General features: G+C 48.1%; 109 protein-coding genes, 2 tRNA genes, 2 rRNA genes and 1 riboswitch (1 of these 114 only partly in view). Of the genes, 106 read left to right on the forward strand and 7 right to left on the reverse strand.

Annotated features, from left to right (window positions below; translation table 11 throughout):
- Window positions 1–171 precede the first annotated feature (171 nt).
- The 11 genes from JOE45_RS16210 (at window position 172) to JOE45_RS16260 (ending at window position 10,425) form a co-directional block, all read left to right on the forward strand.
- Window positions 172–3,093, forward strand: a 23S ribosomal RNA gene (locus tag JOE45_RS16210).
- Window positions 3,094–3,153: 60 nt separating this feature from the next.
- Window positions 3,154–3,270 (forward strand): 5S ribosomal RNA (gene rrf / locus JOE45_RS16215).
- Window positions 3,271–3,443: 173 nt separating this feature from the next.
- The gene (gene guaB, locus JOE45_RS16220; protein WP_210019269.1) at window positions 3,444–4,901 is read left to right on the forward strand and encodes an IMP dehydrogenase; all 1,458 of its coding nucleotides are present in this window, start codon (window positions 3,444–3,446) and stop codon (window positions 4,899–4,901) included.
- A gap of 128 nt (window positions 4,902–5,029) precedes the next feature.
- A complete protein-coding gene (locus JOE45_RS16225) occupies window positions 5,030–6,325 on the forward strand; it encodes a D-alanyl-D-alanine carboxypeptidase family protein (RefSeq protein ID WP_348632603.1) in 1,296 nt (431 codons plus the stop codon).
- A gap of 121 nt (window positions 6,326–6,446) precedes the next feature.
- Window positions 6,447–7,328: a pyridoxal 5'-phosphate synthase lyase subunit PdxS gene (gene pdxS / locus JOE45_RS16230; RefSeq protein WP_210019267.1), complete on the forward strand. Its 882-nt coding sequence runs from the start codon at window positions 6,447–6,449 to the stop codon at window positions 7,326–7,328.
- Between the two features lie 37 nt (window positions 7,329–7,365).
- Window positions 7,366–7,938: a pyridoxal 5'-phosphate synthase glutaminase subunit PdxT gene (gene pdxT, locus JOE45_RS16235; RefSeq protein ID WP_210019266.1), complete on the forward strand. Its 573-nt coding sequence runs from the start codon at window positions 7,366–7,368 to the stop codon at window positions 7,936–7,938.
- Window positions 7,939–7,949: 11 nt separating this feature from the next.
- Window positions 7,950–9,230, forward strand: coding sequence for a serine--tRNA ligase (serS, locus tag JOE45_RS16240; protein WP_210019265.1), 1,281 nt, complete (start codon window positions 7,950–7,952; stop codon window positions 9,228–9,230).
- Between the two features lie 47 nt (window positions 9,231–9,277).
- A tRNA-Ser gene (locus JOE45_RS16245) sits at window positions 9,278–9,365 on the forward strand.
- A 344-nt stretch (window positions 9,366–9,709) separates the two neighbouring features.
- Window positions 9,710–10,057, forward strand: a complete 348-nt coding sequence (locus tag JOE45_RS16250) for a hypothetical protein (RefSeq protein ID WP_210019264.1) — start codon at window positions 9,710–9,712, stop codon at window positions 10,055–10,057.
- Window positions 10,058–10,073: 16 nt separating this feature from the next.
- Window positions 10,074–10,256 (forward strand): hypothetical protein, encoded by a 183-nt coding sequence (locus tag JOE45_RS16255; RefSeq protein WP_210019263.1) that lies wholly within the window; start codon window positions 10,074–10,076, stop codon window positions 10,254–10,256.
- Between the two features lie 25 nt (window positions 10,257–10,281).
- Window positions 10,282–10,425: a small acid-soluble spore protein P gene (locus JOE45_RS16260; protein WP_210019262.1), complete on the forward strand. Its 144-nt coding sequence runs from the start codon at window positions 10,282–10,284 to the stop codon at window positions 10,423–10,425.
- Window positions 10,426–10,477: 52 nt separating this feature from the next.
- On the opposite strand, the gene JOE45_RS16265 is transcribed toward JOE45_RS16260, so the two are convergent.
- Together JOE45_RS16265 and helD are read right to left on the reverse strand one after the other, a co-directional pair.
- Entirely contained in the window at window positions 10,478–10,666 is a 189-nt protein-coding gene (locus JOE45_RS16265; protein ID WP_210019261.1) for a hypothetical protein, read from the reverse strand.
- A 104-nt stretch (window positions 10,667–10,770) separates the two neighbouring features.
- The gene (gene helD / locus JOE45_RS16270; RefSeq protein ID WP_210019260.1) at window positions 10,771–13,119 is read right to left on the reverse strand and encodes an RNA polymerase recycling motor HelD; all 2,349 of its coding nucleotides are present in this window, start codon (window positions 13,117–13,119) and stop codon (window positions 10,771–10,773) included.
- 123 nt (window positions 13,120–13,242) lie between these two features.
- Between helD and map the strand changes: the two genes are divergently transcribed.
- On the forward strand, window positions 13,243–13,995 hold the full coding sequence (gene map / locus JOE45_RS16275) for a type I methionyl aminopeptidase (RefSeq protein ID WP_210019259.1): 753 nt from the start codon (window positions 13,243–13,245) through the stop codon (window positions 13,993–13,995).
- Between the two features lie 57 nt (window positions 13,996–14,052).
- Here the strand turns inward: map and JOE45_RS16280 are convergent, their stop codons facing one another.
- Window positions 14,053–14,211, reverse strand: a complete 159-nt coding sequence (locus JOE45_RS16280; protein ID WP_210019258.1) for a hypothetical protein — start codon at window positions 14,209–14,211, stop codon at window positions 14,053–14,055.
- 115 nt (window positions 14,212–14,326) lie between these two features.
- Window positions 14,327–14,402 (reverse strand) — tRNA-Arg (locus JOE45_RS16285).
- A gap of 24 nt (window positions 14,403–14,426) precedes the next feature.
- On the opposite strand from JOE45_RS16285, the gene JOE45_RS16290 reads away from it, so the two are divergent.
- From JOE45_RS16290 to JOE45_RS16305, 4 genes are read left to right on the forward strand one after another with little or no spacing between them, the layout of a single operon-like run.
- Window positions 14,427–15,077 (forward strand): RNA polymerase sigma factor, encoded by a 651-nt coding sequence (locus JOE45_RS16290; RefSeq protein ID WP_245247448.1) that lies wholly within the window; start codon window positions 14,427–14,429, stop codon window positions 15,075–15,077.
- A complete protein-coding gene (locus JOE45_RS16295) occupies window positions 15,074–15,592 on the forward strand; it encodes an anti-sigma factor family protein (RefSeq protein WP_210019257.1) in 519 nt (172 codons plus the stop codon). The genes JOE45_RS16290 and JOE45_RS16295 overlap by 4 nt, the downstream gene beginning before the upstream one ends.
- On the forward strand, window positions 15,579–16,733 hold the full coding sequence (locus JOE45_RS16300; protein ID WP_210019256.1) for a hypothetical protein: 1,155 nt from the start codon (window positions 15,579–15,581) through the stop codon (window positions 16,731–16,733). Before JOE45_RS16295 ends, JOE45_RS16300 begins: the two co-directional genes overlap by 14 nt.
- Window positions 16,733–17,401, forward strand: a complete 669-nt coding sequence (locus tag JOE45_RS16305) for a LiaF transmembrane domain-containing protein (RefSeq protein WP_461479691.1) — start codon at window positions 16,733–16,735, stop codon at window positions 17,399–17,401. Before JOE45_RS16300 ends, JOE45_RS16305 begins: the two co-directional genes overlap by 1 nt.
- Window positions 17,402–17,583: 182 nt before the next feature.
- On the opposite strand, the gene tadA is transcribed toward JOE45_RS16305, so the two are convergent.
- Entirely contained in the window at window positions 17,584–18,051 is a 468-nt protein-coding gene (tadA, locus tag JOE45_RS16310; protein WP_280873780.1) for a tRNA adenosine(34) deaminase TadA, read from the reverse strand.
- Window positions 18,052–18,441: 390 nt separating this feature from the next.
- On the opposite strand from tadA, the gene JOE45_RS16315 reads away from it, so the two are divergent.
- From JOE45_RS16315 to JOE45_RS16760, 90 genes are all read left to right on the forward strand, one after another.
- Window positions 18,442–19,146 (forward strand): PilZ domain-containing protein, encoded by a 705-nt coding sequence (locus JOE45_RS16315; protein WP_210019254.1) that lies wholly within the window; start codon window positions 18,442–18,444, stop codon window positions 19,144–19,146.
- 80 nt (window positions 19,147–19,226) lie between these two features.
- The gene (locus tag JOE45_RS16320) at window positions 19,227–19,943 is read left to right on the forward strand and encodes a peptidoglycan recognition protein family protein (RefSeq protein ID WP_210019253.1); all 717 of its coding nucleotides are present in this window, start codon (window positions 19,227–19,229) and stop codon (window positions 19,941–19,943) included.
- A 154-nt stretch (window positions 19,944–20,097) separates the two neighbouring features.
- Window positions 20,098–21,198: a redox-regulated ATPase YchF gene (ychF, locus tag JOE45_RS16325; protein WP_210019252.1), complete on the forward strand. Its 1,101-nt coding sequence runs from the start codon at window positions 20,098–20,100 to the stop codon at window positions 21,196–21,198.
- Between the two features lie 49 nt (window positions 21,199–21,247).
- A complete protein-coding gene (gene prfA, locus JOE45_RS16330; RefSeq protein WP_210019251.1) occupies window positions 21,248–22,327 on the forward strand; it encodes a peptide chain release factor 1 in 1,080 nt (359 codons plus the stop codon).
- 10 nt (window positions 22,328–22,337) lie between these two features.
- Window positions 22,338–23,210, forward strand: coding sequence for a peptide chain release factor N(5)-glutamine methyltransferase (gene prmC, locus JOE45_RS16335; RefSeq protein ID WP_210023265.1), 873 nt, complete (start codon window positions 22,338–22,340; stop codon window positions 23,208–23,210).
- Window positions 23,211–23,305: 95 nt separating this feature from the next.
- Complete coding sequence (gene spoIIR, locus JOE45_RS16340; RefSeq protein ID WP_210019250.1) at window positions 23,306–24,037, forward strand: stage II sporulation protein R; 732 nt, start codon at window positions 23,306–23,308, stop codon at window positions 24,035–24,037.
- A gap of 54 nt (window positions 24,038–24,091) precedes the next feature.
- A complete protein-coding gene (locus tag JOE45_RS16345) occupies window positions 24,092–25,165 on the forward strand; it encodes an L-threonylcarbamoyladenylate synthase (RefSeq protein ID WP_210019249.1) in 1,074 nt (357 codons plus the stop codon).
- A gap of 112 nt (window positions 25,166–25,277) precedes the next feature.
- Entirely contained in the window at window positions 25,278–25,841 is a 564-nt protein-coding gene (locus JOE45_RS16350; RefSeq protein WP_210019248.1) for a manganese efflux pump MntP, read from the forward strand.
- A gap of 82 nt (window positions 25,842–25,923) precedes the next feature.
- Entirely contained in the window at window positions 25,924–26,505 is a 582-nt protein-coding gene (locus JOE45_RS16355; protein WP_210019247.1) for a low molecular weight protein arginine phosphatase, read from the forward strand.
- Between the two features lie 87 nt (window positions 26,506–26,592).
- Window positions 26,593–26,674, forward strand: a riboswitch (ZMP/ZTP riboswitch).
- A gap of 95 nt (window positions 26,675–26,769) precedes the next feature.
- Complete coding sequence (gene rpiB, locus JOE45_RS16360) at window positions 26,770–27,228, forward strand: ribose 5-phosphate isomerase B (protein ID WP_210019246.1); 459 nt, start codon at window positions 26,770–26,772, stop codon at window positions 27,226–27,228.
- A gap of 16 nt (window positions 27,229–27,244) precedes the next feature.
- Complete coding sequence (locus tag JOE45_RS16365) at window positions 27,245–27,826, forward strand: TIGR01440 family protein (RefSeq protein WP_210019245.1); 582 nt, start codon at window positions 27,245–27,247, stop codon at window positions 27,824–27,826.
- A 61-nt stretch (window positions 27,827–27,887) separates the two neighbouring features.
- Window positions 27,888–29,135: a serine hydroxymethyltransferase gene (locus JOE45_RS16370; RefSeq protein WP_210019244.1), complete on the forward strand. Its 1,248-nt coding sequence runs from the start codon at window positions 27,888–27,890 to the stop codon at window positions 29,133–29,135.
- Between the two features lie 408 nt (window positions 29,136–29,543).
- Window positions 29,544–30,173 carry a uracil phosphoribosyltransferase gene (gene upp / locus JOE45_RS16375; protein WP_210019243.1) on the forward strand — a complete coding sequence of 210 codons (630 nt, stop codon included), beginning with the start codon at window positions 29,544–29,546 and terminating at the stop codon, window positions 30,171–30,173.
- Window positions 30,174–30,209: 36 nt separating this feature from the next.
- On the forward strand, window positions 30,210–31,352 hold the full coding sequence (gene wecB / locus JOE45_RS16380) for a non-hydrolyzing UDP-N-acetylglucosamine 2-epimerase (RefSeq protein ID WP_210019242.1): 1,143 nt from the start codon (window positions 30,210–30,212) through the stop codon (window positions 31,350–31,352).
- 167 nt (window positions 31,353–31,519) lie between these two features.
- Window positions 31,520–31,759 carry an AtpZ/AtpI family protein gene (locus JOE45_RS16385; protein ID WP_245247044.1) on the forward strand — a complete coding sequence of 80 codons (240 nt, stop codon included), beginning with the start codon at window positions 31,520–31,522 and terminating at the stop codon, window positions 31,757–31,759.
- A 1-nt stretch (window position 31,760) separates the two neighbouring features.
- On the forward strand, window positions 31,761–32,138 hold the full coding sequence (locus JOE45_RS16390) for an ATP synthase subunit I (RefSeq protein WP_210019241.1): 378 nt from the start codon (window positions 31,761–31,763) through the stop codon (window positions 32,136–32,138).
- Window positions 32,139–32,171: 33 nt separating this feature from the next.
- Window positions 32,172–32,960 carry a F0F1 ATP synthase subunit A gene (gene atpB / locus JOE45_RS16395; RefSeq protein ID WP_210019240.1) on the forward strand — a complete coding sequence of 263 codons (789 nt, stop codon included), beginning with the start codon at window positions 32,172–32,174 and terminating at the stop codon, window positions 32,958–32,960.
- Window positions 32,961–33,071: 111 nt separating this feature from the next.
- The gene (atpE, locus tag JOE45_RS16400; protein ID WP_210019239.1) at window positions 33,072–33,287 is read left to right on the forward strand and encodes a F0F1 ATP synthase subunit C; all 216 of its coding nucleotides are present in this window, start codon (window positions 33,072–33,074) and stop codon (window positions 33,285–33,287) included.
- An 85-nt stretch (window positions 33,288–33,372) separates the two neighbouring features.
- Entirely contained in the window at window positions 33,373–33,858 is a 486-nt protein-coding gene (gene atpF, locus JOE45_RS16405) for a F0F1 ATP synthase subunit B (protein ID WP_210019238.1), read from the forward strand.
- Window positions 33,855–34,406 (forward strand): F0F1 ATP synthase subunit delta, encoded by a 552-nt coding sequence (locus JOE45_RS16410; protein ID WP_210019237.1) that lies wholly within the window; start codon window positions 33,855–33,857, stop codon window positions 34,404–34,406. Before atpF ends, JOE45_RS16410 begins: the two co-directional genes overlap by 4 nt.
- Window positions 34,407–34,422: 16 nt before the next feature.
- On the forward strand, window positions 34,423–35,937 hold the full coding sequence (atpA, locus tag JOE45_RS16415) for a F0F1 ATP synthase subunit alpha (protein WP_210019236.1): 1,515 nt from the start codon (window positions 34,423–34,425) through the stop codon (window positions 35,935–35,937).
- 118 nt (window positions 35,938–36,055) lie between these two features.
- Complete coding sequence (gene atpG, locus JOE45_RS16420; protein ID WP_210019235.1) at window positions 36,056–36,913, forward strand: ATP synthase F1 subunit gamma; 858 nt, start codon at window positions 36,056–36,058, stop codon at window positions 36,911–36,913.
- Between the two features lie 58 nt (window positions 36,914–36,971).
- Complete coding sequence (gene atpD / locus JOE45_RS16425) at window positions 36,972–38,378, forward strand: F0F1 ATP synthase subunit beta (RefSeq protein WP_210019234.1); 1,407 nt, start codon at window positions 36,972–36,974, stop codon at window positions 38,376–38,378.
- A 101-nt stretch (window positions 38,379–38,479) separates the two neighbouring features.
- A complete protein-coding gene (locus tag JOE45_RS16430) occupies window positions 38,480–38,887 on the forward strand; it encodes a F0F1 ATP synthase subunit epsilon (protein WP_210019233.1) in 408 nt (135 codons plus the stop codon).
- A gap of 288 nt (window positions 38,888–39,175) precedes the next feature.
- Complete coding sequence (locus tag JOE45_RS16435) at window positions 39,176–39,541, forward strand: NADH-quinone oxidoreductase subunit A (RefSeq protein WP_210019232.1); 366 nt, start codon at window positions 39,176–39,178, stop codon at window positions 39,539–39,541.
- On the forward strand, window positions 39,526–40,044 hold the full coding sequence (locus tag JOE45_RS16440; protein WP_210019231.1) for a NuoB/complex I 20 kDa subunit family protein: 519 nt from the start codon (window positions 39,526–39,528) through the stop codon (window positions 40,042–40,044). The genes JOE45_RS16435 and JOE45_RS16440 overlap by 16 nt, the downstream gene beginning before the upstream one ends.
- Complete coding sequence (locus JOE45_RS16445) at window positions 40,041–40,934, forward strand: NADH-quinone oxidoreductase subunit C (protein ID WP_210019230.1); 894 nt, start codon at window positions 40,041–40,043, stop codon at window positions 40,932–40,934. Before JOE45_RS16440 ends, JOE45_RS16445 begins: the two co-directional genes overlap by 4 nt.
- 6 nt (window positions 40,935–40,940) lie before the next feature.
- Complete coding sequence (locus tag JOE45_RS16450) at window positions 40,941–42,044, forward strand: NADH-quinone oxidoreductase subunit D (protein WP_210019229.1); 1,104 nt, start codon at window positions 40,941–40,943, stop codon at window positions 42,042–42,044.
- Entirely contained in the window at window positions 42,044–43,051 is a 1,008-nt protein-coding gene (gene nuoH, locus JOE45_RS16455) for an NADH-quinone oxidoreductase subunit NuoH (RefSeq protein ID WP_280873779.1), read from the forward strand. Before JOE45_RS16450 ends, nuoH begins: the two co-directional genes overlap by 1 nt.
- A 45-nt stretch (window positions 43,052–43,096) precedes the next feature.
- Window positions 43,097–43,540: an NADH-quinone oxidoreductase subunit NuoI gene (nuoI, locus tag JOE45_RS16460; protein ID WP_210019228.1), complete on the forward strand. Its 444-nt coding sequence runs from the start codon at window positions 43,097–43,099 to the stop codon at window positions 43,538–43,540.
- Window positions 43,541–44,065: an NADH-quinone oxidoreductase subunit J gene (locus JOE45_RS16465; RefSeq protein WP_210019227.1), complete on the forward strand. Its 525-nt coding sequence runs from the start codon at window positions 43,541–43,543 to the stop codon at window positions 44,063–44,065.
- Window positions 44,066–44,069: 4 nt separating this feature from the next.
- A complete protein-coding gene (nuoK, locus tag JOE45_RS16470; protein WP_210024692.1) occupies window positions 44,070–44,387 on the forward strand; it encodes an NADH-quinone oxidoreductase subunit NuoK in 318 nt (105 codons plus the stop codon).
- An 81-nt stretch (window positions 44,388–44,468) separates the two neighbouring features.
- Window positions 44,469–46,358, forward strand: a complete 1,890-nt coding sequence (nuoL, locus tag JOE45_RS16475; RefSeq protein WP_210023261.1) for an NADH-quinone oxidoreductase subunit L — start codon at window positions 44,469–44,471, stop codon at window positions 46,356–46,358.
- On the forward strand, window positions 46,348–47,976 hold the full coding sequence (locus JOE45_RS16480) for a complex I subunit 4 family protein (RefSeq protein ID WP_210023260.1): 1,629 nt from the start codon (window positions 46,348–46,350) through the stop codon (window positions 47,974–47,976). Before nuoL ends, JOE45_RS16480 begins: the two co-directional genes overlap by 11 nt.
- 4 nt (window positions 47,977–47,980) lie before the next feature.
- On the forward strand, window positions 47,981–49,495 hold the full coding sequence (locus JOE45_RS16485) for an NADH-quinone oxidoreductase subunit N (RefSeq protein ID WP_210023259.1): 1,515 nt from the start codon (window positions 47,981–47,983) through the stop codon (window positions 49,493–49,495).
- A 181-nt stretch (window positions 49,496–49,676) separates the two neighbouring features.
- On the forward strand, window positions 49,677–52,199 hold the full coding sequence (locus JOE45_RS16490) for a S8 family serine peptidase (protein ID WP_210023258.1): 2,523 nt from the start codon (window positions 49,677–49,679) through the stop codon (window positions 52,197–52,199).
- A gap of 144 nt (window positions 52,200–52,343) precedes the next feature.
- Entirely contained in the window at window positions 52,344–52,595 is a 252-nt protein-coding gene (locus JOE45_RS16495; protein ID WP_210023257.1) for a DUF1146 family protein, read from the forward strand.
- Between the two features lie 143 nt (window positions 52,596–52,738).
- Window positions 52,739–54,064: a UDP-N-acetylglucosamine 1-carboxyvinyltransferase gene (gene murA / locus JOE45_RS16500; RefSeq protein WP_210023617.1), complete on the forward strand. Its 1,326-nt coding sequence runs from the start codon at window positions 52,739–52,741 to the stop codon at window positions 54,062–54,064.
- Window positions 54,065–54,217: 153 nt separating this feature from the next.
- Entirely contained in the window at window positions 54,218–55,276 is a 1,059-nt protein-coding gene (gene spoIID / locus JOE45_RS16505; protein ID WP_210023256.1) for a stage II sporulation protein D, read from the forward strand.
- Window positions 55,277–55,342: 66 nt separating this feature from the next.
- Window positions 55,343–56,074, forward strand: coding sequence for a M23 family metallopeptidase (locus JOE45_RS16510; protein ID WP_210023255.1), 732 nt, complete (start codon window positions 55,343–55,345; stop codon window positions 56,072–56,074).
- A 205-nt stretch (window positions 56,075–56,279) separates the two neighbouring features.
- Window positions 56,280–56,567, forward strand: coding sequence for a sporulation transcriptional regulator SpoIIID (gene spoIIID / locus JOE45_RS16515; protein ID WP_036682840.1), 288 nt, complete (start codon window positions 56,280–56,282; stop codon window positions 56,565–56,567).
- Window positions 56,568–56,877: 310 nt separating this feature from the next.
- Entirely contained in the window at window positions 56,878–57,876 is a 999-nt protein-coding gene (gene mreB, locus JOE45_RS16520) for a rod shape-determining protein (RefSeq protein WP_210023254.1), read from the forward strand.
- A 31-nt stretch (window positions 57,877–57,907) separates the two neighbouring features.
- Window positions 57,908–58,807 carry a flagellar hook-basal body protein gene (locus JOE45_RS16525; protein ID WP_210023253.1) on the forward strand — a complete coding sequence of 300 codons (900 nt, stop codon included), beginning with the start codon at window positions 57,908–57,910 and terminating at the stop codon, window positions 58,805–58,807.
- Between the two features lie 10 nt (window positions 58,808–58,817).
- Complete coding sequence (locus tag JOE45_RS16530; protein WP_210023252.1) at window positions 58,818–59,693, forward strand: flagellar hook-basal body protein; 876 nt, start codon at window positions 58,818–58,820, stop codon at window positions 59,691–59,693.
- 28 nt (window positions 59,694–59,721) lie between these two features.
- Window positions 59,722–59,940 (forward strand): DNA-directed RNA polymerase subunit beta, encoded by a 219-nt coding sequence (locus tag JOE45_RS16535; RefSeq protein ID WP_245247046.1) that lies wholly within the window; start codon window positions 59,722–59,724, stop codon window positions 59,938–59,940.
- Window positions 59,941–60,069: 129 nt separating this feature from the next.
- Window positions 60,070–60,594: a CDP-alcohol phosphatidyltransferase family protein gene (locus JOE45_RS16540; protein WP_210023615.1), complete on the forward strand. Its 525-nt coding sequence runs from the start codon at window positions 60,070–60,072 to the stop codon at window positions 60,592–60,594.
- Window positions 60,595–60,748: 154 nt separating this feature from the next.
- Complete coding sequence (fabZ, locus tag JOE45_RS16545; protein WP_210023251.1) at window positions 60,749–61,180, forward strand: 3-hydroxyacyl-ACP dehydratase FabZ; 432 nt, start codon at window positions 60,749–60,751, stop codon at window positions 61,178–61,180.
- Between the two features lie 53 nt (window positions 61,181–61,233).
- Entirely contained in the window at window positions 61,234–62,940 is a 1,707-nt protein-coding gene (locus JOE45_RS16550; protein WP_210023614.1) for a phospho-sugar mutase, read from the forward strand.
- Window positions 62,941–62,958: 18 nt separating this feature from the next.
- Window positions 62,959–65,013: a DUF5693 family protein gene (locus JOE45_RS16555; RefSeq protein ID WP_210023250.1), complete on the forward strand. Its 2,055-nt coding sequence runs from the start codon at window positions 62,959–62,961 to the stop codon at window positions 65,011–65,013.
- Window positions 64,989–66,113: a polysaccharide pyruvyl transferase CsaB gene (gene csaB / locus JOE45_RS16560; RefSeq protein WP_210023249.1), complete on the forward strand. Its 1,125-nt coding sequence runs from the start codon at window positions 64,989–64,991 to the stop codon at window positions 66,111–66,113. Before JOE45_RS16555 ends, csaB begins: the two co-directional genes overlap by 25 nt.
- A gap of 41 nt (window positions 66,114–66,154) precedes the next feature.
- Window positions 66,155–66,853, forward strand: coding sequence for a WecB/TagA/CpsF family glycosyltransferase (locus JOE45_RS16565; protein WP_210023613.1), 699 nt, complete (start codon window positions 66,155–66,157; stop codon window positions 66,851–66,853).
- 128 nt (window positions 66,854–66,981) lie between these two features.
- Window positions 66,982–68,100 (forward strand): glycosyltransferase family 4 protein, encoded by a 1,119-nt coding sequence (locus JOE45_RS16570; RefSeq protein ID WP_210023248.1) that lies wholly within the window; start codon window positions 66,982–66,984, stop codon window positions 68,098–68,100.
- A gap of 156 nt (window positions 68,101–68,256) precedes the next feature.
- Window positions 68,257–72,240, forward strand: coding sequence for an S-layer homology domain-containing protein (locus tag JOE45_RS16575; RefSeq protein ID WP_245247354.1), 3,984 nt, complete (start codon window positions 68,257–68,259; stop codon window positions 72,238–72,240).
- 452 nt (window positions 72,241–72,692) lie between these two features.
- Complete coding sequence (locus JOE45_RS16580; protein WP_245247047.1) at window positions 72,693–75,830, forward strand: S-layer homology domain-containing protein; 3,138 nt, start codon at window positions 72,693–72,695, stop codon at window positions 75,828–75,830.
- A gap of 61 nt (window positions 75,831–75,891) precedes the next feature.
- Window positions 75,892–76,488 (forward strand): hypothetical protein, encoded by a 597-nt coding sequence (locus JOE45_RS16585; RefSeq protein ID WP_210023246.1) that lies wholly within the window; start codon window positions 75,892–75,894, stop codon window positions 76,486–76,488.
- A 90-nt stretch (window positions 76,489–76,578) separates the two neighbouring features.
- Complete coding sequence (locus tag JOE45_RS16590) at window positions 76,579–76,854, forward strand: alpha/beta-type small acid-soluble spore protein (protein WP_210023245.1); 276 nt, start codon at window positions 76,579–76,581, stop codon at window positions 76,852–76,854.
- A gap of 178 nt (window positions 76,855–77,032) precedes the next feature.
- Window positions 77,033–78,238, forward strand: coding sequence for a methionine adenosyltransferase (gene metK, locus JOE45_RS16595; protein ID WP_210023244.1), 1,206 nt, complete (start codon window positions 77,033–77,035; stop codon window positions 78,236–78,238).
- Between the two features lie 154 nt (window positions 78,239–78,392).
- Window positions 78,393–81,020, forward strand: a complete 2,628-nt coding sequence (locus JOE45_RS16600) for a stalk domain-containing protein (protein WP_210023243.1) — start codon at window positions 78,393–78,395, stop codon at window positions 81,018–81,020.
- 88 nt (window positions 81,021–81,108) lie between these two features.
- A complete protein-coding gene (locus JOE45_RS16605; protein ID WP_210023242.1) occupies window positions 81,109–82,263 on the forward strand; it encodes a sensor histidine kinase in 1,155 nt (384 codons plus the stop codon).
- 4 nt (window positions 82,264–82,267) lie between these two features.
- Entirely contained in the window at window positions 82,268–82,990 is a 723-nt protein-coding gene (locus JOE45_RS16610) for a response regulator (protein WP_210023241.1), read from the forward strand.
- A 100-nt stretch (window positions 82,991–83,090) separates the two neighbouring features.
- On the forward strand, window positions 83,091–83,489 hold the full coding sequence (locus tag JOE45_RS16615; protein WP_210023240.1) for a hypothetical protein: 399 nt from the start codon (window positions 83,091–83,093) through the stop codon (window positions 83,487–83,489).
- 29 nt (window positions 83,490–83,518) lie between these two features.
- A complete protein-coding gene (locus JOE45_RS16620) occupies window positions 83,519–85,417 on the forward strand; it encodes an ATP-dependent helicase ComFA (protein WP_210023239.1) in 1,899 nt (632 codons plus the stop codon).
- 12 nt (window positions 85,418–85,429) lie between these two features.
- Window positions 85,430–86,194, forward strand: coding sequence for a ComF family protein (locus JOE45_RS16625; RefSeq protein WP_245247048.1), 765 nt, complete (start codon window positions 85,430–85,432; stop codon window positions 86,192–86,194).
- Window positions 86,195–86,298: 104 nt separating this feature from the next.
- Window positions 86,299–86,718 (forward strand): flagellar protein, encoded by a 420-nt coding sequence (locus JOE45_RS16630; protein ID WP_210023238.1) that lies wholly within the window; start codon window positions 86,299–86,301, stop codon window positions 86,716–86,718.
- Window positions 86,719–86,808: 90 nt separating this feature from the next.
- Complete coding sequence (gene flgM, locus JOE45_RS16635) at window positions 86,809–87,078, forward strand: flagellar biosynthesis anti-sigma factor FlgM (RefSeq protein WP_210023237.1); 270 nt, start codon at window positions 86,809–86,811, stop codon at window positions 87,076–87,078.
- Window positions 87,079–87,093: 15 nt separating this feature from the next.
- Window positions 87,094–87,594 carry a flagellar protein FlgN gene (locus tag JOE45_RS16640; protein WP_210023236.1) on the forward strand — a complete coding sequence of 167 codons (501 nt, stop codon included), beginning with the start codon at window positions 87,094–87,096 and terminating at the stop codon, window positions 87,592–87,594.
- 33 nt (window positions 87,595–87,627) lie between these two features.
- Window positions 87,628–89,235: a flagellar hook-associated protein FlgK gene (flgK, locus tag JOE45_RS16645; RefSeq protein WP_210023235.1), complete on the forward strand. Its 1,608-nt coding sequence runs from the start codon at window positions 87,628–87,630 to the stop codon at window positions 89,233–89,235.
- 41 nt (window positions 89,236–89,276) lie between these two features.
- Entirely contained in the window at window positions 89,277–90,185 is a 909-nt protein-coding gene (gene flgL / locus JOE45_RS16650; RefSeq protein ID WP_210023610.1) for a flagellar hook-associated protein FlgL, read from the forward strand.
- Window positions 90,186–90,202: 17 nt separating this feature from the next.
- Entirely contained in the window at window positions 90,203–90,775 is a 573-nt protein-coding gene (locus JOE45_RS16655) for a DUF6470 family protein (RefSeq protein WP_210023234.1), read from the forward strand.
- Window positions 90,776–90,863: 88 nt separating this feature from the next.
- Window positions 90,864–91,319: a flagellar assembly protein FliW gene (fliW, locus tag JOE45_RS16660; protein WP_210023233.1), complete on the forward strand. Its 456-nt coding sequence runs from the start codon at window positions 90,864–90,866 to the stop codon at window positions 91,317–91,319.
- 6 nt (window positions 91,320–91,325) lie between these two features.
- A complete protein-coding gene (csrA, locus tag JOE45_RS16665; protein WP_210023232.1) occupies window positions 91,326–91,559 on the forward strand; it encodes a carbon storage regulator CsrA in 234 nt (77 codons plus the stop codon).
- 156 nt (window positions 91,560–91,715) lie between these two features.
- Window positions 91,716–92,612, forward strand: a complete 897-nt coding sequence (hag, locus tag JOE45_RS16670; protein WP_210023231.1) for a flagellin Hag — start codon at window positions 91,716–91,718, stop codon at window positions 92,610–92,612.
- Between the two features lie 191 nt (window positions 92,613–92,803).
- On the forward strand, window positions 92,804–94,675 hold the full coding sequence (locus tag JOE45_RS16675) for a glycosyltransferase (RefSeq protein ID WP_210023230.1): 1,872 nt from the start codon (window positions 92,804–92,806) through the stop codon (window positions 94,673–94,675).
- A gap of 61 nt (window positions 94,676–94,736) precedes the next feature.
- On the forward strand, window positions 94,737–98,063 hold the full coding sequence (locus JOE45_RS16680; RefSeq protein WP_210023229.1) for a glycosyltransferase: 3,327 nt from the start codon (window positions 94,737–94,739) through the stop codon (window positions 98,061–98,063).
- Between the two features lie 54 nt (window positions 98,064–98,117).
- The gene (rfbF, locus tag JOE45_RS16685; RefSeq protein ID WP_210023228.1) at window positions 98,118–98,888 is read left to right on the forward strand and encodes a glucose-1-phosphate cytidylyltransferase; all 771 of its coding nucleotides are present in this window, start codon (window positions 98,118–98,120) and stop codon (window positions 98,886–98,888) included.
- Window positions 98,885–99,943: a CDP-glucose 4,6-dehydratase gene (rfbG, locus tag JOE45_RS16690; protein ID WP_210023609.1), complete on the forward strand. Its 1,059-nt coding sequence runs from the start codon at window positions 98,885–98,887 to the stop codon at window positions 99,941–99,943. Before rfbF ends, rfbG begins: the two co-directional genes overlap by 4 nt.
- Before the next feature lie 13 nt (window positions 99,944–99,956).
- Window positions 99,957–101,189, forward strand: a complete 1,233-nt coding sequence (locus JOE45_RS16695) for a class I SAM-dependent methyltransferase (RefSeq protein ID WP_210023227.1) — start codon at window positions 99,957–99,959, stop codon at window positions 101,187–101,189.
- Window positions 101,190–101,741, forward strand: coding sequence for a dTDP-4-dehydrorhamnose 3,5-epimerase (gene rfbC / locus JOE45_RS16700; protein WP_210023226.1), 552 nt, complete (start codon window positions 101,190–101,192; stop codon window positions 101,739–101,741).
- An 11-nt stretch (window positions 101,742–101,752) separates the two neighbouring features.
- A complete protein-coding gene (locus JOE45_RS16705; RefSeq protein WP_461479692.1) occupies window positions 101,753–102,403 on the forward strand; it encodes a NeuD/PglB/VioB family sugar acetyltransferase in 651 nt (216 codons plus the stop codon).
- 37 nt (window positions 102,404–102,440) lie between these two features.
- Complete coding sequence (locus JOE45_RS16710; RefSeq protein WP_245247049.1) at window positions 102,441–103,172, forward strand: cephalosporin hydroxylase family protein; 732 nt, start codon at window positions 102,441–102,443, stop codon at window positions 103,170–103,172.
- 4 nt (window positions 103,173–103,176) lie between these two features.
- Window positions 103,177–104,313: a DegT/DnrJ/EryC1/StrS family aminotransferase gene (locus JOE45_RS16715; RefSeq protein ID WP_210023223.1), complete on the forward strand. Its 1,137-nt coding sequence runs from the start codon at window positions 103,177–103,179 to the stop codon at window positions 104,311–104,313.
- 321 nt (window positions 104,314–104,634) lie between these two features.
- Complete coding sequence (fliD, locus tag JOE45_RS16720; protein WP_210023222.1) at window positions 104,635–106,146, forward strand: flagellar filament capping protein FliD; 1,512 nt, start codon at window positions 104,635–104,637, stop codon at window positions 106,144–106,146.
- A 27-nt stretch (window positions 106,147–106,173) separates the two neighbouring features.
- Window positions 106,174–106,551, forward strand: coding sequence for a flagellar export chaperone FliS (gene fliS, locus JOE45_RS16725; protein WP_210023608.1), 378 nt, complete (start codon window positions 106,174–106,176; stop codon window positions 106,549–106,551).
- 9 nt (window positions 106,552–106,560) lie between these two features.
- On the forward strand, window positions 106,561–106,932 hold the full coding sequence (fliT, locus tag JOE45_RS16730; RefSeq protein WP_210023221.1) for a flagellar protein FliT: 372 nt from the start codon (window positions 106,561–106,563) through the stop codon (window positions 106,930–106,932).
- A 215-nt stretch (window positions 106,933–107,147) separates the two neighbouring features.
- On the forward strand, window positions 107,148–107,570 hold the full coding sequence (locus tag JOE45_RS16735) for a flagellar protein FlaG (protein WP_210023220.1): 423 nt from the start codon (window positions 107,148–107,150) through the stop codon (window positions 107,568–107,570).
- A gap of 681 nt (window positions 107,571–108,251) precedes the next feature.
- Window positions 108,252–108,449: a cold shock domain-containing protein gene (locus tag JOE45_RS16740; RefSeq protein WP_036682971.1), complete on the forward strand. Its 198-nt coding sequence runs from the start codon at window positions 108,252–108,254 to the stop codon at window positions 108,447–108,449.
- Window positions 108,450–108,667: 218 nt separating this feature from the next.
- Window positions 108,668–109,222, forward strand: a complete 555-nt coding sequence (gene hpf, locus JOE45_RS16745) for a ribosome hibernation-promoting factor, HPF/YfiA family (protein ID WP_210023219.1) — start codon at window positions 108,668–108,670, stop codon at window positions 109,220–109,222.
- Between the two features lie 189 nt (window positions 109,223–109,411).
- Complete coding sequence (gene secA / locus JOE45_RS16750; RefSeq protein WP_210023218.1) at window positions 109,412–111,928, forward strand: preprotein translocase subunit SecA; 2,517 nt, start codon at window positions 109,412–109,414, stop codon at window positions 111,926–111,928.
- Between the two features lie 91 nt (window positions 111,929–112,019).
- Window positions 112,020–113,139 (forward strand): peptide chain release factor 2 gene (gene prfB, locus JOE45_RS16755; protein WP_210023217.1). Its coding sequence is split into 2 segments (ribosomal slippage): window positions 112,020–112,091 and window positions 112,093–113,139, totalling 1,119 coding nucleotides; the frame shifts between segments, so codons are not numbered across the junction.
- Window positions 113,140–113,324: 185 nt separating this feature from the next.
- Window positions 113,325–114,245 (forward strand): YitT family protein, encoded by a 921-nt coding sequence (locus JOE45_RS16760; protein WP_210023607.1) that lies wholly within the window; start codon window positions 113,325–113,327, stop codon window positions 114,243–114,245.
- Between the two features lie 25 nt (window positions 114,246–114,270).
- Here the strand turns inward: JOE45_RS16760 and fdhD are convergent, their stop codons facing one another.
- Together fdhD and JOE45_RS16770 are read right to left on the reverse strand one after the other, a co-directional pair.
- Window positions 114,271–115,053, reverse strand: a complete 783-nt coding sequence (fdhD, locus tag JOE45_RS16765; protein ID WP_210023606.1) for a formate dehydrogenase accessory sulfurtransferase FdhD — start codon at window positions 115,051–115,053, stop codon at window positions 114,271–114,273.
- A gap of 5 nt (window positions 115,054–115,058) precedes the next feature.
- On the reverse strand, window positions 115,059–115,343 hold the 3' end of the coding sequence (locus JOE45_RS16770; RefSeq protein ID WP_210023216.1) for an FdhF/YdeP family oxidoreductase. The gene runs 2,067 nt beyond the window's last position; only the last 285 of its 2,352 coding nucleotides appear in the window; the start codon falls outside the window, past its right edge; its stop codon occupies window positions 115,059–115,061.

Genomic DNA, 115,343 nt, shown 5'->3' on the forward strand with positions numbered 1-115,343 from the left:
TAATCTACCGCTTGAATTGGTTGGGCGAGTATGATAATAATTTCATTGTCGCTGCTGAAAAGCTGTGACTTGTTTGTTCCTTGAAAACTGGATATCGAAACAAAGTAACAATGCTGAATCATCCTTAGATCTTTGATCTATAACTACGCTAAGACTTCATGTCGAAGCATTGGTTAAGCTATAAAGAGCACACGGAGGATGCCTAGGCACCAGGAGCCGAAGAAGGACGTGGCGAACGACGAAATGCCTCGGGGAGCCGTAAGCAGGCTTTGATCCGGGGATGTCCGAATGGGGGAACCCGCATGTGGTAATTCGCATGTACCATGCAGTGAATACATAGCTGCATTGGAGGCATACGAGGGGAACTGAAACATCTAAGTACCCTCAGGAAAAGAAAACAAAAGTGATTCCGTCAGTAGCGGCGAGCGAAAGCGGATTAGCCCAAACCAGGAAGCTTGCTTTCTGGGGTTGTGGGACGTCAATGTGGGTTGAGCAGAGTAAGTGAAGCGGTCTGGAAAGGCCGGCCAAAGAAGGTAAAAGCCCTGTAGCTGAAATTCTGCGAAAACCCTAGACGGATCCCGAGTACCGCGAGACACGTGAAACCTCGTGGGAATCCGGCAGGACCATCTGCCAAGGCTAAATACTCCCTGGTGACCGATAGTGAAGCAGTACCGTGAGGGAAAGGTGAAAAGAACCGCGGGAGCGGAGTGAAAAAGAACCTGAAACCGTGTGCTTACAAGAAGTCAGAGCCCGTTAATGGGTGATGGCGTGCCTTTTGTAGAATGAACCGGCGAGTTACGTTCCCGTGCGAGGTTAAGGTGAGAAGCCGTAGCCGCAGCGAAAGCGAGTCTGAATAGGGCGCTTGAGTACGTGGACGTAGACCCGAAACCGTGTGATCTACCCCTGTCCAGGGTGAAGGTGCGGTAACACGCACTGGAGGCCCGAACCCACGAATGTTGAAAAATTCGGGGATGAGGTGGGGGTAGCGGAGAAATTCCAATCGAACTCGGAGATAGCTGGTTCTCCCCGAAATAGCTTTAGGGCTAGCCTCGGGAGATGCGTCGTGGAGGTAAAGCACTGATTGGGTGCGGGGCCCGCCAAGGGTTACCAAGTCCAGTCAAACTCTGAATGCCACAGACGTTATCCCGGGAGTCAGACAGTGAGTGCTAAGATCCATTGTCAAGAGGGAAACAGCCCAGATCATCAGCTAAGGTCCCCAAGTGTGTGTTAAGTGGGAAAGGATGTGGAGTTGCACAGACAACCAGGATGTTGGCTTAGAAGCAGCCACCATTTAAAGAGTGCGTAATAGCTCACTGGTCGAGTGACTCTGCGCCGAAAATGTAACGGGGCTAAACACACCACCGAAGCTATGACTAGACGTCTATGACGTCATGGGGTAGGGGAGCGTTGTAATCGGGTTGAAGCTAGATCGTGAGGACTGGTGGACTGGTTACAAGTGAGAATGCCGGTATGAGTAACGAAAAGATCAGTGAGAATCTGATCCGCCGAAAGCCTAAGGGTTCCTGAGGAAGGTTCGTCCACTCAGGGTTAGTCGGGACCTAAGGCGAGGCCGAAAGGCGTAGTCGAAGGACAACAGGTTGAAATTCCTGTACCACCGTGAACCGTTATGAGCAATGGGGTGACGCAGAAGGATAGTGACGCGAGCTGATGGATGCTCGTCCAAGCAGTAAGGCTGATGTGTAGGCAAATCCGCACATCATTAAGGCTAAGCTGTGATGGGGAGGGAAAATTACAGTACCGAAGGTCATGAGTTCAGGCTGCCAAGAAAAGCCTCTAGCCAGGGAGAAGGTGCCCGTACCGCAAACCGACACAGGTAGGCGAGCAGAGCATGCTAAGGCGCGCGGAAGAACTCTCGTTAAGGAACTCGGCAAAATGACCCCGTAACTTCGGGAGAAGGGGTGCCTCGGTAGGGTGAATAGCCCGAGGGGGCCGCAGTGAAAAGGCCCAAGCGACTGTTTAGCAAAAACACAGGTCTGTGCGAAGCCGCAAGGCGAAGTATACGGGCTGACGCCTGCCCGGTGCTGGAAGGTTAAGGGGAGCGGTTAGGAGCAATCCGAAGCTGTGAACCGAAGCCCCAGTAAACGGCGGCCGTAACTATAACGGTCCTAAGGTAGCGAAATTCCTTGTCAGGTAAATTCTGACCCGCACGAATGGCGTAACGACTTGGGCGCTGTCTCGACGAGAGATCCGGTGAAATTTTAATACCTGTGAAGATGCAGGTTACCCGCGACAAGACGGAAAGACCCCATGGAGCTTTACTGCAGCTTGATATTGGACTTTGGTACGATCTGTACAGGATAGGTGGGAGCCTGAGAAGCATGAGCGCCAGCTTGTGTGGAGGCGACGTTGGGATACCACCCTGATCGTATCGGAGTTCTAACCTGGTACCGTGATCCGGTATGGGGACAGTGTCAGGTGGGCAGTTTGACTGGGGCGGTCGCCTCCTAAAGAGTAACGGAGGCGCCCTAAGGTTCCCTCAGAATGGTTGGAAATCATTCGAAGAGTGCAAAGGCATAAGGGAGCTTGACTGCGAGACAAACAGGTCGAGCAGGGACGAAAGTCGGGCTTAGTGATCCGGTGGTACCGCATGGAAGGGCCATCGCTCAACGGATAAAAGCTACCCTGGGGATAACAGGCTTATCTCCCCCAAGAGTCCACATCGACGGGGAGGTTTGGCACCTCGATGTCGGCTCATCGCATCCTGGGGCTGAAGTAGGTCCCAAGGGTTGGGCTGTTCGCCCATTAAAGCGGTACGCGAGCTGGGTTCAGAACGTCGTGAGACAGTTCGGTCCCTATCTGTCGTGGGCGTAGGAAATTTGAGAGGAGCTGTCCTTAGTACGAGAGGACCGGGATGGACGTACCGCTGGTGTACCAGTTGTCTCGCCAGAGGCACGGCTGGATAGCTAAGTACGGAAGGGATAAGCGCTGAAAGCATCTAAGCGTGAAGCCCCCCTCAAGATGAGATTTCCCAATTAGTAAGACCCCTTGTAGACGACGAGGTTGATAGGTTCGGGGTGGAAGCGCGGCAACGTGTGGAGCTGACGAATACTAATCGGTCGAGGGCTTATCCAAATACATGAACTTCAGCATGCTTTGTTTCGATCCAGTTTTCAGGGCGCAAACCTGAATATGTTTGGTGATGATGGCGGAAGGGAACCACGCGTACCCATACCGAACACGAACGTTAAGCCTTCCAGCGCCAATGGTACTTGGACCGCAGGGTCCTGGGAGAGTAGGACGTCGCCAAGCGAACCAAGAGCCTTTTTGGATCACGATCCGAATGGGCTCTTTTTTTGTCTAATTTGGTATACTATAAATGAAAATCGATGAAAATCTTCATGACTTTGTGCTTGACACCAAATTTGGGCTTTTGATAAGATTGCAATAATATCTTGCGGGATGTAAATAAGGAGGATCATTTTGTGTGGGAGAATAAGTTTGCTAAAGAAGGACTGACATTTGACGACGTATTGCTTGTTCCGCGTAAATCGGACGTTTTTGGTAAAGAAATTGATATTTCAACGAATTTGACGAATAAAATCAAGCTTAACATTCCGTTTCTCAGCTCAGCCATGGATACCGTAACGGAATCCGCTTTGGCGATTGCTATGGCAAGAGAAGGCGGCATCGGCATCATTCATAAGAACATGACGATCGCTCAACAAGCGGAAGAAGTTGATCGGGTGAAGCGCTCCGAGAGCGGCGTAATCACGAACCCTTTCTCCCTTACCCCAGAACACCATGTTTATGATGCTGAAGAACTCATGGCAAAATACCGGATCTCCGGGGTGCCGATTTGTGATGAAAATAAAAGATTGGTTGGGATTTTGACAAACCGTGATCTTCGTTTTGTTCATGATTATTCCATCAAAATTAAAGAAGTAATGACGAGAGAAGAGCTCGTAACCGCACCTGTAGGAACTACGCTGCAGCAGGCCGAAGTTCTTTTGCAGAAACATAAGATAGAGAAGCTGCCTTTGGTCGATGAAAACATGATTTTAAAGGGTCTTATCACGATTAAGGATATTGAAAAAGCGATTCAATTCCCGAACTCCGCCAAAGATAAGCATGGCAGACTGCTCGTTGGTGCGGCGGTGGGCGTATCCAAAGATGTGATGGAACGAGCCGCGGCTTTGGTTGAAGCGGGCATTGATTTGATCGTAGTGGATTCTGCTCACGGTCATCATATTAATATTTTAAATACGGTAAAGAAAATTCGTGAACAGTATCCGGATCTGCCAATCTGTGCAGGTAACGTTGCCACGGGAGAAGCTACCAAAGATCTGATCGAATCTGGAGCAAGCATGGTAAAAGTCGGTATTGGCCCTGGATCAATCTGTACTACTCGGGTTATTGCAGGGATTGGTGTACCGCAGATTACTGCGATTTACGATTGTGCTTCGGTGGCAAAACAATATAATGTACCGATCATTGCAGACGGCGGTATTAAATATTCAGGCGATGTGTCCAAGGCTATAGCTGCAGGAGCCAGCGCGGTCATGATCGGAAGTCTGTTTGCAGGCACCGAAGAAAGTCCGGGCGAATCGGAAATTTTCCAAGGCCGTCGTTTTAAAGTTTATCGCGGTATGGGCTCACTTGGAGCCATGAAGGAAGGCAGCAAGGATCGCTATTTCCAGGAGAACGAAAGCAAATTGGTACCGGAAGGTATCGAAGGACGTGTACCATACAAAGGACCTTTGGCAGACACACTCTATCAATTGGTTGGCGGACTTCGTTCAGGTATGGGCTATTGCGGAGCAAGGAATATTGATGCTCTCGTCAATGAGACAACATTCATTCGCATCACAGGTGCAGGGCTTCGAGAAAGTCATCCACACGACATTCAAATTACGAAGGAAGCGCCGAACTACTCTATGTAATTTGAGATCGTTCATAAATTCAAAACGGGAGCTGCGGCTTCCGTTTCTTGTTTTTGTACAGTTTCGTAGGCTTGTGTTACAATAAAACAGGCCTGTATATGTCTTAGAATGAAAATTTAGTATTGGGAGTGAGATGGTTGTTTCGTCATGTAAAAAGGATTTGTTTAGTCGTAGCTGTCACCTTCTTGTTAAACACGTCACTTACTCTGGTTCAGCCAGCAGCGGTTCAAGCGGCGGATACCCCTGTGGATTTAAAGCTTAATGCAAAATCCGCCATATTGATGGAAGCGAGCACCGGCCAGATTATATATGAATATAACGCTGACGAGGCATTGCCTCCGGCAAGCATGGCTAAGATGATGACGGAATATTTAGTCATGGATGCAGTTAAATCGGGCAAAATCGAGAAGACAACGATGGTTACCACCAGTCCATATGCAGCAGAAGTGATAGGGTCGCAGATATTGCTGGCTTCAGGGGAACAAGCTACGGTAGATGATATGTTCTCCGCTTTATCTATCTACTCGGCCAACGATGCAGCTGTTGCATTGGCTGAACACATTGGCGGTACCGAGGAGAATTTCGCTAAGATGATGAACGAAAAAGCGAAAGAATTTGGATTGTCCGAGAGAGCTCATTTTATTAATTCGACGGGTTTGGGCAGAGCCGACCTTGGCAAGTACGCTCCACAAGAGCTGCAGGGGGAAACGCTGCTTACTGCAAAGGATGCCGCTATTATTGCTTATCATATTTTAAAGGATCATAAAGAAGTACTGGAATATACGAAAATCCCGTCGAAAAAGTTCCGTGAGCGAGATCAATCACCGATGATCAACTGGAACTGGATGCTTTGGGACAATCGGAATACAATCAATTTTAAGCGGTTTGCTTATGAAGGGCTGGATGGTTTGAAAACGGGGAGCACGAATGAAGCAGGCTACTGCTTTACCGGAACGGCGGAACGTAATGGAATGAGACTAATCAGCGTTGTAATGGGGACAGCAACTGAGCCGAGTCGTTTTGAAGAAACTCGGAAGGTGCTGGATTACGGCTTCACGAATTTTGAGTTGAAACAAGTCGTGGGTGCGAAAGCAGAAATAGATTCCATGAAAACGGTAAATATTAAAAAAGGTGTGGAGACGGAAGTTCCGGTAGTTACGGAATCCGGAGTTTCCATTGTTGCCAAAAAAGGCGCTGCCGATGATCAATTCACCATTACAACGGCGCCAGCCGATGAAAGCAAGCTTGTCGCTCCAATAACTAAGGGTCAGGTGCTTGGCACGGTAAAGGTAACTTATCACGGGCAAGAACAGACAGCTAATATGGTTGCAAAGGAAGAAGTGGAGCAAGGAAGCTGGATCCGTTTGTTCTTCAGAGCGATCAAGGACTTTTTTGTTGATACCGTCAAAGGCGTCACCAGCTGATAAAATCCGATGAAACAGGTTGTTTATTTGGCGCGCTTGATGTAAAATATTTGTTTAGTTAGTTTGTCCTATTTAGGCGGATCGTGGAAATATATCGATATGTTGTAGGAGGAATAGGGAAATGGAAACAGGTACATCGCGAGTAAAAAAAGGTATGGCAGAAATGCAAAAAGGCGGCGTCATTATGGACGTCATGAACGCGGAGCAGGCTCGTATCGCAGAAGCGGCTGGCGCATCCGCTGTTATGGCGCTTGAAAGAGTGCCTTCCGATATTCGTGCGGCTGGCGGCGTGGCCCGTATGGCGGACCCAACGATCGTGGAAGAGGTTATGAAAGTCGTATCTATCCCTGTTATGGCCAAAGCGCGGATCGGTCATTATGTGGAGGCGAAAGTGCTGGAATCGATGGGCGTAGACTACATCGACGAAAGCGAAGTGCTCACTCCAGCCGATGAAGTGTTTCATATTAATAAGCATGAATTTACAGTGCCTTTCGTTTGTGGAGCAAGAGACCTTGGCGAAGCGCTCCGCAGAATCGGCGAAGGCGCATCGATGCTTCGTACCAAGGGTGAGCCTGGAACGGGGAATATCGTAGAAGCTGTCCGTCATATGCGTATGATTACAGGACAAATTCGCAAAATTCAGTCCTTGTCCAAAGACGAGCTGATGGCTGAAGCCAAAAATCTGGGTGCGCCTTATGAACTGCTGCTTCAAGTACATGAAACAGGAAGTCTCCCAGTCGTTAACTTTGCGGCAGGCGGTATAGCTACCCCGGCGGATGCGGCTTTAATGATGCACTTGGGCTCGGATGGCGTATTTGTAGGCTCCGGTATTTTCAAATCGGACAACCCTGAAAAATTCGCAAAAGCCATTGTTGAAGCTACTACACACTATACAGACTACGAGCTGATTGCAAATATTTCGAAAAACCTCGGCACACCGATGAAGGGGATCGAAATTTCCAAGCTGCATGCATCTGAGCGGATGCAAGATCGCGGCTGGTAATCCATTGTCGTTTCGTTCGGGAAGAAGGTAGAGTGGGATGAAAATCGGAGTTTTGGCGCTGCAGGGCGCCGTGGCTGAACATATCAAATTGATAGAGAAGGCCGGAGCTCAAGGCGTTATCGTAAAAAGAGTGGAGCAGCTGCCAGAAATCGACGGAATTATTATTCCCGGGGGCGAAAGCACTACGATTGGCAAGCTCATGAGGACCTATCAATTTCTGGATGCTCTACGCGAATTTTCGCGGCAGAGCAAGCCGATTTTCGGCACCTGCGCGGGACTTATTGTTCTTGCGAAGGATATTGTCGGGCAGGAAGAGGCGCATTTGGGATTGATGGATATCGAAGTGGCTAGGAACGCTTTTGGGCGACAGCGCGAAAGCTTTGAGACGGATTTGGATATCAAAGGGATCGATAAGGATGTTCGTGCTGTTTTTATTCGTGCTCCTTTGATTGTCAAAGTGGGAGACAATGTGGAAGTACTGTCTACCTATCGCGACCAGATTGTGGCCGCGCGGCAAGGGCATTTATTGGCTGCCTCGTTTCATCCGGAATTAACCGATGATGAGCGGATGCACGCTTATTTTATAGACATGGTACGTGAGACGAGGTAGGAGGGATCTCCTTGTTGGATGTAAAATTGCTGCGCAGCGATATGGACAGAGTGAAACAGGCCATGAAAAACCGGGGAAAAAACCTCGAGGAGCTTGACCGTTTTACGAGCCTGGATTTGAAGCGCAGAGAGCTTTTACAGGAAGTAGAGCAGCTGAAAAACCGTCGAAACGTAGTTTCGCAGGAAGTGGCTCAGCTGAAGAAAGCTAAGGAAGACGCGAATCATCTAATTGAAGAAATGAAGGTTGTCGGAGATCGAATCAAGGTGTTGGATGAAGAGATTCGTGGGTTGGAGTCCGAACTTGATGGCATCGTGTTATCCATTCCCAACGTTCCTCAAGACGGAGTGCCGGTAGGTGCGTCGGAGGAAGATAATGAAGAAATTCGCCGTGTGGGTGAGGTTCCGGGCTTTTCATTCGAGGTGAAGCCGCACTGGGAAGTGGCGCAGCAGCTGGGCATATTGGATTTTGAGTCTGCGGCGAAGGTAACCGGATCACGATTTGTGTTTTATAAAGGGCTTGGGGCGCGTCTCGAGCGGGCTTTAATGAATTTTATGATGGATCTGCATGCTGACCAGCATGGGTACGAAGAGATGCTGCCACCGTATATTGTTAACCGGGATAGTCTGATGGGAACAGGACAGCTGCCGAAGTTTGCTGAGGATGTTTTTCAGCTGGAGGGAACCGATTATTTCTTGATTCCTACGGCGGAAGTCCCTGTGACCAACTATCATCGGGAAGACATCTTGTCCCTCGAGGATTTGCCGAAATATTTCGTGGCGTTTAGTGCTTGCTTCCGTTCTGAAGCCGGTTCAGCCGGACGCGACACCCGGGGTCTGATCAGACAGCATCAGTTCAACAAAATTGAATTGGTGAAGCTGACAACACCGGAGCAATCCAATGAGGAGCTTGAGAAGCTAACGTTGGATGCGGAAAAGGTGCTGCAACTGCTTAAGCTGCCTTACCGTGTGTTGTCGCTCTGTACGGGCGATATGGGCTTCTCGTCGGCTAAGACGTATGATCTTGAGGTATGGTTGCCTAATAGCAATACCTATCGTGAGATATCGTCCTGCAGTAATTTCGAGGACTTCCAAGCACGCCGCGCGAACATTCGCTTCCGCCGTGACACCAAGGCGAAGCCTGAATTTGTGCATACGCTCAATGGCTCGGGATTGGCCATTGGCCGTACCGTTGCCGCCATCCTAGAGAATTATCAGCAAGAAGACGGCAGTGTACTGATTCCGGAAGTGCTTCAGCCTTATATGGGTAATGTTACGAAAATCAGTAAAAATTAGCGCTTGATATTGCTTTGGTTTTTGTGATACAATGCTTGTTGTCACCCGGAGAGGTGGTCGAGTGGTTTAAGGCAGCGGTCTTGAAAACCGCCGAGGTGCAAGCCTCCGTGGGTTCGAATCCCACCCTCTCCGCCATTATTATAATAAATGGCTACATATAAACAAAAAATCAGCGACCTGCTAAAGGTCGTTTTTTTGTTCCTCCGGAAATGATTCCAGAGAACGAATCCTCACCATTGATAAGCTGAAAATTAATCTATCTGAATCGGAAGCTATTATTGGAGGCATCGCTGATAATTTCGCACTAGTATTTGCCAATTTTTGCGCCAATAGCTGCCCGGTTACACTGACTTCATCCGCTGCTAATGCCATTTGGCTAATCTACGCAATGCGACGGTACACATGGCTTTTTTTACTTAGACTTCCGTGGTATAAGGAGGACGGCAGCTCCGCATGTTAGTACTGTGGAGGTGTTACTTATGAGCAAAAAGGATAGCCTACAAGTGGATCATCAACGTCTAGCGGAGGCATGGGCGCGAACGCTGCCTACCGTGCTGAATGCTTCGGACCGAGCGGAAGTCGTGGCCGATGAAGCGGAGCCGAATGTGCTGCGCGTTCATATTGCTACGGCGGGCCGGAATAATTATAGCTTTGATTTCAAATGTACTTATGTTGATTCCAGAGAAGTAAAGGTAGACCTCGTTGACGTGGAACGGGATGGGAATACTGTCGATGAGCGAACAGATATTATTCAGACGTTGGTTGATGATTATGTAAGGCATATCCACGAGTGCGCACAGCAGCTTCATGCTTTTACGCACAGTTAAACGGAGGAATGGCTGAATGACGAAGAATAAAAGCAGCGTGGATAAAAATGTACAAAATGTCGTGAAAGATCTGGAAAAAACGGTGGTCACAAGCCATCAAGCGCAGCAGGTGCAGCAGCAAACCAATGATCACCGGCATCAGGATGCATTAAATCACGATGAAACACCGCATACTTCAATGCTAATGGATAAAGAGTAATCAGCGAAGGGAGACGGGGTTAGCTATGCCTAAAGATATTCCTCAACCGGTAAACCCGCCGAGCGGCCGTCAAAATCAAGACGAGCACCTTCAGCCGAATGAACCGTTGTCCGGCTCGAAGAAAGTGAAAAATCAAAACCATAGCCGTCATAATAACGGCGAGGGTTAACAAAGAAAACAGCCTCTTACCTTACGTAAGGGGCTGTTCCAATACAACTTGGTCAATTATTTTTTTCTAGCTCTACTTTGTGAAAGCATTCTGTCATCAGTTCATAAGCATTAGGTTCGTTATCGGTATAACCGTAAAGTAGAGCACCAGCGGTTACCGCATCAATCACTTCATCAAGTTGAGTACAAATGGAAATGGAAAACTCATCATAAATGATGTAATACCAGTGATCTGCGGTCATGATTAGTACCCACCTCGATTGTGACATTCAATCCTCATTTTACCATGAACCCAAAAAAAAGAGAACCATATTCAGCTGGTTCTCTTCACTTTTTTCAAGAATGATTACGGATTGTGCGTAAGAAAAGGACTAGGCGCTCCTGTATGGAATATTGTAAGCAAATGCATAGCCCGGGTGCAGGCGGTATAAAGCAGCTTACGCTCGCTTTCTCTATGGTAATACTCGGCTGAACCGTTATAAATGAGCACGGCATCGAATTCGAGTCCTTTGGCTAAATATGCGGGAATAACGACCACACTGGCCTGAAACATACGTGTTTCTTTAGTAATCCATTGGAGCTTTGGCAGTCGGCTCGAAAGCTTCTCAAACGCTTCACCCGCCTCCTGGGCTGTCTTGCATATAATGGCGATGGTATCGGTTCCCGCCGCTTGAAGGCGTCCGATTTCCCCTAGCAAGGCTTCCGTCAGCATGGACTCATCCGGTACGGCCTTCAGCTTCGGTGGCTCTCCGCTGCGGTTGAAGGGCTCAACGGGTTCCCCAAATGGCAAAATGGCTTTCGTGAATTCAGCGATTTCTTTCGTTGACCGATAGCTGCGGACCAGACGAATCAGCTCCACTTGATCACGACCGTAAAGATCGTATATCATTTCATATCCGGCCATGCCATAGTCAGGTTCCGCTGCATAATGCGCATAGATGGCTTGATTGAAATCGCCCAGCAGCGTCATTTTTGCCCAGGGGAACAATCGGTTCAGGAACACTAGCTGAAACGTCGAATAGTCCTGCGCTTCATCGATAATGACATGACGAACCGTATTGTACGTATGAAATCCTTCAATCAAACCGGTTAAATACAGCAGTGGCGTTGCATCCTCATATGGCAGTTCGCCGCGGTCGATTTGCTCGAGTGTCATCTGCCGAATGGATTCCCATTCCGGAGGGGTTTCACGGTCATCCGCCTTAGCGGCCTTGGCAAACCAAGAGCCGTCTGATATGAGCTGTCTATACAGTGCTGTCGCCGAAATGAAGCGGAGCTGCTTGATTTTCTTCCTCAGTGGTTTGAATCTTTCGTGAACGACGTATTTGCTAAGCAGCAGAGCTTCCTGCTGAGCATCCTCAAAAGCAACCTCCCGGTCACCCCTTTGCTTCTGAAGCGCGTTGTAGGCGCGCTGATAATCTTCCTTATCCAGCAGCTCGATTTCCTCTTTGACCCAAGGCTGTTTTCGTTCATCTCTAGCTAAACGCTTCAGTTCTTTTAAAAGCCATTCTTTGACTAAATGGATCTTGTTGCTCAGTTTTATAGACCGATCCAAGCTGTAAAAATAATTGGCCATCTGCTGCTTGGCAACGAGCACTTTGCCTCGAAAGATTAGGTCAACAAACAGCATACCCTCTGACTCCAACTGCTGAGCGTACTTGTCTATTATGCCGACAAATGCTTTGGAAGATTTATAGCGAATACTGCTCCTGCGTATTTCAATCTTCGGATCGCCATGGGAGGTAAGCATAGCCTCGATCTGACTATAAGCATCCTCTATTTGAAATTGCGAGCCGAGGCGCAGCTGCAAATACTCCTGATACGTCGTTTGCTGCATATTAGCTTCACCGAGCTCGGGAAGCACGCTGGAGACATAGCTGTTGAACAAGGCGTTGGGGCTGAACAGCACCATGTTGTCGCTGCTAAGTGTTTGGCGGTGCTTATACAGCAAATAAGCCACCCGCTGCAGAGCTACGGATGTTTTCCCGCTGCCTGCCGCGCCTTGAACGATCAGTACCCGGTGGCGGTCGTCGCGGATAATTTGATTCTGCTCTTTTTGTATGGTAGCCACAATCGATTTCATATGGTCGTTGGCATTTTGTCCGAGAATTTGCTGAAGCACCTCGTCGCCGATGGTAATGCCAGTATCGAACATCGCTTTCATTTCTCCGCTGCGAATCATGAATTGGCGCTTCAAGTCTAAGGTGCCATTGATCTTGCCCACAGGCGTCTCATAGCTGGCAGGGCCGGGAGGATAATCGTAGAACAGGCTGGATACCGGAGCACGCCAATCGTATACCCAATACGTTTGCGTCTTCTCATCCAGCACTGAAGCGATCCCGATATATATTTTCTCGGTATCCGAAGAGCCATCTTCCGTGAAATCGAGCCGGCCAAAATAGGGAGAGTTATACATCCGCAGCAAGCGGTATTTGGTATCCTCGGCATGCTGCAGGCTTCGTTCTTGACCGGCGAGCATCATGGATTGCTGCGTAATGCTGGAGTAAGTCTCCATAATGTCGTCGGGATTCGCCAGATTGACCGTAATGTCGTCCCAGAAATCTTTGCGTGCTTCGGCTACTGTCGATTTTCGTTGTTCGGACAGTGCTTCTGACCGTTCGATCAGCTTACGAACTTCATTCAGCACAAGCTCCAGCCTATGCTGTTCTTCCTGCCAAGCGCTATCCTGACTCAAGGAAGGTCAGCTCCTTTATATGCAAAATCGTGTCTGAACATCTTACCACAAGGGAACTTTTATGAGCAATTGCGTACAATAACCTGAAGTGGTATGATAACCTGAAATTTAGGAGGGTTGCGTATGATCACCATCAAAACACCGGAAGAAATTGAACTTATGCGCCAAGCCGGTGAGATTCTCGCCAAGTGTCATCAGGAAATCGCCAAGATGATAAGGCCGGGACTTTCCACAATGGTTATTAATGATTTTGCCGAACGATTTATCCAGGAGCAAGGGGCTGAGCAAGTCGTTAAAGGGTTTAAAGGGTATCCGTTTGCTACCTGCACTTCTGTCAATGATGTGATCGCCCATGGATTCCCGAACGAAGAACCGCTGCAAAATGGAGATATCGTCAAAGTGGACATTGTTTGTCGTTACAACGGATGGTGTGCGGATTCATGCCGTACATATGCGGTTGGAACGATTTCGCCTGATGCGAAGCGCCTGATGCGTGTAACCAAGGAGTGCCTGATGTTGGGGATCGAGAAGGCCGTAGTGGGTAATCGGATGGGCGATGTAATGCATGCCGTGCAGAAGCACGCAGAAGGAGCCGGTTTCTCCGTCGTACGCGATCTGGCCATGCATGGAATTGGACGAAGCATGCATGAGGATCCATCGTTACCCCATGTAGGCAAGCCGGGCCGCGGTGTTCGTCTGCAGGAAGGCATGGTTTTTACCATTGAGCCTATGATTAATGCAGGCAAGCATGAGATGTTTATCGAATTTGATGGATGGACGGCCCGTACCTATGACGGCAGCCTGTCGGCACAATTCGAGCATACCGTTGCTATTACCAAAGACGGGCCGCTGGTGATCACTGAAGGAATGATGTGATGAATCGGTCTTCAAAAAGAAAAAGCACCGTCCGGTAGTATGGACGGCAGCCTTAGCTTAAGGGCGGTCCCCGCTCCTCGCCGATGGGCTCGGTAGGGGTTCCGCAGCATACCCGGCGGACAAGCTATCCTCACCGGTGGCGTCTTCCTTAACGTCATTGATGTCTTCGTTGTTATAAATATATATTTCTTCAGCTTGAGCGGTACATTTGTCCATGGAAATCACCTCTTCGCTATTGTGGCGGCAGAGGCGATTTTTTATGCGCGGAAATAAATAAAGGCCCTAAATGATAAGGCCTGTCAGGTTAGAAAAAGTAAGCAAGCTATATGTATGGCGTCCCCGAGAGGACTCGAACCACTATCTGTCCTTTAGGAGAGGACTGCTCTATCCTGTTGAGCTACGGGGACGTGAAACCATGGATATTATAACATATGCCGGACCGGGAAGAAAGTCATATAAAAATTTTTAAAAAAAGGTGCAGTAATATATTCGGCTGGCGACGTCTATTATCCAGAGAGGAGGGGGAGACGATTACGGAAGAGGCATGGATTGCGCGAATCATGGCGGGCGAGCGGGATGCGTTTCGTGAGCTGGTGGATCAGTACGGGAGCTATTTGTTCAAAGCGGTCTACGCCGTGCTCCGATCGACGAAGGACGCTGAAGATGTGACCCAGGAAGCGCTAATGAAGATATACACGTCTCTCCCCCAATACCGGTATCAAGGTTTGAAAACCTGGATGACACGCATAGCCGTCAACAAAGCGATTGATTTCAAACGGTCCAAAGACCGAAAGAAGGAAGAGCTGACCATTGAGTGGGAGGGACTCGGAGCGGAGCCGCTGCTGCGGGAATGCCCTGTGGAGGATACGGTAATCTACCGGGAGCGCAGAGATCGGGTACGCGATTATGTAGATCAGCTCCCCGAGAGCTACCGTGACGTCGTAGTTGCTTTCTATATTGAAGAGAAGAGCTATCAACAAATTTCCGAGGAGCAGCAGATCGCGCTGAAAACGGTGGAATCGAAGCTGTACCGGGCTAAACAATACATGCGGAAGGTATGGAAGGAGGAGGAATGGGAATGAATCACAGGAGAACAGAAACATGGCTTCAGTATGTGAGGGATGAACTGACATCCGCAGAGAGAGCAACCTGCGAAGCGCATTTGGACAGCTGCGATGCATGCTTTGAGTTGTGTATGCAATGTTTAGAGCAGGCTGGCGATCTTCTGCCGGAACTTGAGAATCAAGAAGCTTTTTCTGAAGCGGTGATGATACGTCTGGAACAAGAATTGCCGCCAACTAGGCTGGTAGATATGGTGCCGGAGCAATCCAAACGTAAACTACGTATACCGTGGATTCAGCACCCGTTCTTCCATTACGCGGTAGCTGCAGCAATCACGCTGATTCTCATGAACACCGGAGTATTCCAGACCCTTACGCAGCAAATCGAGCGTTTTGATACCGCCGCGGGGAAAAAAGTGGAGGCAGAAGCGGTCTTGCACGGTTCTGTCTCTGAGAAGCTGATGAACAAAACGATCGGCATGCTCGATTCCATTCAACCGAGATACGAAAGAGGGGGTACCCATGAATCCAAATAAAAACCCGATGGTTGCTTTTGTACTATCGTTCATCCCTGGACTTGGCCACTTATATTTGGGCCGTCCCGTCAAAGCGCTCCTGTATGGCGGCGGATTTTTCGGCTCGTTACTGCTGCTGGTCGTGATGGTTGCGGCACGTGTTCACCGGATATTCGGGTACAATGAATTTCCTTACTTTTTTATGCTGTTTGTGGCGTTCGTCATTTGGGCGGTCAACCTAATCGATGTGATTCGTACGCTGCTGGGCAGGTCGCAGCCCGCAAACTGGGGTACAGCAGGAGCTGACCCTCACGACCCTATGCAGGGGGAGCCTAACTCCTCCGTTTGGGGACCGACACCGGCCCAAGATTCACAGATCAACGACCGTTTTATCACCATATTGCTGTCGTTCGTTCCTGGACTCGGCCACTTCCAATTGGGCTTAATGCAGCGGGGACTGGCGTTTTTGGTGACGTTCTTCGGACTTACGATTATGATCTTTTTCGTTACTGCGTTAACGAATAGAGAGGAGTTTCTTGCCTTCTTGGGTGTGCTTCCTATCATCTGGCTCTACTGCATGTTCGACTGTGTGCAGCAGTTGAACCGCAAGCATCGGGGGGAGGAGCTGGTGGATCGTTCCATATTCGAGGATTTTCAAGATACTAGGGAGTCCGGTAAAAAGAACAAAACGCTCGCTATGCTGCTTTCCATCTTCCCCGGAGCGGGACATATGTATCTTGGTTTGCAAAAGCGCGGTTTACAGCTCATGGCAGCATTCCTGTTCGGTATTTATATCATGGACGTGCTTCGATTGTCGCTGTTTTTGTTCCTGATTCCGATTATATGGTTTTTCAGCTTTTTCGATGGGCTGCAGTATATATCAAGATACGGGCGCGAGGAGATCAGGGATGTACCGGTCGTCGATTGGCTGATGCATCATCAGCGGTGGATCGGTGTCGGACTGCTCGGATTGGGCTTGTATTACTTGGTCGATAACGTCCTGATTAACGGATTGGACCGATGGTTGGATGAGCAAATGAGCCGAGAAATCATATATTGGTACCGCCAATACTTCCATACATTCATTGTATGCGTGCTGCTCATCGGGGGCGGTCTTCGGCTCTTGTTCGGAAGCAAGCGGGGGAAGGGGGAACGGACTTGATGAGGACATGGCGCGTAGGAACCTTATCCATGGGGTTGTCACTGATTTTCCTTGGTGTGACATTGTTTTTATCTCAACTGAAGGGCTTGGACGCTTTCGATACGTTCTTTGCTTGGTGGCCGATCCTGTTTGTGCTGCTAGGCCTTGAAATTCTCATTTACCTGATATGGATGAGGAAGGAAAACAGCGTTGTCCGTTATGATCTGATGAGTGTGTTTTTCGTTGGATTGTTGTTCATCAGTTCCTTGGGCTTTGCCTTTCTGACCAGCATCGGCGTTCTCGGCGAGGTAAGGCGAATGGTAGGAACGGTTGAGCGTACCGTAGACCTGCCCGAGGTGCGGGAAGCCGTCGGCGACGGGGTCAAACGAATTATTGTGCAGACGAGCGGTCCACTGGTCAAAGTAGATCAGACCCCGGAGCGGTCCGTTCATTTGTTCGGCAGTTATCGGGAGAGGGCGCAGGAGGACGAAATGCCGGAGGCTCCCGAAGAGAACGCTTATGCCGTTCACACAATCGGCGATACGATGTATGTTCAGGTGAAGCAGCCCCCGGTTCGTCAGGGCTTTGATTCGTACTATCCCTATATGAATGTGACTGTGGTGCTGCCCCAGGATGTTCCGGTAGAACTGCGGAACAGGGATAACCAACTGATGCCGATAGAGATGTAACGATAATATGAGAGGCCCTGCAGGACGGTTCCTGCAGGGCCTTGAAGTTTATTTGGGTTGCATTATATGAAAGGAACGGCGGTCAACAACGGCAAATCTAGATGGAACATATGGGTATCGAGACGACAGGATATCACGTGTACTGGTGTAGGAAGTGAATCCTTCACGCAGAGCTGTTCAAGCTACGCCTTTCCCCGTAATTTGCGGAAAAATTGCGTTAGCATGGCACCGCACTCCTCCTGGAGCACACCGCTGATGACCTCAACCCGATGATTAAAACGATCCTCCTGAAGCAGGTTCATCAGCGTTCCAGCACAGCCGGCTTTCGGGTCGGGGGTGCCGTAAATAACCTGCGGGATACGGGACTGTACAATGGCACCTGCACACATAGGGCATGGCTCGAGCGTTACATAGAGTCTACAATCCAATAGACGCCAAGCGTCCAGATGCTGACTTGCCTGTTTGATCGCGATCAGCTCGGCGTGAGCGAGCGGATCGCGCGTCGTTTCGCGGACATTGTGGCCGCGTCCGATAATTTCGTTACCGCGTACGATGACTGCGCCAATCGGTACCTCCAAAATCGACTCCGCTTTTCGGGCCTCTTCCATCGCGGCTCTCATGTAAGGCAGATGTTCTTCCCATAAAGACAATGCAGACACCTCATTTATTTTGTGGACAATAAGTTCGAACAAACATTCGTTGTTAACATGCTGTGGATAACATTGTGGATAAGTTACGCGTTAACTACATCCATTGTAGAAAAATCATGCTTGGAGAGCAAGTTTAATTCAAATAGTTTCAGTTATTCACAGGATGTTGAATATGTGAATAATCGTTTAGGAACGATATTTGTAAAAAATCAGTTGAATGGCTTTCCTGCAATCTATATAATGAAGTAATATATCAGATGGGTAAAATTACCTAATTATAGATAAAACTTCTGGTTACATGGTCTTATCTGACACATGGCTTATACCTAACTTATACGAGGTAAAAATAAAGGGCTTCCATTTTTTTGATGAAAGGTGGTATTGATTACAATGAGTTCAACTTCTCCCAGCAAATTGTTCGAAGCAGACAAGATCAAGAACAGAAGTCAAGGTGGTATTTTGCTGCAAAGCCGAACTGTTGTGGAGAAGAAAGATTTTGTCTCCACGGGTATTCTAAGCTATGCGGAAGGAGATATTATCGAGATCGAAATGTCGGAATTCAAGGCGTTTGAGCTCGGGGATAAGGTTAAACTGACTGTGTATTCGCCAGGCGGTATCTATGTATTTGAATCTACGATTGTAGCTAAGGACCATGGCGCGCTCATGGTGATCAATCCACCCCATAATCAAAGCCGTTTCGCGGAGAAACGCGAGCATCCTCGGGTGAAGGTGAATCAAAGCGGAGTGATCGTTTCCATCAAGGAAGCGGAGGGGATTGAGCGGCTGCTGCAGAGCAAAGTCGAGCTCACGGTGCAAAATTTAAGCATCAGCGGGTTAGGTTTCACTGTGCTTGAGTACATGGATTTGGATACAAACTCGACAGTTAGCCTAGCGCTCGATTTAGGCTTTACGCTGCAATGTACCACGGAAATCATAAGATCGGAAACGACAGTTGAAGGCTATTATTATGGGGCGAGATACGTTGATTTAACGCCAGAAAAAGCGAATTCGCTGCGGGCATTTATTTTAAAAATGCAGGTCGAGTCGCATTATACGCTAAAAAAAGAAGAAATGCAGAAGAGCAATTTCAAATAACTCAGGCGAACGCCACGGACAAAGCGCTGGCTTTAAGCATAAGCTGATGTAAAGTAAGCATCTTAAAGGTGGTGAAGAACGTGGCGTTTCGTATGAAATATGAGATTATCCCCCGTTATTTGTCTGGTCCGAGTAAGCGGCGTCCGCGTTTGATGATGGACCCGTGCCGTTTTATGGTTGCACATGATACGGGTAATCCGGGGTCAACGGCCTCAGCTAATGTGTCGTATTTTCAACGAACGAGTAACGATATGTCTTCCTCTGCTCATATTTTTGTGGATGATAAAGAAATCATCGAGTGCATTCCCTTTTTGACCGGGCCTGCGGAGAAAGCGTATCACGTCATTTATAATGTCACTACGGACAATGCAAGATATGGCGCCAATGCTAACGATGCGGCGGGCGGGGTGGAGCTGTGCCACGGAGGGCGTATTCTTCTGGATGAATCGTACAAGCGTTATGTATGGGTGATGGCCTACGCTTGCTATCGTTATGGTTTAAATCCATCTACGGATATTACGGGTCATTATATGCTCGATCCGGCGCGACGCAGCGATCCTCAGGAGCCGCTGCGTCAGCTCGGCAAAACGTTCGCCGATTTCGTGCGGGATGTAGAGGATGAGTACCTGGCAAGCGTCATACCGGAGCCGCAGGTGCTGATATCCGCTGAGGATGCGAACAAGATGATCCGCTTTTTATCGGCATCGTTTTTCGCAGTGAATGACGTAACGGCTAAAGTGGAGTTTAACCGTCTGGCTAATGAGCTGCGCCGGATCTCGGGGCAGGGAGCACAGTAAGGGAACAAAACCGGTCCTGCAGTAGGCAAGCCGGTTTTTGCATTTGATCGGGGTACGATTTTCCAAAAGGGATTAGGTGACATAGGGGGCCTATTTGTAGTATAATTTTATGTTAGGAATTTACTAGTCAAACTATTAAGGAGTTGTCCTTGACATGGCATTGAAAGCAGGGATCGTCGGACTGCCGAACGTCGGCAAGTCTACGTTGTTTAATGCAATTACACAAGCCGGGGCGGAGTCGGCGAACTACCCTTTTTGTACGATAGATCCAAACGTCGGTGTAGTGGAGGTTCCGGACGAGCGTATGGACCGTCTGGCTGAGATCGTGAACCCGAACCGCATCGTGCCGACGGCATTTGAATTCGTCGATATCGCCGGCCTTGTAAAAGGCGCAAGCAAAGGCGAAGGCCTGGGCAATAAGTTCCTGGCCCATATTCGTGAGGTGGATGCGATCGTACACGTGGTTCGCTGCTTCCAGGACGAGAACATTACGCATGTATCGGGGACTGTCGATCCGATCAGCGATATTGAGACGATCAACCTCGAGCTGATTCTGGCGGATGTAGACTCGGTAGACAAGCGTATCGATCGCTCTCGCAAGAACATGAAGGGCGGCGACAAGAAATACACGCAGGAGGTCGAATGCCTCGAACGGGTAAAAGAAGCGCTGTATAACGATAAGCCGGCCCGCAGTGTGGAGCTTAGCGATGAGGAAAAACAGTTAATCCGTGATCTGCATTTATTGACGATGAAGCCGGTGCTGTATGCGGCGAATGTCAGTGAGGCCGAGGTGGCTAGCGCCGAAGACAATCCTTATGTCCAAAAGGTGCGTGAGTATGCTGCCGGGGAAGGCGCGGAAGTGGTTCCGATCAGCGCAAAGGTGGAATCGGAAATCGCCGAGCTCGAAGGAGAGGACAAGCAGATGTTTCTCGAGGAGCTCGGGCTGCAGGATTCCGGCCTGAACCGGTTGATCCAGGCTGCATACCGTTTACTCGGGCTGTATACGTATTTTACGGCGGGTGTGCAGGAGGTTCGTGCCTGGACAATCCGTAAGGGTACGAAGGCGCCTCAAGCAGCAGGCGTGATTCATACCGATTTTGAGCGCGGATTTATACGTGCCGAGGTTGTAGGATATGATGATCTGATCAGCTCGGGTACCATGAACGGAGCGAAGGAAAAAGGACTGCTGCGCCTTGAGGGCAAAGAATATGTAGTGAAAGACGGAGACGTCATGCATTTCCGTTTCAATGTATAAGGATTCTCGGTATGATGGATATAATCAAAGAAAGAAAGGGTGAAATACGATGCTGGACCGGTTACAAGCGTTAGCAGACCGATATGAGAAATTAAGCGAGCTGCTCTGCGATCCGGATGTGACGAGCGACTCCAAAAAGCTGCGGGAGTATTCCAAAGAGCAATCCGATCTCCACGAAACCTACGACGCTTATATGGAATACAAGAGCGTGTCGGAGCAATACGATGCGGCGCGGGTCATGCAGAATGAAAAGCTGGATGACGAAATGAAGGAATTGGTGAAGCTGGAGCTCGAGGAACTGTCGGAGCGCAAGACGGAGCTGGAAGAGCGCATCAAGGTGCTGATGATGCCGAAGGACCCAAATGACGACAAGAACGTCATCGTGGAAATCCGCGGCGCTGCAGGCGGGGACGAAGCGGCATTGTTCGCGGCCGATCTATACCGGATGTATACGAGATATGCCGATACACAAGGCTGGCGGACGGAAGTGCTGGACGTGAACATGAATGATCTTGGCGGGTTTAAGGAGATTATTTTTTCGGTGAGCGGCAAAGGCGCCTTCAGCAAGCTGAAGTTTGAGAGCGGCGCGCACCGCGTGCAGCGCATTCCGACAACGGAATCGGGAGGACGGATTCATACGTCCACTTCAACGGTATCCGTTATGCCGGAGATGGAGGACTTTGACATCGAAATCCATGACGCGGACATCCGTGTCGATACGTTCTGTTCCAGCGGAGCGGGTGGACAATCCGTCAACACGACAAAGTCGGCGGTTCGCGTCACGCACGTCCCGACAGGGATTGTAGCCACCTGTCAAGACGGCAAATCCCAAAACTCGAACAAAGAGAAGGCGCTGCAGGTGCTGCGCGCACGGATCTACGATAAAATGCAGCAGGAAGAGATGGATAAGTATGGTGCTGAGCGCAAAAGTAAAGTGGGAACGGGCGACCGTTCGGAGCGAATTCGGACCTATAACTTCCCGCAAAGCCGTGTGACCGACCACCGGATTGGCTTGACGCTGCACCGGCTTGACGCCGTGCTGAACGGCGATATTGAGGAAATTATCTCCTCGCTGACCATTGCATCGCAAACTGAGCAGATGGAAAAAGGAGAATACGCCGGTGCGTGAAGAGCGGCCGATGACGATACGTGAAGCCTATGCAGAGGCTTCTTCTTTTTTGCGGCGGAGTGGGGTTGGAGAGCCGGAGGCGAATGCCGGTCGGCTGCTCGAGTATCTGCTCGGCGAGAGCCGCAGTGGTCTGCTTCTTCGCTGGCCCGAGCCTTTCCCGCAGGAGCGGGATGCAGACTGGCAGCGGCTGATTGAACGCAAGGCGAGTGGTGAGCCGGTGCAATATATCGTAGGGGAGCAGGAGTTCTACGGGCTCCCCTATGCCGTAACGCCGGAGGTGCTCATCCCGCGGCCGGAGACGGAGCTGTTGGTCGAGCAGGTGATTTTGCTCGGACGGCAGTTGTGGGACGAAGGCGAGGAGCCGGCGGTAGCAGACGTAGGCACCGGAAGCGGTGCGATCGCTGTGAGTCTCGCTGTGCAGTGTCCGCGGTGGCGGGTGATGGCCTCGGACATCTCGCCGGGCGCGCTGGAGGTGGCGCAGGCGAATGCGGCGCGCCATGGGGTAGCCGAGCGGGTCGCTTTCATGGAAGGCGACCTGCTCGGCCCGTGGATCGAGCGAGGTGAGCGGCTAGATCTGGTAGTCTCGAATCCGCCGTACATTCCGGAGGCGGATGAGGCGGGGCTGCAGCCGGAGGTGCGGCTCTTCGAGCCGCGGACGGCACTGTACGGCGGCGAGGACGGAATGGAGCCGTACCGGAGGCTGACGGCGCAGCTGGCGGAGCTGCCCGCCGTTCCGGCGATGGTTGGTTTTGAGGTCGGCATGGGACAAGCCGGAGAGGTGAGGCATTTACTGGAGCGCGCGGCCGATTGGGACGAGATTCGGATCGTCCCCGATTTGGCTGGCATTGAAAGGCATGTGATCGCTTTTCGAAGAAGAAGGTAGCATTCGTTTGGCCCACCCGCGTTTAAACTCTCTTAAATCGGACATACTAGCAACCAGAAGAGCTAGAGTTCGAGATTTGAGAGGGGCTGTTCGGAATGGTCAAACGGTTTGCGTGGAAACGGTATGCATACTTAGTTTTTGCTTTTATGGTGCTGCTCGCTTGCTGGGAGTCCCAGCGTTCGAATGTAGTGCTGTTCGCGTCGCCTGCCGGGAGCGGGGAAGTACAAAGCAGCGTTATACCGCAAGAATCGATTCGTCTACGCATTCTGGCCCATTCCGATGCGGCTCTTGACCAGTGGCTCAAGCGCGAGGTGCGGGATGCCATTCTGGAACAAATGAACGGTTGGGTTGCCGCTCCGCAAGGCATCGAGGCGGCCCGTGAAGTGGTCCGGGAGCATCTGCCGGAGCTTGAGGCTCTGGTGGGCGAGACGCTGCGGAAGAACGGTTTTGACTATAGCTATAAAGTAGAGCTTGGCGTCGTTCCATTTCCTACGAAAATGTACGGAAATCAGGTGTATCCCGCCGGTGAGTACGAGGCGCTGCGCGTCTCGATCGGGGCAGCGGAAGGGCAAAATTGGTGGTGCGTGCTTTTTCCTCCGCTCTGTTTTATCGATTCGGAGATGGTGGTAAAGAAGAACACGGCGTATGCTGCAGAGGCGGAGGCTTCAGAGCAGGAAGGACAGGCAAGCAATACCGATATAGAAACGAAGGCGTCGGCTGCCAAGGAGAAGATGGTGTCTGAAGAAAACGCATCAGCGGCTGCTGAGCCGGAGGTACGGTTTTTCTTGTGGGACATGATCAAAACCATCAGTTCTTGGTTTGCTTGAGTTCTTAGGAGGAAAGTGGAGTTATTGCAAGTTTGGAAAGGGAGAGGTTGCCCCATGACGAAAGAGACGAAGGTGTGGGAGGTAGACGGACAGCGCCCTGAGCCGGAAAAGCTTCGGGAGGCGGCGAAGCTGCTCCAGCAAGGGAGGACGGTAGCTTTCCCGACGGAAACGGTGTATGGACTTGGAGCCGACGCCCGCAGCTCGGAGGCGGTGGCGGACATCTTCTCGGCTAAGGGCAGGCCGTCGGACAATCCCTTGATTGTACATATTGCAGACAGGTCTCAACTGGAGGAGTTAGCGCTTCCGCCGGAGGAGGCCGTTTCGCGTTTGCTGGACGCGTTCTGGCCTGGCCCGTTGACCGTGGTGCTGCCCGTACGTCCTGGGGTGCTGTCTCCGCTCGTGACTGCGGGGCTTTCCACGGTCGGCTTGCGCATGCCGGACCATCCGGTCGCCTTGCAGCTGATCGCCGCTTCGGGCTGTCCGATTGCGGCGCCCAGCGCCAACCGCTCGGGACGTCCGAGCCCGACGCAGGCATCGCACGTGCTTGAGGATCTGACGGACCGCATTGCCGGCATCGTCGACGGCGGGGAGACCGGCGTGGGTGTTGAGTCGACGGTCGTGGAATACACCGGAGGCGCGGTTCACATCCTGCGCCCCGGCGGCATTACGGCTGAGCAGCTGCGCCAAGCGCTGCCGCCCCATATCCCGGTGCTCGAGGCGAGCTCAGAGCACCAAGAGCCGGCCGCGCCGCGCGCCCCGGGCATGAAATATGCCCACTATGCGCCCCGCGGCACGCTGCTGCTCGTTCAAGGCCGCCAGGGCACGGCCCCCGAACAGATAGTCGCTCGCATGCAGCGTGAGCTTGATGAGGCCCGCGCGCGCGGTGAGCGCACCGGCGTTCTCACCTACGGTGAGCACGCCGGTGCGTTCCACGCGGACTGTGTCGTCACGTGCGGCCGCCTGGACAACCTCGAAGCGGTCGCCCATAGGCTGTACGCCGCGCTCCGCGAATTCGATGAAGCGGGCGTCAGTTTCATCGCAGCGGAAGCGTGCCCGGAAGAGGGCATCGGGGTCGCGATCATGAACCGCCTGCGTAAAGCAGCCGGCGGCCGAATCGTGACGCTCTAGTGCAGCTTCCGCATACGTCAAGCCTTCATATCGGACGTGCCGCCTTCCCAAGTCATCTTTATCCCCTTGCCCGCATATGTTGGTTAAGAATAGGACAGGGGGTAGGGTAGGCATGGACTTGGCATCACCAATGATGTGGGCCCAAATCATATCCATCGGACTCATGGCGCTGGCCCTCGGTCTGGATGCGCTGTCACTAGGGCTAGGGATCGGGATGAAAGGTATCCGTAAGCTTGATATTCTGAAAATTAGCGTAACCACTGCCTTGTTCCATATGATCATGCCGCTGGCCGGCATGTGGATGGGCGGGTATATCAGTATGCTTCTTGGCAAGGTTGCGACAATGTGCGGAGGGATTCTTCTTCTGCTGCTTGGAGCACATATGGTGTACAGCTCTTTGCGAGCGGAGGAGTCCAAGGCTTATAATCATCGTTCCTTTTGGGGATTAACGCTTTTCTCGCTCAGTGTGAGCATCGACTCCTTTTCCGTTGGCGTTTCGCTCGGGATGTTTGCAGGGGATGTCCTGCTTACGGTGCTGATGTTTGGTGCGGCGGGAGGCTTGATGTCGGTCATTGGCCTGCTGCTGGGCCGGCGCGTTGGAGAGTGGATCGGGGAGTATGGCGAGGCGCTCGGCGGTGTAATTTTACTGGCTTTTGGCATTAAATTTCTGCTCTAAAGCGAGGCATTCCATATTTGCTTGCTTTTGGGGTACAATATCATTATGAAATAATAGCTTATACGGAAAGGTGGGGAACGCGATGAACCGGATCTTGTTCGTTTGTACAGGCAATACCTGCCGCAGCCCGATGGCGGAAGGAATCATGCGTAAAATCCTTTCAGAGGAAGGACTAACGAACATTGAGGTGCGGTCGGCCGGCGTAGCAGCGTACGAGGGGACGCAGTTATCCGACCATGCAGCTTCCGTGTTAAAGAACAAGGGCTGCACCGGACCGGCGACATCAACTTTTCTGTCACAGTTTTTGGTCGATTGGGCGGACTTGGTACTGACCATGACCTCCAGCCATAAGAGACATACGATTCAACTGTATCCCGAGACTATGAACAAGGTATACACGCTGAAGGAATATGTGCTGGACGATCCACAGACGGCTGATATCATATCTGAGCTGGAAAGCCTGCTTACAGAAATACAGCTGAAACAAGCACTACTGGAGCCGATCACTGATGAGGAGCGGAACCGGATACTTACCCTGCAAAAGGAACTGCCGATGCCGGATATTGCTGATCCGTTCGGAGGGTCCATCAGACAATATGAAAGCTGCGCTCAGGAGATTGAGGAATATTTGATCAAGCTGGCCGCCAAGCTGAAAAAAAACTGATAACAAAGTGCTGAAGGACGATTTCAATACAGTAAGTTAGGCTTTACAGCCAACGCTCAATCGGATATGATAAACATATCAAATATAGGTGCCCGGTGTAACTGGCGACGAGTGGAATTAAACCACAGTGGAGCATCGGGATATACGGCCGGTCGCCTGGGCAAAGAGCAACGCTATGCGGAGTACGCATGTGCCATGCTCTTTTTTTCGTGTTTACCACTCGTTTGGGCTATAATGATATTGATAAGTGAGGAGGCGAACGTGATGAAAATAGCAATGGGTGCAGATCATGCGGGTTACAAGCTAAAGGATGATTTAAAGCCGATCCTTGAGGCCATGGGGCATGAAGTGCAGGATTACGGCTGTGATTGCTCGGATTCCGTGGATTACCCGGACTATGCGCTTACCGTATGCGAGAAGGTCGTCGCGGGGGAAGCGGACAAGGGAATTCTGATCTGCGGAACGGGCATCGGCATGACGATCGCGGCGAACAAGGTTCCAGGTATCCGCTGTGCGTTGGTGCATGATTTGTTCTCGGCCAAGGCGACCCGCGAGCATAATGATTCGAACGTGCTGGCGATGGGCGAACGCGTCATCGGGCCCGGAGTGGCTCAGGAAATCGTCAAAGTTTGGCTGGAAACCGAGTTTTCGAATGGCGAGCGGCACAAAAACCGCGTTGGCAAAGTGAAGACGTTGGAAGACAAATATGCGTTGCATCCTTAATGCGAGGTAAGCGGCCATGACCATAAACTTACCTATGATTCGTTCCCAAGTCGAGACGATCGTTCGCGAGCTGGCTAGCGCAGGCAGAGTGGAGCGGGGACAGCTTGTTGTCATCGGGACAAGCACCAGCGAGGTGCTGGGCAAGCACATCGGTACAGCAGGAAGCGAAGCGGTAGCCAGGGAAATCTATGCTGCCGTAGAAGCGGCGCGGGAGAAGATCGGCTTTTATCCCGTTTATCAGTGCTGTGAGCATTTGAACCGGGCGCTCGTTTTGGAGAAGGCAGCGATGCTGCGGTACGGGCTGGAGCAAGTGAGTGTCATCCCGGTGCCGAAAGCCGGGGGCTCTATGGCTTCATATGCCTTCAAGCAGCTGTCGGAGTCGGTTGTTGTGGAGACTGTTCAGGCGCACGCGGGGGTCGATATCGGGGGAACGCTGATCGGCATGCATTTGAAGCGTGTTGCGGTTCCGATGCGTCCGTCTATCCGACAAATTGGCGAGGCGCACGTACAGATGGCTTACACTCGGCCGAAGCTGATCGGCGGTGCACGCGCGGTCTATACGGCCGACACGCAGCCGTCCGAAGGGACTTGCGATTGAGATGGATTCGTTATTCACATCATTAAAATAGATAACTTACTATTTAAGGAGGACTATCTACATGGAATTTCTTCGTAAACAAGATCCGAAAATCGTAGAAGCAATGAATCTGGAGCTCGGCCGGCAACGCGACAAAATCGAGCTGATCGCATCTGAAAACTTCGTCAGCCAAGCGGTGCTTGAAGCGATGGGCACTGTTTTGACCAATAAGTATGCGGAGGGCTACCCGAACAAGCGTTATTACGGCGGTTGTGAATACGTCGACATCGTCGAGGATATCGCACGCGATCGTGCGAAAGAGCTGTTCGGTGCTGAACACGCCAATGTGCAGCCGCACTCCGGCGCGCAGGCGAACATGGCCGTATACTTGGCTGCTGTACAACCAGGCGAGACGATCCTTGGCATGAACCTGGCGCACGGCGGCCACTTGACTCACGGCAGCCCGGTCAATGCATCCGGCATTTTGTATAACTTCGTAGCTTACGGCGTAAGCGAGAAGGATTCCCGTATCGATTATGACGATGTCCGCAAAGCGGCATTCAAGCATAAGCCTCGCCTGATCGTAGCTGGCGCCAGCGCATACCCGCGCACCATCGACTTCGAAGCCTTGGCACAAATTGCAAATGATGTAGGTGCGCTGTTCATGGTGGATATGGCGCATATCGCTGGTCTTGTGGCAGCTGGTCTGCACCCGAGCCCGGTACCTCATGCTCACTTTGTTACAACAACGACGCACAAGACGCTTCGTGGACCTCGCGGCGGTATGATCTTGTGCCGCAAGCCATGGGCGGCGGCAATCGACAAAGCGGTTTTCCCAGGCTCTCAAGGCGGTCCGTTGATGCATATCATCGCTGCCAAAGCGGTATCGTTCGGTGAAGCACTGCAGCCGGAGTTCAAAACGTACGCCCAGAACGTTGTAAAAAATGCACAGGCATTGTCTGAAGGTTTGATGGCCGAAGGTATCAACCTTGTTTCCGGAGGCACGGACAACCACCTTATGCTAATCGATCTCCGCAGCTTGAACCTTACAGGTAAAGATGCAGAGCATTTGCTCGACGAAGTCGGTGTGACGGTAAACAAGAACGCCATTCCGTTCGATCCGACCAGCCCGTTTGTAACCAGCGGTGTCCGTATCGGTACGCCTGCAGCTACAGCCCGCGGGATGAACCCGGAAGCGATGAAAACAATTGCTAAGATCATTGCGCTCACTCTTAAAAATCCGTCTGACCAAGCTGTGCATGTGAAGGCACGCGGTATGGTGAAAGATTTGACGGCGCAGTTCCCGCTCTATCCCGGACTTCAATATTAATTCTGGCTGATAGTGACACAGGCCGGCCCTCTACTAGAGGAGCCGGCATATTTTTTGTTCCACGTGAATCACTATAGAAGTAGAAATGGTTAAATTGTGCTATAATAAGCTATCACAATTCAACCGGCTTGCAAGGGCAGCCGGCTGACAGTCGGTTCGGAAGTAACTGATCATGCGGCGCTATGGAGATTTCCAGATGCTTTACTTCATGTTCATGGCAGGCTTGTTCATTTTAGAGCAGTTTTTCCCTTACAAAAGAAAAGATCGCTCCTCACCTGAGGTATGCGGTCTATTTCTGACGTAACGCCGATTTAAAAGTTAGGGTGGTATTATTCGATGGGATAAGTATCGGTTGTTGTGGTATAATAGACGAGATTTGGGCTTTATAGCGTTATAGGAGGATCACGCATGGGTAAAGTTTTTGTTTGCGATCATCCGTTGATTCAGCATAAGCTGACATACATTCGGGATGAGAATACCACCACGAAAGATTTTCGTGAGCTGGTGGACGAAGTGGCCACGTTGATGGCTTATGAAATAACAAGAGATATTCCGCTGGAGAAGGTACAGGTGCGTACGCCTGTTACGACTGCCGAATGCAGAGTGATCTCCGGTCGTATGCTGGGGCTCATTCCGATTCTGCGTGCCGGTCTCGGCATGGTAGATGGGATTCTGAAGCTGGTTCCTGCGGCCAAAGTGGGGCATATTGGGCTGTATCGCGATCCGCACACACTGGAGCCGGTGGAATACTACGCTAAGCTTCCGACGGATGTGCAGGAGCGGGAATTGATCGTGATCGATCCAATGCTGGCGACGGGTGGTTCAGCGAATGCGGCGATCGATGCGCTGAAGAAGCGCGGCTGCACGCAGATCAAGTTGATGTGTCTGATTGCTGCGCCGGAAGGTGTGGAAGCGGTGCAAAAGGCGCATCCTGACATCGATCTTTACGTTGCTGCCATCGACGATTATTTGGATGACCACGGATACATAGTGCCGGGCCTTGGTGATGCGGGGGATCGGCTGTTCGGTACAAAATAAGCTTTGGAATCGGAAGAAGGAAAGGAAGCCGGAGCGATGAGAAAGACGAAAGTGATTACTATATTCGGCACCAGACCGGAAGCCATCAAGATGGCCCCGCTGGTGAAGGAGCTAGGGAAGTATCCGGAGCACATCCAATCGCTCGTTTGCGTCACGGCACAGCACCGGCAAATGCTGGATCAGGTGTTGGACATTTTCGCAATCAAGCCTGACTATGATCTGGACGTCATGAAAGATCGTCAAACGCTGAATGAAATATCGATTCGAGTGCTTCAAGGGCTCGACCCGGTATTCCAGAAAGAGAAGCCGGATCTTATTCTTGTTCACGGGGATACGCTTACGACGTTTCTTGCCAGCTACGCTGCGTTTATGCAGCAAATTCAAGTGGGGCATGTAGAAGCAGGACTTCGGACTTGGAACAAGCTGTCTCCTTACCCGGAGGAAATGAATCGGCAGTTGACCGGCGTGCTTTCCGACCTGCACTTTGCACCGACGGCATGGTCGGCAGGAAACCTCCGCAAGGAGAACAAGTCGGAGCAAGCGATTTACGTTACGGGAAACACGGTTACGGATGTGTTCCAATATACCGTGAAGCAGGACTTCACTCATCCGGTGCTTGATTGGGCAAAGGATAAGCGCCTTGTCTTGATGACGGCTCATCGCCGGGAGTCTCAGGGAGAGCCTCATCGCCAAATTTTCCGAGCGGTGCGAAGATTGGCCGACGAATTTGAGGATATTGCAATCGTTTATCCGGTGCACCCAAGCCCAGCTGTAAAAGAGCCGGCCTACGAGCTGCTCAGCGGTCATGAACGCATAAAGTTGATCGAGCCGCTTGATGTGTTCGAATTCCACAATTTTTATCCGCATGCTCACCTGATATTGACGGATTCTGGCGGATTGCAGGAGGAAGCCCCATCGTTTGGCGTACCTGTATTAGTTCTACGTGAAACAACAGAGCGTCCGGAGGGTATCGAGGCTGGCACGCTCGAATTGGTTGGCACCGATGAACAAAGGGTATATGAGCGGGCGAAGGCTGTTTTGAGCGATAGCGTCTTATATGAAAGGATGAGTCAAGCGACGAATCCTTATGGAGATGGCCGTGCGTCAAAACGGATTGTCGATTCCATTCTTTATCATTTTGGGCACGCCTCGGAAAGACCAGAACCGTTTCAGCCGTGACAATCTCATGACAAACGTACAGCGTACAGTGCTACTGTTTGGTTTGAAAAAGTGGAAAACGTTGATACACCAAGGTTTTTTGACACTTTCCACTTAATTGAAGCATTGCATGCTTCAATTGACAAATGAAGTAGACCTTAGATAAAATATATGAGGATTGTTAGGGTATGCTTATGAATAAAAGAGATCCGAGCAACCAACCGTGGCGTGCCGCCGCTTTAGTCGGCGCCCTTGGTCTTGATGTCGCTATCTGCACATTGACCGGCTATTTTTTAGGCAGTTTAGCGGGGGAACATTTAGGTAATACGAAGGCTTGGTTACTCGGGGGCGTGTTAGCCGGGTTATTCATCGGCATTCTAATCGCCGTTCTAGTAGTCAAAAAAGTACTGGAGGACAAACAGGAATAATATGCGAGACCAGTTAAAGTCGATCGTTCGAGCCTCTTTGTTCTTCTTGTCTGCTTTGCTGCTTTTATGGGCTGTCTTTCCAGATTACCGTACACATGTAAACGGTCTGGTACTGGGTATGATGGTCAGCTTGATCAATGCGTGGATGCTGATGCTCAAAATTGAAGCGCTCGCTGTGATAATCGTGGACAAGGATAACGAGCAGACGAGGAAACGCATCAATATGGGCTTTATCTCCCGACTGAGCATGGCTATACTTGCAGTGATGTTTGCTGTGAGGATGCCGCAGTCATTCGATGTTGTTTTTACCATTATTGGATTTTCATTTATCCAAGTGGCACTACTCCTGAAGGGTTTGTTGTTCAGAGAGAAAAAATAACTTGTAATGCATGGAAAGGAGGGGAAAAGTTAAATGCATGAATTTGCGATACTTCATGTTGGTGGATTGAAGATCGATATTTCCACTTTTTTGGCGATTATCGTTTCTTGTGTGATCGTGTTCGTAGTGGCACGGTTAGCTGTCAGGAACCTGTCGGTTACAAATCCATCCAAGACGCAGAATTTTATGGAGTGGGTTCTGGAATTTGTGTACAACACAATTGCCAGCACGATGCCGGCAGAAAGAGCGAGGCCCTTTGTTTCGCTTGGTATGACGTTGATTTTGTTCATCTTCGTCTCTAACCTGCTTGGTTTACCGCTGATTGCTGTAACCGTCCATAAAGAACCGCTTGATCTCTTTGGCTTTACGATTATCTCTCAAGCGATGATCGATGCAGGCTATAAAGGTGAGCCGGGTGCGTCTGTAGCGTGGTGGAAATCGCCGACAGCGGATGTGGCCGTAACGTTTGGGTTGGCTACGATTGTGTTCTTGTTGGTCCACATACTTGGTTTAAAGCTGAACAGAAAACATTATATTAAACACTACTTTGAGCCGTATTGGTTTTTCTTCCCTTTGAACGTTATTAAGGAGATCTCCAAACCGCTTACACTTGGATTGCGTTTGTACGCAAACATCTTTGCCGGTGAGGTGCTGATTGCAACCATCCTGATGGCTGGGATTTTCGGTACTCCGCTGCTAGCGGCTTGGCAGGGCTTTAGTGTGTTTATAGGGGCCATCCAAGCGTTTCTGTTTACGGTTCTTACCATGGTGTATATTTCGCAAGCGACAGTACATCATGATGAATCGCACGACCATCATTAAATATGTTTAGCCTTATACATCCGAATGCAGCAAATGCATCCTCAGGAGTTTAAGATAAGCAAGTGTAAATAAAACAAAAATTAAATGAATATTTCGAGGAGGATTTTAACAATGGAATTTTTGGCAGCAGCAATTGCAATCGGTTTGTCCGCTTTCGGTGCAGGTATTGGTAACGGTATGATCGTAAGTAAGACGGTAGAAAGCATTGCCCGTCAACCAGAGCAAAAGGGTACTCTCCAAACGACAATGTTTATCGGGGTAGGTATCGTAGAAGTTGTGCCTATTATCGGTGTAGTTCTTTCTTTCTTGATTTTCTTCGGTGCATAATTCCAGATTACCTGGTTTGGCGCGGAAGGGTTAAAGCCTTCCACGCCTTCGTTTTGCCCTATATCACCGAAAGGAGTGACTTAGATTGCATTTTTATTGGGAATCCTTTGTGTTTGCGATTCTTGCATTCACAATATTATATTGGCTTTTGAGTAAGTATGCTTTCGGGCCATTGATGAACGTCATGGAAGAGCGTCGACGGATGATTTCGGAGCAGATTGATACTACGGAAAAAAATCGCCGCGAAGCCGAGAGTCTGCTTGCAGAGCAGAAGAAAGCATTGCAGGATGTTCGTGTTGAAGCCAGCGAAATTATTGAGCAAGCCAAAAATACGAGCAAAAAGCAAGGCCAAGAATTGATTGATCAAGCCAAAGAAGAAGCGACTCGCCTCAAGGATAGAGCGCTGCGCGATATCGAGGATGAGAAGAACAAGGCGGTTGCCGCTCTTCGCGGCCAGGTTAGCGCCATGTCCGTAATGATTGCTTCGAAAATCATCGAGAAGCAAATCGATGAGAAGTCTCAGGAACAGCTGGTTGAGCATTACCTGAAAGAAGTAGGGGGCAACCAATGAGCCAGGACATGATCGCAGCCAAAAGATATGCAAAAGCCTTGTTCGAGGTCGCACGGGAAAAAGGTCAAGTAGCTCAAGTGGAGCAAGAGCTTGAGTCGGTTATTTCCGTATTAAATGAAAATACGGATTTATTGAAGCTGATTAAACACCCGAGCCTTGAGGCTGCTGTGAAAATCGGGCTGATCAAGCAAATTTTTGAATCCTCCGTATCGGAAGCTGTGCTGAATACGCTGCAGCTGCTAATCGAGAGAAGACGCGAAGAGATGCTTGAAGCCTTAGTTAAAGCTTATGTAAAGATCGCAAACGATGCGCTTGGGCAAGCGAACGCTACGGTATATACGCCAGTGGAGCTTTCTGATGCAGAGTTAAACGAAATTGCCGTTACGTTCGGCAAATTGACCGGCAAACAAATCCGCATGGTATCGGTTTTGGATAAAAGCTTGCTTGGAGGCCTTCAAGTCCGAATTGGCGACCGTCTGTACGATGGCAGCCTGTCCGGCAAGTTGAAGCGTTTGGAAAGAACTTTGAATCAATCTCAAGCACTGTAGATAGGGGTGAGGTTCGTTGAGTATTAAACCGGAAGAAATCAGCACATTGATCAAGCAACAGATTGAGAAATATAATTCGGAAATTCAAGTGGTTGACGTAGGTACGGTCATTCAGGTCGGTGACGGTATTGCTCGTGTACATGGCTTGGAGAACGTTATGGCGGGCGAGCTGCTCGAGTTTTCCAACGGGGTTCTGGGCTATGCGTTTAACCTTGAGGAAAGCAACGTAGGTATCGTTATTTTGGGACCTTACACGGACATCCGTGAGGGTGATCAAGTCAAACGTACCGGACGCATCATGGAAGTGCCTGTTGGCGAGGAACTACTCGGACGCGTTGTTAACGCGCTCGGTCAACCGGTTGACGGTAAAGGTCCGCTTAACACTACGCACTTCCGTCCGGTTGAATCTCCAGCTCCAGGCGTTATGGCCCGTAAATCGGTTCATGAGCCAATGCAAACCGGGATTAAAGCGATTGATGCGATGATTCCTGTCGGTCGTGGACAGCGTGAGCTTATCATCGGCGACCGTCAAACCGGTAAAACGTCGATCGCAATCGACACAATCATCAACCAAAAGGGCAACGGCGTAAAATGTATCTACGTTGCCATCGGTCAAAAGCAATCCACCGTTGTTAACGTGGTGGAAACACTCCGTCGCAATGGCGCTATGGATTACACCATCGTTGTAACAGCGTCGGCTTCCGAGCCGTCTCCAATGCTTTGGCTGGCTCCTTACGCCGGCTGCGCAATGGGCGAATACTTTATGTATAAAGGCGAGCACGTGCTGGTTATTTATGATGACTTGTCCAAGCAGGCTGCCGCATACCGCGAGCTGTCCTTGCTGCTCCGCCGTCCTCCGGGTCGGGAAGCTTATCCGGGTGACGTTTTCTACCTGCACTCCCGTTTGCTCGAGCGCGCTGCGAAGCTTAGCGACGAGTTAGGCGGCGGATCTTTGACGGCTCTTCCGTTCATTGAGACCCAAGCAGGCGACGTGTCGGCATATATTCCGACAAACGTTATTTCAATCACAGATGGTCAGATTTTCCTTGAGTCCGACCTGTTCTACTCCGGTCAGCGTCCGGCGGTTAACGTCGGTATTTCCGTATCCCGGGTAGGGGGCTCCGCTCAAATCAAAGCAATGAAGAAGGTTGCCGGTACACTCCGTTTGGACCTTGCACAATATCGTGAACTGGCGGCATTCGCCCAGTTCGGTTCCGACCTTGACCGCGCTACACAAACCCGTTTGAACCGTGGTGTTCGTACACTTGAGCTGTTGAAGCAAGGCGTTAACCAACCACTGCCGGTTGAGAAGCAGGTGGTAGCGATCTACACGGTTACTAGAGGTCACCTTGATGAATTGCCGGTACAGGACGTACGCCGATTCGAAGCTGAATTCCTGGAGTACCTGGACTCGAACCGTCCGGAAATTCTTCAAAATATCCGCGATACGAAAGACCTGACGTCGGATAATGAGAAGGCTCTGACGGATGCTATCGGGCAATTCAAAAAAGGATTTGCTCCTTCCGCATAAATGAACGGTAACTGAGCTTTTCGTACGAAAAGCTCGGTATTCCTTTTTAAGCAACGTTAACGGGCTTATCCATAGATGGCGCTTCTTCCGAAGTGCTTCGAGAGAGAGGTGAGCAGGCATGGCAAAAGGTATGCGCGAAATTAAGCGCTCAATCAAATCCAAACAGAATACGAAGCAAATCACCAAGGCGATGGAGATGGTCGCGGCGGCAAAGCTGAGACGCTCTCAGGAAGCTGCAGAAGCGGCGCGTCCGTACGCTGTGAAGATGAAAGAAGTGATCGCGAGCATTGCTGCAGGCACGAAGGGTGTGAAGCACCCGATGCTGCAAAATCGCGAGGTCAAGAAGACCGGCTATCTTGTTATCACCTCCGACCGCGGTCTGGCTGGCGGTTACAATGCCAACGTGCTTCGTAAAGTAATGGCTGTCATTAAGGAAAAACATCAGTCCACCAGTGAGTATGCCATTTTCGTTATCGGACGAAAAGGTCGGGAATTCTTCCGTAAACGCAATATCTCGATCATCGAGGAAGTTACGGGCTTACCCGATTCTCCGCAGTTCTCCGACATCAAGTCGATCGCTGCTTCCGCTGTGGTGAACTTCGAGAATGAGACCTACGATGAACTCTACTTGGTTTACAACGAATTTAAGAACGCCATTTCGCAAATCCCACAGGTAAAGCGACTTCTTCCACTTGAGGAAGTAAACGGCGAATCAGTGGCGAACTATGAATATGAGCCGTCCGCAGAGGGCGTGCTGGAGATTCTTCTGCCGAAATATGCGGAAACGCTCATTTACAGCGCAGTGCTGGACGGTAAAGCGAGTGAGTTCGGAGCCCGGATGACGGCGATGAACAGCGCTACGAAGAATGCAACGAAGATGATCGCTTCGTTGACACTTCAGTACAACCGTGCACGTCAGGCTTCGATTACCCAGGAAATATCGGAAATCGTCGCCGGAGCAAACGCACAAAGCTAAGGAACGAAAGACGAAGGCGTATTTCGTTTAAGATACGGAAACACATAGGAGGGAAAACATGAACAAGGGGCGCGTTGTGAATGTAACAGGGCCGGTCGTTGACATTGAGTTCGAACGTGGACACCTCCCTGAGATTTTGAATGCGATCAAAATTGAAAGAAAAGCGCAAAATGACAGCGAACGCGATATCAGCCTAACAGTTGAAGCGGCTGTTCATCTTGGCGACAACATGGTACGTTGTATAGCGATGTCTACTACGGACGGTTTGGTCCGTGGTGTGGAAGCTGTTGATACGGGCGCGGCGATTTCCGTTCCGGTAGGCGCAGCTACACTTGGCCGCGTATTTAACGTTCTGGGAGAGCCGATTGATAATGACCCGATCGTCGATCGCACGCTGACAAGCCCGATTCATAAAGCCGCACCGGCTTTTGACAACTTGTCTACGCAATCGGAAATTCTCGAAACCGGTATTAAAGTTATCGACCTGATGGCGCCGTACGCCAAGGGCGGTAAAATCGGTCTTTTCGGAGGCGCAGGTGTAGGTAAAACCGTTACCATGCAGGAGCTCATCCATAACATCGCGCAAGAACACGGTGGTATTTCCGTATTCGCGGGTGTTGGTGAGAGAACACGTGAAGGTAACGACTTGTACCATGAGATGAAAGACTCCGGCGTTATTTCGAAAACAGCGATGGTATTCGGTCAAATGAACGAGCCGCCAGGCGCACGTCTTCGTGTAGCTCTGTCGGGTCTAACGATGGCGGAATACTTCCGTGACGAAGAAGGCAAAGACGTTCTTTTGTTTATCGATAATATCTTCCGCTTTACCCAAGCGGGTTCTGAGGTATCCGCTCTTCTCGGCCGCATGCCTTCCGCGGTAGGTTACCAGCCGACCTTGGCTACAGAAATGGGTCAACTGCAAGAGCGGATTACATCCACAAAGAAAGGTTCCGTAACGTCCATCCAGGCGATCTATGTTCCTGCGGATGACTATACGGATCCAGCTCCGGCAACTGCGTTCGCGCACTTGGATGCAACGACAAACTTGGAGCGCGGTATTGCCTCCATGGGTATTTTCCCGGCCGTTGACCCGCTGGCTTCATCTTCGCGGATCCTGACGCCGGAAATTCTCGGTGAAGAGCACTACCAAGTCGCTCAAGGCGTGAAGAAAATTCTTCAGCGTTACAAAGAGCTTCTCGATATTATCGCAATCTTGGGTATGGATGAGTTGTCTGATGAGGACAAACTGGTCGTGCACCGTGCGCGCCGTATTCAATTGTTCCTGTCCCAGCCGCTTCACGTGGCTGAGCCGTTCAACGGCATTCCTGGCGTTTACGTACCGGTTAAAGAAACCGTGCGCAGCTTCAAAGAAATTCTTGATGGCAAGCACGACGATCTTCCGGAACCGGCGTTTCACAACGTGGGTACGATCGAAGCCGCTGTCGAAAAAGCGAAGACGCTATAAAAGCGTAGCATAAGCTTACGAATTAGTTTGTCCAAGGGCAAACTTAGTGAATGCTTACGACGCAGTTTGCTCAAGAGCAAACTCTTAGGAGGGGAATCCAAGTGAGCACATTCCTGTTGGAAATCGTAACCCCGGAGCGCAAAGTGTATGCTGAAGAAGCGAACATGATCGTTGCGAAGGGTGTTGAAGGGGAGCTTGGAATTCTGTCTAATCACATTCCGCTGGTCACTCCTTTAAAAGTTGGGCCGGTTACCGTGAAGAAGCAAGGCGTGAAGGACGAATATATAGCGGTAAACGGTGGCTTTATGGAAGTGCGCAAGGATAAAGTGGTTATTCTGGCGGAAAGCGCCGAGCTGCCGAGTCAAATCGATCTCGAGCGGGCGCAAGCGGCCAAACAGCGCGCGCAGCAGCGTCTGTCCGCAGCCAAGCAAGATCATATCGATTTCAAGCGTGCCGAGCTGGCTTTGCAGCGGGCAATGAATCGAATTGACGTATCTGGTAAAAAATAATAATGGAACGATTAAAAAAGCGAAGGAATGCTGTTCCTTCGCTTTTTTGCATTGGTTCTGGTTGAAAATGTTAGACACTCCCAAGGGCATTTGTTATAATTGGTAAGGCATATATTAACAATAGTTATACTAGTGATAAGAAAACTTTAATTAAATGAGGGCTGCGTATTGCACCCTTACGCTAAGCTATGTTTTCAGACCGCTTGTAGGACTAAAGTTGTAACCGGTGTACATGGGTTGCCGTTGCCGGATACGAAAAGAGATATACAGGGAGGCGGTTCGTTCACGATGTATATGAACAACTATGTGGTCGTAACTTTTTTTCTCTTGTTGGGTGTGTTACTTCCCATCGCAGCGCTAAACATCGGGCGGTTGCTTCGTCCCCATAAGCCTGCGGAAGCCAAGTATACGACCTATGAAAGCGGTAACGTACCTATCGGTGAAGGACAAATTCGCTTCAATATTCGGTACTACCTCTTTGCACTGATGTTTGTTATTTTTGACGTTGAAACCGTGTTCTTGTATCCATGGGCCGTTGCCTACCAGCAATTGGGCTTGTTTGCGCTTGTCGAGATGTGTATTTTTGTAGGATTGTTAATCATAGGCTTACTTTACGCTTGGAAGAAGAAGGTGCTGCAATGGACTTCAATTTAGCGAGCATTTCACCAGAAGAACGGCAGGAGCTTGAACGCAATGTATTCATGACGACGCTGGAGCAGGTTAAAGCATGGGCGCGAAGCAATTCTTTGTGGCCGTTGACGTTTGGGCTCGCCTGCTGTGCGATAGAGATGATGGGAACGGGTGCTTCGCACTATGATTTGGATCGTTTCGGGGTTATTTTTCGGACCTCACCACGCCAATCTGATGTTATGATCGTTGCCGGTACGGTTACAAAGAAGATGGCTCCGCTGCTGCGGCGCCTGTATGATCAAATGCCGGAGCCCAAGTGGGTTATCGCCATGGGCTCCTGTGCTACGGCGGGCGGTCCGTACGTGAAATCGTACGCAGTGGTGAAGGGCGTCGATCAGATCGTTCCGGTGGATGTATATATCCCAGGCTGCCCGCCGAACCCGGCTGCTTTGATCTACGGTATTAACAAGTTGCAGGAAAAAATTCGCTACGAAGCGAAAACCGGTAAGCAGGTGACCAACCGATGAGCGACGAGCAAAAGCGAGATCAATCGAGCAGCTCGGCAAGCGAAGAGCAGAAGACTAAGGCGGAGGCCAATCAAAAGCCTCAAGATGGCGAGGCGTCTGTTACGATGAGCGGCGAGCCTGCGGTTGTGGAAGGCGCTGAAGTCACGAAAACGGGAGGCGCAGGAGAACCGCCGGGCGGTTATGCCGGCGCTGATGCATCGAAGTCTGAGGAATCGAAAGCTGCAGCTTCTGAGCCGAAGGAACCGCGTGCGGAAGCTGCGGAGTCTGGAGACGCTCCGGCTGTTGAGCGGGCAGCGCCCAGCGATGCTGAGAAAGAGGCGAAAGCCAAGGCTGCAGCCGAAGCGCGTGCGGCACGGGCGAATGCGCGAGCCGCAAAGACGGGAGGGGCCGAGCCAGACGCGCCGAAGGAGCCGTCGCCTAATCAACCACTGCTGGATCGGATTGCAGCCATTCTGAAGGGGTACGGAGAAGATCTGGTGCAGGAAGCATTCATTAATGAAAAGGGCGGACACATCCCATATCTTATTATCAAGGGAGATGAATGGCCGGCCGTTGCTGAGCTGTTGAAGACCCATCCCGAGCTAAAGCTGAATTATTTGCGCAATGTGTCTGGTATTGATATGGAAACACATCTAGAAGTGGCGTACCATCTGATCTCTCTTGAGACCAAACGGGAATATTGCATCAAAATTAAAACCGACCGGGAAGCTCCGTCTATCCCATCGGTTACTCCGGTATGGCCGACGGCGGACTGGAACGAAAGAGAAATCTATGACTTGTTTGGCATCGATTTTCCGGGACATCCCGACCTGCGCAGAATTATGATGGCTGATGATTGGGTAGGCCATCCGCTTCGCAAAGATTACGAACCGCTCGACCCGGAGGTGTGATGAAGCTTGGCCATTAGAACGGAAGAGCTGCTATTGAACGTAGGGCCGCAGCACCCAAGTACACACGGAGTATTTCGGATTATCGTCAAGCTGGACGGCGAGATCATTACGGAGGCCATCCCGGTTATGGGATACCTTCACCGAGGAACGGAAAAGCTGGCTGAGAACCTGACTTATACTCAGATCATTCCTTATACGGACCGGATGGACTACGTATCGGCGATGACGAACAATTATGTGCTTGTGAACGCCGTTGAACAGCTGATGCAGCTGGAAATTCCGGAACGAGCTGAATTTTTACGTTTGATCGTCATGGAGCTTCAGCGGATAGCCAGCCATATGGTATGGTGGGGCACATATTTACTTGATATCGGGGCGATGAGTCCGTTTCTGTATGCATTCCGCGACCGCGAAATCATCATTAACCTGTTCACCGAGCTGTGCGGTGCACGCTTGACCTATAATTACATGCGGGTCGGCGGGGTGAAGTGGGACGCACCCGAGGGCTGGATTGAGAAAGTACGCGATTTTGTCCCGTATATGAGAGATAAGCTTGATGAATATCATGAGCTGGTCAGCGGCAACGAAATCTTTCTGGCGAGGATTAAAGGCGTCGGTAAGTATGATGCAGAAACGGCGATCGCTTACGGCTTAAGCGGAGCGAACCTGCGCTGTACCGGGGTTGACTGGGATCTGAGGAAGGCTCAGCCTTACAGTTTGTACGACCGCTTTGAGTTCGATGTACCGGTGAGCCATAACGGGGACTGCCACGACCGCTATTTGCTGCGGATGGAAGAAATTCGTCAGTCGCTGCGTATTTTAGAGCAGGCCATAGAGCAATTTCCTGCCGAAGGTGAAATTATGGGTAAGGTGCCGCGGGTTATACGCCCCGCCGAAGGGGAGATTTATTCTGCCATCGAATCGCCGCGCGGCGAAATTGGGTGCCATATTATATCCAAAGGCAAGGATAAGCCTTACCGGTTGAAATTCCGCAGGCCATCGTTCGTCAATTTGCAAATATTGCCCAAGCTGCTGGTAGGAGAAACCATGGCAAACCTGATTACGATTCTCGGAGGCATTGATATTGTCGTCGGGGAGGTGGACTGCTGATGCCTGAATTGTTACAGCAGCAGTTGACTTGGACGAATGCAGCGATCATGTTCGCTTGGGGTGTCGTCATCCTAATGGTCGTTCTCGGATTTGTCACCTATGCCATATACTTTGAACGGAAGGTTATCGGCTGGATGCAGCTGCGGATCGGTCCGAACCGCGTTGGTCCGTTCGGCCTTCTGCAATCCGTGGCAGACGTACTGAAACTTCTGCTAAAAGAGGATACCATACCCAAAAAAGCGGAGCGAGAGCTGTTTATTTTAGCGCCGGTCATTACATTCATCCCGGCCTTTGTGGTTATTTCTGTTATTCCTTTTACGGATAGGCTGTTCAGTACGGATATGAACGTCGGCGTCTTGTTCTATATTGCTTTGTCTGGTATCTCCACCATCGGCATCGTGCTGGGAGGGTGGGCCTCAAACAACAAGTACGCTCTGCTTGGGGGAATGCGTTCTGCCGCGCAAATGATCAGCTACGAAATACCTCTGGTCATCTCCATTGTAGGCGTTGTGATGATGACGGGAAGCATGAATCTGAATCGAATTGTTGAGGGCCAAGCAGGCGGTTTCTGGCACTGGAACTTCCTGCCGCAAATCATAGGCTTTGCCGTGTTTGTCGTGGCCGCGATTTCTGAGCTTAACCGGACGCCGTTCGACCTGCCGGAGGCTGAATCGGAGCTGGTTGCGGGATATCACGTGGAATACAGCGGTTTTCGCTTTGCCTTCTTTATGCTCGCGGAGTATGTTTATGTATTTGCCATTGCGGGTTTAACAACAGCGCTATTCTTGGGCGGATGGCAGGCTCCGCTGCCGTTTCTCGATTTTATTCCGGGCATTGTTTGGTTCCTGCTTAAGTTTTCGTTCATCGTGTTCGTGCTGTTCTGGCTGCGGGCTACGCTTCCGCGGGTCCGTGTGGATCAATTGATGGGTCTGGGCTGGAAGGTGCTGCTGCCGCTCGCGCTGGTGAACATTTTTGTAACGGCCATTTATATGGCCATTGCCATGTAACTGGATGCATGCTGCCGGATGCTGAATACGAAAGGGTGAATCGAAATGAAGGGCATCATGAAAGGGCTCGGCGTTACGTTAAAAGGCATGACTTCCAAAAAAATAACATACGCTTACCCCGACGTTCCGCTGGAGATGCCGGACCGTTTTAGGGGAATCCAGCATTTTGACCCTGAGAAATGTATTGTGTGCAATCAATGCGCGCGCATTTGTCCTACGGAATGCATTAATCTGGTGGGAAAACCAAACCCGGATCCTGAGAAAAAGGGAAAGGTCATCGATACGTACGATATCAATTTTGAAATTTGTATTTTGTGCGATTTGTGTACCGAGGTGTGCCCGACAGAAGCGATCGTCATGACGAACAATTTTGAGCTGAGCACTTACAGCCGGGACGATTTGTTCAAAAATTTGGAGTGGCTGAACGAAAACAACAACAACGTGCGTAAAGAGAACAATTCGGCGCTTCCGAAAGGCGGGGCGAAGTAGATGTTCGGAAACATAGCTGAATTTTTATCCAGCGGGGAGAATATCGCTTTCTTTATATGCGCGTTGTTTGCCATCGGCGGTGCTGTTTTTATGCTCAGCTTCACTAAGGTGGTGCATATGGTACTGGCCATGGCACTGACCTTCCTCAGCCTCGCGGGACTGTATTTCGTGCTCGAAGCCGAGTTCGTCGGTGTGGTGCAAGTCTTGATTTATGCCGGTGCCATCTCGATATTGATGATCTTTGGAATCATGATGACCAAGCATAAGGAAGAAGAGGAGGAGCCCAAGCGACCATGGCATAACGCTCTGCTTTTCGTGGGTGCGGCTGGGCTGTTCGGCATCATATTTTATGCGATACAACAGTCGGAGATTCCCGCCGGCGAGTTCCCTTCTTTACAAGACAATACGATGGAAATCGGGAAGCTTCTGTTCACCTTGCACGTGATCCCGTTCGAGCTGATGTCGGTGCTGCTCACTGTCGCTTTCATCGGCGCCATCATTATTGCGAAGAGAGAGGAGGATTGATGGCATGGGAGCAAGCGGTTTGGCAACGCCTTATTTGACATTGGCAGCAATTTTATTCTGTATCGGTCTGTATGGCGCTTTGTCGAAGAAGAATGCGGTGATTGTGCTGCTTTCCGTAGAGCTGATGCTTAATGCGGTCAATTTGAATCTCATCGCTTTTTCAAAGTACGGTGTGAATCCCGGCTTGACGGGACAAATATTCTCTCTGTTCAACATCACGGTTGCCGCGGCGGAAGTAGCCGTTGGTATTGCGATTCTTATTGCGTTGTATCGTAACAAAGGGACAACGGATGTCGGCGAGATGGATTCGATGAAGCGATAATATGGCTTTGAGCCGCGCCGCCTGCCGCACTTACCGGCTTACTCGCGGTCGAAGCGAACGCTTAGAGGAGGACTTAAGCTCATGGTATCGGCTTACTCGCAATACGCTTGGCTCATCCCGTTGTTTCCTTTGCTGTCGTTTTTAATTTTGACGGCAGCAGGACGGTCTTTACGGGATGCAGGCGCTTATATTAGTATTTTAGCCGGGTTTGCATCGTTTATTTTATCCGTTCTCATTTTCTGGGAGCGCATCAGCGGACAGGTGGAAAATTTCACGTGGAACAATTTGGAGTGGATCAAGCTCGGCGACGTAACGCTTACGATGGGATTCGAAGTAACCAACCTGAATGCTTTGATGCTGGTCATCGTCACGTTGGTAAGCTTGCTCGTCAACATCTATTCCAAAGGTTACATGCATGATGATGAACGGATTAATGTGTTTTTCGCATACATAGCACTGTTTACTTTCTCGATGCTCGGACTGGTCATTTCTGAGAATTTGGTGCAGCTCTTCATCTTCTGGGAGCTCGTCGGTGTATGCTCGTTCCTGCTTGTCGGTTTCTGGTACTTTAAGCCAGAAGCGAGGGCTGCGGCCAAGAAGGCGTTCATTGTCACCCGGATTGGTGATGTGGGGCTGTTTATCGCTATTCTGCTGTTGTTCTGGGTCATGCCTAACAACGCGCTCGATTTCACTTCTATCAGCAACGCTTTTGAAAGCGGGCAAATTCCGGATCATATCGCAACGTGGATCGCGATCCTAATCTTTATCGGCGCGATCGGGAAATCTGGGCAATTTCCGCTGCACACGTGGCTGCCGGATGCTATGGAAGGTCCGACGCCGATCAGTGCTCTGATTCATGCTGCTACGATGGTTGCCGCCGGTGTTTATCTCGTGGCACGGACATTCGATATTTTTACGGCTTCGCCATCGGCGTTGACGGTGGTTGCGGTCGTTGGTGCATTCACGGCCATCTTCGCTGCGACGATTGGTACAACGCAGAACGATATCAAGCGCATTCTGGCCTACTCTACGGTAAGTCAGCTGGGTTACATGATGATGGCGCTCGGTATCGGTACGGCTGCCGCGTATACGGCAGGGATTTTCCACTTGTTTACTCATGCGTTCTTTAAGGCTCTGTTGTTCCTTGGAGCCGGCAGCGTCATCCATGCGGTTCATACGCAAAATATTCATGAAATGGGCGGCGTCGGCCGCAGCATGAAAGTCACCGCATGGACATTCGCCATCGGCGCTTTGGCCTTAAGCGGAATCGCTCCGCTCTCCGGTTTTTGGTCGAAGGATGCCATACTCACCGAAGCTTACTTTACCGGGCATTACGGTCTGCTCACCGTGGGGTTGATTGCGGCATTTTTCACTGCATTTTATATGTCGCGGTTATTCTTTTTGGTATTCATGGGCAAGCCTCGTCAGGAGCAGCACGGTGTGCATGAATCGCCTGCATCCATGACGATCCCGTTGGTGGTATTAGCGGTGCTTGCTGTAGTAGCGGGTTTTGTGTTTACACCGTTCAATCCATGGCTCGGCAGCTGGCTGACAGGACATGGGCCGGAAGAGCATGTGTCTATATTCGTCATCGTCATGTCGAATGTGGTTGGACTTCTTGGAATCGGGCTCGGTTATCTCGTTTATATGAAACGCTCCGTTCCGGCGGATGCGATTTCGGCGCGGGCTCCTTGGCTGTACTCTCTTTTGTACCGGAAGTACTACATCGACGAACTGTACCAAACGGTCATTGTTCGTCCTTTGAAAGGACTTGGTCAACTGCTTCATTTGTTCGACATTTATGTGGTTGACGGTGCGGTTCGGTTGTCCAGCTTTGCGGTGAACGGTCTCGGACGTCTCGGTTCCCGTATGCAGAATGGGCAGGTACAAACCTACGGCTTGGTTACGCTGATCGGGCTTATCATCATCATGCTGGCCATAGCTGGAAGGAGGTTCATCGATGCCGGATAACTTTCCCATCTTATCATTGATTGCTTTTTCGCCGCTCATTGGTGTGCTGATACTGATGTTCATGCCCAAAACGCAGGGCGGATGGATCAAGACAACAGCGATTGTCGTTACGCTCATTCCGCTGTTGTTGTCCGGATGGCTGTACTCTCAATTTAATACGAGCTTAGAAGGTGTGCAGTTTAAAGAAGAGCTTCCCTGGATTCAAGTGCCTTTGAACAAGGAAACGCAAGGGCTGAGCCAGCTGACCTCGTTTTTCTTCGAGTTCAACTATACGATGGCGGTGGATGGACTTTCGCTCCCGCTTGTATTCTTAACGGCGCTGGTAGCCACCATGGCTGCACTTGCTTCTGTTTATATTAAAAAAAGATGGAAGTCGTATTTTATCTTGTTTCTGCTGCTCGAAACCGGCATGCTGGGCGTCTTTATGTCTCAAGATCTGTTTCTGTTCTTCGTATTCTTTGAGATGACGCTGATTCCGATGTTCTTCCTTGTGGGCATCTGGGGATTCAAGGATCGGGAGCGTGCGGCGAACAAATTCCTGATTTATAACGGGATCGGGTCCGCGATTATGCTGATTGCTTTCTTGATCCTGGTCAGCACGGCCGGCTTCAGTCAGACGGTTCAAGACAACGGGGTATCGATCCATTATTCCGGAAATTTGAACGTCATTATGGAGAATCTGTTCCAAAACCCGGATTCGTATGTGAATCAAGGCGATTTAGAGGGCAACCCGTTCTTTTTAAGCGAAACGATGAAATGGTCGCTGTTCCTTATGCTTCTCGTGGCATTCGGTATTAAGCTTCCCATTTTCCCATTCCATACGTGGATGCTCAAGGTGCACATGGAAGCACCTCCTGCGGTGGTTATGATCCACTCGGGCATTCTGCTGAAAATGGGCGCTTACGGTTTGATCCGTTTCGGCATTCTGCTGTTCCCGCAGCAAGCTATGGAGTGGGCCTCCGTACTTGCTGTTCTGGGTGTCATTAATATTTTGTACGGGGCGATTCTCGCTTTTGTGCAGCGGGAGTTCAGGCTGGTTCTTGCCTACTCCAGTATAAGCCACATGGGCATCGTACTGCTCGGGATTGCGGCGTTCAATACGATCGGGCTGCAAGGAGCAGTATTTCAGCTTGTCTCGCACGGCTTGATCTCCGCTCTGATGTTTCTTATCGTAGGAAGTATTTACGAGCGGACGCGTACCACCCGGCTGGATGAGCTTGGAGGATTGGCCAAATCCGTGCCATTCATTTCTGGTATCCTGCTTGTAGCCGGGATGGCGTCTTTGGGATTGCCGGGCTTGTCCGGATTCATCAGCGAGTTCCTGGCGTTCATGGGGCTGTTCGAAACGCAAAAAATCATGACGGCTGTCGGTGCGCTTGGTATTATTCTGACAGCAGTATACGTGCTGCGGGGGGTACTGGCCATTACTTACGGACCGCTTCGAAAGGAACTGCCGGAGATGCGAGATGCGCGGCTGATCGAGGCCATACCGATGATTACGCTGGTCGCTTTCATTGTAGTGCTCGGTATCTACCCAAGTGTATTAAGCGATCCGCTGCATCAAACGGTCAGCGGTTTCAATCAATTCATTCACAGCGTAGCGAAGATGGGGGGTTAGACCGGTGGAACAGATACGTCTTCAAGCCAGTGATTTGATCCTGCTGGCCCCGGAGCTCACGCTAGTCATCGCGGCTGTCGTACTGTCGCTTATCGATTTGTTTCTTCCGCAGAAAGCGAGCCGTACGTGGCTCGGGTGGCTGTCGCTTGCCAGCATCATCATTTCCGCCGTCTTCGTCATTTCCTACCTGAACCCGGCAGAACCAAAGCAGCTTCTGCAGTTCAGTTACCGGATCGACGATTTCGCGAATATTATCAAGCTGGTACTGCTTACGGGCGCGGGGCTCATCACCTTCATGAGCATCGGCTCGGTAAAAGAAGAAAACATTCCTCACATCGGGGAATTTTATTACCTGCTGTTACCGGCAACGCTCGGCGGGATGATTATGGCCTCTTCCGGCGATCTGATTACGCTCTTCGTCGGGCTGGAGCTGCTTAGCATCACCTCCTACATTTTAGTTGCCATGAACAAAAAGAATTTGCAGTCTAACGAAGGAGCATTTAAGTACCTTGTGCTCGGTGGTATCTCTTCGGCCATTATTTTGTACGGGATGTCGTTTCTTTACGGTATGTCCGGATCAACGACAGTAAGTGAGATCAATGCTGCCCTAGGACAGAACGCAGAGGGAATGCTCCCTCTCATCTATTTAAGCTTTTTCCTGCTGCTTGCGGGCTTCGGCTTTAAGGTGGCGGCGGCTCCGTTTCATATGTGGGCGCCGGATGTATATCAGGGGGCGTCTACACCGGTTACCGCGTTCCTCGCGGTCGTTTCCAAAGCGGCAGCCTTTGCCATCCTGTTCCGTCTGATGTATAACATTTACATGGTCGGGGATTTGATGAGCAGGCCGATTCATCAGGATATCATGACATCCTTAATGGTGGTGGCAGCGGCGGCGATGGTTGTCGGTAACTTCGTTGCTCTGCGCCAGACGCACATGAAACGACTGTTGGCGTACTCCGGAATTGCTAATTCGGGTTATCTACTGGTACCCATTGCGATTCAGTTCTCGATGGTGCAATATTCGAACTTCGCCCAATTTACCTATTATTTGATCGCGTATCTGTTTATGAATATCGGTATCTTTGCCGTGCTGATGATCATCGAGCGGTCCACGGGCGATGAGACGCTGAAGGGCCTAGCGGGATTGTATTACCGGGCACCCGGTACGGCGATTGCTACGGTGCTTCTGGTACTGTCTCTGGCAGGACTTCCGGTGTCCGGAGGCTTCTTCGGAAAGCTGTACATTCTGCTGGCTACGATCTGGACACAGCATTATTGGCTGGCTGCGGTCATGATCGGAACGAGCATCATTGCGTACTACTTCTACTTCGGATTCATCCGTCAGATGTTTATGCGCACCGACTATGAAGCTCGGGACGTTCGCGTCCCATTGCCACTCGGCATCACCTTGTGGCTGTGCGCAGCGGCCAGCGTGCTGATCGGTCTGTTCCCTCAGTGGGTGATCGGTTATATTGAGCGGGTCTTCTCGCTTACTCAGGATTTGTTTATGTTTTACTAATCACCATTTGTTCACGAAAGCTCAGTTCTCCATTCATGGGAGGGCTGAGCTTTTTAGGTTATGTCTGATTCGTGAACGTTGGGGTCAGGATTTGAATTCCAGTTGCAGGGAATGCGGTTAAAGCTTAGAATGATATAATGGAGTTAGGCATACGAAATCAAGGCAAAGGATTTTGAATGCGATGAAAATTGATACGAATAAACATATACCTTTTTTGTCTTTCCTCAGCCTCGCATTTTTTCTGGCTTGCGCGGGTACTTCTTATGCTGCCCAGGCGGATGACCCGTTTTATGTGAGACAAACGTACTTGCAGCAAATCGGGATGAATCAAGCATGGGAAGTGGCGAAGGGTAACAGCGGCCTGACGATAGCGATCGTGGATACTGGAGTAGACCTGAAGCATCCTGACTTAGAACCGAATCTCGTTCAGGGGATCAATCTGATCAACCCCAAGCAGCCTCCGGCTGATGACAATGGACACGGCACGAATGTGGCCGGGGTTATTGCCGCTGTAGGTAACAATGACCGGGGAATTGCAGGGATGCTTTGGAATGCCCGCATCATGCCGATCAAGGCGCTTGAAGCGGATGGATCGGGCGGCGAGACGAAGCTCGGTGAAGGGATAAGGTATGCCGTCGATCACGGAGCCAAAATCGTTGTGCTTTCGCTCGGGCTGAATAAGTACTCCGCTTATATGAGTGACATTGTGCGTTATGCCGAAGAGAAGGATGTCCTTTTGGTGGCCGCTACGGGTAATGAAGGAAATCGGGTTAAATATCCGGCTGCTTATCCGACCGTGCTTGCTGTCGGCGGAGTTTCTCCTGGAGGAGAAGTAGATCGGAAATCGAATACCGGCCCTGAGGTGGACGTAGTTGCTCCATGGGATGTGTTTACGACGGGACTCGGGGGTACATATGAACCGAAAGACGGCACCTCCATGGCTGCACCGCAAGTGGCGGGCGCAGCGGCACTGCTCTGGTCGCAGCATCCTCAGATGAAAGCCCATGAGATTCGTCAGTGGATTCGGCAAACCGCCCAAGATTTGGGACCAAAGGGATGGGATCCGGCTACGGGCTATGGATTGCTTCGTGTCGACCGATTAATGACCGAGCCGTATTTGAGTGATATGTATGAGCCAAACAACCGGAAGGATCAATCCGCAGCATTGTCCATCAGTAAGAAGGTGAGTGCGTCTTTCTCTGGTGGAGCAGATTCCGATTGGTTCCATATCGATGCTGCTTACGACGGAACCGTGAATCTGACCTTTGATATGGACAGCAGGGTCACGGTGAATGTACAGCATACGAATGTGTCTGGACAGCTGACCAGCAAATCCGTGCAAGGGGGCCAGACGGTAGCTTTCCAAGTATCGAAAGGGCGTAGTTATTATCAGCTGCAGTTAAGTGATCGTAACCGTACAGATGAAATACCTTATCAGCTCATGACATCATTTGATATTTACCGTGATTTGTTTGAGGATAATGACCGTCAATTTAAAGCCTATGTGCTGCCTTCTCGCAGCTTATCGGTTAAAGGGACGTTTCATCAAAACGATGATGTGGATTGGTTTGAATTTCCCATCCCCCATTCCGGTTCTTTACGCATCCGGCTATCGACGGATACGGCCCGTATGGACCCTGTTCTGCTGGTACAAAAGCAGGGAGAGAAATCGATCACGATCGATGGAGCGGATGACGGAGGAACGGAATCGTATTATTTACCCGAGGTGTTTGCCGGAAGCTATTATATTCGGGTTACAAATGTGAAGGAATACGCCAACCCGGTCGTAGGGGAGTATACCCTTTCCATCGAATATGACGCGAAGCTGAACGACCCGAACGAGCCGAATAATCGTTCTTACCAAGCGACAACGGTATCTCTGGATACGCCTTACTCGGGCTTGCTCGACAGGCCTGATGACATCGATTGGTTTCAGTTCCGCTTAGAGGAAGAAAGTTTGGCGCAGATCAGACTGAGTGACATACCTTCACCTGTCACCATATATATGCAGTTGTATGATGGATCAATGAAGCCGATGGCAGGCTCGATGAATAATGCTTCGACGGATACACAGGAGCTGTCAGGACGATTTTTACCGGGATCGTATTATCTTAGGCTGTCATCCAACCGGACGTTCACAAATCGGATGTATCAGCTTCAAGTGAATGCCAAGCCGCTTACAAGCGGGTATGTGGATATTCGGAGCCATTGGGCGCGGAATGCAATAACAGGTCTGACCGCGAAGCAAATCATAGACGGTTACGGAGATTATACGTTTCAGCCCAATCGTGCGATTACCCGGGCGGAAGCAACGGCTGTGCTGTCGCGCGCTTTCAGCTTAACCAATGAGCGAAACGTTGCTTTCTCGGATTTGCGAACTACGCACTGGGCCTACTCGTACATCGCAAGAGCGTATCAGGCAGGCATGATTGAGGGTTATCCGGACCGAACCTTTGCGCCTGACCAACCGGTTACCCGGATGGAAATGACCGCCATGCTGGCCCGAAGCTTGAATATGACCGGGAAGTATCGAGGCTTGTCGCCATTTACTGATGTAGATGAGCGTTATTGGGGGATCGGGGTGCTGAAGCAGATGCAAGCGGAAGGTCTGATCAGCGGTTATGCTGATGGCCGTTTCCGACCGGATCAGCAGGCAACTCGAGCTGAGTTTATCCAGGTTTTATACGAAATATTGAATAAATAACAATAATATTTTTATTTTTGGTACAAAAGACCGATTAACGATGCAAAAACGTGGGTAAAAATCCATGACGAGGCCTCCTGCACCCGAATCATCCGGTGGTTCAAGCTCAGAATGGCTTCGTCAAAACGAGGAGCACTTTCTGTCATGGACTATTTAAATCAAATGAATGCTTCAATGGGCATGAAGGGCTTGCTGAATATTGCACTGGTACTGGTATTCATTGGCGTTTCCTGGTGGTCGTTACAGGAACTGAAGCTGGAGAGTATCCTTAAACGGCCGAAAAGTACGCAGGCTAAGCTGCTGCAAATCCTGCTCTCCATCGCTCTCGGATATCAGACAGCCCGTTTCGTCATCGACTACCTGGAGTGGTCAACATGGTTTTCGGGGATGTTCTAATCATCACATTTTCGAATAACCGAGGAGATTTTTGTCAACAATGGTTATTACAACCGCTATAAATTCGAAATTTGCCACGAATACTATTTTATTGGTGGAACCAACGACAATAAACAAAGAGAAATACGCGGAGGGGGATCATGATGAACAAAATTATCGTCCGCGGCGGCAAGAAGCTATCTGGCAGAGTCAAGTTGCACGGCGCCAAGAATGCTGTTCTGCCGATTATCGCAGCCTCTATATTAGGATCTGAAGGAGAAAGCGTGATTCTCGAAGCGCCTCCCTTGGACGACGTCCTTGTCATCAACAAAGTCCTTGAAAGCTTAGGTATTGAAGTCGAGTATTCAAATGAAACGATTCGCGTCAATGCAGGCCTTATTAACACATGTGAAGCATCCTACGAGCTGGTACGCAAAATGAGGGCTTCTTTCCTCATCATGGGACCTTTATTGACCCGAATGGGTCAGGCTCGAATATCGCTTCCCGGGGGCTGCGCGATTGGAACCAGGCCGATTGATCAGCATCTGAAGGGCTTTGAAGCTATGGGAGCCGAAATCGAGCTGGGTCAAGGCTTTATTGAAGCTCGAGTGAGCGGCAGGCTCAAGGGTGCGAAGGTGTATTTGGATGTAGCAAGCGTAGGTGCCACGGAAAATATCATGATGGCGGCAACGCTTGCCAGCGGCACGACTTTGATTGAAAATGCCGCCAAGGAACCGGAAATTGTGGACTTGGCCAACTATTTGAACGCCATGGGCGCGAAGATTCGTGGCGCTGGGACAGGCGTCATTCGCATCGATGGGGTGGATCAGCTGAAAGGCGCCGTGCATACCGTCATTCCAGACCGGATTGAAGCGGGTACATATATGATTGCCGCAGCGATAACGAAGAGTGACCTGTATATTGAAGGAGCGATCGGAGACCATCTGCGGCCTGTCATTTCAAAAATGCAGGAGATGGGCGTGCAAATTACGGAGGACGAGAACGGCATTCGGGTGTACACAGACCGACCGCTCCGTGCGGTAGACGTTAAGACATTGCCATACCCTGGTTTTCCCACCGACATGCAGTCTCAGATGATGGCACTGCTGCTAACGGCTGACGGCACTAGCTTGGTGACCGAAACGGTGTTTGAGAACCGATTTATGCATGTAGAACAAATGGCGCGAATGAATGCGCAGATTAAGGTAGAAGGACGCACGGCTGTCATCAGCGGCGGGATCGGGCTTCAAGGTGCGAAGGTATGCGCAACGGATCTCCGCGCAGGAGCCGCGTTAATCTTGACTGCTTTAGCGGCGGAGGGAGATACGGAAATTACCGGCCTTCACCATATTGATCGGGGTTATGTCCATATCACCGAGAAGCTGAGCCGTCTCGGGGCGGATATCAAGCGGCTTCCGATCGAGATCGTGGAAACGGAAGCCCTGGAGGAATCGATGCCTCTTTTCGCCGTACAACCAAGCATGGCCTAATGAATATAAGAGAACCGACTCTTCCAGAGATGAAGAGAGTCGGTTCTCTTTCTTTTGTTCTATTCTATCTTTTGAACTCATAAGATAATGTTACCTGCAGCGGCAGCTAGCGAGATTCTGAAGACGAGGACAGAAAGATGGAGGAACGGCAAGATGAAGTACAAGCTCAATCGGACTCAGAAATCATGGATTCGCTGGCTCGCCATATGGCTGGCCAGCTTCACAGCGGTCGTTGTGCTCATACCGCTACTGCTCGTTCGAACATTGCCAGGCAGCGATCCCGTGCCGGATACCATAGCCGATAATGAGGGCTTCGACGTCTCCCGTCAGGGGGAATCTCCCTGGATTCCCGTTTACTTAGTGAAGGAGAAGAGAACGGAGCTTGTGAGCCTGGAGCAATATGTACGGGGCGTAGTTGCCGCCGAAATGCCCTTGGAATTCGAAATCGAAGCCCTCAAAGCTCAGGCCATGGCCGCCCGCACCTATATCCTGCGGCGGCTTCTGGACGGTGACCAGAGCAACGTCCCGGTCCCGGAGGCTGTGGTCACGGATACCATTGCACACCAGGCTTATGTGACGGATCAAGAGCTAAAGCAGCGGTGGAGTGGGGATGTGTATATCTCTCATATGGAAAAGCTGAATCGCGCGGTGAACGAAACGAAGGATATGATTTTAACGTATCAAGGACAACCGATAGAAGCGAGCTTTTTCTCTACCAGCAACGGCTATACAGAAAATTCAGAAGACTATTGGAATACAGCTATTCCTTATTTGCGAAGCGTAGCCAGTCCGTGGGATGCCCAGCTGTCTCCCAAGTATAAAGAAACGGTCACCTTGACAGGACGAGAACTGCAGCAAAAGTTGGGACTTGCCAAGGCGATCCCTGCTTCGTCCAGTGGACGGGACTCTATGAGGGTCATCGAACGCAGCGCTGGAAACCGTATTAAGAAGCTTTCTATCCATGGGAAGCTGTTTACAGGCCGGGAGGTTAGAGAGAAGCTTGGACTGAATTCAAGCCAATTTCAATGGATCTATAAGAACGGCAAATGGGAGTTTACCACTTTCGGTTACGGTCACGGTGTCGGGATGAGCCAGTGGGGAGCCAACGGTATGGCCAAGGAAGCACGGAAAGCGGAAGAAATTGTGAAGTATTATTATACAGGCATAGAGCTTGGGAAAGCATCGAATCTATTGAAAGACAAAACTTTCTAAAAAATAGGTTTTCCTGCGTATAAATCTCGTGAACCTGGTAAGAATGGTTAGCGAGGTGATATACATATGAGTGAACAAAAAAGAGATTTGCCAAAACAAGAAGAGGCTCCTAAATCTATCGAAGGAGCGAAAAACAGCTCAACTTCATCCTGGAAAAGATTGCTCGCCAAAAAGTGGGTATTTCCGGCAATGTACATGGCAGCAGCGGCAATCATTTTAACGGTAATGTGGGTGTACCAGGGAGCAGGGACCATGACGTCTGACAAAGTCAGCGTCGATGCCTCTCAGACCGGTACCGTCACGGACAGCGTTACAGGTGAGGACGCCGTAGCCACCAATGCCAACCAGGAAACGATGCAATGGCCGTTTAAAGACAAGAACGAGCTGGACGTCGTCCTCCCGTTCTTTGACAACAAGGCTACGAACGAAGTTAGACAAGCGGCCATGGTAGAGTACGGCGATACGTTCACGCCGCACATTGGAATGGACTTCGCAAGACCGGACAACCAAACGTTTGATGTCATGGCTGTGATGAGCGGCAAGGTTACCGCTTTGCAGAAGGATCCGATTGTAGGCCACCTGGTTGAGATTACGCATAGCACCGGTCTTGTTTCGGTCTATCAAAGCTTGGCTGAAGTGAATGTAGCCAAAGACGCCGAGGTGAAGAAGGGCGATGTAATCGCTAAAGCGGGACGCAACGAACTTGAGAAAGAGCAGGGCGTGCACCTTCATTTCGAACTGCGTCAAGGCCAAGGCGGTCCAGCGGTTAATCCGGAGAGCTATATTCCGGAACAGTAAGAGTTCGCGCACGCGCGTTAGGCAGGAGGGAAATCCATCTCTCCTGTCTTTTTTGCGATTCCCTAGTGTTTGTCCGTTTGAAAAAAAGAGCTTGTCCTTGAAAATAAATGTGCCATGCGGGCTTGTCAGGCTTGTGAAACAAAGAATATAAGTGCACACCCCTCATATAATGTACCAAACTAACTCGAGTAGGGAGGCGAGGGGAGTGCACGATTACATCAAAGAGCGAACCATTAAGATCGGCCGCTGCCTGGTGGAAACCAAGCATACGGTTCGCACCATTGCAAAAGAGTTTGGCGTTTCCAAGAGTACGGTGCACAAGGACTTAACGGAGCGCTTGCCGGAAATCAATCCGGAGCTGGCCAATCAGGTGAAGCATATATTGGAATACCACAAATCAATTCGTCACCTGCGTGGTGGAGAAGCGACCAAGATTAAGTACCGCAAAACCCGCAGCCCGAAGGCGCAAGAGAAGCTGGTCACCGTAAAATGATGTGATGTACCCGACTGCTGCCAGAAATTCATCACAGCCAAGGCAATAGGGGTATGCAGACGCTTTCCCGGCCGTACCGTGAGCGGCACGAAACAGCGGATGGCGGCCAGCTTCGTCCCATCCGGTGCCCTTGTCTACTGACGGTACGATCCCGCTCCCGAACCAGCGAGAAGTAATGCGGTATTTGTCGAAAAATCAAGGCACAAAAAGAGGAATTTTGAAATTCATGGCGAACTTACCTAAGTAACGTATATTATAGGAGTGCCGCTTCTTATATGAGATGGACGGTTGGCTAGGGAGGATTATTTGGATGTTAAGCAAGGATATCGGCATAGATCTCGGGACTGCGAACGTCCTGATTCATGTGAAAGGGCGGGGCGTAGTCCTGGATGAGCCGTCCGTCGTTGCTATCGAAAGTGAGTCGAAACGGGTACTGGCTGTCGGTGAAGAAGCCCGCCGAATGGTGGGGAGGACTCCCGGCAATATCATTGCCATTCGCCCGCTTAGGGACGGCGTGATCGCCGACTTTGATGTTACGGAAATGATGTTGAAATATTTTATCACTAAAGTTGGGGGCAGGAAGTGGTACAGTCATCCTCGCATCCTGATCTGCGCTCCGACCAACATTACGTCCGTGGAGCAAAAGGCTATCCGGGAAGCTGCGGAACGAAGCGGAGCACGTGAAGTGTTTTTGGAAGAAGAGCCTAAAGCTGCAGCTATTGGAGCCGGTATGGATATTTTCCAGCCGAGCGGAAACATGGTGGTGGATATCGGCGGAGGGACGACGGATGTAGCCGTTTTGTCAATGGGTGACGTCGTCACCTCCTCTTCAATTAAAATTGCAGGGGACAAGTTCGACTCCTCCATCATGAAGTATATCAAGAGCAAATATAAGCTTTTAATCGGCGAACGGACAAGTGAGGACATCAAGACTCGCATTGGAACGGTACATCCCGACGGAATGCGGGAGACCATGGATATCCGCGGCAGAGATATGGTGAGCGGATTGCCGCAGACGATCACGATCAACTCGCAAGAAATTCAAGAAGCGCTTTGGGAGCCGGTGTCTTCCATTGTTGCGGCGGCCAAGAGCGTGTTGGAACGGACGCCTCCGGAACTCTCGGCGGATATCATTGACCGCGGGGTCATTTTAACGGGCGGCGGTGCAATGCTGCACGGAATCGATCAATTGCTGGCGGACGAGCTCAAGGTGCCGGTCTTGATTGCTGAAGATCCTATGCATTGTGTGGTCAAAGGCACCGGCATTATGCTGGACAACCTGGATAAAGTGTCGAAACGCAAGTTTTAATGGTTTATAAAGTATAGGAGGCAAGGGATCCATGTTAAGAGGCTTGTACACCGCCGCATCCGGCATGATTGCTCAGCAGCGCAAACACGATATTGTTACCAATAACATTGCCAATATCAATACGCCGGGCTTTAAGGGGGGCAACGGAATCAACCGTTCGTTTCCTGAAATACTGATCTCACGGGTGCGAAACGGGAAGGACGAGCCCGGTTCGGTTTCCGTAGGACGACTGAATACCGGCGTTCTGGCAGAGGAGAATGTCTCTCTGCACGCACAAGGCGACCTTCAAGAAACGAACAATCCCTTTGACTTTGCTTTAGTATCGAATATCCAGGTGCCTGGCGCCGTCTTTGACAGCTCTGGGAAATATGTGGACGAGAACGGTCAGCGTGTGATTCAGCCCCAGGCGTTTTTTACTATATTAAATACTGCGGGCGAGGAACGCTATTCATTGAACGGCAAGTTTTCTCTGGATGTGACCGGCCAAATGATCGATTCTGAGGGACATCAAGTGCTGGGGCGGGATGGACAACCTATCGTCCTTGTAGAACCAGGAACAGGTACTCCGATTACAAATTTCCGCATTATGCGCTCTGGACAGTTCACGAATGCGGACGGGCAGCCGCTGCTCGGTGCAAACGGACAGCCGATGAGTCTGATGATTACTCGAGTGGAAGACCCCAATCAGCTGATTCGTGAAGGGAATGGCCTGTACCGTTTAAATCCCGAGGCGCAAGGAGCCTTTCGTCCGATTAATGCGGAAGATCAGGTGGAAGTGCGCCAAGGCTACATCGAGCGTTCCAACGTGGATACGGGTCAATCCATGGTCGATATGATGGCCGCTTTGAGAGCATATGAAGCGAATCAGAAGATGATTCAATTTTACGATAGAAGCATGGAAAAGGCCGCTAACGAAGTCGGCCGAGTGTAGGAGGTAACACATGAACAACTCCATGATTAAATCGTCGGTATCAATGCATGCGCTGCAGCAGAAGCTGGATTTGATCGCCAATAATATCGCCAACGTTAACACAACCGGCTATAAACGGCGTGAAGCGTCCTTCCAGGATGTGCTCACCAGCGTACAGCAGCAGCCGACAGGCTTCCAGAGAGAAGGACGACTTACCCCGCTTGGATACAATCAAGGATGGGGCGCGAAGCTTGTGGAGTCGCAGCTGAACTTGGCGCAGGGTTCTCTGAAGGCTACGGACAGTCCACTCGATACGGCAATCGAAGGCAACGGCTTGTTCGAGATTTCCGCTATTGTCTTGGATGCAGAGAATAATCCGGTGCAGTCCACAAGATGGACTCGCACTGGTGCATTCGAGCTCTCTCCTTCAGCTGACCCGCTGGACCCGGACGGCATGTTCCTAATTACGAAGGACGGACATTATGTCGTTGGGGCCGATAATAATCCGATACGCATACCGAACAATCATCGAATCCTTATCGGGACGGACGGCACCATCATGGCTTATAACGATGCCGAACCAGGGGCGGTACCCATCGAAGCAGGACAAATCAAAATGGTGCGGGTCGTTCGTCCTCAGTTGCTTCAGCAGTTGGGAGATAATCTTTACGGCATGCCGGCTAACGTAACGCCGGCTCAGCAAGAGGAGATACTGCAAATCGTTACCGCTGCGAATAATGCGGTTGACCCGATAACGGTCCGACAAGGCTTTCTGGAGCAATCCAACGTCAATTTATCTGATGAAATGACAGAGCTGATGACGGTACAGAGAGCGTATCAATTGAATTCGCGAGCAGTCAGTTCGTCCGATCAAATGTTGAACCTGGCTAACAGTTTGCGCGGCTAGCGGCAATACGCAAAGTGAGGTTGGTAAGTTGAACACACCCCAAAAAGAGGCGCCGGCAGAATCGAAAAAGCGAAAAAAAATGATTCGTCGGATCATCAAGTGGACTTGGATCCCTCTTACATGCGCGGCAGCGCTTTTTATAGGGCTTACGATCGGATATGTATATATTGGTAAGCAGAGCTTCCGTGAAGTGCTGGATATAAGTACGTGGCGCCACATGTTCGATTTAATATTTTTTGACTCCTAAACTCCCTAAGAGGGAGTTTTATTTTTTTTCTCATAACGGTATAATGTATGGATGGGAATGGATATAGAGAGAAAACGTAGAGCGACCAGTGCTGCTGGCCTGACCAATCTGGAGGGGGAACACTAGTTGTTGTGGAACTTGCCCAATATACTAACGTTGTGCCGGTTTTTACTGATCCCGGTTTACTTGATTGTGTTTGGGGCTGGTAACATGAAGTTAGCCTTCTTTGTTCTTCTGCTTGCCGGGCTGACCGACGTGCTGGACGGCTATATCGCGCGCAAAAGCAAGCTTGTTACGCCGCTGGGCAGTATGCTCGACCCACTCGCAGACAAATCGATGATGATCGCCGTCATTTTGTCGCTGGTATTTTCCCAGATGATCTCATGGCAGGCTGCTGCGGCGATGTTTTTGAGAGATGCGGGGATGATCATAGGCTCGGTAGTCTTCCATTTTCGAGGTAAAAAGACGGTTCCTGCCAATGCTCTGGGCAAGCTGACCACGGTACTGTATTATGTGGCCATTCTGATGATCGTTTTTCAGCTCCCATACGCCCATGCGTACTTATGGTTTGTTATTATCGTTTCTTTGATTACCTCCTTGATGTATATCATCCAGTTTTATTTACTGAACAAACGAAGTCTGAATGCCGATTGACTTGTTAAAAAGAGCTTATGTCAAGGCCTGCCGTTCGCGGCAATCCTGCACATAAGCTCCCCTATATCAACCTTCATTACTGCAGATCATGAAGGGACATAGTTATTTTGCGTTAAAAGATTCGAACTTATACCATGTGAAGGGAGCATCCGCTTTGTTAGATGCCGTACAAATTCAAGAGATCATTCCCCACCGATACCCGTTCTTGCTGGTAGACCGAATATTGGAAGTGGAGGCCGGCGTTAGAGCAACCGGTATCAAAAACGTAACGATGAACGAACCCTTTTTCCCGGGACACTTTCCAGGTTACCCCGTGATGCCGGGAGTGCTGATTGTGGAGGCATTGGCCCAGGTTGGCTCCGTAGCGATGCTGATGGTGGAAGCCAATCGCGGAAAGCTTGGTTTTTTTGCAGGGATTGATAACTTCCGGTTTCGCGGACAGGTGATACCTGGCGATACGTTGACCTTGGAAGTCGTCATTACCCGCTTGAAAGGAAGCATTGGTAAAGGACAGGCAACAGCCAAAGTCGGGGATAAAGTGGTGGCCGAAGGAGAATTGATGTTTGCTCTGAAGGATAGAGAATAGTACCGATCATATTTCACACTAATACATAAACCCATGGTGGAGGAGACGGAATGATGAATTCTCAAACGCGAGTGCAGGAGCAATATGAGCTTTGGTTAAACGACGAGGCTATCGACGCAGCGACGAAAGAAGAGCTTCTCTCGATTTCGAGTGACCCGAAGGAAGTGGAGGATCGGTTTTACCGCGACCTGGAATTCGGTACCGGAGGGCTTCGGGGCGTTATCGGAGCGGGAACGAACCGGATGAACGCTTATACGGTGGCCCGGGCGACGCAAGGGCTAGCTCAGTTTCTGTTGAAATCAGGCAAGGAAGCTCCGTCTGCTGTCATTGCCTACGATTCACGGAATCAATCTCCCGAATTCGCACTCGAAACCGCTAAGGTACTAGCAGGTAACGGAATTAAGGCTTATCTATTTGAGTCGCTTCGTACTACACCGGAGCTCTCTTTTGCCGTACGTTATTTGAACGCCGATGCGGGAGTCGTCATTACGGCCAGTCATAATCCACCTGAATACAACGGATATAAAGTATATGGGAACGACGGAGGGCAGCTTGTTCCGGACCAGGCGGAGCAGGTGATTGCGGAAGTTCGAAGCGTAGCGTCGTTTGCCGATGTCCGAAGAAGCTCGCGAGCGGATGCAGAGAGAGCCGGACTGCTGGAATGGATCGGAGAAGTGGTGGACGAAGAGTATATTCGAGCCGTTACAGCAGTTAGCCTTAACTCAGAGCTGGTAAGCCAAATGAGTGATGATTTCCGCATCATCTATACACCGCTGCACGGTGCGGGAAACCTGTCCGTACGTGCAGCCCTTGGAGCCATTGGCTTTGAACAAGTCCATGTGGTGGCCGAACAGGAGAAGCCGGACGCGAATTTCTCGACGGTAAAATCGCCGAACCCGGAGGAACGGGAAGCTTTCACGCTAGCTATTGCCGAAGGAAAGAAGATTGACGCCGACATTCTGATCGGTACGGACCCGGATTGTGACCGAATGGGTGCAGTGGTTAAGGACGCGAGCGGAGAATACTTCGTTCTTAGCGGCAACCAATCGGGTGCAATTATGGTTGATTACCTGCTCGGCAGCTTGCAGGAGCGGGGAGAGCTGCATGCGGATGGCGTGGTCATCAAAACAATCGTCACGAGCGAGATGGGTGCGGTCATTGCGCAGCATTACGGAGTCAAGGTACTCAATACACTGACCGGGTTTAAATATATCGGTGAGAAAATGACGCAGTTTGAACATAACGGAGAGGCGAAATTCTTGTTTGGCTACGAAGAAAGCTACGGTTATTTGGCCGGTACCTATGCTCGCGACAAGGATGCTGTCATCGCCTCCATGCTGATATGCGAAGCTGCAGCCTATTACAAAAGCAAAGGCAAGACGCTGTATGATGTGCTTCAAGAACTGTATAAACGGCATGGTTACTTCATGGAAAAGCTGGAATCGCGCACGCTCAAAGGCAAGGATGGCGTTGAGAAGATTCAAGGCATCATGGAAGATTGGCGGAAACAGCCGCCTGTAGAGCTGAACAGACTGCGCGTGACCAAGGTGGAGGATTTCTCGCTAGGCTTGTACGGGCTGCCTGTAGAGAACGTGCTCAAGTATACTTTGGAGGACGATTCGTGGTTCTGCCTTCGGCCGTCTGGCACGGAGCCTAAAATCAAAGTTTACTTCGCCGTCCGAGGCAGCTCTGCGCAGGCTGCCTCCGATGCGATCGATATGCTTGTTCAAACCGTCATGTCCCGTGTGGACCATAACTAACCTTGGGAGCTGACAGCATTGAAAGAAAGCTACACGAAGTGGAATCAATTGGCGCTTAAAGGACTGTGGTGGCTGGTCATTCTCGGGATGCTGGCCTCCATTCCCATAGCTTATGAACGTCATCAAACGGAGCAGCAGTCCGGGCGCAAGGTCGAGTTTGCCATGGATTATCGCGACTTGCTCGAAATTTCCGATACCCAGACGGACCCGCGTAAATTCGTGAGTGAACAGCTTCTCAAGCTGAAGCAGCATGGCGTGGGAAGTATGGCTGTATACGAGTCGACATTGAATGAGCTGAGGCTCAGCCGGCGTATCGAGGTGTTCTCGTCTCGCGATGCAACCGCACTAATGCAAGCTCCGTTCTCCCCAGGTGAGAACTTCACGTATATTTTGTTCACGGAGACGGATTCGCAGCGTCGGCTTCAGCCGCTCATTGAGCGAACATTCCATGATTTGGGTGTAAGGACCAAGCCTTGGAGCTTCAAGAATCAGCCTGGTATGGTCATTGAGATGGCCATGGATGAGGCGATGCTCAAAACGATGGACCCTGATCCCATTACGCTTCAGATGCTGAAGGACGAGGGTTTTTCAATCGTCGTTCGCATGTCGAACCGTCGGCCGTTCAACACGAACCAGATGGACGCTCTGCTTGCGGAGTTGCGGAAATCCGGCGTCAAGCGGTTTATTGTGGATGGGGAGACCGTACCGGGGTTCATCAGCGAGAAAGACACGACGAATTTAGACAAGATGGGCGAGCTGATGCGTAAGCACCGGATAGGGCTTGCAGTCATCGAGCTGCAGAAAACGCAGCAACAAGGCTTTGCCGGCTTGGCTAAACGAATTCAACACAATGTGGTAAGGCTCCATTCTTATACGGAGAACGACGCTCAGAAGCTGACGGAGAACTTGTCTGAAGAAGAGTTGAAGGGACGCATACAGGGCGTATCAGATCGCTTCGTTCTCGCTGTTAAAGACCGCAACATTCGGATGGTGTTCTTGAATGCCCGCGCGGTCAAAAACATGGATAAAGGCCAAATTCTGCACCCGCTGGATTCCATTTATGCCGCTCTGGACGGGCCAGACGGCGCTATTCCGCGTATCGAAGCTGCGGGTTATACCATAGGCCAGGCGGAAAGCTTCCAATACGTATACTCCGGATGGCAGAATGCGGCGAAGGTTCTGGTGTGGGCAGGGGCTGTCGCATTGATTGCGCTCACGGTCGCTTATTTCGTGCCTGAGCTTGCACTAGCGCTCTTCCTGCTCGGGATGGCAGGCTCTGCAGGACTGCTCGTGCTTAGCAGCAGCCTGTTCGCGCAAGCTTTGGCGCTGGGCGCTAGTACCTGTGCTCCGACACTGGCGATGATGATGGCCATACGGGCATGCCGGGAAAAATGGTCTCGACCGGAAGGCTCGAGAATTGGATTTGCCCTGCTGCTGCTGCTCCGAACCACGTTAGTTTCGGCCATTGGTATCTTCTTTATCGTCAGCTTGCTGAATCAGATTACTTATATGCTGGTACTGCAGCAATTCCGCGGAGTCAGCGTACTTCACTTGGCTCCAATCGCATTGGTGGGCGTCTATTGGCTGCTATTTAGCGAGAAAATGACTTACAAGGAACGGGTCCTTCGCGGCCGCGGCATCCTATCTTCAAACATCAGTGTGCTTTGGGTTATTGCAGCTGCTGTCATTGCAGCCGCAGGCTTCTATTATTTATCCCGCACGGGGAATGAGGGGCAAGCTTCTGCGTTGGAACGGTATTTCCGGTCCTTCTTGGAGAACACGCTGGGTGTTCGTCCGCGAACCAAGGAATTTTTGATTTCTCACCCCTTGTTCTTGCTGGGGGCTTACCTCAGCTTTAAATACCGGAGTGCGCTGCTGTTCATTCTGGCCGGCGTGATCGGACAAGCTTCGGTCGTCGATACGTTTGCTCATCTGCATACGCCGCTTTTGATTTCGTCGATTCGCGTCGTATACGGGTTGGCTTTTGGGACACTAATCGGTATTGGTTTGATTGCATTATGGGAAATTGTATCTAGGAGTTGGCGGCGATGGGTACCTCGGTTAGACGCATAGCGATTTCAGGTTATTACGGGTTTAACAACAGCGGCGACGAGGCGGTACTTCAATCGATTCTGCTGGCTTTAGAGGAACAAGGAGAACGACAGGGCGTAACTTTTGTCCCTGTCGTTCTGTCCGTGAATCCGGAAGAAACGTCCCGGACTTATGGAGTGGAAGCCGTGCACCGGATGAAACCGAAAGAGGTGTGGCAGGCTTTACGCAGCGCAGACGGACTAATCAGCGGCGGCGGAAGCTTGCTGCAGGATGAGACGAGCCCGAAAACGATTCCTTATTATATCGCCATCATTCGCATGGCGCAGTGGCTGAGTATACCTGTATTTATTTATTCCCAAGGCATCGGCCCAGTGCATCGTCCGTTTTTCTTCAGATGGATTCGTTCGGCCTTTCAACGCAGTTCATTTATAACGGTTCGGGATGAGGAATCTAAGGCTTTACTGGGCAAGATGGGCATATCACCGTCGGATGTGGAAGTGGTGCCAGATCCCGTAATGGGGCTTCCCATGCGCGGACAACCCACACAAACGTCCGTACGCGAAACGAAACCTATTATTGGTGTTTCCGTTCGATTTTGGAATGAAGACCGTTCCGAGCTTCATGCGGTGGCGGACGCTCTTCAGACGGTGCTGGAGCAGACGAATGCCGTTGTTCGCTTCCTGCCATTCCATCTTCCTTCTGATGAAAAGGCGTCCTTGTATGTGATGGAGCGTATGGGGGGAATCTACAAAGAACGGCTTTCGCTAGCGCACAAGGTAACTCATCCCCAGGATATGCTTGCGGAAGTAGCATCCTGTCAGGTGCTTCTCGGCATGCGTTTGCACTCCTTAATCTATGCGGCCAGCCAGTTCGTCCCTATGATCGGACTCTCTTATGATCCCAAGATCGATCAGTTTTTGAACCGGCTCGACATGAAATCAGCCAGTAGCACTAGAAAGCCCCGTGCAGAGGAGCTTGCTCAAGAGACACTGCGCTTGCTTGCGGATAGGAGTTCTTGGAAGCGGGACAAAGGGCAGGCGATCGAACGATTGAAGATCGAAGCCGGGCGTCCGGCTGAGCGCATCGCATCATTTTTTGCTAAAGGACGGGGGATGCAGTGAGTTTTCCCAAAGTATCAATTTTCGGCGTGCCGATTTCAAAGATGAATATGAAAGACACGGTTGCTTATTTGAGTCAAGTGATCGATCAGCGTAAGCCTCATCAGATTATTACGGCTAACCCGATTATGGTCATGACTGCGCTCGAGCAGCCGGAATATATGCGTATGATGAAAGAATCGGAGCTTGTGGTCCCCGATGGAGCAGGCGTGGTGTGGGCTTCCGGCTATGTCGGTAATCCGGTAGCGGAACGTGTTGCAGGTTTTGATTTGATCCAAGAGTTAATGAAGGCGGGGGAACCGCATGGCTGGAAAGTATACCTTATCGGCTCGTCCCCCGAAGTTATAGAGGCGGCCGCAGCCCGATTGCTGGAGCTGTATCCGGGAATCAGGCTTGTCGGTTTCAGGGATGGATTTTTTGGTGAAAAAGAAGAAGCCGACGTCATTGAAGCGATTCGCGCCGCGGATCCGGATATTCTGCTGGTCGGACGGTCAGCGGACAAACAAGAGCCTTGGATAGCTAAGTACAAGGATAAGCTAGGTGTCCCCGTCATGATGGGGGTCGGCGGCAGCTTTGACGTCCTGTCGGGAAAATTAAAGCGCGCGCCAGGGTTATTTCAAAAGCTGAAACTTGAATGGTTTTACCGGTTACTGCAGGAGCCTTGGCGGTATAAAAGAATGCTTGTACTGCCGAAATTCGCTATGAAAGTCATCCGTGAAAAAGAAAATGTGCAGAAACCTTAACTAGAGCTGTGAAAACAACCTGAAAACTGCCCAAACAGCCCGAAAATGGCAGTGGTGTTTCCAAAGACATCAGAGTATAATTTGGAGTGTTTGGGGTTTTCATAGAAAAAGGGGCTGTGAACATACACATGAGTTTGTTATACGGAATCGGCTTTTTCGCTGCATTATTCATTGCTTTGCTTATGACACCGTTAGTGAAACGCTTTGCTTTCTGGGTCGGGGCTGTAGATGCGCCGAATCACCGCAAGGTACATAGCCGTATCATGCCGCGACTGGGTGGACTCGCCATATTTATTGCATTTATTGGAGCATATTTTGTTGTTTCTCCTGCTATCGATACGCTAAAGAATGATGTGGTATTCGGCTTGCTGGTCGGAGGTGCGATCGTTGTCTTGATTGGCGCGCTGGATGACCGCTTCGATTTATCTCCTAAGATTAAGCTGCTGGGTCAAGTTTTGGCCGCGAGCGTCGTCGTTTATTCAGGTGTCACCATTGAGCTCGTCAATGTACCTTTCGGGGACGGAACGATCTCGTTGTCATGGCTTTCCGTACCGCTGACGATTTTCTGGATCGTGGGCGTCACTAATGCCATCAACCTGATTGATGGGCTTGACGGTCTCTCCGCAGGTGTATCAGGTATTGCAACAACTACTATTTTGGTGCTCGCTTTAATGATGGGCAATACCACAGTAGTACTGCTGTGTGTGGTCCTGCTCGGCAGTATTGCAGGTTTCCTGTTCTACAACTTTCACCCGGCGAAAATTTTCATGGGCGATTCTGGCGCGCTGTTCCTCGGATTCTGCTTGGCTACATTGTCCGTGCTTGGTTTTAAACAAGCCACGGTGGTCTCCTTGCTTGTACCGATTATGATCCTGGGCGTTCCGCTGTCCGATACGTTCTTCGCCATTTTACGCCGTTGGGTCAACAACCTGCCCATCTCGGTTGCGGACAAAAGCCATCTGCACCACTGCTTGCTGCAGCTTGGTTTCAGCCATCGCACAACGGTGTTGATCATTTATGGGATAGCACTGCTTTTTGGATCTTCAGCCGTGCTGTTATCTTACATGTCAGAGCAGCAAACGCTGTGGGGAGCGGTCATTCTCGTTACGATACTGCTGTGCATTCTGGTACTCGGAGCTGAAGCGATCGGCATTATCAGCAAGACGAAGAAGCCGGTACTTAAATTTTTAAATAAAGTTCGAGTGAAGACGATGCGGCTGAGTGATCGTTCACGGATGTTTAAATAGCACACCATCGCTGCAAAACCCAGACCTGTTAGGTTTGGGTTTTTTGTTATGAAAAGAATCGGTAACCCTAAAGTTTTGGAAAGGTTTGACCGATAAAATAATAAACCTTGTTTTTTTATTCATATCTACATAAGGAGGACAATCAGCTTGAAACGCATGATACGCCAGTGGGTTAGCATCAGTTTAGCCATTGCTTTGTTGATTAGCTTGCTGCCGCCGACACCGGCTATGGCCGCAGCAACCATTACCATTACGAACATGTATACGAATCCGTCAGGTGGGGGCACGAATGCTCCGCAAGATCCGAACAGTGTAACCCGGGTAACGAGAAACCCTTTTGAGATTAAAGCCAGCATAACCAATATTAGTGCTTCTCAGATCAATACGCTGTTTTATGAAATTACGAATACGAGCACTGGCGAGAGATTAGAGGAAAAGAACAAGAAAGCGGTCATGACTTCCAGTAGTGAAATTACGTTCAGTAACGTGGAACTGACCGAAGGTTTGAATAAAATTGTAATCAAAATGGGTGATACGGGTTCTTTAGTGTCTGCACCCGGTTGGGTTTACTTCACCCCTGCAACGAATTTGTCAGAATTCGAAATCAATAATCAGCCATGGGATGAGTCCAAGTTCTATCCGGAGACGGTTACAGGCACCTCTACCGGATTGACTATTAAGGGATTTGCGCCTAATGCCAAAGAAGTAAAAGCTTATTTACCGGGTAATACAACCGCGAAGAATGCTTTCATCAGTAATGAGAATGACTTTTATTACCCTGCAGATATTAATACGCGAATTGCTTGCGATTCTACAAGCGAGATTTGCTTACAGCGGGGAGACAACCGGATTAAATTTGTTTCCTCCAACGACACGAATTCCTATCAAACAGAAAAGCTTCTCATTTATAATGACGGAAATCCGTTCGCTTACAATGTCAAAATGAGAGATGTTTCCGGTAACGCCAATTCCCCCGCTGCCCAAACATCGGACCGGTACTTGGTAGACCTACCGCAATTTGTAAAGCCTGTCGGCGGTATGAATCTGACATTCACTGCGCGAATCAAGATTGACCTGGTCCCGGCTGGAGCCGGTGCCCCGATGGCGAAGTATACAACTACCGATTTAGATATCAACGGAACCTCGCTTAACTTAAATTTGAATAATGATACGATTGCACCGGCAACGGACGTGCCAATTACCGGTACAATGACCTACAGCATCCTACCCGATATCGTAACGGATACTGTAAAGAATCAAAAGTTTTATACCATTGAAATTAAAGGCATACAAGACATTACGCCTGTAAGTCAAGATATTCAACAATTTTCATTTAAGTTTTCGGCAGCAGGGTTGCCGGACATTCGTTCCACTTATAAGTTCATTTATTATGATGACACAGCGCCTTACGTAGCCAAGATGACGCAGGTTGTCGGTAAAGACGGCGCAACGGGAAATGACATCGAAGTACAATTAGGAGATATGCCTGCCGTAAACGAAATTGCAGAGCTTCCGGCAAAGGTGAAGCTTTATGCCAACGGTAATACGACTGCTTTGGATTTAACGGTAGGATCCCAAACGTTCACTGCGGACTCAGGTTCTCCTGCAGCTGTTAACGGTCAACAGGTATTTACATATACCTTGGCGGGAATTTTGGACGGTACCCATACCCTTACGGCCATACCGAAGAACGGCGGGACAAACGGTCCGACGAAAACATACAACATTAGAGTAACCAACGCGCCATATATTATTGTTACCAATATTACGAATAACAAAACGATCGAAAAATTAGCGGATCTCACTTGTACTGTGAGCGGGACCCCTACAGTTGCTTGCCTGACGGGCAGAGTGGTGAACTTTAAGAAGAGCGCCAATGAAGCCACTGCTACAAACTACATTGAAGTTCATGTGAATGAAAAAGTGACTAGGATTCCATACGCCAATATTATCGATGCTACAGGAAATTTCACCTTTGATCTTCGGAATATTGCTACAGCTTACGGGATACCTGCGACTGATTTTGAGAAATTGATGGTGGAAGGAATAAATACGATTAAGTTCAGTATTTATGTGAACGGCTCCCGTGTGACGGAAGCCAGCTATTCGATCTTTAAGTTTTCCACCGAAGCTCCTTCGTTCACAGATATCGTTCCGGATAGCGTGAATGGTACAAGGTTATACACTTCGGCTCAGAACAAGGATTACTTCACAACAAGCGAGCGCGTAGTTTCCTTTAAAGGGACGTATTACAACAATCCGACCAAGGGTGGGCACAGTACCATCACTCTCAAGGTCATCGGTAAAGACGCACAAGGTAATAATTTTACGGAGTACCATACGATTGGCACGGGCACCGCGGGAACGGGGCAGGTTACGACCAAAACGGTAGCTGACCCAGGTCGGTTTTTCTTTACAACAGCTCCGTCCAATACAGGAGGGGCCAACAATACCAGCTTTTTATTCAATACCTACGATATCAAGCTTCCGGATAAAGGCGATATCGTATTCGAATTCTCTGTAACAAATGATTTGTCCCAAATTACGGCGTTCAAAACGATCACGATCAGCAGAACACCCGTACCTTACGTGATAAAGGCGCCACTGCTTTACAAGAATGAGAAAAATCAGGACCAAGCTAGCGTAAATAGCAACTTCTATCTTGTTGTCATTGAAGCCGAGAATGCCGATAGCGTAACGATCGGCAAAGATAATGCTTTGAAGAAAACGGAGCTCGACGGTTCTGTATATGTTGACAGATATTATTATGAGGTAAAAAATCTTAAGCCTGGAAGTAATCAGGTGAAATTCACTGTCAATCGTGGCAGCCAAAAATCGGACGGCGCATTTATTCTGTTTAATACGAACACACCGCTTGAGGGGGCCCAATATCTTACTGGCATGGGCAACAAGCTCTCCGCTTTTAACAAGGAAGTGGAGCTCCAATTTCCGAAAGATACCAAGCTCAAGCGCTTGCGGCCGAACAACAGAAATAACGAATTCATTACTGTGGAGCGAAACATTCTTTTCGGCATTGCGGATTCCAGCACCGGGCGTGTGGATAAATCCAACACAGCTTTTGTCGACGAATATGCCAGCTCCAGAATCACAAGAAAAGTCACGGAAAACACATTCCGGACGGCAAGCAAGCTTTACTATATTGATGCTGGCTTCATAGGTGACCAGTCTACACCTGAAGTGACGATTCCATATTTGGAAGACGGACTGAAAGGGAGAGGAATCGAGCCGTTCGATCTCAATGCGTCAACCGGATTCTTCAACCGAAACGCAGCTTCTACTTTTGTTCCCACTCAGCGGGGAGAAATAACACTGCAATTCGATCCCTCTATTCGAGATGATGCATGGAAATATATTACTGTCATGGCGCTTACGGTCGATGAAAACTTGAGCGGGGCTACCGACATATCGTGGAAAAACATCGGCGGAGTAGTCGATATGAAGAAAAACACTATCAAGGTGCCCTTCGATAAATTCGGTTACTATCAAGTGATGTATATGGATCGTGGATTTAACGATATGACAGATCATGCTTATGCGCGAAACGAGCTGGAGACGATGTACTCCAAGGGTCTGATGAACAGCAGAACGATTGCTACGTTCTCTCCATCCGAACCGATTACCCGCGGGGAGTTTACAGCCATGATAGTTCGTATTTTCGATATTCCACTGAATTACGAAGGTCCGAACACCTTTGGCGACGTGCCAAAAATCGAAACAACCAACCGTTTATATAATTACAAGCTGGTGGAAACAGCAGCCCGGGCTGGTATTGTTCGCGGATTATCGAACAATATTTTCAGTCCTGAATCAACGCTCACACGTCAAGACGCTGCTGTCATGATTGCTCGAGCCGCGGATTTGAAGATGAACTCGGACCTCCAGAAAGCGCAGGATAGCTTAAGCAAGACATTTACAGACGGGTATGATGTGAATATCTACGCAGCTTCTGCGGTAGAAGCCATCACGAAAGCCGGGTTTATTGAAGGCAGGGAAAATGTGCTTTTACCGGGACAAAGGAAAGGCACCGTGCGCTTTGACCCGACAATGAATATGACTCGTGCCGATACGGCCGTAATTGCCATGCGCGTGCTGAGCAGCCAGAAGAAAGTGCCTAGATAAGAGCGGTTAGAATTCAGAAGCAGACCCATAACCTTTGTTAAGGGTCTGCGACATCCTAAAACCGCCGCCGACCCTTTATTTTGGAAAATAGTTCGTAATGACGGACATATGATATAGTTGTATACTAAATTCTGTTGAGCTAGCGATACAACAAGTTGATATACGCTTTTGTGACACTGCTTATAAGAAAAAACATAAAAGTTTTTTCAAAAAGCGCAACTTTTTAAAACCCTTTGCGTTTAATACAATGAATCAAATGAAAGCAAGATAAAGAGTTGATCCTTTGGATAAATTTCTCAAAATTAACTCTTTACCTTGGTTGCATGTCGGTGTATAATGTTAAATGGCATGCGACTCTCTATTATCGTTTACTAGTTTCTGCAATTCATACATTGCAGACATAACTAATAAAAATCATTTCGCTCAACTCTAGGAAGGGGGTGAATCGGCTAATGAGGGAATCGAGCTATAATTTATCTAAAAAGAACTCTCGACAACCGAAAGATATTCAAGGAGGAGAAAAAAAGGTTATGAAGAAAAGTTTATCTGCTATTTTATCCCTGGCTATGGCATTCTCGATGTTTTCTTCCGTGGCAATGGGCGCAGAAGCTGCGAAAGATTCGTCCAGCTTCAGCGATTTGAAAGATTTGGATGCAGCTACTAAAGCTAAATTTGATGCATTGATTGCTGCTGGCGTATACGACGGCGTAAGCGAAGGTGTATTTGGTCTTAACGACAAAATGAACCGCGCTCAATTCGCTAAAGTTGCTGCCTTGATTTTCAATCTGGATGTTGACACTTCCCTGACAACTTCCACTTTCTCTGATGTAGAATCCAACGATCCGGCTAACGGATACGCGCTTCCTTACATCGAAGCTTTGAAAGCTGCAGGTTTGACTGACGGTTATGCACCTGGTCAATACAATCCAGCGGGTGAAGTTACGAAGCAAGAGCTTGCTACATTCTTGGTTCGCGGCGTTGGCTTGGAATCCCAAGTTGCTGGCACTCCTGGTGTAAGCGACAAAACAGTTTCTGACTGGGCTAAGAGCTATGTTGCTCTTGCAATTCAACAAGGTATCGTAACTAGCGGCGAAGACGGTTCGTTTGGCGGTACTTCCGCAGCTACTCGTTTGCAGTTGGTGCTTGCTTCCTACGAAGCTCAACGCGTTCATGGCGAGATCAACAAGCCTGCTAAAGCATCCGTAAGCGAAGCTAAAGCTATCGGTTACAACCGCGTTGAAGTATCCTTGAACCGCGATGTTGATACTGAGAAAGCTAGCTTGGCCTTGAAAAAAGGTACAGTTAACGTTCCAGTTACTGTTAAATTCGCAGAAGACAAAAAATCTGCAGTTCTGACATTGACGGATCAAAGACTTTCCGCTGGTACTTACACAGTTACTTTGGGTGGTATTGATGCAGCTGAGATCGACAAAGCATCCGCTGAGTTCACTGCTGAGAACGAGACGATCACTAAGATCGACTTCTTGAACTCCAATGACACAATTGCAAAGTCAAACAGAGCGATTGTTAAGCTGAAAGCTTCCAACCAATACGGTGAGAATGCATCCATCTCTGCTGGTGCTTACACTGTATACGCTGGTAACAACAATGGCGCATATGTAAAATTGACAAAGAATGATGCTGGTGAGTTGCTGTTGACTCTTGACATTAGCTCCAATGACTACCAATCCGGTATCGGCATTGTTCCAGTTAACATTTATCACAATGATACTCGTGTAACTGCTTCGAAAAACTTCAAAGTAGGTACAACACCGTTCATTACGAAAATGGAAATTGGCGAAATCAAGTACTCCAATGGAAAAGACTTCCTTGGCGGCACTGGTGAAACTGCTAAATTTGACCTGATCAACTACGACCAATACGGCAACGTGATTGCGTTCAATACTCACGCAACTGATGGTGACGTAGCAAACACAAGAGTAATCTTCAACGGATATGAGCCTGCTCTGCAGTATGTTGTAGGCGATGATAACAACGATGAAGTTACAGATGTAAGAATCTCCCTGAAAAACAACGTTGACAAAGAAGGTAACTATACTTTCACTGTTTACAACCAAGCAGGTACAGCAACTGGAACGGTAGCTCTTAAATCTGCGAAAGTTGCAACTAAAATTGAAATCGGCGATATGGACAACGTTGTTGCAGCTGGCGATAACGATGCCTACATCCCAATTATTGCTTATGATGCAAATGGCCAACAATTGAGCTTGGAAGATTTGACAAGCGATGAGAACTTGAGAAGAATCAAGATTACTTCTTCCGCTGACTTGTCCACTACACCTGCTAACTTGAAAGCGGCAATCCAACAAGCTGGTGAGCATAAAGGTAAGATTAAGCTTAATGTGCTCCCTACTAGTTCGAAATCCGTATTCTCTGTTACAGCACTTATTGCTGAACCAAATGTAAATAGCACAGCTACAAAAACTTATACAGTGTCTGATGCTCGTATTCCGGATCGTTTCGTAGTTAAGAAAGATTCCGCTAAGAAAATCATTGCTGGTACTGGCGCAGAAAGCAAATTCCAAATTCAAGTTTACGATCAATATGGTAAAGAGTTGAAAGAATTCAACCGCGTTGATCAAAACGGTAACGTTGTTACATCTGGCGGAAGCACTTATAAAGTTACAGTAACAACTAACACTTACGGTGGAGTTGCAGTTGTTCCTCACGCTGATTATACAAGTGCTGGATTGCCTGCATGGACCGGCACAGCCGACATTACAGGTACTGGAGTAGAACAATTCAACAAAGAGCATAAGTTTACATTTGCAACAGATGCAGCTGGTATTGATGATTCCGCAGAATTTACTGCTAAGATCTACAAAACAACTGGCTCCCAAACTGTTGATATTGCAACGGTTACTCGTAAAATCGAGACAATCAGCAACACTGCCGACCTGACTTACTCCGTAAGTCCGTTGAATTCCATCTTCAATGCAGGCGACAACGCTGCTGTTGTTGACAATGTTTACGGTACTGGTACAACTTTAAAATCGGAACAAAGAGATCCAGTAACCAGCAAGTTGGCAAAAGAACTGAAGATCACTGCTACTGATGCAGCTGGTGATTCCGTTGCATTGCCAAGAACAATTACTTCTGTACAGTCTTCCAACACTTCTGTTGCAACTGTAGGAATTGCTGGAGACAGAAAAGTATATGTTCTGGGTAACAAAACAGGCTCTGCTACAATCAACGTTGCCTTTGTTACTAACAAAGGAACTACAGTGAACAGAACGGTTAACGTAGATGTTAAGAGCGATCCTATCACTGTTGAAACAGTTACAGCTAAAAAGACAAGAACAATTACTGAATTGAGAGCGAACACCAACGCATTTACGTTGATGGAGCTTACAACAGTTAATAACTACGGTACTGAGATCAAGGAAGCAGACGCTCAGAAGTACAACCACCTTCTTGGTTTTGTATTCAGCGTATCTGGTGTAGTTGGTACAGGTAGTGTTACAGTTGATAGAAACGGCATCATTTCTGCTGACCCAGGAGTAACTGGCTTCGACTTGACAGCTACAGCTCCAAACGGTAAATCCGTAACAACTGCTATCTCTAACTAATTCAATCTTTAAGGAAAGGAGACCCTAGTGGTCTCTTTTTCTATTTAAATGAGGTGAATCCATGCGAAAATATGACCCTTTGAAAATTGTCATTTCTGCCACCCTTCTTTGGACAAGCACGATTCTCATCGCCAGTGCAGATGGCAAAGCTCCAGGTGTACAACCAGGTTCCGTAGATGATCCGATTATTACCAAAAGCTACTTTGATCAAAATATTGATCAAAAAATAGCGGACGCTATAACAGGTCAAAGTGTAAATGAAGAAAAGCTCAAACAACTGATCGCTGCAGAGGTAGCGAAGTCAGGAACGCCCAGCACGCCTGGGGTTGGCAACAATAACGGACAGACAGATGCAGGTTCTGGCCTCACGGTTATCAAGCTCGAGCAAGGCCAAAGTTTATATGGTGGTGCAGGGACGGAATTCATTGTTCGAACGGGCAAGGTTGTTGCTTTTAGCTCCACTGCAGACGGGATTGCTGATGTAACAGCGGCCAAAGATATTACAGCCGGTACTAGCGTTGAACTAAATCACCTGCTCATAGTTCCGCGTGAAGGACGTGGGATTAAGCCGGACCCAAAATTCAAGCAAGAAATTTACGTCATGGTGCGCGGCAGCTATTTATTAACTAATGCTGATGGGACTAAGGTTACTCCATAATTTTACCCGTTTCTCCAATCATTCATACGTTTGCTCGCTTACATAAAGGAGACACTAATGCGTACATTCCGATAAAGGAGGTACTTTATAGTGGCTAAGAATAACAACAACAAGAAAGTGGTACCGGAGAGCGGAAAGGCATTGGATGTAATGAAGTATGAGATTGCTGCGGAGCTTGGGCTTCTTGTAGGCAAACAGGTGGCGGATATGAATGTTGAATTTGCAACTGAATTAGGGGCGATTCCATCATACACGGTAAAGGAAGATTATTGGGGACATATTGCATCCAGAGATGCGGGGGCGGTCGGGGGAACGATTACAGCCCGGTTGATCAAAAGAGCCGAGGAAATGATGCTAAATTTATAATCATGACAGCTATGTTAGTTTGACCAGGTCTCATCATAATTTGTTGACACACTTAGACAAATCCAGTAACATACTATAAAGAAGGTAACAGATAAAGAAACCTTTTCCAAGCGGAAAAGGTTGATTTTTTGTATGTTTACTTATGTAAAATGAATACTAGCAATAGGAGGTTTTTCTTATGTCTAATCCAGTGGGTCGCCGCTTATTCACTTCAGAGTCTGTTACGGAAGGCCATCCAGATAAAATTTGTGACCAAATTTCGGACTCTGTATTGGATGCGTTCTTGACGAATGATCCGAATGCCCGTGTAGCTTGCGAAGTCTCGGTAGCTACAGGTCTTGTGCTTGTGATTGGTGAAATCAGCAGCCGCTCCGAATATGTCGATATTCAAGCGATTGCGCGTCAAGCAATCAAAGACATCGGTTATACCCGCGCCAAGTTTGGATTTGATTCCCAAACGTGTGCTGTTCTCGTTTCTTTGAACGAGCAATCTCCTGACATTGCCCAGGGCGTAAACAAAGCGCTTGAAGCCCGTGAAGGTCAAATGTCAGATGATGAGATCGAAGCCATCGGTGCTGGTGACCAAGGGATGATGTTCGGCTTTGCCGTCAACGAGACGCCGGAATTGATGCCGTTGCCAATCTCGCTTTCGCACCAGCTTGCTCGTCGCCTGACGGAAGTTCGTAAGAACGGTAAGCTTGCTTACCTTCGTCCGGACGGAAAAACGCAAGTAACAGTGGAATACGACGGTCCTACTCCGGTTCGTGTGGATACGATTGTTGTATCGACGCAGCATGGGGAAGAAGTAACCTTGGAGCAAATCCAAGCGGATATTAAAGAGCATGTCATTAAGCCGATCGTTCCGGATAACCTGATCGATGCGGACACCAAATACTTTATCAATCCGACAGGCCGATTTGTTATTGGTGGGCCTCAAGGGGATGCCGGTTTAACAGGCCGTAAAATCATTGTTGACACCTATGGCGGGTACGCTCGCCATGGCGGCGGCGCTTTCTCCGGCAAGGATCCGACGAAAGTCGACCGTTCCGGTGCCTATGCCGCTCGTTATGTTGCTAAAAACATCGTAGCCGCAGGTCTCGCCGATAAATGCGAAGTGCAGCTGGCATACGCGATTGGTGTGGCGAAGCCGGTATCGATCTCTGTCGATACATTCGGCACTGGCACAGTAAGTGAGCAGAAGCTGGTGGACATCGTTCGCAAGAACTTCGACCTGCGTCCTGCAGGCATCATTAAGATGCTTGATCTGCGCCGCCCAATTTATAAGCAAACCGCAGCGTACGGACATTTTGGACGTACAGATGTGGACTTGCCTTGGGAGCGCACGGATAAAGCAGAGCAGCTGAAAGCAGATGCTCTAAGCTAATACAGCAGCACTGATCTGTCTAAGCAAGACGATCCGTATAACGGATCGTCTTTTTTGCGTTCTTGCCCGGATATTTTCAGAGGAATATCGTAACTTTTTGGATAGTAATAGAGTCTAAACTAAAGGAGAGTGGAAACGAGAGGAGAACAGAAGAGTGATTTTGCAAAAGAAATGGCGAAAGCTGTCGTGTGTCGTGCTTACAGCGTCTTTGCTTATGTCGTCTTGGCCGGGAACAGGTGGGAATGCGGCTTACGCAGCGACCGAACCGACCGTGACGATGGTAAGTCAGGAAATTTTGACATCCGGTGCTGTGATGAAGAACTATGTTTGGAAATCTACGCGAAGTAATAAAGAAATCCTGGTTAATGGAAAGGTTATCGAAGTCGATCTGACGAACCCTAACGTGAAGCTGGATGTCATGACCGGTACGGGAAATCAGTTTACGAAGAGACAAACTATTCTGGGTATGACGAAGGAAACAAAGGCGGTTGCCGGGGTAAACGGTGACTTCTATAATACGCAGGCGGAAGGTGTGCCCATGGGGCCGCAGATTTCGGGTGGAGAGCTGATGGCTACGCCTCCATATTTGCATGGATTTTATTCCTTTGGGTTGGATAAAGATAACAAGCCCGTTGTAGATTTATTTACTTTTAAAGGATCAATCATTGCCAAAGATGGAACGGCCTACCCGCTGGGCGGCATCAATAAAACGTACTACTGGTTCGAGCCGAACGGAGAACATAGCCATATCGACGGCATGTTTATGTACACGAACGCATGGGGTCAGATCGACCGCTCCAATGACGGAGTAACCGTACCAACAGAGGTTTTGGTTCAAAATGGCATAGTCAAACAGATCGCTGTCAATGGAATCATCAGGATGGTAGCCCCAGAGGACGGTTACATTCTTCGCGCGTCCGGCAAAGCGGCGGATTTTGTAGTCGCGCACTTGAAAGAGGGCGATCCGCTGAAAGCCGATTATCAAGTGCTTGCACAGGATCCGAATAAGACTTATGACGTCAGCACGTTTAAAATGATGATTGGCGGTCACACTATCATGGTGGACGAGGGTAAACCTGCCAGTTACTCGCGTGAAGTGTCCAGTCTTTGCTGCAATCGTTCGCGTACAGCAATCGGGTATTCGAAAGATATGAAAACGGCCTATCTGATTACCGTTGATAACTTCGGCGATAGCAAAGGTCTCAGTATGAAGGAACTGCAGCAATTTATGATTAAGGTAGGCGTGTGGAAAGGTCTGAATCTGGACGGTGGCGGATCGACGCAGATGGCCGCACGTCCACTCGGGGAATTTGAGCCGGTTCTAGTCAATAAGACAGAAACGGGAGCCCAGCGGAGTGTTGTCAACGGTGTAGGGGTGTACTCGACTGCGCCGCAAGGAGAGGCGAAGGAGATCTTCATCCAGGCCCCGAGCTTCATGTTCGTGGGAGAACAGGCGACTCTAAGCTATAAGGGCTATGATATTTACTATAATCCGGTGGAAACCAGTAAAGTGCCTGCTCAGTGGAGCGTAACAGACAATAGAGGCACCTTTAAAGACAGTGTGTTCACTGCGACGAAGTCGGGGGTGGCCAAAGTGACCGCTGTGAGCGGTAAGGGGCAGGCGACAGCAGATATCGAAGTGGTAGGCAGAAACCAATTGAAGAGCATGAAAATCAACACCGATGAAAGGGCGCTTTCCGAGGGGGAAACGGTTAACCTTCCTGCGGTCATCGCGACTAACTTGGCTGGAAAAAGCAGAGAAATCCCGCCACAACTTATTCAATGGGAAGTACTCGGCATTAAGGGAGAAATGGCCAACGGAACATTGAAAGTAACCAGCTTGGCTGGAAGCACTGGTGCCCAGCTCATAGCCAAATATGACGGTTACAGCACAACGGCCGTGATACCTGTAGGGGTTGATAAGGTTTGGTATGATCTGGACAATTTTGCAGTTATGACCCAGACCAGCGTGAAGCCTCAGGAGGTTAAGGCTGGAGTAGCTATTAAGCCAGGTGAAACAGGAAACAAGTACCTTGAGCTGAATTATGATTTCACGCAAGGTAAGGGGAATAAATGGGCGTATGCGACGCTGGATACTGGCGTTGTAATTGAAGGTCAGCCTCAATATATGAAGGTAAAGGTCAATGGTGACGAAAGCCTGAACTGGCTTCGTGCTGAAATACTGGATAACGCGGGTAAGGTTCATTTGGTGAATTTGGCGCGCAGCATCGACTGGAAGGGATGGAAGCAGGTGACCGCCGATCTGTCCGATTACCCTATCAGTTATCCGATCCGGGTGAAAAGCATTTATGTTGTGAATGAGGAGATTGGTCAGGATGAGCGGCTCGCCAAGAGCGCTATCGGGATTGACGACATCACATTTACGTATAGAGGCAGCATGGAGAAGCCTTCTTTCAATTCGATTAGCTTGACGATCAATAAGATAGCAGTGACCGTGAACGGAAAAGGGATGACGCTGGAGCAAGCGCCAGTGATTGAGAAGGGGAATACATTGATCCCGATTCGTTTTGTGACGGATGCTCTTGGAGGTACGGTACGTTGGGACGATGCGGAGCGCAAGGTCACCGTCATTCGCGGCGGCAAAATGATTGATCTTTGGATTGATAATCCCGACCTGATCGTGAATGGTCAACGAGTCACGGCAGAGGTGCCGCCGGTAATTAGGAACAATTTAACGATGGTTCCGCTTCGCATTTTATCGGAAAATTTAGGATGGAAAGTGACGTGGAACGAGAAGACCCGCCAAGTGACCTTGCAATAATTAGTACTATCAGCCCTCACAATCTTTCGGAAATATGGTACTATATTGCTAGTACTACCAAGAAAAATGGCGAAGGAGCTTTGTCCGGATGTCTGTCGATGTTTTTGACCGCGTCATCAAGAATGCCATTGATGTCATGGAGAATAGCAAATACCAAATTTTCGAGATCTGTGAAAGCGTCCGGGCAGAACGCGAAGCGCTGAACAAAGAACTGCAAATGGTAATCGAAGAAACGGCGAGAACGATTGATACGGTAGACCGCTTTGAGGTGGAATACCGGCGTTCTCGTGTGCGTTTGACAGAAGTAAGCCGTGATTTCAAGCGTTTCAATGAGGAAGATATTCGTACGGCTTATGAAGCGGCTACCCAGCTTCAAGCCCAATTGGCGATCCATAGGGAAAAAGAGCTGCATCTGAAGATGCGGAGGGACGATCTGCAGAAACGTTTGAAAAACTTGGACACGCAGCTCGAGCGAGCGGAAGCGCTCGTTTCTCAATTCAGCGTCGTGCTGGAGTATTTGACCGGCGATTTGAATCAAGTTACGCGGCTCTTGGAGTCAGCTAAGAATCGTCAGCTTCTGGGACTCAAAATTATTTTGGCTCAGGAGGAGGAACGCAAGCGGATCGCGCGTGAAATCCATGACGGACTGGCCCAGAATATGGCGAACATGGTGCTTAGGACAGAAATTACTGAAAGAATGCTGGCCAAGCAGGCTTATAATGCTGTGAAGAGTGAACTCAATGACTTGAAGTTTAGTGTCAGGAGCGGGATTGAAGAGGTCCGTAAGATCATCTTCAATCTCCGTCCCATGGCGCTCGACGATCTTGGTTTAGTCCCGACATTAAGGAAATTCATACAAGATTATGAAGAGAAATCAAAAATTCGAACGAACTTTGAATTAATCGGCAAAGAAATCCGTCTGCCCTCCGGCATGGAGGTGGCGGTGTACCGTTTGGTTCAAGAAGCATTCTCCAATGTGCATAAGCACGCCGCAGCTTCATTCGTCACACTAGAGCTCACATTCCAGCAGCAAATGATCAAACTCACGATCACGGATAACGGGGTCGGTTTCATTTCAGACAATATCGATAAGAAAATCGCTGACGGTACTCATTATGGGTTAATGGGCATGCGCGAACGCGTGGAGCTGCTCGAAGGAAGACTCGATATTCATTCTACCGTTGGGGTTGGAACGAAAGTATCCATGGTCATACCGATCAAGTCAGAATCCAAGGAGGATTAATCATATGGACCTTATGGGCAGCGGCAAACTCCCTATTAAGCTTGTTCTCGCGGACGACCATCAACTGTTTCGCGAAGGGGTTAAACGCATTTTAAATATGGAGAGCGACCTGGAGGTTGTCGGGGAATGCGGCGACGGCATTCAGGTTCTTGAACTGTGTAATACACTGCATCCGGATATTGTGCTGATGGATATCAACATGCCTATCGAGAACGGTGTAGTGGCTACAGAGAAGCTGAAAGACATTTTTCCGGACATTAAAGTGATCATTTTGTCCATTCATGACGATGAGAGCTACGTGTTTGAAACGCTTCGTAAAGGTGCATCCGGCTATCTGTTGAAGGACATGGAGGCAGAGTCGCTGATTAATGCCATTCGTTCAGTCGTCGCAGGGCACGCTTATATTCATCCGAAGGTGACCGGGAAGCTGATTAATCAGCTTCGCCGCATGACGTATCTGGACGAGCAGGGAGTTGCCTCATCCAGTATAGCAAAAGAGGCTGATGTAAAATATGTACATATGGATAACAGTCCGTTGACGCGCCGGGAAGCCGAAGTACTCCGCCTGATGGCCGAAGGCAAGAGCAACAAGATGATCGGTGAGTTCCTTTATATCAGTGAAAAGACGGTAAAGAACCATGTCAGCAGTATTTTGCAAAAAATGGAGGTTGACGATCGTACCCAAGCGGTTATCGTGGCGATAAAAAACGGTTGGGTCACGTTATAAGAATACAGGCGTCATCATTGTCTGATCAGGTATTGGGATAGCGGTAAAGGAACCAACTTCTCTTGAGCGGCATATAATGCTCTTAAGGGAGGGAGCCGCTATGATGCTAGGCTTGGTTTGGATTATGGGCTGTTACGCTGCGGGGATCGTGCTCGTTCATTTGCTATATTGGCGTTGGAAACGACGGGGAACCGAACCTGCTGCACATTATGTTCTGCGAACATACAATAATCAGCTGCAGATGGAGTGGTACCTTCGCTCGCTATACTTTTTTTCTTGGACAAAGGGCAAGACGATCACCGTTACCATTGCCGATGAGGGATCGACTGACGATACATTGGCTATTGTCGACAGGTTAAGATTGGAGCATCACTTGAATATCTGGACGACAGCGGACATGGACTGGGATGAATGGGTTCTGAAGCATCAGAATGAGCAGGTGATTGTGATCCAGCTTAACCAGAACGAGGGTTTGGATAACGCTTACAGGTTTCTATAAGCAACGGAATGGAGGAGATTGGACGATTCATGAAGGCTTTGGTCTATGTTTTGCTTTATCCGAAAGGCAGTTCCTGGCACGTTTCCTTGGATATGCGAGCCGACAGAGACCATTGGGTCGGATTACACGGCAACCGATTCAAACTTCGTGTGCTGGAGCCCGCCTTATCTTTCGGACAAGCTTTGGAGCTGGTGCATTATATTTCGCAAAAGACACCGATGGAGAAGCAGCTGGACATGCTGCGCAGCGGAGGCAGGGAGATCGGGATCACTCGGGAGAAGCTAAGAGAGTGGCAGTTGTGGGAATGGACGCCATCTCAGCGGGGGCATTCTTCTATGGACGGTGATGCAAAGCTAAAGCGAGTGCTCACGGCGATGACGGCGTCGCTGGAGGGGCGTTTTTTGCTTTTGGGGGAGTTTCAGGCATTCATGCAGCACCAGGACGAAGCATATTGGGCAGAGGCACCGGATTACTACTTGCAGCGTGCTTGGCTGCAGGGACGCATCGTGCTCGAAGCTGGCGTGGAGAAGCGGGAGCCTATCTGGGGACTGAGGTCCTTGCTGCCTAGGGCAACGAGAGGGCGTTGTAGACGGTGTGGGAGCCAAGGGGCTCAGCGACATCTCAAAGGGGAGGGAACCGGACAGCGGCCCGGAGAAGAACCGGAATCGGTTGTATGGACCGATTGCCCGCATTGCGAAGGCCCATGTCCTTACTGTGAAGCGTGCTTAACGATGGGACGCGTACGGTACTGCACACCATTTATCCGAGTAGGGGAGTGTAGTGATAGGCGAAAAACGGGCGAGATGACACCAGAGCCTGATCGGCATGCTTTGCTCAGCCCATGGGGGTTAAGTGAGGTTCAAGCAGAAGCATCGGGATCGGCGTTGAAATTTTTGAAAGCAAATAAGTCCCTTTCAAGGAAAAATGATAAAATGCAGCCGGCTGCTAAATTTTTGATCTGGGCCGTGACCGGAGCGGGGAAAACGGAAATGATTTTTCCGATGATTCAATATACGCTGGCTTGCGGCGGTAAAGTGGCGATCGCTACCCCTAGACGCGACGTGGTGCTTGAGCTGAAGCCGCGGCTTGAGAAAGCTTTTCCGTCGGCCAGGGTGGTCACGCTCTATGGCGGGAGTGAGCAGCGATGGGAGCAAGGGGAGCTTACTTTGGCTACAACGCACCAATTGATGCGGTTTCGCCAGGCGTTCGAGCTTGTGATCGTGGACGAGCTGGATGCATTCCCTTACCACAATAACCCGCAGCTGCAGTATGCGGCGGAGCAGGTTTGTGTCTCGGGGGGCGCGTATATCCTGCTGTCGGCAACACCACCGTTAGAACTGCAGAGGGCGGTACAAAAAGGAACGCTGCCGCATGCGCGAGTAGCCGCAAGGTATCATCGGCATCCTCTTCCGGTGCCCTCCCTGTTGGTGTGTTCTCCTTTGAGGCAAACGCTTCAGCAGGGCGAATTGCCTGACAAGCTAAAGCAAAAGCTGAAGGCTTCGCTTGACCGAGGCGCTCAAATCTTCATATTTGTGCCGAAAATCGCGATGGTCGAGCCGTTCACGGAGCTTCTGCGTGGGTTCTTCCGCGACATAAACATACAGGGCACGTCTTCCAAGGATGCAGACCGCGCGAGCAAAGTAACCGAATTTCGTGCCGCGAAAATTCGAATGCTGGTGACGACGACAATTCTGGAGCGGGGGGTTACGATACCCAAATCGGATGTGTTTATTTTGGATGCGGACTCGCCTGTTTTTGATGCTGCTGCGCTGGTCCAAATGGCCGGAAGAGCGGGGAGATCCGCTCAGGACCCAAAGGGGCTTGTCGTGTTTGCCGCAAAAGAAAAGACCCGTTCTCAATCTCAGGCTGTAAAGCAAATCGAGGATATGAATGTTCTGGCTCGAAAGAAAGGGTATATCGATTCATAGGAGGGGTGCCGTTTGTTGAAGGTTAGCCATGTGATTCGGTGGATTGCCCGCTGGATAGGCCAGACGGAGACATTGCTTACGCCGAGTTCCTCGTCCTGCCTCGTGTGCGGCGGAAGAGAAAGTGGGGTCAGGCGTATACCCGTCTGCCGGCGCTGCTATGAGCTCATTCCATGGATCCATGAAGTTCGGTGTGATCGGTGCGGACGGCATGAGGAGTGCCCGGACTGTCCACGGCGCATAGATACACATTTCACCCAGAACCGCAGTGTTGTTCGTTATGACGAACATATGAAAGATTGGCTGGCCATTTATAAATACCGGGGCAAAGAATCACTTGCAAAGGTGCTCGGCCCTATGCTGCTGCACGCTTATCATATGCATCATAAGGGCAAGGTTATATCTGATGCGGCCGAGTGGATCACTTACGTTCCTTTGAGTGGACAAAGGCTTGCCGAGCGGGGGTTTAATCAAGCGGAGCAGCTCGCTAGAGAACTTGGAAGGTTGACCGGCATACCTGTGGTTCCTTTGCTGACCAGAACGCGTCATACCGACAAGCAAAGCTTCAAAGCCAGAGCCGAGCGGCTTGATGACATGCTGGGGGTTTTTGCTCCTGATCTTGGTCAAATCACTCCCATTGCCGCGGCATGCAGAAAAGGACAAGTACGCCTCTACCTTGTAGATGATGTGTATACGACGGGAAGTACCTTTAACGAATGCGCCCGCACGATCAGGACGATTTTGCCGGTTCGTGTATATGGTATCAGTTGGGCAAGGTAGGCCCAGGTGTGAATTTCCTCACATTTGTCGAAAAAAGGTGTGCATTGTCGTATTTTTTGAGATACACTATAAGGTAGAGATGGGTCCGAAAGGAGCGGGTTGTCATGAGTCTCAATGTGGAAAACTGTGTGCGCTGCGGTAAAGTGTATTTAAAAAATAACTTTGGTATGTGTACGAACTGTATTAAGGATATTGAAGCTGAATATGAGAAGTGCTTAAAGTTCCTTCGGGAAAACCGGACATGCACGATTCAAGAGCTGAGCGACGAAACAGGCGTGGATATGAAGCAGATTGTGAAGTTTATTCGTGAAGGACGTATTTCCATTAGAAATAATCCGAATATGGGCTATGAATGTGACATGTGCGGAACGATTATTCGTACGAACAATATATGCGACAACTGCCGATCTCGCTTGGCCAAGGACTTTGATCATCTTCATGAAGACGAGGAACGGAAGAAATCCCGAGAGGAACAACAAAGGGGTTCTGCCTTCAAAATCAGGGAAGATCGAACAAAAAATTGATTTTCATATAAACTTTTAAAAACAACCCACCGATAAAAGTAGTAACGTGAATCGGTGGGTTTACTATTGCTGTCAGTTGAGGTGAGTTAAATGAAGATTAACGGGACGAATCAAGTGAGTTCGGTAAATCAATATAAGAAGAGCCAGGAATATATGCAGACAGCTGCATCCGATAAGAAGAGCAAGTCGAAAGATCAGGTGGAGATTTCGGATGTAGCCAAGGAGCTGCACGGCAATTCGGGGATCGTATCGGCCGACCGGGAAAGACTAGACGAATTGAAGAAATCGGTGAAAGCGGGTACGTATCATGTCGATGCCCGCACGGTGGCTGAGAAAATATTTCCATTTTTAAAATCCTAATTGGAGTGGATAGCCATGTCTTTGGAAGCCTTGCTACAAACAATGGCAGAGCTGAATGATGTTCATAACACCTTATTGGATTTGGCAGAGCGGAAGAAGCATGTGCTTATCCATAATGAAGTGGAGCAATTAACGCAAATTGTGAACAAAGAAAACAAGCTGCTGAAGCGGATCGGGGAATTGGATCAGCAGCGGGTGGAAGCGACCGGGGCCTTTTTGATGGAGAAAGGGTATAAACCGAACCCCCGAGTGACCGTCAGCGACTTGACGAAGATAATTTTTAACATAGATGAGAAAAAAATGTTAATGGATGAACAGAAGCGACTCATGGCAATGATTCGCAAGCTGCGGGAGAGGAATCAGTTGAATCAGCAGTTGCTGGAACATTCACTGGCGTTTGTTAATTATTCCCTGGACCTTATTGTTGGGGCACCTGAGGATGATGTAGTTTACACCAATCCACAGCAGCAAACGTACGGTACGAAACGCCAAGGGCTTTTTGATACAAGAGCATGACAGAGTGAGTGATCGGAAAGGGGGCATAAGGGAATGCGTTCTACATTTGGCGGGATTGAAATAGCCAAGCGAAGCTTGTTTACACAGCAAGCAGCTTTAACGACAACCGGGCATAATATTGCGAATGCGAATACCAAGGGATATTCCCGTCAGGTTGTGAATATGGTCGCTTCGAGGCCGATCGAGTACCCCGGGCTTATGCGCAGTAATGTGCCGGGGCAAATGGGGCAGGGTGTAGAGTTCGATCAGATCAAGCGGGTTCGAGAAGGATTTTTAGATAACCAATTTCATAATGAGAACAAAGCACTGGGCGAATGGTCGATTAGGAAGGACACATTGGATAAGCTTGAGGCTATCATTAACGAACCGTCAGATACGGGAATCAGACAGACCATTGAAGGTTTTTGGAATGCATGGCAGGAGCTTAGTAAATCACCTGAAAACACTACGGCGCGGGTTCTAGTTAAAGAGCGAGCACTGGCAATGACGGATGCATTTAACCATACGGCTCGACAATTGAAAGAACTTTCTGGTGATTTGACGGAGAGCGTGAGCATCAAAACCAATGAAGTAAATACTATACTTTCGCAGGTTGCAAAGCTGAATGAAGAAATATACCGAATCGAAGGACTTGGTAATAGCGCCAATGATTTACGTGACCAGCGCGATTTACTTGTAGATAATTTGTCTAGCATTATTAACATTTCGTACACAGAAGAAGCGAATGGTTACAATATTCAGATGGGGAATGTTCAATTGGTTGCAGGGAGGCAGGTAGCGACTGTTTTTACGAGGGAGTCGCTAGAAGCGCATGTCGCTACCGGCAATCTGAACAGCGGCGAAGTATACGGGATGCTCCAATCCCGAGACTATAATGTGGCCAATTATCAGTTTCAGTTGGATTCCATGCTGAAGGTATTGGTGCAAGGCGACGTCCAAGTCACGCTGCCCAAGGATGCAGTGATTCCGGCAGGAACAACGTTGACTGTCGTTAATCCTGATGGCACGACCCAACCTAGAACTTTTGGAACAACGATAGCAGAACGTACTTTGACTGAAGACCTTCCGGTTATCGTGAAAGGGTTTAACGGTTTGCATGAACTTGGATATTCCGGAAGTAGTCCTTTGACATCGGGCATTCCCTTCTTCTCTTTAAAGCCTGGGACTACAGAATTCAGTGCGGAGAACGTCACGGTTAATGCAACAGTATTGAATGATGTATCTAATATTTCTTCCTCTTTGAGAACTTACATGGATACCGATGGAACAGAGAAAGTAGTAAAAGGTAACAATGACATGGCTTTACTGCTGGCTGGTATCCGAGGGAAGAGGGTTAGCTTTGAACCTTCGCCCACAGGCAGACCCATTCTGACGGATGGTACCTTTGATGAATTTTTCCGTTCTATGGTTGGAGAGTTGGGTGTGCAGAGCCAAGAGGCTGCACGTCAAGCGACCAATCAACAGATTTTGGTTGATCAAGTGGACTCCAGAAGACAAGCCGTGAGTGGTGTGTCGCTTGATGAAGAAATGGTCAATATGATTAAATTCCAACATGCCTATAATGCAGCGGCGCGCTCATTAACCACCTTCGATGAAATGCTGGATAAAGTAATCAATGGTATGGGTGTAGTTGGGCGATAGCATCTAAGGGCTTCAAATAATTCGAGGTGAAAACAATGAGCATGCGGGTTACGCAGGGAATGCTGAACAATCAATTCCTTCGCAATATGAATACGAACCTTAATCGAATCAATGACCACCAAAATCAATTATCGACCGGGCGCCGTATTAATAAGCCCTCGGACGATCCGGTCGGTATGAGCTTCGCTTTGCGTTACAGAAGCGAACTCTCCGCGAATGATCAGTACGAAAGTAATCTGGATACAGCGACCTCTTTGCTAGATTTTACAGATACCATGATGGGTCAAGCTAACGACGTCATCCAGCGGGTTCGTGAGGTGGCGGTTCAAGGAGCCAATGGTACGAATCCGCAGCAGGCGCTTGATGCCATGAGAAGTGAAGTCGATCAGATATATAAGCAAATGGTTAGCATTGGAAATAGCCAATTCAATGGGCGATATGTATTCAATGGGCAGCTCACGGATAATCCGCCTTATTCAGAAGCCACAGCCGCGACGGACAAGGTAGATACCGGAGACATCGTATTTGAGATCGGAGTCGGTGTCCGAATAGCGGCCAATAAAACGGGGAATAAAGTATTCGGGGAAGCGGTTGACCTTAACAATCCGGGTGCCAATGATAATATTTTTAAAGTTATGCAAGATCTTTCTGCAGCTTTAGCAAGTGGCAATACGTTAGAAATAAACAATACGATAGGCAGACTGGATCAATGTAATGATAAATTCCTCGAAGCTAGAGCGGATGTAGGTGCTAGGATGAATCGAATGGAGTTGGCACAATCCCGTCTGGCTGATATCAACGTGAATCTTCAAACGCTGAAGTCAAAAACAGAAGATGCGGATGTGGCCGAGGTGATTACCAACTTGAAAACCGATGAGAGTGTATATCAATCCTCACTCTCAGTCGGAGCTAAGATAATCAGGCCAAGCCTTATTGATTTTTTGAGATAACATAAGAGGGTAGCCAAATGCAGATTCCCCAGATTCAGATTAGACAGCAAAACGCCCGATTGGGTATAGATGCCGATCCTGGACAGCTGGTCATAAAACAACCCAAAGCTACGATCGAAATGCAAGCTATTCACCCAAAGCTTCATATCGATGCAGAGCAAGGGAAGCTTTACATTGATAACAGGCGGGTCCAAGATGCACTTGGAAACGGTCCTCATTTGGAAGTCATGAACCGGATATACTCGAAATGTAAAGAAATCGTGTTGCAAGGAATAGCTAAGAAGGTAGAAGACGGAAACCGGATGGCTATGATTCACACGGGAGAAGACGCGATCGTCGCCCTTGCTTTGCAAAGTACTCAAGACCTGGACTTCTTTGAGTATATGTATGTGGGCGATGCTTCTTTCGACAATATTGATATACGTTTCGAGCCGGGTAAATTCGATATTCAAGTTGAAGAAGGCCGAGTGGATATACACGTACAGTCGAATCGTCCTGAAGTCCAGTATTATCCGGGAAAGCTTGATATCTATGTGTCTCAGTATGCCCAGGTTGAAATTATACCACCTCAGATGAATATTAAAATATAATATACAAACAATGGAGCTATAGATCAGTACAGTCTATAGCTTTGATTTTTATATGTAACGTTATTTTTGAGATTGGAGTTGTTTTAACATGATCGTGTTGAATACAGCGAGTTTAGGCGAGATTGAAATATCCGAGGAACAGTTAATCGCGTTTAACGAAGGCATACCGGGGTTTGAAGAGGACCGGAGATTTGTCATCCTGCCGGTTGATCCTGAATTACCTTTTGCCTACTTGCAGTCTGCGGATGACGAAAGAATTCATTTTGTTGTCGTCGATCCTTTCTCCATGTACAAACCGTATGAATTTCATATCGATGAAGAGACGCAAACAGAGCTTGGGATCGAGAGTGAAAAAGATGTAGAAGTATGGTGTGTAGTTACAATTCAACAATCTTTGGAGAAAGCCACAGTTAATTTACTGGCGCCTATCATTATCAATTCAAACCATCGAACGGGAAAGCAAATGGTTCTGCATCAATCTCAATATCATACTAGACATTTGATTTCGGATTTAGTGCATCAAACGGAAAAGGAAAAGGGGTGATTGCATATGCTGGTCTTGTCCAGAAAGCTCGGAGAATCTATCATTATTGGCGACCAAATTGAGCTCGTCGTGGTAAGTGTCGAGAAAGATGTGGTCCGTCTAGGGATTAAAGCACCGAAGCATATGCCCATCTTTCGTAAAGAGCTGTACGATCTACTAAAAGAGTCAAATGAAGAAGCCTCGAAAAGCGAATTGAAGCCGGAACAGTTTAAAAATCTATTGAAGAAAAAGGAAGAATAATTTTTTTAAAAATGCTATAAACTTTCGCGTACCATCAGACGATATATGTAGTAACGAGTTGAGAGGCCAAGGGCGGCCGACCTAAAAGGTCTCTCATCTCTAAACTAAATCCACATGGATGTGGATTCGACCAACTTCAGGGAGGAAGTATATATCATGAGAATTAATCATAACATTTCTGCTTTGAACACTCACCGTTCTTTGACTGCAAACTCTGCAAACACTGCAAAAAACATTGAGAAGTTGTCTTCCGGTCTTCGTATCAACCGTGCTGGCGATGATGCTGCAGGTTTGGCAATCTCCGAGAAAATGCGCGGCCAGATCCGTGGTTTAGACATGGCTTCCAAGAACGCTCAAGACGGTATCTCTTTGATTCAAACAGCTGAAGGTGCTTTGAACGAAACACACAGCATCCTGCAGCGTATGCGTGAACTGGCTGTTCAGTCTTCTAACGATACCAACACAACTTCTGACCGTGGTCAATTGCAAAACGAGGTTAATGAGCTTGCGAAGGAAATTACTCGTATTGCTAACACAACTGAGTTCAACACGAAGAAATTGTTGGATGGTTCCGCTAGTACTGGTTCCGGTGTAACTGCTGCATCTGACTTGACTTTCCACATTGGTGCGAATGAAGGTCAAAACATTACACTGACGATCACTGCAATGGATGCTACAACCCTTGGCGTAGCTGGCGCGACTACTGCTAACACAGCAGCAGCAGGTGCAACTGCAGCTAACACAGTTGATGGTATTAGCATTGCAACTCAAGCAGAAGCAGACACAGCAATTACGGCAATCAACACTGCGATTGAAAGTGTTTCCGCTGAGCGTTCCAAACTTGGTGCATATCAAAACCGTTTGGACCACACCATCAACAACTTGGGTACTACTTCCGAGAACTTGACTGCAGCTGAATCCCGTATTCGTGATGTAGACATGGCGAAAGAAATGATGGATCAAACGAAGAATAACATTCTTGCTCAAGCTGCTCAAGCTATGCTTGCTCAAGCTAATCAGCAACCTCAAGGCGTACTTCAACTTCTTCGTTAATCGTACTTTCGTAAAAAACCTTAGGCTTAAGCCTAAGGTTTTTTTTATTGGAATTTAGTGAATTCGGAAACTTGGTCAACATTAAACCAGATGTTTCCAAAATGCTCACAATACTATCCATATCATCCGATATATTAGATTATATAAGCCTTGTAATCAGGATAGACATTTAATGAGAGGTAAGGTAATCGATGAACAAACAATCTATATCACTTTGCATGATAGTAAAAAATGAGGAAAAACATCTGAATAAATGTCTGGAAAGTGTAAAAGAGATTGTAGATGAAATAATCATTGTCGATACGGGCTCGAGTGATGGTACTTTGGAAATTGCAAAGGAATATAACGCTAAAATATATCATTTTGAATGGGTAGATAGTTTTGCGGCAGCACGAAATTATTCAATCAAGCAGGCCTCTTCCGATTATATTTTGCATTTGGATGCTGATGAGTATATCGAGCCAGGAGCCGATATCCAAAAGGATATGGAGTCAGGAAAAGATTATTATTTGATGAAGATCAAAAATTCTATATCAACTGGGGGAGCATTTACTCATACCGCTGTCCGGTTATTTAAAAATAACAAAAACTTCTATTACCAGAACCGGTTGCATGAGCAATTAAATATACATGATGAGGTTAATGAGTTTACATCAGGGGAAGCGAACTCAATCATACACCACGTAGGGTATTCCAATGATATCATGATTGAAAAGAATAAAGCAGATCGAAATCTGCCGCTAATGTTAAAAGAGGTCGAAGAAAACCCCACCGGGTATAATTTGTATAACATGGGCAAAGCGTACATAGCAAAGGATAATTATGCAGAAGCCCTTCCTTATTTTACCAGGGCCTATCCTCTAAGCAGAGACAGAATCTATTTAGGCGAGCTTTTAGCTAAGATGAGTCTTTGCTTACTTGAACTTCAAAGGCATGAAGAAGGGCTTCAAATATTAAAAGATGCTGTAGAGTTATTGCCGCTGGATGCAGATTTGCGTTATACACAGGCAAGAATTTTCTACGAATGGGGATATTTAAAAGATGCTGAAATTTCACTTAAAAAATGTTTAGAAATTGGCGATAAAGGCGTTTTGGTAACAGAGGGTTCTGGTGGTTACCGGGCTCAACTAATGCTTGCAGAATTATATGAAAAACAGGGGGATTTATTAAAGAGTTTTAACGAAGTAACGAAGGTTTTGAAACAGAAAAAAACGTTTGTGCCTAACATCGTAAAATATTTAAATATCATGTTGCAAACAAATATACCTATGGAAGATGTTTATTCAAACCTTAAGAGCTTGTATAACATAGTTAGTGTGGACGAGCTGACAAGTCTTCTAGAGGTTCTATATAACCTTCGTCATCCGCTATTATACCGCTATATTTTAGATTATAAACTTAATGTGGAAAGCCATGTTCTGGCGGTTGCTAAGCAATATGCGAAATCTTATGAGGACGCTCGCGAAGAATGGTACTCCCTGTCCCAAATAGAAGATGAAAATGTGACGGACATCGTGTTACTTTCTTTCGTTTTGGGAGACAAGGAATTGCTTTCAGTTAGGAAATCTTTATTGAATTTATCTAATAAAGATTGGAAAGTTCTTAACAAGATCGTGATAAAGGATAATGTAGAGGAAAAGATAAGCGAAGAAATAGAAAAAATCTTATTAAAGCTTTCAACTCATCTTATTGTCCTTCAAGAATTTGATCATTTTGAGTATATCTCTAAGCTTTTATTGAAGGGTTCGGCCAATATAGTATTTGAATTAAGTAAGACCCTTTATGACTATGGATATAATGACGTCTCGGTTGATTTTCTGTTAGCTAATATGGACCGCCATCCGACTCACATAAAAACGATTGAATTATTAGGTGACATTTGTTTGCGAAATAATAACGATCAAGATGCGCTAGTACTCTATAATCGTTTATTGAATTTTAAAAAAGATTATCCGACCTATGAACGTTTATATAATCTTTATGAAAAGATGAATGATAAGGAGGGAATGAACAAGATTAGGCAACAAATCGAAGCTTTATTTCCGTTATGTAATTGGGTTTAAAATTAGCATCAATTTTTATGGCTACCCTCTGATAATTAGATAAGTGGAGTTGAATAGCTGGATGTCGAATCCAAAAGAAGAACTAGAACAACAAAAACAACTTTTTAAAGATAACATACAAGTTTTGATCAATAACGGGAATATAGAAGAAGCATGCTCCTTAATTAAGGAATATGAAAAAATAGAAATGAATGATATTGACATTGTTAATATGAAAGCCATTATCTTTATGATAAAAAATCAACTCGAAGAAGCTGAACAGTTACTTTGGCGCGGAGTCGAAATAGATAACAAAAACAAAGATCTCTTGTTTAACTTGGCGTATCTATTTGAAATACAGGGAGAAATTCAGCCCGCTATTAACTTTTATTCGAGAGTAATGAAAGCAACAGAAGACTCTCACCAAAAAAATGAAATATTAAATACGATATTAAAATTGAAAATGACTGAAAACGCCGCGGAGAGGAAATTCATTATTCTCTCTTCATGTCCTTGGGGTATGCTCCAACGGCCTCAGTACATCTCCGAGTCTTTGACGAAGCTCGGCTACGCTGTTGAGTATGTTCAGCCGCCTACGAAGGCTAGTGCTCAGGATTCAAACGTGACGCTTAACGAGGCGATGCAGTTCAGTGAAAGCAATGCTAAAGAAGCGGGGCTTGTTCATGTTCATGCACCGTCATCGGTCTATTACGAGGACAATTTAATAGTAGATAACTATAAAGAAATCGTACAAGGCTTGATTGACTCCGCAGCTGAAGAGGTAGTTGTTATCTGTTATCTCCCGTCTCAAGTAAACATGATTCATCAATTGAATGGAAATTTTAAAGTTGTGTATGATTGTGTTGATGAGGTCAGCGTTCAAGAAAATGATCCGAACGGCAAAAGTGATAGAGAGCATGAGATGTCACTTCTCAAAAGAGCGGATATCATAACCACAACCAGTGCTTCTCTTTATTTATCAAAATCCTTAGATAGGTACAATGTTTATCTTCTAAAAAATGCTGTCCGTTATGAGGACCTCGGAAAAGATGTTCATGATAAGATAAGGAAAGAGTTGACGGGCATTCCCGGTCCCAGAGTATGTTACCTGGGGGAAATGGATCTATTGTTTGATGCGGAGCTATTTTACAACCTAGTAAGACAAAATAGGGACAAGTCATTCGTAGTTATAGGTGATGATAAAGATAACGTTCTATCTATGAAAGAAGACAATCTATATGTTCTAAATACAGAACATCAGCTCATTGAAGGTTATCTCAAGAATATGGATGTTGGAATCATACCTTTGAAAATTGATAATGACATGATTTTAAAATACGATTCTACAACCCTGTATAAATATGTAATGAACGGTTTGCCCGTCGTTTCCACCCAACTGCCTGAAATCGCCTTAGCGAAAGATGATATAAAAGTATGCGCTGGGTTAAAGGAATTTAATAGATCTTTAAACGAGGCAGTGAAACAAAAAACGGACAGAGAGGCATTCCGAGAACTTGTCAGGGAGAATACATGGGATGCTCGTGTAAAACAATTGTTAAATATATTGGATGGGAAAACAAAACCATATATTAAGACGGAAACGATTAAAAACTTGCAAGCGGGTTTGAATAAAATATCGGCAGCACAAAGTAATCCTATCATTAAATCTTTATACTCACTTACGTTTGCAAAGTCAGATACGAATATGTTCTACCAGCTTGCCAAAGAAGCATATATGGAGTTAAAAACACCTTTTACATTAACCAATTATGCTTATGCATCGTTTCTTACGGATCAATGGTTGGAATGTGCTAATATGATTGCCGAAGACGGAAACGCAGACCCTACCTATAAAGCGGAATTGCTGTTTTTGTTGGAACATCATTTACACCAAAACCTTGGTATCAGGCTGCTTCATCTGGCAAAAAGATATCCTGATATACAGGAACAAGTTGATAAACTGGAAGATGCTGATTTATTTAAATACGAGCTTGCCCATTACTGTTTCGAAGTTGGAAACTACGATAAAGCTTTCTTGATGTATCAGGAGATGTTAAGCAGCTCTTTTTTAAGCGGCAGTCCTTTATTGAATAAAAATGTATCTGATATCCTGATCCACAATGGAAAGCTCATGGATAGCCAGATTTTTAAACAAAAATGGGCTGATTTGATGGAAAAATATATGGGCGACAAAGCGAGTCAAAACCTGGGGGTTGCGATGAAGGCTAACGATAATCAACCTAGGTTTAGCATTGTCATCCCGACAAGAAACAACCAAAACACCCTTAAATTTACACTCGACACCTGTCTTCATCAACAATTTGATCATTTTGAGATTGTTGTTAGTGATAACAGCAATAATGACAACACCAAAGAGCTAATCGACAAAATTGCTGATAAACGAATTAAATATTTTAAGCCTGAACGAGAGCTCGCGATGACCGATAACTTCAATTTTGCAGTTTCTAAGGCAAAAGGAGAATACATTATCGTTTTAGGGTCGGATGACGGGTTATTATTACATGCTTTAAGCACCTTGGATCGTATTTTGTATTCATTGCAAACCAAGCTGCTTCGCTGGAACTTGGTTCCTTATGGATGGCCTGATGTGAAGATCAAGGGATATGAAAACTATTTTCAAATACCAAAGACCACCTTGGGCAATATAAACCATGGGATTATTGAGAGTGAGAGCTTGATCAAAAGCGTAATTCAATTAGAAGTCCCTTATAACTCATTGCCGATGCTGTATATGAACTCGGTCGTACACCGAGACTTGATCACGCTGCTCCAAGAAGAAACAGGCTCCGTTTTTAAGGGAATAAGTCCGGATGTGTACTCTGGTTTTGCATTAGCATTTATTGAACAAAAATTTGTCTCCATCGACCTGCCGATGAGTATAGGCGGATCGTCCGGTAATAGTAATGGAATAGCACATTCTTATGGCAAAGATAAGGAATCTGAAAAAATAAAGCAGGATTTTATTAAATTGAATAAAGGTGTCGGGGTCAATCGTTTTCATATTCTTCCCGATGTGCCTGATGTAGCCGTAGCTGTAGCAGAATCTTTCATTACAGCTAAGAATGAATTATTCCCCAATCATGTTGAATTGAACCTGGATAGAAAAAGGCTAGCTCAATATTGCGCTGAAAATCTAAACAGAACAGACGAAAGCTTCAACGACTATTTACAAAATATATATATGTCGCTAGATGATGAGCCTGGCCTTAAAAAGTGGTTTTTAGAAAACTATATGAACCGGTCGGATTTTGGTAAAGCGGGCAAACCTGCTTTTAAGTATAAAAAGGGCTTTTCGGCTAACGGGGCATTAAATTTGGATGCAAGTGAATTTGGTATCACGGACGTGTATGGTGCTGCAGAATTGTTCAGAAAAATTACTGGGTGGTAAAACTAAGAAGAACGTATCGCGCGTTAGTTTCCGAGAGCAAAGGAAGTGAGTTCATTGAAAGCCGTCATTTTAGCAGGAGGCTATGGGACAAGAATAAGTGAAGAAACCCATTTAAAACCCAAGCCGATGGTTGAAATCGGGGGGAAGCCCATACTGTGGCATATCCTGAAACTCTACTCTCATTATGGGATCAATGATTTCGTGATTTGTTTAGGATATAAGGGTTACATTATTAAAGAGTACTTTGCAAATTATTTCCTTCATACGTCGGATGTAACATTTGATATCGGTAATAATCAGATGGAGGTTCATTATCGTTCTGCCGAGCCTTGGAGAGTAACGCTTGTGGATACAGGGGAACACACCATGACAGGCGGTCGTTTGAAAAGGGTGCAAGAGTATGTGGGAAATAGCACCTTCTGTTTTACGTATGGCGACGGGGTTAGTAACGTGAATATTAGCGATTTAATTGATTTTCACAAAAAAATGGATGTTAAAGCAACGGTGACATCGGTTCAACCGCCTGGAAGGTATGGAGCCATAGATGTAAAGCAAGATAAAGTCATTAGTTTTCATGAAAAGCCAAGTGGTGACGGGAATTGGATTAACGGCGGATTTTTTGTATTAGAGCCTTCAGTATTCGATTACATCAACGGGGATGAAACCACGTGGGAAACAGAACCCTTGGAAAGTTTAGCTCTGGAAGGACAATTGGCGACTTTTCGTCATAAAGGTTTCTGGCAGCCCATGGATACATTACGGGATAAAGTAAAACTTGATGAATTATGGATGCAAAATAGAGCGGAGTGGAAGGTTTGGAGCTGAACAGATCTTTTTGGGAAGGTAAGAAGGTTTTAATAACGGGTCACACTGGATTCAAGGGAAGTTGGTTGACCTTATGGCTGACACAATTGGGGGCGGAAGTGATTGGATTTTCCTTGAATCCAACCACTTCTCCTAATTTATTTGAATTAGCTCATGCGGATGCCGGCATTACATCGATTACCGGGGATATTTTAGACTTGGAAAGTCTAAAGAATACTGTAGACTCTCATGAACCTGAAATCATTTTCCATCTGGCTGCCCAATCTTTAGTGAAAAAATCATACACGAATCCGACAGATACGTTCTCAACGAATGTGATGGGAACAGTAAATATTTTTGAAGCGTCTCGACAATCCAAGTGTGTAAGAGCCGTTGTGAATGTAACAAGTGATAAATGTTATGAAAATCGAGAATCGCCCTATTGGGGTTATCGTGAGAATGATCCCATGGGGGGATATGACCCTTACAGTGCGAGCAAAGGTTGTGCGGAGCTCGTTACAAGCTCGTACCGAAATTCATTTTTTAAAGATCAGAGCCCGGTTAAATTAGCTTCGGTTCGAGCAGGAAATGTAATAGGCGGCGGGGATTGGTCGGCCGATCGGTTGATTCCTGATATTGTTCGAGCCATTGAGTCCCAAAAGTCGATTGCAATAAGGAATTTATCGGCCATTCGTCCTTGGCAGCATGTGTTGGAGCCCCTTCATGGATACCTTTTGTTGGCTCAAAAATTATATGCCGGCCATAATGACTACACCGAAGCCTGGAATTTTGGACCTAAAGAGGACGGAATCGTTTCTGTAGGTACGCTTCTTTCTTTATTTGAAGAAGCGTGGGGAGAAAAATTAAATTATATTTCGGATGTTCCCTCTCAGTTCCATGAGGCGCATTTTTTAAAATTGGATTGTTCAAAAGCAAGTTATAAATTGAATTGGCATCCGAAGCTTAATGTGAAGGAAACGGTAGACTGGACGGCTGCATGGTACAAAAACTATTTTAACCGGACAGATATACGTCGATATACATTAGATCAAATTGAAAAATACATGCAGTTATAAGAAGGTGGGTTATATGGCAAATCAACCGTGCCGCTTTTGTAATCATGATTTAACACATACCTTTGTTGATTTGGGAATGTCTCCATTATCGAATTCGTATGTCTCGCCTCAGCAATTAAAAACGGCAGAGATCACGTTTCCTTTACATGCTTATGTTTGTGAGAATTGTTTATTGGTTCAATTAGAGGAATTTCAATCGCCGGAACACATTTTCAATGATTATGCCTATTTTAGCTCTTATTCGGATAGTTGGTTGAAGCATTGCGAACATTATGTAGATATGATTGTGCCTGAATTAGGCCTGACGGATAAGTCGTTCGTCATGGAGATCGCAAGTAATGACGGCTATTTGCTGCAATATTTTAAACAAAAGAATATTCCGGTTCTTGGTATTGAACCTGCAGACAATGTAGCTAAAAATGCACAAGAAAAAGGGATTGATACTTTAGTTTCTTTTTTTAATACCGGCACCGCTCAAAAATTAAAAGGGAAACATATGACGGCTGATTTAATTATCGGCAATAATGTGTTAGCTCATGTACCCAACCTTCGTGACTTTGTGGCGGGTTTAAAAATGGTTCTGAAGCCGCAAGGAGTTATTACGATGGAATTTCCTCATTTGCTAAGGCTTATGGAGGAAAATCAGTTTGACACCATCTATCATGAGCATTTTTCTTACTTTTCGTTGTTAACGGCGCAGAAAGTTTTTAGTTCTCTTGGCCTTGAAATATTTAAGGTTGATGAAATTGCAACGCATGGCGGTTCCCTTCGAATTTATGCAAAACACAGTGAAGATGCTTCGAGGGAAGTTATGGATTCGGTTAACCATATCATCGAAAAAGAAGTTCATGCAGGACTGAATAAAGTAGAAGCTTATTTTAAGTTTTCGGAACAGGTTAAAGCCACCAAACGAGCTTTAGTAGAGTTTTTGATTCAGGTGAAGAAGGACGGCAAAACCATTGTAGGATACGGCGCTCCGGCAAAAGGCAACACATTGCTGAATTACTGTGGAGTTCGAAACGATTTCATTGATTACACCGTTGACCGTAATCCCGCAAAACAGGGCATGTATCTCCCTGGAACCCGTATTCCGATCTTTTCTCCAGATCAGCTAAAGGAAACGAAGCCTGATTTCATCTTGATCTTACCTTGGAATTTAAAAGATGAGATTATGGAACAATTGGCATACGTACGAGAATGGGGATGTAAGTTTATTTTACCTATTCCAAAACTAATGGTGATTTAAATGATCTTTACCGAAACCGAATTAGCAGGGGCCTATATCATCGGTCTTCAGCCGCTGGAAGATGAGAGAGGCTTTTTTGCCCGAACATGGTGTCGAAAGGAATTTGAGAGCAGCGGTTTAAACCCTAATTTAGTTCAGTGCAATTTATCCTACAACAACAAAAAAGGCACCTTGAGAGGCATGCATTTTCAAGCTGCTCCTTATGAAGAGGCCAAACTCGTACGATGTATTAGAGGAGCGATCTGTGACGTCATTATCGATTTACGTCCGGATTCCAAAACCTTTAAAAGGTGGATCAAAGTCGAATTAACGCAGGACAACCACAAGATGCTTTACATTCCTGAGGGCTTTGCCCACGGTTTTCAAACGTTGGTTGATCATACAGAGGTTTTCTATCAGATGAGTGAATACTATCGCCCTGAAAGCGCACAGGGTGTTCGTTGGGACGATCCTGCATTTGGTATTGAATGGCCGATGGATCGGAAGATCATATCTCCAAAAGATCAAATGTATGATCTCTTTGAATATCAGATGAAGGAAACGGATGAATAAAAATGAAGGACATGATTTTCTGGGGTGCTACGGGCCATGCAAAAGTGCTGAACGAATGCATGAAAAGCTATGGGCACCGTTTGGTTGCATTATTCGACAATAATAATAAGCTAACCGCTCCGATCCCGGGTGTTCCCCTATTTTACGGACAAGAAGGTTTTGAAGAATGGAATCATAAAAGGGACCCGGATCAACCCGTTGGTTTTTTGGTTGCCATCGGAGGCAGTAACGGAAGGGCAAGAGTAGGGCTGCAAGATTGCCTTGAATCAAAAGGGCTTGTAGCTTTGACGGCTGTCCACCGTAAAGCGTTTGTAGCTGACGATGCCGTGATTGGGCAGGGCACGCAGATACTGGTAAATAGTACGGTAGGTGTCGAAACCATCATCGGTAAAGGTTCAATTATCAATACGGGTGCGATTGTCGATCATGAATGCCGCATTGGGGATGGTGTTCATATAAGCCCTGGTGCGCATTTAGCCGGTTGTGTTGAAGTGGGCGATTATGCAACTGTTTTTACAGGAGCTGTCATTATTCCAAGAATCAAAATTGGGGAGGGAGCAGTGGTGGGAGCCGGTGCGGTGGTTACCAAGGACGTACCTCCTTACACTGTGGTCGTTGGAAATCCGGCAAGAATCCTGAAGAGACTTCCAGTTAATCAGTAAGACGACGAATACGAATATTCATGTTGGGGGAAAAATGATGAACGAAAAATTTGAAGAAGAAAAAAAGAAGCTTATTGAACAAGCCGGTAAAGATGCCCAAGCAAAGGATCTCAGTCTTCAATGGCTCAACTATACGGCAAAGTATAAATACTCTTATAATTTTAGCTGGCTTGGACGTCCCATTATTCAGTATCCGCAAGATATGATGGCCATGCAGGAAATTATTTGGAGAGTTAAACCGGACTTAATTATTGAAACCGGCGTCGCTCATGGAGGCTCGCTTATTTATTATGCTTCATTGTTAGAGTTGATGGGTGGAGACGGAAGAGTCGTTGGAATCGATATTGATATTCGGGAACACAACCGGATAGAAATTGAAAAACATCCGATGTATAAGCGGATTGATTTAATAGAGGGCTCGTCAACAGACGAAAGCATTATTCAACAGGTGAAAGAAATATGCAAGAATAAACAACGTGTACTGATATCCTTGGATTCAAACCATACACATGAGCATGTGTTGGCTGAAATGCAATTGTACTCCCCTTTTGTAACCAAAGGAAGCTACTTGGTTGTGTTCGATACGGTAGTGGAAGATATGCCGGAGGATTTCTTTCCGGACCGCCCTTGGGGAAAAGGAAATAATCCGAAAACCGCTGTTTGGGAGTTTCTTAAAACCAATAAACGGTTTATCATCGATGAGGAAATGGAGAATAAACTTCTGATTACCGTTGCACCTGATGGATACTTAAAATGTGTGGAGGATTAATCCCATGAACCCATTCGGAAGAATTCCCGTCTCCGGCCCTTGGATCACCAATAAGGAAATTGAATATGTAACGGATGCGGTGACGAATGCCTGGTATGAAAATGCAAATACATATAATCTTAAATTTGAAGAGGCTTTTTCTTCCTACGTCGGTACCAAATATGCGATCTCATTGCCTTCATGTACTTCAGCCATCCATTTATCGCTGCTTTCATTAGGTATCGGACCAGGCGATGAGGTTATTGTCCCTGATATCACTTGGATAGCTTCAGCCGCTCCGATCAGTTACGTTGGGGCTACTCCCGTATTTGCGGACATTGACGACAAATCCTGGTGCTTGTCCGCCCGAAGCTTTGAAAATAATATCACTGAAAAAACAAAAGCAGTCATACCTGTTGATTTATACGGGAATGTGCCGGATATGGATGAAATCCGCAGGATTGCAGATAAATACAATATTGCGGTGATCGAAGATGCCGCGGAAGCGCTGGGCAGTGAATACAAAGGCAAAAAAGCGGGATCTTTAGGCGATGTCGGGGTATTCAGTTTTCATGGCTCGAAGACTTTGACGACAGGTGAAGGCGGCATGTTAGTAACGGATAGAGAGGACATTTATAATAAGTGCCTCTACTTACGGGATCATGGACGTAAGCCCGGCGACAAAATGTTTTGGAATACGGAAGTCGGATACAAATATAAAATGAGCAGCTTGCAGGCGGCGTTAGGTTTGGCCCAGCTTGAACGGGTTGAAGACCTGGTGAAGCGTAAAAGAGAGATCTTTTCATGGTATGCCGAGGAACTGGCTGAGGTTGAGGGGATTCGGCTTAATAGTGAGAACCCCGATGTGAAGAATACCTATTGGATGATCACCATTATCTTAGATGGAGTAAGCGGTATAAAAAAAGAGGCTTTGATTGAGAAATTGGCAGAAGATTATATTGATTGCCGGCCGTTTTTTTATCCTTTAAGTATGTTGCCTGCTTATGAGGATTTAAGTACGGTACAAAAGGCCAAAGATGATAACAACATCGCCTACGCTATTTCACCATACGGAATAAACCTGCCAAGTGCATTAAATTTATCCAGAGCTCAAGTTAAGTATGTTTGTGAAAAACTTAAGGATAAGCTTAAATTTAGTTAAAATCCTAGAATGAGTGGAGTCAGTCCTCCGTTGCCTGATCCGGTCTGAAAAGCCGGATTTTTTCTTTTATAATCGGTACTCACATGGAAAGGCGAATTTTTCAGAAAAATTTTAATTTATTCTTCCATTACGCTAAAAAAAATCGCAATTCAATCCGATAGTATTAGTAATGGTGTGAATATGGCTTTATCGTATTATTTATAACCATACCCCCTAAGACATATGATGAGAAGTACCTTATAGAAAAAATGATAGATGGGTTATTACTGAGTGAAAAGTAAGAATGATTTTTAATAGATAGAAATAGGTAGGTGGACGATTATGGTAGGTTCAATTCGTTTAGGCGGGTTAATCTCAGGGCTTGATACAAACACGATCGTTTCGGATTTAATGAAAGTTAGGAGAGCTCCACTAAATCAACTTTTACAGAGGAAGCAAACTGAGGAGTGGAGACGTGACCAGTTTAGAGAGATGAACTCTCTCTTACTAGACCTAAAGAATAAAACCTTTGACATGAGAATGCAGGGAACCTTTCAAAAGAAGGCTGTAGCATCTGACAGTGAAGCGATCGTTTCTGCTAAACAAAAAGGGACCCCCACTTTGTCTACCTATAATGTGGAGGTAACAGCTCTTTCCGATCCGGCGAAAGCTGCTTCTGTGAAATTTGTCAATACCTTGGCGAATGACACTACCGAGATTGGAGAGGCATTTGATTTTAAGATTGGTACGACTACCATTAATGTTACAGCTACCGATACAATCAGCAGTGTACTATCTAAAGTTAATGCTGTTTCATCTACAACGGGAGTTACCGCTAGCTATCTCAAAGATGACAAATCCATTACTTTTACAACAACTGCTACTGGTGCCAATGCAGCTATTTCGATTGATGTCGTCGCTCCTGCCACTACCTTTGGAGCTAGTAATAAACTTAACTTGTCTGTTGGTACGATTGATAGTACGGGAGAGACGTTTGCTACAGATGCTGGATTTCAACTGTCAAAAGACGCTACAGCGGGAAGCGTTAAGATAAACGGGATTGCTTATTCCGTTACTAGTTCTACATTCAATTTTGACGGCGTTGAGTTCAACATCAAGGCTCTTGGAACTACTAAAGTAAATGTAAAGCCAGATGAGGATGCAGTTTTCAACTCTATTAAAGGCTTTATTGATAAATATAACGAGGTTATTGAAAAGATTAATGCCGAAATAAGGGAAACCAAATACAGGGACTATAAACCTCTATTAGATGAGGAAAAAGAAGCTTTATCTGAAAAACAAATTGAACAATGGGAAGATAAAGCAAAGAGCGGTTTGTTGCGCCAAGATCCCTTGCTTTCTAATGCTTTGGCTGAAATGCGGAGAGTTTTTTCGACTAATGTAACAGCTGCAGGTATGGACCCTAATTTTGATGCACTTAGTGAAATTGGGATTACAACTGGTAATTATATGGAAAGAGGAAAGCTCCATATTAATGAAACGAAGCTACGTGAGGCCATTTCTCAAAATGGAACGAAAGTAATGGACTTGTTTACGAAAGCGAGTACCTCGACAGATCCTACAACGAAATTTAATGAGAGTGGTTTAGCTCAACGCTTGTATGATCAACTTAATATCTCCATGAGTAAGATCACCGATAAAGCAGGTAGCTCTCTTTATTTAGCGGATAACAGTTTGATCGGTAAAGATCTAAGAAGAATTGATACGGACATAAGTAGGTGGGAATCCCGTCTGCAAGATATCGAGGACCGCTACTGGAAAAGCTTTAGCGCAATGGAAACAGCAATGAATAGGGCTCAATCCCAAAGTGGTTGGTTAGCGCAACAATTCTGAAAAAGTTAAAATTAATGGGAGAGATTAATCATGTATACTGTAGCTCAGAAGTATCAAAATAATCAAGTGACAACATCGACTCCTGGGGAACTAACTCTTATGCTATATAATGGTGCGATTAAGTTTATTAAGCAGACGAAATCAGCTATCTTAGAAAAACAATTGGACAAGGCTCACCATTTCAATCTTCGGGTACAGGATATCATCAATGAATTAATTATTACATTAGACCGTTCCTACCCAATCTCGGAACAGTTACTTATCATGTACGACTACATGAAGCGTCGAATGATTGAAGCGAACATCAAAAAAGATGGGACCATCATTGATGAGGTGGAAGGCTTTTTCGTACAGTTTCGTGATACGTGGAAGGAAGTTATGATACTGTCCAAACAACAAGCATAGAAAGGGGGAATGATGAATATTACCTCTCTAGATGCCATATTACAAGACTTGCTTGAGCTTACTCTTTTTTTAGAGAAGAAAGTTCAAGCAGAAAGTGAACCGGAGGAATGGATAGAGCTACTGGATAAGAGACAAGAGGTGATGAATCAGTTATCAGGACTGTTTGCAGAAGGGGTCTCTTTAACAGAAGTTCAAAAACAAACCTATCTTCAACCAACCTATGAAGCGGATAGGAAGATCGTTCCAATCATGGATGCGAAAAAAAAGGCAACAGAAACCCAGCTAGCCATTATTCGAAAAAGTAAAGCTGCCAACCAGCAGTATGGAGGATATGGTAACTCTTATGCTCCGTATGGTGCTTTTTTTGATAAAAAGAAATAATCGAAAAGAAAAGGAAAAATGGTCGGAACCTTCGTCATTTTTCCTTTTCTTTTTTTACATTGCACCTTTATAGCCAATGTGATACATATTGTTTAGCTTTCTTTGGTGCGTTGGACTTTGAGGGGAACGAAATTTTTAATATTCCTGAATATGACTAAAAGAACCACAGTGGATATCCGATATATATGGTAATCGAAAAGCATGGGGGAGTGTCAATGGAAATTTATTCTTTTACAGGAGGAACACCAATTAATCATTCTTCAATTGGGCCGCAAGGCATCAATGGATCATCTAAAAAAGGCAAAGAAGACGTTATATCAGATTTAATTCTTTCCGATACTGCCAATCTTCAATCCGTCCAAACCATTGAAGAAATGAAAAAACTCAAACTGCAAGGCGAAAAAATTACAGTTAGTGATGCTCAGTTAATAAAAGCCATTGAAAAAGCCATCAAGGCTGTTCAGGGACCCGAAACCACATTACAATTTTCTATCCATGAACAAACTAAACAAATTATGGTGAAAGTAATGGAAAAGCAAACGGGAAAATTGATCCGAGAAGTTCCTCCGGAAAAAACGCTTGATTTTGTCGCGAGTATTTGGAAAATGGCGGGTATTTTAATTGACGAAAAAAGATAGTGGTGCGATCAAATTTTGCAAGCAAGCCATTAAATCAATTTAGCAAAACAAATGTAAGGATGCCCAGAATAGTTAACTAAAGCGCAAGATATTATAACCGAATTAATGATTACGCTGGACGAGCATGCATTATTGCAGAGCCGCTAATAAAGCTGTATGAATATTTATTTTTTAATTGATTGAAAACACCAATACCAAGAAGAAAACGGAATTCGCGGAAGAAGTGCGCGAGTATCTTTTACAACTAAAAGAAATCTGGATGGTGTTGCGAAAGTATGACAAAATATTAATACCAAGCTTGGATGAACTATTTGAATAGAGGGCCAATCATAGGAAATTTAATTAACCGACCTCTTGGCTTGTGTTTTACTGCATGGGAAGGTAGACGCTAATAAAGCGTCTTTCGGACTCTTGTTCCTTCACAAGGGTCTTTTTGCTGTTCACACTACCCTGTGGACAATGTGCATAACTCTGTTGATAACTTTTTAGAAAATGTCGAAAAACCGCGACAGAACGGGCTTTTTGACTGTGAATAGGTTTTTAACAGAATGTTAATACAGGAATTTTCAAAATATTTTTATAACAGGCCGAAGCTGCATTGACACGGATAAGTTTGGGGTGATATATTCGAAATGTAGGCTGAAGCTTGCAGTTATTTGATAACGAAGGGAATGTTTTTGCATGCAAGGTAAAGTAAAATGGTTTAACGCAGAAAAAGGCTATGGCTTCATCGAACGTGAAGACGGGGGCGACGTATTCGTACATTTCTCCGCTATTCAAACAGACGGTTTCAAGACATTGGAAGAAGGACAATCCGTTGAGTTTGATATTGTAGAGGGCGCACGCGGTCCTCAAGCGGCTAACGTCATCAAGTTGTAATCATCCGGCCGGATTCGGCCGCGTTTATAGATGGTTATGTTTGAAGATGGCTTGACACCCTGGAAGAAATTCCGGGGTGTTTTTTTGTATGCGCATACTTTGTCGAAACATTAGTAGTTTTGTGTCAATTTTTCGTAAAAAATAGGACTAGAAGGATGAAGGATTTTTAAAGCAGAAAGAGAATATATATAGTGTAGGTATGAAAGGAGGAGTACTACATGAAATTCAACATTCGCGGAGAAAATATCGAAGTGACAGAAGCGTTGAGAGACCATGTTGAGAAAAAGCTGAGTAAGCTGGAAAGGTACTTTGAAGCTCCCCCTACATCTGAAGTTAACGTAACGCTAAGTGTTGTGAAAGGCATGCAGACCATTGAAGTGACGATCCCCCTTACAGGTTTGATGCTGAGAGCGGAAGAGAAGCATGCAGATATGTATGCATCTGTAGATCTTGTGGTAGACAAGCTGGAGCGGCAAATTCGGAAGGCCAAAACGAAGGCGAACCGTAAAATCCGCCAAGAAGGCGGGATTAAGGATTTATTCCGGGTCGAATCAGAACCAAGCGCTTCCTATTCCCTTGAAGATGAGGATGAATACGAATTGGTGCGGACGAAGCGGTTTATGCTGAAGCCGATGGATGTGGAAGAAGCCATTCTGCAAATGAACATGGTAGGTCATAATTTCTTTGTATTTGCTAACTCCGATACGGAACAGGTCAACGTGGTGTATAAGCGTGACGACGGGAGATACGGCTTGATTGAGCCCGCCCGGTAATCCCTTAGCTTGAAAGAAGATCCGAGCTTGCCTGAATCGCTGGTGGTGCGTCGTAAGATGCCCGCGGCGCCCGGGCAGGCTCTTTTTAGTAATATAGGGAAATACAGTGGTCTGTTGCGGCGAGAAGAGCAAACTGCTACAATTTAGGCTATAGGATATTGTTCGAAGAAAAGAAAGGGGATTAGCAGAATGCTAGGACTCGTGAAAAAAATATTTGGAGATCCAAATGACCGCGAACTGAAGCGGATGTGGAAGGCGGTTGAGTATATCAACTCGCTGGAGCCGTCTATCGAAGCTTTATCGGATCAGGAGCTCCATAATAAAACATATGAATTCCGCGAACGTTTGGAGAAAGGCGAGGATCTGGACGATCTGCTGCCGGAAGCTTTTGCGGTGGTAAGGGAAGCGTCCAAGCGTGTACTGGGCAAGCGTCATTATGACGTACAGCTCATTGGCGGTATGGTGCTGCACGAAGGCCGGATCGCGGAGATGCGGACAGGAGAAGGTAAAACGCTGGTGGGTACGCTTCCGGTGTATTTGAATGCGCTCCTGGGTAAAGGCGTTCATGTGGTAACGGTCAATGATTATTTGGCGCAGCGCGACAGCGCAGAGATGGGTAAAATTTATCAGTTTCTGGGTATGACCGTCGGGGTCAATCTGAATAGTCTAGAGCATGTTCAGAAGCAGGCCGCTTACGCTTGCGATGTTACGTACGGAACGAACAACGAATTCGGTTTCGACTATTTGCGTGATAACATGGTCGTATATAAAGAACAGATGGTGCAGCGGCCGCTTTATTATGCGGTCATCGACGAGGTTGATTCGATTCTGGTCGATGAAGCCCGTACGCCGCTCATTATTTCCGGACAAGCTGCCAAATCCACCGAAATGTATATGACGGCGGACAACTTTGTAAGCCGGTTAAAGGAAGAAGAAGAGGATTATGTTATCGATGTAAAGCTGCGTTCTGTCACGTTGACAGAGGCAGGGGTGGAGAAAGCGGAAAAAGCGTTCGGCATTGAGAACTTGTTCGATCATGAACATGTCACGCTTAACCATCATATTCAGCAGGCATTAAAGGCGCATGTCATTATGCGCCGCGATGTGGACTACGTGGTGAATGAAGACGAGATCGTTATCGTGGACGAATTTACCGGACGCTTGATGACGGGCCGCCGATACAGCGAAGGGTTACACCAAGCGATCGAGGCGAAAGAGAAGCTTAAAGTGCAGAACGAGTCGATGACGCTCGCTACGATTACTTTGCAGAACTACTTCCGGATGTACCGCAAGCTGTCGGGGATGACCGGTACGGCCAAGACGGAGGAAGAAGAGCTGAAGAAAATTTACGGGCTGGACGTTATTGTCGTTCCGACGAACAGACCCATGATCCGTCAAGATATGCCGGACATTGTGTATAAATCGATTGGCAGCAAGTTCCGTGCCGCTGTCAATGAGATCGTGGAACGTCATCAAAAGAACCAGCCGATACTGGTCGGTACGGTATCCATCGAGAACTCTGAGCGTCTATCCGAAATGCTGAAGAAAAAAGGTGTAAAGCATAAAGTTCTGAACGCGAAATACCATGAGGAAGAAGCTGAAATCGTCTCCCGTGCGGGTCAGCCAGGTGCAGTGACTATTGCCACTAACATGGCGGGCCGCGGTACCGATATTACGCTGGGTGACGGTGTAGCCGAAACCGGCGGTTTGCATATTATAGGTACAGAAAGACATGAAAGCCGGCGGATCGATAACCAGCTTCGCGGACGTGCCGGACGTCAGGGCGATCCGGGATCGTCTCAATTTTACTTGTCGCTGGAAGACGAGTTGATGCGCCGATTCGGGGCGGAGAATATCATGGGAATGATGGAACGCCTTGGCTTCGAGGAAGATCAGCCGATTGAGAGCAAGCTGATCTCGAAGGCCATTGAATCCGCGCAGAAGCGTGTGGAAGGCAACAACTTCGATGTGCGGAAGATCGTTCTTCAGTATGACGACGTGATGAACCAGCAGCGGGAGATCATCTACAAGCAACGCCGTGAGGTCATCGAATCCGAGAACATCCGGGATATCGTGCTCGGAATGATGATGCCGGTTATCGACCGCATTGTCGAAGCGCACTGCCCCGACGATCAGGTGCCGGAGGAGTGGGATCTGCAGGCCATTGTCGATTACACCAACGGAACGTTCCTGCATGAAGGTCAGCTGACGACAGAAGAGCTATGGGGTAAAGAAAAAGAAGAGATTATCGAGTACATGAAGGATCTCTTGAGACGATTATATGAAGAACGTGAACAGCAGATTGGCGAAGAATTCATTCGCGAATTCGAGAAGGTCGTGGTGCTGCGTGCGGTCGACAGCAAGTGGATGGACCACATTGATGCGATGGACCAGCTTCGTCAAGGGATTCACCTCCGTGCCTACGGTGGAACGGACCCTCTGCGCGAATACCAGTTCGAGGGCTATGAGATGTTCCAGGAAATGATCCAGAGCATCCAGGAGGAAGTGTCCACATACATCATGAAGGCCCATGTGGAGACCAATCTTGTGCGCGAAGCGGTAGTGGATGAGCATGAGATGGCTACCAATGGCGGTGAAGGAGAACCTGCACCGAAGAAGCCGGTAGTCAACGAGGATAAGATCGGACGCAATGATCTGTGCCCATGCGGCAGCGGCAAAAAATATAAGCAATGCCATGGTGTGTAAGAAGCGAGAGAAGCTGGACATCGGAAAGGGAGGTCGGGGGAAATACTCCGGTCTCTTTTTCTGCTAAAACTACGGACAGAGGTGTTTGTGCATGTTAGAAGCAGATGTAAAACGGGATTTACAAGAAACGGCCAAGCGATTGGCTGAGCTCAGGGGGTCTCTTTGACTTAGATCTCAAACTTGAGCAAGTAGCGGACTATGAGGAAAAAATGTCAGTACCCGACTTCTGGGATGACAATGAGCGTGCGCAGAAGCTGATAGCGGAAGCGAATGGGGTCAAAAGCGTGGTGGATCGGTTTCAGGCCATGGCTTCCGAGTACGAGGATCTCGAAGTGCTGGTGGAGCTGATGCAGGAGGAGAAAGATGAGAGCATGGCCGGCGATATTACGACCGGTATTGCCGCTCTCGTTAAGAAGCTGGAGGACTTTGAGCTGCAGCTTCTTCTAAGCCAGCCGTATGACTGTCTGAATGCCATTCTGGAGCTGCATCCGGGCGCCGGTGGCACGGAATCGCAGGACTGGGCCGAGATGCTGCTTCGCATGTACCGCCGTTGGGCGGAGAAGAGAGACTTCAAAGTCGAGGTGCTCGACTATTTGCCGGGGGATGAGGCCGGAGTGAAGAGCGTAACGCTGCTGATTAAGGGGTATAACGCATACGGCTATTTGAAAGCGGAGAAGGGTGTGCACCGGCTGGTACGTATCTCACCTTTCGATGCATCCGGACGCAGACACACGTCGTTTGTTTCGTGCGACATTATGCCCGAAATTGACGATGACGTGGAAGTCGAGATCCGTACCGAGGATCTCAAGGTTGACACGTACCGTGCCAGCGGTGCGGGCGGACAGCACATTAATACGACCGACTCGGCCGTGCGGATCACGCACCTCCCAACCGGTGTCGTGGTCAGCTGCCAAACGGAGCGCTCACAGATCAAGAACCGGGAGCGCGCGATGAAGATGCTTCGTTCGAAGCTGTACGAGAAGAAAATTGAAGAGCAGCGAAAGCAGCTTGCGGAAATCCGCGGCGAGGTGTCTGATATTGCTTGGGGGAGCCAGATCCGTTCATACGTGTTCCATCCGTACAGCATGGTGAAGGACCACCGGACGCAGACGGAAACCGGGAACGTGGGCGCTGTAATGGACGGCGATTTGGATATGTTTATTGACGCTTACCTGCGCCAGCAAATCACCAAGCCGGAAAAAGAAAGCTAAACAACATAAAATGGAGATTCCAAGCTCATCCTACACTTGAAGTGCGGTATTCTTCCTGGTTTCCCCAAGTTCTATTCGGAGCTGAGGGTTACTTGGAGAAACGGCGGGCGGAGTGTAGGATTTTTTGCATGGGGCAGGGGGTGCGACGGGTGCAGGAAGTTAGAACAAGCAACAGTGAGGCTGCCATGACAAGAAAGAGTAAGCACGGTTCCAGGCGCCGCAAACGTGGGGTTCGCAGAGGTGCGGGAGGCACGTGGAATCACCGTCTGATGGAGTATGTGCTGCTGCTGCTCGGGTCGGTGATTATTGCGGTCAGCTTTAATGTATTTTTGAGCCCGAATCAGGTAGCCTCAGGCGGGGTTTCGGGCATCAGCATCATTGTGAACAGCATCATGGGCGTTGAGCCTGCACTGACTCAATGGGCGCTGAATATTCCTCTTTTGTTGGCCGGCACACTGCTGCTGGGGAAGCAATTCGGTGTGAAAACGGCCGTCGGTGCCGTGCTGCTCCCATTACTCGTTTTACTTACGCGTGATTTGCCGTCGCTGACAGACAATATTCTACTCGCCAGTATTTATGGCGGTATACTCATTGGCATTGGACTTGGGCTGGTCTTTCGAGGCAGGGGATCTACCGGCGGTTTGGACTTGGCTGCACAAATTTTGCATAAATATACGGGCATCAGTCTAGGGCTGTGCATTGCGCTGCTGGACGGAATGGTGATTGTAACGGCGGGGCTGCTTATTTCTCCGGAGAAGGCGATGTATGCGCTTATCGGGTTATTCGTAACGAGTAGAACGATCAATGTGGTACAGGTGGGCTTAAGCTACTCCAAAGTGGCGTTTATTATCTCGGAGTCGGAGCAAGCATTGAAGGAGGCGATCCTCTATGAACTCGACCGTGGGCTTACGAAGCTGCAGGCCACTGGAGGTTACACAGGCGAGGAGCGGACGGTGCTTATGGTCGTCGTAGGTCAGACGGAAGTCAGCCGGCTCAAAGAGCTGGTACGCAGGATCGATCCTGGCGCTTTCGTCATTCTGAGCGATACGAATGAGGTGCTCGGTGAAGGTTTTAAGTTAAACGGAACAGGAGGAACGAGCCCATAAAAAGGCTGTTCCTCCTGTTTTAGATTTATGCTAAACGCTCTGGATGCGAGTACACGTTAAACGTGCTTCCTCTAATAAATCCTATAACGGTAATGCCCAAGTCGTCAGCAAGCTCCAGCGCCAGATCTGTCGGTGCAGATTTGGAAAGCAGGATGCCGATGCCCATTTTGGCTGTCTTGAGCAGGACCTCCGAGCTCACTCGGCCGCTGAAGGCGATGGCTGCATCCTTCATGGATACACGTTCCCGCAGGCAGTGCCCGTACACCTTGTCAAGGGCGTTATGGCGGCCAATGTCGGTTCGGGTAACGAGCAGCTTCTCTCTGGAGCAGAGGGCCGCATTGTGAACGCCCCCGGTCTGGCGGAAGACATCGGAACCGTCTTGAAGCTGGCGAATCAGCGCAAGGCATTCGTCCGGTGTGATGTGTGAACGGCTCATCACCGTTTTGGCCGTCCGCACATCACTTCGCAGATAGAACTGCCGGCTTTTGCCGCAGCACGACCCGATAACGCGTTTGGAATGGTCCATAAGCTTCCCTCGTTCTGGGTAAAGCAGCGTGACATCGGCGAAGCCCCGGCTGGCATTAAGCTGCAAGCCGGTAACCTCATTCGCTTCATGGATGACTCCTTCGGAAGCCAAAAATCCGAAAACCATATCCTCCATATCGGAGGGGGTACATACGATCGTAGCAAATTCTTCTCCATCGAGCCGAATCGTTAACGGCGATTCCTTGGCAATAGGGTCTGCCTGTTCAGAAAGCCGTTCTCCATCATAACGCCATACGGTTCGGGTCGAAACCGAGAGATCCATAGGAATCACTCACTTTCCATCTCCAATTCGTCGATTCTGCGTTCCACATATTTGGTATCTTTGAACGCATGATACGTTTCTGCCTTTTCCACAATGACGGTGGTATTGTATTCAGGAATCCCCGCATGCGGTTCGTATACTCCTTTTGGAATGATGACATTCCCTTCCGGCCAATGAACCTGAATATTGCCGGATCGAACCTCAGCCCATTTAGCCCGGCCGTGGAAGACGCCGTATTTATTATAGACAACAATCGCATCGCCCTCTCTAAGCTGCTGTGCCATGCCATC

The sequence above is a fragment of the Paenibacillus sp. PvR098 genome (genome assembly GCF_017833255.1).
GTDB lineage: Bacteria > Bacillota > Bacilli > Paenibacillales > NBRC-103111 > Paenibacillus_G.

Excerpts from the sequence above, each read along its gene's own strand:
- JOE45_RS16580 (WP_245247047.1), top strand. The coding sequence starts at position 72,693 with ATGAGGGAATCGAGCTATAATTTATCTAAAAAGAACTCTCGACAACCG.
- atpG (WP_210019235.1), top strand. The coding sequence starts at position 36,056 with ATGGCAAAAGGTATGCGCGAAATTAAGCGCTCAATCAAATCCAAACAG.
- JOE45_RS16615 (WP_210023240.1), top strand. The coding sequence starts at position 83,091 with ATGATGCTAGGCTTGGTTTGGATTATGGGCTGTTACGCTGCGGGGATC.
- csrA (WP_210023232.1), top strand. The coding sequence starts at position 91,326 with ATGCTGGTCTTGTCCAGAAAGCTCGGAGAATCTATCATTATTGGCGAC.
- JOE45_RS16495 (WP_210023257.1), top strand. The coding sequence starts at position 52,344 with ATGGACTATTTAAATCAAATGAATGCTTCAATGGGCATGAAGGGCTTG.
- JOE45_RS16410 (WP_210019237.1), top strand. The coding sequence starts at position 33,855 with ATGAGCCAGGACATGATCGCAGCCAAAAGATATGCAAAAGCCTTGTTC.
- rpiB (WP_210019246.1), top strand. The coding sequence starts at position 26,770 with ATGAAAATAGCAATGGGTGCAGATCATGCGGGTTACAAGCTAAAGGAT.
- JOE45_RS16280 (WP_210019258.1), bottom strand. The coding sequence starts at position 14,211 with ATGGACAAATGTACCGCTCAAGCTGAAGAAATATATATTTATAACAAC.
- fdhD (WP_210023606.1), bottom strand. The coding sequence starts at position 115,053 with ATGGATCTCTCGGTTTCGACCCGAACCGTATGGCGTTATGATGGAGAA.
- JOE45_RS16735 (WP_210023220.1), top strand. The coding sequence starts at position 107,148 with ATGGAAATTTATTCTTTTACAGGAGGAACACCAATTAATCATTCTTCA.
- upp (WP_210019243.1), top strand. The coding sequence starts at position 29,544 with ATGGGTAAAGTTTTTGTTTGCGATCATCCGTTGATTCAGCATAAGCTG.
- JOE45_RS16260 (WP_210019262.1), top strand. The coding sequence starts at position 10,282 with ATGCCTAAAGATATTCCTCAACCGGTAAACCCGCCGAGCGGCCGTCAA.
- JOE45_RS16305 (WP_461479691.1), top strand. The coding sequence starts at position 16,733 with ATGAGGACATGGCGCGTAGGAACCTTATCCATGGGGTTGTCACTGATT.
- JOE45_RS16365 (WP_210019245.1), top strand. The coding sequence starts at position 27,245 with ATGACCATAAACTTACCTATGATTCGTTCCCAAGTCGAGACGATCGTT.
- JOE45_RS16605 (WP_210023242.1), top strand. The coding sequence starts at position 81,109 with ATGTCTGTCGATGTTTTTGACCGCGTCATCAAGAATGCCATTGATGTC.
- spoIID (WP_210023256.1), top strand. The coding sequence starts at position 54,218 with ATGAAGTACAAGCTCAATCGGACTCAGAAATCATGGATTCGCTGGCTC.
- metK (WP_210023244.1), top strand. The coding sequence starts at position 77,033 with ATGTCTAATCCAGTGGGTCGCCGCTTATTCACTTCAGAGTCTGTTACG.
- JOE45_RS16490 (WP_210023258.1), top strand. The coding sequence starts at position 49,677 with ATGAAAATTGATACGAATAAACATATACCTTTTTTGTCTTTCCTCAGC.
- JOE45_RS16465 (WP_210019227.1), top strand. The coding sequence starts at position 43,541 with ATGTTCGGAAACATAGCTGAATTTTTATCCAGCGGGGAGAATATCGCT.
- JOE45_RS16250 (WP_210019264.1), top strand. The coding sequence starts at position 9,710 with ATGAGCAAAAAGGATAGCCTACAAGTGGATCATCAACGTCTAGCGGAG.
- fliT (WP_210023221.1), top strand. The coding sequence starts at position 106,561 with ATGATGAATATTACCTCTCTAGATGCCATATTACAAGACTTGCTTGAG.
- hag (WP_210023231.1), top strand. The coding sequence starts at position 91,716 with ATGAGAATTAATCATAACATTTCTGCTTTGAACACTCACCGTTCTTTG.
- JOE45_RS16390 (WP_210019241.1), top strand. The coding sequence starts at position 31,761 with ATGCGAGACCAGTTAAAGTCGATCGTTCGAGCCTCTTTGTTCTTCTTG.
- JOE45_RS16440 (WP_210019231.1), top strand. The coding sequence starts at position 39,526 with ATGGACTTCAATTTAGCGAGCATTTCACCAGAAGAACGGCAGGAGCTT.
- JOE45_RS16630 (WP_210023238.1), top strand. The coding sequence starts at position 86,299 with ATGAGTCTCAATGTGGAAAACTGTGTGCGCTGCGGTAAAGTGTATTTA.
- map (WP_210019259.1), top strand. The coding sequence starts at position 13,243 with ATGATCACCATCAAAACACCGGAAGAAATTGAACTTATGCGCCAAGCC.
- flgM (WP_210023237.1), top strand. The coding sequence starts at position 86,809 with ATGAAGATTAACGGGACGAATCAAGTGAGTTCGGTAAATCAATATAAG.
- spoIIR (WP_210019250.1), top strand. The coding sequence starts at position 23,306 with ATGGTCAAACGGTTTGCGTGGAAACGGTATGCATACTTAGTTTTTGCT.
- wecB (WP_210019242.1), top strand. The coding sequence starts at position 30,210 with ATGAGAAAGACGAAAGTGATTACTATATTCGGCACCAGACCGGAAGCC.
- JOE45_RS16530 (WP_210023252.1), top strand. The coding sequence starts at position 58,818 with ATGAACAACTCCATGATTAAATCGTCGGTATCAATGCATGCGCTGCAG.
- pdxT (WP_210019266.1), top strand. The coding sequence starts at position 7,366 with ATGAAAATCGGAGTTTTGGCGCTGCAGGGCGCCGTGGCTGAACATATC.
- nuoH (WP_280873779.1), top strand. The coding sequence starts at position 42,044 with ATGCCTGAATTGTTACAGCAGCAGTTGACTTGGACGAATGCAGCGATC.
- flgL (WP_210023610.1), top strand. The coding sequence starts at position 89,277 with ATGCGGGTTACGCAGGGAATGCTGAACAATCAATTCCTTCGCAATATG.
- JOE45_RS16345 (WP_210019249.1), top strand. The coding sequence starts at position 24,092 with ATGACGAAAGAGACGAAGGTGTGGGAGGTAGACGGACAGCGCCCTGAG.
- ychF (WP_210019252.1), top strand. The coding sequence starts at position 20,098 with ATGGCATTGAAAGCAGGGATCGTCGGACTGCCGAACGTCGGCAAGTCT.
- JOE45_RS16695 (WP_210023227.1), top strand. The coding sequence starts at position 99,957 with ATGGCAAATCAACCGTGCCGCTTTTGTAATCATGATTTAACACATACC.
- JOE45_RS16315 (WP_210019254.1), top strand. The coding sequence starts at position 18,442 with ATGAGTTCAACTTCTCCCAGCAAATTGTTCGAAGCAGACAAGATCAAG.
- JOE45_RS16255 (WP_210019263.1), top strand. The coding sequence starts at position 10,074 with ATGACGAAGAATAAAAGCAGCGTGGATAAAAATGTACAAAATGTCGTG.
- JOE45_RS16680 (WP_210023229.1), top strand. The coding sequence starts at position 94,737 with ATGTCGAATCCAAAAGAAGAACTAGAACAACAAAAACAACTTTTTAAA.
- JOE45_RS16570 (WP_210023248.1), top strand. The coding sequence starts at position 66,982 with ATGAGTTTGTTATACGGAATCGGCTTTTTCGCTGCATTATTCATTGCT.
- JOE45_RS16620 (WP_210023239.1), top strand. The coding sequence starts at position 83,519 with ATGAAGGCTTTGGTCTATGTTTTGCTTTATCCGAAAGGCAGTTCCTGG.
- fliD (WP_210023222.1), top strand. The coding sequence starts at position 104,635 with ATGGTAGGTTCAATTCGTTTAGGCGGGTTAATCTCAGGGCTTGATACA.
- JOE45_RS16265 (WP_210019261.1), bottom strand. The coding sequence starts at position 10,666 with ATGACCGCAGATCACTGGTATTACATCATTTATGATGAGTTTTCCATT.
- fliW (WP_210023233.1), top strand. The coding sequence starts at position 90,864 with ATGATCGTGTTGAATACAGCGAGTTTAGGCGAGATTGAAATATCCGAG.
- JOE45_RS16525 (WP_210023253.1), top strand. The coding sequence starts at position 57,908 with ATGTTAAGAGGCTTGTACACCGCCGCATCCGGCATGATTGCTCAGCAG.
- JOE45_RS16655 (WP_210023234.1), top strand. The coding sequence starts at position 90,203 with ATGCAGATTCCCCAGATTCAGATTAGACAGCAAAACGCCCGATTGGGT.
- nuoL (WP_210023261.1), top strand. The coding sequence starts at position 44,469 with ATGGTATCGGCTTACTCGCAATACGCTTGGCTCATCCCGTTGTTTCCT.
- csaB (WP_210023249.1), top strand. The coding sequence starts at position 64,989 with ATGGGTACCTCGGTTAGACGCATAGCGATTTCAGGTTATTACGGGTTT.
- JOE45_RS16710 (WP_245247049.1), top strand. The coding sequence starts at position 102,441 with ATGAACGAAAAATTTGAAGAAGAAAAAAAGAAGCTTATTGAACAAGCC.
- atpD (WP_210019234.1), top strand. The coding sequence starts at position 36,972 with ATGAACAAGGGGCGCGTTGTGAATGTAACAGGGCCGGTCGTTGACATT.
- JOE45_RS16640 (WP_210023236.1), top strand. The coding sequence starts at position 87,094 with ATGTCTTTGGAAGCCTTGCTACAAACAATGGCAGAGCTGAATGATGTT.
- hpf (WP_210023219.1), top strand. The coding sequence starts at position 108,668 with ATGAAATTCAACATTCGCGGAGAAAATATCGAAGTGACAGAAGCGTTG.
- nuoI (WP_210019228.1), top strand. The coding sequence starts at position 43,097 with ATGAAGGGCATCATGAAAGGGCTCGGCGTTACGTTAAAAGGCATGACT.
- JOE45_RS16300 (WP_210019256.1), top strand. The coding sequence starts at position 15,579 with ATGAATCCAAATAAAAACCCGATGGTTGCTTTTGTACTATCGTTCATC.
- atpB (WP_210019240.1), top strand. The coding sequence starts at position 32,172 with ATGCATGAATTTGCGATACTTCATGTTGGTGGATTGAAGATCGATATT.
- rfbC (WP_210023226.1), top strand. The coding sequence starts at position 101,190 with ATGATCTTTACCGAAACCGAATTAGCAGGGGCCTATATCATCGGTCTT.
- secA (WP_210023218.1), top strand. The coding sequence starts at position 109,412 with ATGCTAGGACTCGTGAAAAAAATATTTGGAGATCCAAATGACCGCGAA.
- JOE45_RS16705 (WP_461479692.1), top strand. The coding sequence starts at position 101,753 with ATGATTTTCTGGGGTGCTACGGGCCATGCAAAAGTGCTGAACGAATGC.
- JOE45_RS16480 (WP_210023260.1), top strand. The coding sequence starts at position 46,348 with ATGCCGGATAACTTTCCCATCTTATCATTGATTGCTTTTTCGCCGCTC.
- JOE45_RS16295 (WP_210019257.1), top strand. The coding sequence starts at position 15,074 with ATGAATCACAGGAGAACAGAAACATGGCTTCAGTATGTGAGGGATGAA.
- JOE45_RS16715 (WP_210023223.1), top strand. The coding sequence starts at position 103,177 with ATGAACCCATTCGGAAGAATTCCCGTCTCCGGCCCTTGGATCACCAAT.
- pdxS (WP_210019267.1), top strand. The coding sequence starts at position 6,447 with ATGGAAACAGGTACATCGCGAGTAAAAAAAGGTATGGCAGAAATGCAA.
- JOE45_RS16760 (WP_210023607.1), top strand. The coding sequence starts at position 113,325 with ATGACAAGAAAGAGTAAGCACGGTTCCAGGCGCCGCAAACGTGGGGTT.
- JOE45_RS16510 (WP_210023255.1), top strand. The coding sequence starts at position 55,343 with ATGAGTGAACAAAAAAGAGATTTGCCAAAACAAGAAGAGGCTCCTAAA.
- atpE (WP_210019239.1), top strand. The coding sequence starts at position 33,072 with ATGGAATTTTTGGCAGCAGCAATTGCAATCGGTTTGTCCGCTTTCGGT.
- JOE45_RS16550 (WP_210023614.1), top strand. The coding sequence starts at position 61,234 with ATGAATTCTCAAACGCGAGTGCAGGAGCAATATGAGCTTTGGTTAAAC.
- prmC (WP_210023265.1), top strand. The coding sequence starts at position 22,338 with ATGACGATACGTGAAGCCTATGCAGAGGCTTCTTCTTTTTTGCGGCGG.
- JOE45_RS16355 (WP_210019247.1), top strand. The coding sequence starts at position 25,924 with ATGAACCGGATCTTGTTCGTTTGTACAGGCAATACCTGCCGCAGCCCG.
- JOE45_RS16385 (WP_245247044.1), top strand. The coding sequence starts at position 31,520 with ATGCTTATGAATAAAAGAGATCCGAGCAACCAACCGTGGCGTGCCGCC.
- JOE45_RS16290 (WP_245247448.1), top strand. The coding sequence starts at position 14,427 with ATGCCGGACCGGGAAGAAAGTCATATAAAAATTTTTAAAAAAAGGTGC.
- JOE45_RS16350 (WP_210019248.1), top strand. The coding sequence starts at position 25,278 with ATGGACTTGGCATCACCAATGATGTGGGCCCAAATCATATCCATCGGA.
- JOE45_RS16575 (WP_245247354.1), top strand. The coding sequence starts at position 68,257 with ATGATACGCCAGTGGGTTAGCATCAGTTTAGCCATTGCTTTGTTGATT.
- JOE45_RS16370 (WP_210019244.1), top strand. The coding sequence starts at position 27,888 with ATGGAATTTCTTCGTAAACAAGATCCGAAAATCGTAGAAGCAATGAAT.
- flgK (WP_210023235.1), top strand. The coding sequence starts at position 87,628 with ATGCGTTCTACATTTGGCGGGATTGAAATAGCCAAGCGAAGCTTGTTT.
- JOE45_RS16445 (WP_210019230.1), top strand. The coding sequence starts at position 40,041 with ATGAGCGACGAGCAAAAGCGAGATCAATCGAGCAGCTCGGCAAGCGAA.
- JOE45_RS16740 (WP_036682971.1), top strand. The coding sequence starts at position 108,252 with ATGCAAGGTAAAGTAAAATGGTTTAACGCAGAAAAAGGCTATGGCTTC.
- JOE45_RS16675 (WP_210023230.1), top strand. The coding sequence starts at position 92,804 with ATGAACAAACAATCTATATCACTTTGCATGATAGTAAAAAATGAGGAA.
- murA (WP_210023617.1), top strand. The coding sequence starts at position 52,739 with ATGAACAAAATTATCGTCCGCGGCGGCAAGAAGCTATCTGGCAGAGTC.
- prfA (WP_210019251.1), top strand. The coding sequence starts at position 21,248 with ATGCTGGACCGGTTACAAGCGTTAGCAGACCGATATGAGAAATTAAGC.
- JOE45_RS16435 (WP_210019232.1), top strand. The coding sequence starts at position 39,176 with ATGTATATGAACAACTATGTGGTCGTAACTTTTTTTCTCTTGTTGGGT.
- mreB (WP_210023254.1), top strand. The coding sequence starts at position 56,878 with ATGTTAAGCAAGGATATCGGCATAGATCTCGGGACTGCGAACGTCCTG.
- nuoK (WP_210024692.1), top strand. The coding sequence starts at position 44,070 with ATGGGAGCAAGCGGTTTGGCAACGCCTTATTTGACATTGGCAGCAATT.
- JOE45_RS16610 (WP_210023241.1), top strand. The coding sequence starts at position 82,268 with ATGGACCTTATGGGCAGCGGCAAACTCCCTATTAAGCTTGTTCTCGCG.
- JOE45_RS16565 (WP_210023613.1), top strand. The coding sequence starts at position 66,155 with ATGAATATGAAAGACACGGTTGCTTATTTGAGTCAAGTGATCGATCAG.
- JOE45_RS16585 (WP_210023246.1), top strand. The coding sequence starts at position 75,892 with ATGCGAAAATATGACCCTTTGAAAATTGTCATTTCTGCCACCCTTCTT.